112 protein-coding genes and 9 pseudogenes (2 of these 121 only partly in view) are annotated in these 110748 nt (G+C 67.9%); 65 read left to right on the forward strand and 56 right to left on the reverse strand.

Translation table 11 applies throughout. The annotated features are described in order from the left end of the window. A protein-coding gene (gene cysK / locus ASD25_RS14370) for a cysteine synthase A (protein WP_056618005.1) crosses the window boundary here: on the reverse strand, nucleotides 1-873 show its 5' portion. The gene continues 108 nt to the left of window position 1, outside the view; the window shows 873 of its 981 coding nt (coding positions 1-873); it begins with the start codon at nucleotides 871-873; its stop codon lies off the left edge, out of view. Between the two features lie 171 nt (nucleotides 874-1044). On the opposite strand from cysK, the gene fliI reads away from it, so the two are divergent. The 5 genes from fliI to radC are packed head-to-tail and all read left to right on the forward strand — an operon-like array spanning nucleotide 1045 to nucleotide 5556. Further along, nucleotides 1045-2385 (forward strand): flagellar protein export ATPase FliI, encoded by a 1341-nt coding sequence (gene fliI / locus ASD25_RS14375; RefSeq protein WP_056618008.1) that lies wholly within the window; start codon nucleotides 1045-1047, stop codon nucleotides 2383-2385. Nucleotides 2386-2398: 13 nt separating this feature from the next. After that, nucleotides 2399-2809, forward strand: coding sequence for a flagellar export protein FliJ (locus ASD25_RS14380; protein WP_056618010.1), 411 nt, complete (start codon nucleotides 2399-2401; stop codon nucleotides 2807-2809). A 22-nt stretch (nucleotides 2810-2831) separates the two neighbouring features. Next, nucleotides 2832-3920: an endo-1,4-beta-xylanase gene (locus ASD25_RS14385; protein ID WP_056618013.1), complete on the forward strand. Its 1089-nt coding sequence runs from the start codon at nucleotides 2832-2834 to the stop codon at nucleotides 3918-3920. 56 nt (nucleotides 3921-3976) lie between these two features. Continuing rightward, the gene (map, locus tag ASD25_RS14390; RefSeq protein WP_056618016.1) at nucleotides 3977-4798 is read left to right on the forward strand and encodes a type I methionyl aminopeptidase; all 822 of its coding nucleotides are present in this window, start codon (nucleotides 3977-3979) and stop codon (nucleotides 4796-4798) included. Between the two features lie 29 nt (nucleotides 4799-4827). Then, nucleotides 4828-5556 carry a DNA repair protein RadC gene (gene radC, locus ASD25_RS14395; RefSeq protein ID WP_056618021.1) on the forward strand — a complete coding sequence of 243 codons (729 nt, stop codon included), beginning with the start codon at nucleotides 4828-4830 and terminating at the stop codon, nucleotides 5554-5556. A 21-nt stretch (nucleotides 5557-5577) separates the two neighbouring features. Here radC and ASD25_RS14400 read toward each other — a convergent pair whose 3' ends face one another. Next, nucleotides 5578-7155, reverse strand: coding sequence for an ATP-binding protein (locus ASD25_RS14400; protein ID WP_056618024.1), 1578 nt, complete (start codon nucleotides 7153-7155; stop codon nucleotides 5578-5580). A gap of 176 nt (nucleotides 7156-7331) precedes the next feature. Between ASD25_RS14400 and ASD25_RS14405 the strand changes: the two genes are divergently transcribed. From ASD25_RS14405 to ASD25_RS14430, 6 genes are all read left to right on the forward strand, one after another. Further along, a complete protein-coding gene (locus tag ASD25_RS14405; RefSeq protein WP_056618028.1) occupies nucleotides 7332-8324 on the forward strand; it encodes a N(4)-(beta-N-acetylglucosaminyl)-L-asparaginase in 993 nt (330 codons plus the stop codon). Next, the gene (locus ASD25_RS14410; RefSeq protein ID WP_056618032.1) at nucleotides 8321-8836 is read left to right on the forward strand and encodes a GNAT family N-acetyltransferase; all 516 of its coding nucleotides are present in this window, start codon (nucleotides 8321-8323) and stop codon (nucleotides 8834-8836) included. Before ASD25_RS14405 ends, ASD25_RS14410 begins: the two co-directional genes overlap by 4 nt. A gap of 57 nt (nucleotides 8837-8893) precedes the next feature. Continuing rightward, nucleotides 8894-9133 carry a BolA family protein gene (locus ASD25_RS14415; protein ID WP_056618034.1) on the forward strand — a complete coding sequence of 80 codons (240 nt, stop codon included), beginning with the start codon at nucleotides 8894-8896 and terminating at the stop codon, nucleotides 9131-9133. A gap of 4 nt (nucleotides 9134-9137) precedes the next feature. Further along, on the forward strand, nucleotides 9138-10061 hold the full coding sequence (locus tag ASD25_RS14420) for an aldo/keto reductase (RefSeq protein WP_056618037.1): 924 nt from the start codon (nucleotides 9138-9140) through the stop codon (nucleotides 10059-10061). A gap of 71 nt (nucleotides 10062-10132) precedes the next feature. Beyond that, nucleotides 10133-10507 carry a Grx4 family monothiol glutaredoxin gene (gene grxD, locus ASD25_RS14425; protein ID WP_235562735.1) on the forward strand — a complete coding sequence of 125 codons (375 nt, stop codon included), beginning with the start codon at nucleotides 10133-10135 and terminating at the stop codon, nucleotides 10505-10507. Further along, on the forward strand, nucleotides 10507-10935 hold the full coding sequence (locus ASD25_RS14430; RefSeq protein ID WP_056618040.1) for a thioesterase family protein: 429 nt from the start codon (nucleotides 10507-10509) through the stop codon (nucleotides 10933-10935). Before grxD ends, ASD25_RS14430 begins: the two co-directional genes overlap by 1 nt. Here ASD25_RS14430 and ASD25_RS14435 read toward each other — a convergent pair. The 6 genes and pseudogenes from ASD25_RS14435 to ASD25_RS14455 all read right to left on the reverse strand — a co-directional run bounded on the left by ASD25_RS14435 (nucleotide 10932) and on the right by ASD25_RS14455 (nucleotide 14468). After that, the gene (locus ASD25_RS14435; RefSeq protein ID WP_056618044.1) at nucleotides 10932-11318 is read right to left on the reverse strand and encodes a hypothetical protein; all 387 of its coding nucleotides are present in this window, start codon (nucleotides 11316-11318) and stop codon (nucleotides 10932-10934) included. The two genes, ASD25_RS14430 and ASD25_RS14435, sit on opposite strands and share 4 nt — an antisense overlap. Nucleotides 11319-11637: 319 nt before the next feature. After that, the coding region (locus tag ASD25_RS29480; protein WP_255356163.1) for a S4 domain-containing protein at nucleotides 11638-11960 on the reverse strand (323 nt) is incomplete at its 5' end. Between the two features lies 1 nt (nucleotide 11961). Then, a pseudogene (rpsD, locus tag ASD25_RS29485) lies at nucleotides 11962-12332 on the reverse strand (30S ribosomal protein S4); the annotation flags it as partial. Between the two features lies 1 nt (nucleotide 12333). After that, a pseudogene (locus ASD25_RS14445) lies at nucleotides 12334-12584 on the reverse strand (hypothetical protein); the annotation flags it as partial. Nucleotides 12585-12830: 246 nt separating this feature from the next. After that, nucleotides 12831-13769, reverse strand: coding sequence for an MBL fold metallo-hydrolase (locus tag ASD25_RS14450; protein WP_056618047.1), 939 nt, complete (start codon nucleotides 13767-13769; stop codon nucleotides 12831-12833). 87 nt (nucleotides 13770-13856) lie between these two features. Then, nucleotides 13857-14468 (reverse strand): superoxide dismutase, encoded by a 612-nt coding sequence (locus ASD25_RS14455; protein ID WP_056618050.1) that lies wholly within the window; start codon nucleotides 14466-14468, stop codon nucleotides 13857-13859. A gap of 146 nt (nucleotides 14469-14614) precedes the next feature. Between ASD25_RS14455 and ASD25_RS14460 the strand changes: the two genes are divergently transcribed. Next, entirely contained in the window at nucleotides 14615-14857 is a 243-nt protein-coding gene (locus tag ASD25_RS14460; RefSeq protein WP_056618054.1) for a hypothetical protein, read from the forward strand. Here ASD25_RS14460 and ASD25_RS14465 read toward each other — a convergent pair. The 5 genes from ASD25_RS14465 to ASD25_RS14485 are packed head-to-tail and all read right to left on the reverse strand — an operon-like array spanning nucleotide 14854 to nucleotide 18428. Next, entirely contained in the window at nucleotides 14854-15102 is a 249-nt protein-coding gene (locus tag ASD25_RS14465; protein ID WP_056618057.1) for a hypothetical protein, read from the reverse strand. The two genes, ASD25_RS14460 and ASD25_RS14465, sit on opposite strands and share 4 nt — an antisense overlap. Nucleotides 15103-15121: 19 nt before the next feature. Then, nucleotides 15122-16069, reverse strand: a complete 948-nt coding sequence (locus ASD25_RS14470) for a DUF4350 domain-containing protein (protein ID WP_056619161.1) — start codon at nucleotides 16067-16069, stop codon at nucleotides 15122-15124. Nucleotides 16070-16094: 25 nt separating this feature from the next. Beyond that, nucleotides 16095-16928, reverse strand: a complete 834-nt coding sequence (gene fghA, locus ASD25_RS14475) for an S-formylglutathione hydrolase (RefSeq protein ID WP_056618060.1) — start codon at nucleotides 16926-16928, stop codon at nucleotides 16095-16097. Continuing rightward, nucleotides 16928-17311: a VOC family protein gene (locus ASD25_RS14480; RefSeq protein WP_056618063.1), complete on the reverse strand. Its 384-nt coding sequence runs from the start codon at nucleotides 17309-17311 to the stop codon at nucleotides 16928-16930. Before ASD25_RS14480 ends, fghA begins: the two co-directional genes overlap by 1 nt. A 10-nt stretch (nucleotides 17312-17321) precedes the next feature. Continuing rightward, a complete protein-coding gene (locus ASD25_RS14485) occupies nucleotides 17322-18428 on the reverse strand; it encodes an S-(hydroxymethyl)glutathione dehydrogenase/class III alcohol dehydrogenase (RefSeq protein WP_056618067.1) in 1107 nt (368 codons plus the stop codon). 59 nt (nucleotides 18429-18487) lie between these two features. On the opposite strand from ASD25_RS14485, the gene ASD25_RS14490 reads away from it, so the two are divergent. Beyond that, nucleotides 18488-19207, forward strand: a complete 720-nt coding sequence (locus ASD25_RS14490; protein WP_056618070.1) for an NAD-dependent deacylase — start codon at nucleotides 18488-18490, stop codon at nucleotides 19205-19207. A gap of 152 nt (nucleotides 19208-19359) precedes the next feature. Here ASD25_RS14490 and ASD25_RS14495 read toward each other — a convergent pair whose 3' ends face one another. From ASD25_RS14495 to ASD25_RS14505, 3 genes are read right to left on the reverse strand one after another with little or no spacing between them, the layout of a single operon-like run. Next, a complete protein-coding gene (locus tag ASD25_RS14495) occupies nucleotides 19360-20145 on the reverse strand; it encodes an RNA methyltransferase (RefSeq protein ID WP_056618073.1) in 786 nt (261 codons plus the stop codon). After that, entirely contained in the window at nucleotides 20146-21168 is a 1023-nt protein-coding gene (locus tag ASD25_RS14500) for a hypothetical protein (protein ID WP_056618076.1), read from the reverse strand. Nucleotides 21169-21198: 30 nt separating this feature from the next. Continuing rightward, nucleotides 21199-21831, reverse strand: coding sequence for a glutathione S-transferase family protein (locus ASD25_RS14505; protein ID WP_369816594.1), 633 nt, complete (start codon nucleotides 21829-21831; stop codon nucleotides 21199-21201). Between the two features lie 336 nt (nucleotides 21832-22167). Between ASD25_RS14505 and ASD25_RS14510 the strand changes: the two genes are divergently transcribed. Then, nucleotides 22168-22593: a 3D domain-containing protein gene (locus ASD25_RS14510; protein WP_235562736.1), complete on the forward strand. Its 426-nt coding sequence runs from the start codon at nucleotides 22168-22170 to the stop codon at nucleotides 22591-22593. Nucleotides 22594-22666: 73 nt separating this feature from the next. Further along, entirely contained in the window at nucleotides 22667-23254 is a 588-nt protein-coding gene (locus ASD25_RS14515) for a hypothetical protein (RefSeq protein ID WP_056618083.1), read from the forward strand. Here the strand turns inward: ASD25_RS14515 and ASD25_RS14520 are convergent. Next, a complete protein-coding gene (locus tag ASD25_RS14520) occupies nucleotides 23251-23571 on the reverse strand; it encodes an Mpo1-like protein (RefSeq protein WP_056618086.1) in 321 nt (106 codons plus the stop codon). The genes ASD25_RS14515 and ASD25_RS14520 overlap by 4 nt on opposite strands. Before the next feature lie 117 nt (nucleotides 23572-23688). Between ASD25_RS14520 and ASD25_RS14525 the strand changes: the two genes are divergently transcribed. From ASD25_RS14525 to ASD25_RS14550, 6 genes are all read left to right on the forward strand, one after another. Then, complete coding sequence (locus ASD25_RS14525; RefSeq protein ID WP_056618088.1) at nucleotides 23689-23898, forward strand: hypothetical protein; 210 nt, start codon at nucleotides 23689-23691, stop codon at nucleotides 23896-23898. A gap of 108 nt (nucleotides 23899-24006) precedes the next feature. Continuing rightward, a complete protein-coding gene (locus ASD25_RS14530; RefSeq protein WP_056618091.1) occupies nucleotides 24007-24477 on the forward strand; it encodes a spore coat U domain-containing protein in 471 nt (156 codons plus the stop codon). Between the two features lie 53 nt (nucleotides 24478-24530). Further along, nucleotides 24531-25202, forward strand: coding sequence for a molecular chaperone (locus ASD25_RS14535; RefSeq protein ID WP_162252081.1), 672 nt, complete (start codon nucleotides 24531-24533; stop codon nucleotides 25200-25202). A gap of 31 nt (nucleotides 25203-25233) precedes the next feature. Beyond that, entirely contained in the window at nucleotides 25234-27555 is a 2322-nt protein-coding gene (locus ASD25_RS14540) for a fimbria/pilus outer membrane usher protein (RefSeq protein ID WP_056618096.1), read from the forward strand. Further along, nucleotides 27543-28016, forward strand: coding sequence for a spore coat protein U domain-containing protein (locus ASD25_RS14545; RefSeq protein ID WP_056618097.1), 474 nt, complete (start codon nucleotides 27543-27545; stop codon nucleotides 28014-28016). Before ASD25_RS14540 ends, ASD25_RS14545 begins: the two co-directional genes overlap by 13 nt. A 14-nt stretch (nucleotides 28017-28030) precedes the next feature. Next, a complete protein-coding gene (locus ASD25_RS14550) occupies nucleotides 28031-28219 on the forward strand; it encodes a hypothetical protein (RefSeq protein WP_056618100.1) in 189 nt (62 codons plus the stop codon). Nucleotides 28220-28229: 10 nt separating this feature from the next. On the opposite strand, the gene ASD25_RS14555 is transcribed toward ASD25_RS14550, so the two are convergent. From ASD25_RS14555 to dnaG, 3 genes and pseudogenes are all read right to left on the reverse strand, one after another. Further along, nucleotides 28230-28964 carry an extensin family protein gene (locus ASD25_RS14555; RefSeq protein WP_056618102.1) on the reverse strand — a complete coding sequence of 245 codons (735 nt, stop codon included), beginning with the start codon at nucleotides 28962-28964 and terminating at the stop codon, nucleotides 28230-28232. 107 nt (nucleotides 28965-29071) lie between these two features. Then, the gene (rpoD, locus tag ASD25_RS14560; protein WP_056618105.1) at nucleotides 29072-31027 is read right to left on the reverse strand and encodes an RNA polymerase sigma factor RpoD; all 1956 of its coding nucleotides are present in this window, start codon (nucleotides 31025-31027) and stop codon (nucleotides 29072-29074) included. A 69-nt stretch (nucleotides 31028-31096) separates the two neighbouring features. Beyond that, nucleotides 31097-32898, reverse strand: a pseudogene (gene dnaG / locus ASD25_RS14565) (DNA primase). Nucleotides 32899-33037: 139 nt separating this feature from the next. Here dnaG and ASD25_RS14570 point away from each other — a divergent pair. Together ASD25_RS14570 and ASD25_RS14575 are read left to right on the forward strand one after the other, a co-directional pair. Further along, the gene (locus ASD25_RS14570) at nucleotides 33038-34171 is read left to right on the forward strand and encodes a patatin-like phospholipase family protein (RefSeq protein WP_162252082.1); all 1134 of its coding nucleotides are present in this window, start codon (nucleotides 33038-33040) and stop codon (nucleotides 34169-34171) included. 170 nt (nucleotides 34172-34341) lie between these two features. Continuing rightward, complete coding sequence (locus tag ASD25_RS14575; protein WP_056618111.1) at nucleotides 34342-34608, forward strand: hypothetical protein; 267 nt, start codon at nucleotides 34342-34344, stop codon at nucleotides 34606-34608. 1 nt (nucleotide 34609) lies between these two features. Here the strand turns inward: ASD25_RS14575 and ASD25_RS14580 are convergent, their stop codons facing one another. From ASD25_RS14580 to ASD25_RS14600, 5 genes are all read right to left on the reverse strand, one after another. Then, the gene (locus tag ASD25_RS14580; protein WP_235562737.1) at nucleotides 34610-35911 is read right to left on the reverse strand and encodes a DUF1624 domain-containing protein; all 1302 of its coding nucleotides are present in this window, start codon (nucleotides 35909-35911) and stop codon (nucleotides 34610-34612) included. A gap of 67 nt (nucleotides 35912-35978) precedes the next feature. Beyond that, on the reverse strand, nucleotides 35979-37139 hold the full coding sequence (gene carA, locus ASD25_RS14585) for a glutamine-hydrolyzing carbamoyl-phosphate synthase small subunit (protein WP_056618114.1): 1161 nt from the start codon (nucleotides 37137-37139) through the stop codon (nucleotides 35979-35981). A gap of 46 nt (nucleotides 37140-37185) precedes the next feature. Further along, nucleotides 37186-38496 (reverse strand): amino acid permease, encoded by a 1311-nt coding sequence (locus ASD25_RS14590; RefSeq protein ID WP_056618116.1) that lies wholly within the window; start codon nucleotides 38494-38496, stop codon nucleotides 37186-37188. Next, entirely contained in the window at nucleotides 38493-39491 is a 999-nt protein-coding gene (locus tag ASD25_RS14595; protein WP_056618119.1) for an aromatic ring-hydroxylating dioxygenase subunit alpha, read from the reverse strand. Before ASD25_RS14595 ends, ASD25_RS14590 begins: the two co-directional genes overlap by 4 nt. Before the next feature lie 41 nt (nucleotides 39492-39532). Further along, nucleotides 39533-40330, reverse strand: coding sequence for a hypothetical protein (locus ASD25_RS14600; RefSeq protein ID WP_056618122.1), 798 nt, complete (start codon nucleotides 40328-40330; stop codon nucleotides 39533-39535). 168 nt (nucleotides 40331-40498) lie between these two features. Between ASD25_RS14600 and ASD25_RS14605 the strand changes: the two genes are divergently transcribed. Next, nucleotides 40499-41194, forward strand: coding sequence for an HAD family hydrolase (locus ASD25_RS14605; protein WP_056618125.1), 696 nt, complete (start codon nucleotides 40499-40501; stop codon nucleotides 41192-41194). Between the two features lie 39 nt (nucleotides 41195-41233). On the opposite strand, the gene ASD25_RS14610 is transcribed toward ASD25_RS14605, so the two are convergent. Beyond that, on the reverse strand, nucleotides 41234-41773 hold the full coding sequence (locus ASD25_RS14610) for a hypothetical protein (protein ID WP_156389323.1): 540 nt from the start codon (nucleotides 41771-41773) through the stop codon (nucleotides 41234-41236). Between the two features lie 252 nt (nucleotides 41774-42025). On the opposite strand from ASD25_RS14610, the gene ASD25_RS14615 reads away from it, so the two are divergent. The 6 genes and pseudogenes from ASD25_RS14615 (at nucleotide 42026) to ASD25_RS14645 (ending at nucleotide 48422) form a co-directional block, all read left to right on the forward strand. Continuing rightward, the gene (locus ASD25_RS14615) at nucleotides 42026-42340 is read left to right on the forward strand and encodes a hypothetical protein (protein ID WP_235562738.1); all 315 of its coding nucleotides are present in this window, start codon (nucleotides 42026-42028) and stop codon (nucleotides 42338-42340) included. A 153-nt stretch (nucleotides 42341-42493) separates the two neighbouring features. Beyond that, nucleotides 42494-42727, forward strand: a pseudogene (locus ASD25_RS14625) (hypothetical protein); the annotation flags it as partial. A gap of 125 nt (nucleotides 42728-42852) precedes the next feature. Next, a pseudogene (carB, locus tag ASD25_RS14630) lies at nucleotides 42853-45956 on the forward strand (carbamoyl-phosphate synthase large subunit); the annotation flags it as partial. Nucleotides 45957-46035: 79 nt separating this feature from the next. Continuing rightward, nucleotides 46036-46569 carry a hypothetical protein gene (locus ASD25_RS14635; RefSeq protein ID WP_056618131.1) on the forward strand — a complete coding sequence of 178 codons (534 nt, stop codon included), beginning with the start codon at nucleotides 46036-46038 and terminating at the stop codon, nucleotides 46567-46569. Between the two features lie 327 nt (nucleotides 46570-46896). Next, entirely contained in the window at nucleotides 46897-47301 is a 405-nt protein-coding gene (locus ASD25_RS14640; protein WP_056618134.1) for a hypothetical protein, read from the forward strand. A gap of 74 nt (nucleotides 47302-47375) precedes the next feature. Beyond that, the gene (locus ASD25_RS14645) at nucleotides 47376-48422 is read left to right on the forward strand and encodes a nitronate monooxygenase family protein (RefSeq protein WP_056619166.1); all 1047 of its coding nucleotides are present in this window, start codon (nucleotides 47376-47378) and stop codon (nucleotides 48420-48422) included. 46 nt (nucleotides 48423-48468) lie between these two features. On the opposite strand, the gene ASD25_RS14650 is transcribed toward ASD25_RS14645, so the two are convergent. The 4 genes and pseudogenes from ASD25_RS14650 to selD all read right to left on the reverse strand — a co-directional run. Beyond that, on the reverse strand, nucleotides 48469-49764 hold the full coding sequence (locus tag ASD25_RS14650; protein ID WP_056618137.1) for a dicarboxylate/amino acid:cation symporter: 1296 nt from the start codon (nucleotides 49762-49764) through the stop codon (nucleotides 48469-48471). Nucleotides 49765-49773: 9 nt separating this feature from the next. After that, nucleotides 49774-50838 (reverse strand): tRNA 2-selenouridine(34) synthase MnmH, encoded by a 1065-nt coding sequence (gene mnmH / locus ASD25_RS14655; RefSeq protein WP_056618140.1) that lies wholly within the window; start codon nucleotides 50836-50838, stop codon nucleotides 49774-49776. Then, entirely contained in the window at nucleotides 50835-51323 is a 489-nt protein-coding gene (locus tag ASD25_RS29490) for an AIR synthase-related protein (protein ID WP_369816608.1), read from the reverse strand. Before ASD25_RS29490 ends, mnmH begins: the two co-directional genes overlap by 4 nt. Nucleotides 51324-51512: 189 nt before the next feature. Further along, nucleotides 51513-51923 (reverse strand): annotated as a pseudogene (gene selD, locus ASD25_RS32025) (selenide, water dikinase SelD); the annotation flags it as partial. 378 nt (nucleotides 51924-52301) lie between these two features. On the opposite strand from selD, the gene ASD25_RS14665 reads away from it, so the two are divergent. The 7 genes and pseudogenes from ASD25_RS14665 to ASD25_RS14695 all read left to right on the forward strand — a co-directional run bounded on the left by ASD25_RS14665 (nucleotide 52302) and on the right by ASD25_RS14695 (nucleotide 56979). Continuing rightward, the gene (locus ASD25_RS14665; protein ID WP_082572491.1) at nucleotides 52302-53612 is read left to right on the forward strand and encodes an amidohydrolase; all 1311 of its coding nucleotides are present in this window, start codon (nucleotides 52302-52304) and stop codon (nucleotides 53610-53612) included. 55 nt (nucleotides 53613-53667) lie between these two features. Next, complete coding sequence (locus ASD25_RS14670; RefSeq protein ID WP_056618149.1) at nucleotides 53668-53874, forward strand: hypothetical protein; 207 nt, start codon at nucleotides 53668-53670, stop codon at nucleotides 53872-53874. 61 nt (nucleotides 53875-53935) lie between these two features. Then, entirely contained in the window at nucleotides 53936-54601 is a 666-nt protein-coding gene (locus ASD25_RS14675) for a glutathione S-transferase family protein (protein ID WP_056618152.1), read from the forward strand. A gap of 89 nt (nucleotides 54602-54690) precedes the next feature. Then, nucleotides 54691-54906: a hypothetical protein gene (locus ASD25_RS14680; protein WP_056618155.1), complete on the forward strand. Its 216-nt coding sequence runs from the start codon at nucleotides 54691-54693 to the stop codon at nucleotides 54904-54906. Between the two features lie 138 nt (nucleotides 54907-55044). Then, nucleotides 55045-55440 (forward strand): annotated as a pseudogene (greA, locus tag ASD25_RS14685) (transcription elongation factor GreA); the annotation flags it as partial. Next, nucleotides 55431-56447 carry a mitochondrial fission ELM1 family protein gene (locus tag ASD25_RS14690; RefSeq protein WP_056618158.1) on the forward strand — a complete coding sequence of 339 codons (1017 nt, stop codon included), beginning with the start codon at nucleotides 55431-55433 and terminating at the stop codon, nucleotides 56445-56447. The pseudogene greA and the gene ASD25_RS14690, both read left to right, overlap by 10 nt. A gap of 31 nt (nucleotides 56448-56478) precedes the next feature. After that, nucleotides 56479-56979, forward strand: a complete 501-nt coding sequence (locus ASD25_RS14695; RefSeq protein WP_056618161.1) for a hypothetical protein — start codon at nucleotides 56479-56481, stop codon at nucleotides 56977-56979. Between the two features lie 18 nt (nucleotides 56980-56997). Here the strand turns inward: ASD25_RS14695 and ASD25_RS14700 are convergent, their stop codons facing one another. Continuing rightward, complete coding sequence (locus ASD25_RS14700) at nucleotides 56998-57255, reverse strand: hypothetical protein (protein WP_056618164.1); 258 nt, start codon at nucleotides 57253-57255, stop codon at nucleotides 56998-57000. A 75-nt stretch (nucleotides 57256-57330) separates the two neighbouring features. On the opposite strand from ASD25_RS14700, the gene trxB reads away from it, so the two are divergent. Continuing rightward, a complete protein-coding gene (trxB, locus tag ASD25_RS14705) occupies nucleotides 57331-58341 on the forward strand; it encodes a thioredoxin-disulfide reductase (protein WP_056618167.1) in 1011 nt (336 codons plus the stop codon). Between the two features lie 6 nt (nucleotides 58342-58347). Here trxB and ASD25_RS14710 read toward each other — a convergent pair whose 3' ends face one another. The 4 genes from ASD25_RS14710 to ASD25_RS14725 all read right to left on the reverse strand — a co-directional run bounded on the left by ASD25_RS14710 (nucleotide 58348) and on the right by ASD25_RS14725 (nucleotide 62264). Further along, nucleotides 58348-58755, reverse strand: coding sequence for a response regulator (locus tag ASD25_RS14710; RefSeq protein ID WP_056618171.1), 408 nt, complete (start codon nucleotides 58753-58755; stop codon nucleotides 58348-58350). Between the two features lie 100 nt (nucleotides 58756-58855). Next, nucleotides 58856-60406 (reverse strand): sensor histidine kinase, encoded by a 1551-nt coding sequence (locus ASD25_RS14715; RefSeq protein WP_056618174.1) that lies wholly within the window; start codon nucleotides 60404-60406, stop codon nucleotides 58856-58858. An 89-nt stretch (nucleotides 60407-60495) separates the two neighbouring features. Further along, entirely contained in the window at nucleotides 60496-61662 is a 1167-nt protein-coding gene (locus tag ASD25_RS14720) for a cell wall hydrolase (protein ID WP_056618177.1), read from the reverse strand. A gap of 122 nt (nucleotides 61663-61784) precedes the next feature. Continuing rightward, complete coding sequence (locus tag ASD25_RS14725; RefSeq protein WP_056618179.1) at nucleotides 61785-62264, reverse strand: Dps family protein; 480 nt, start codon at nucleotides 62262-62264, stop codon at nucleotides 61785-61787. A 215-nt stretch (nucleotides 62265-62479) separates the two neighbouring features. On the opposite strand from ASD25_RS14725, the gene ASD25_RS14730 reads away from it, so the two are divergent. Then, nucleotides 62480-65737 carry a PAS domain S-box protein gene (locus ASD25_RS14730; protein ID WP_235562739.1) on the forward strand — a complete coding sequence of 1086 codons (3258 nt, stop codon included), beginning with the start codon at nucleotides 62480-62482 and terminating at the stop codon, nucleotides 65735-65737. Between the two features lie 3 nt (nucleotides 65738-65740). On the opposite strand, the gene ASD25_RS14735 is transcribed toward ASD25_RS14730, so the two are convergent. Further along, nucleotides 65741-66103, reverse strand: coding sequence for a DUF6481 family protein (locus ASD25_RS14735; RefSeq protein ID WP_056618185.1), 363 nt, complete (start codon nucleotides 66101-66103; stop codon nucleotides 65741-65743). Nucleotides 66104-66261: 158 nt separating this feature from the next. Then, nucleotides 66262-66447 (reverse strand): hypothetical protein, encoded by a 186-nt coding sequence (locus ASD25_RS14740; RefSeq protein WP_056618188.1) that lies wholly within the window; start codon nucleotides 66445-66447, stop codon nucleotides 66262-66264. Nucleotides 66448-66912: 465 nt separating this feature from the next. On the opposite strand from ASD25_RS14740, the gene ASD25_RS14745 reads away from it, so the two are divergent. Further along, nucleotides 66913-67986: a cell wall hydrolase gene (locus tag ASD25_RS14745; protein ID WP_056618191.1), complete on the forward strand. Its 1074-nt coding sequence runs from the start codon at nucleotides 66913-66915 to the stop codon at nucleotides 67984-67986. Between the two features lie 4 nt (nucleotides 67987-67990). Here ASD25_RS14745 and ASD25_RS14750 read toward each other — a convergent pair whose 3' ends face one another. From ASD25_RS14750 to nadA, 6 genes are all read right to left on the reverse strand, one after another. Further along, a complete protein-coding gene (locus ASD25_RS14750) occupies nucleotides 67991-68218 on the reverse strand; it encodes a hypothetical protein (RefSeq protein ID WP_056618194.1) in 228 nt (75 codons plus the stop codon). Nucleotides 68219-68220: 2 nt separating this feature from the next. Continuing rightward, nucleotides 68221-68436, reverse strand: a complete 216-nt coding sequence (locus ASD25_RS14755) for a hypothetical protein (RefSeq protein ID WP_056618196.1) — start codon at nucleotides 68434-68436, stop codon at nucleotides 68221-68223. A 72-nt stretch (nucleotides 68437-68508) separates the two neighbouring features. Further along, entirely contained in the window at nucleotides 68509-69366 is an 858-nt protein-coding gene (gene nadC, locus ASD25_RS14760) for a carboxylating nicotinate-nucleotide diphosphorylase (RefSeq protein ID WP_056618200.1), read from the reverse strand. 5 nt (nucleotides 69367-69371) lie between these two features. Beyond that, nucleotides 69372-70901, reverse strand: coding sequence for an L-aspartate oxidase (locus ASD25_RS14765; RefSeq protein WP_056618203.1), 1530 nt, complete (start codon nucleotides 70899-70901; stop codon nucleotides 69372-69374). Further along, nucleotides 70898-71743, reverse strand: coding sequence for a metalloprotease (locus tag ASD25_RS14770; protein ID WP_056618204.1), 846 nt, complete (start codon nucleotides 71741-71743; stop codon nucleotides 70898-70900). The genes ASD25_RS14765 and ASD25_RS14770 overlap by 4 nt, the downstream gene beginning before the upstream one ends. Before the next feature lie 109 nt (nucleotides 71744-71852). Then, entirely contained in the window at nucleotides 71853-72932 is a 1080-nt protein-coding gene (gene nadA, locus ASD25_RS14775) for a quinolinate synthase NadA (protein ID WP_056618205.1), read from the reverse strand. A gap of 157 nt (nucleotides 72933-73089) precedes the next feature. On the opposite strand from nadA, the gene ASD25_RS14780 reads away from it, so the two are divergent. Both ASD25_RS14780 and ASD25_RS14785 read left to right on the forward strand, forming a co-directional pair. Then, on the forward strand, nucleotides 73090-73758 hold the full coding sequence (locus ASD25_RS14780) for a hypothetical protein (RefSeq protein WP_235562740.1): 669 nt from the start codon (nucleotides 73090-73092) through the stop codon (nucleotides 73756-73758). Nucleotides 73759-73807: 49 nt separating this feature from the next. Further along, nucleotides 73808-74521, forward strand: a complete 714-nt coding sequence (locus ASD25_RS14785) for a LamG domain-containing protein (RefSeq protein ID WP_056618209.1) — start codon at nucleotides 73808-73810, stop codon at nucleotides 74519-74521. Here the strand turns inward: ASD25_RS14785 and ASD25_RS14790 are convergent. The 5 genes from ASD25_RS14790 to ASD25_RS14810 form a co-directional block, all read right to left on the reverse strand. Then, on the reverse strand, nucleotides 74505-75044 hold the full coding sequence (locus tag ASD25_RS14790) for a methylated-DNA--[protein]-cysteine S-methyltransferase (RefSeq protein WP_056618213.1): 540 nt from the start codon (nucleotides 75042-75044) through the stop codon (nucleotides 74505-74507). The two genes, ASD25_RS14785 and ASD25_RS14790, sit on opposite strands and share 17 nt — an antisense overlap. After that, nucleotides 75025-76128 (reverse strand): bifunctional transcriptional activator/DNA repair enzyme AdaA, encoded by a 1104-nt coding sequence (locus ASD25_RS14795; protein WP_056618218.1) that lies wholly within the window; start codon nucleotides 76126-76128, stop codon nucleotides 75025-75027. Before ASD25_RS14795 ends, ASD25_RS14790 begins: the two co-directional genes overlap by 20 nt. 59 nt (nucleotides 76129-76187) lie before the next feature. Next, on the reverse strand, nucleotides 76188-77294 hold the full coding sequence (locus ASD25_RS14800; protein ID WP_056618224.1) for a hypothetical protein: 1107 nt from the start codon (nucleotides 77292-77294) through the stop codon (nucleotides 76188-76190). A 23-nt stretch (nucleotides 77295-77317) separates the two neighbouring features. After that, complete coding sequence (locus ASD25_RS14805) at nucleotides 77318-77647, reverse strand: PadR family transcriptional regulator (protein WP_056618225.1); 330 nt, start codon at nucleotides 77645-77647, stop codon at nucleotides 77318-77320. A 270-nt stretch (nucleotides 77648-77917) separates the two neighbouring features. Beyond that, nucleotides 77918-78703: a Ku protein gene (locus tag ASD25_RS14810; protein ID WP_056618228.1), complete on the reverse strand. Its 786-nt coding sequence runs from the start codon at nucleotides 78701-78703 to the stop codon at nucleotides 77918-77920. Nucleotides 78704-78900: 197 nt separating this feature from the next. Here ASD25_RS14810 and ASD25_RS14815 point away from each other — a divergent pair, with 197 nt between their 5' ends. The 3 genes from ASD25_RS14815 to upp are packed head-to-tail and all read left to right on the forward strand — an operon-like array spanning nucleotide 78901 to nucleotide 81957. Further along, complete coding sequence (locus tag ASD25_RS14815) at nucleotides 78901-80079, forward strand: GTP cyclohydrolase II (protein WP_056618229.1); 1179 nt, start codon at nucleotides 78901-78903, stop codon at nucleotides 80077-80079. Continuing rightward, nucleotides 80066-81307: a URC4/urg3 family protein gene (locus ASD25_RS14820; RefSeq protein WP_056618232.1), complete on the forward strand. Its 1242-nt coding sequence runs from the start codon at nucleotides 80066-80068 to the stop codon at nucleotides 81305-81307. Before ASD25_RS14815 ends, ASD25_RS14820 begins: the two co-directional genes overlap by 14 nt. A gap of 20 nt (nucleotides 81308-81327) precedes the next feature. Next, entirely contained in the window at nucleotides 81328-81957 is a 630-nt protein-coding gene (gene upp, locus ASD25_RS14825; protein WP_056619169.1) for a uracil phosphoribosyltransferase, read from the forward strand. Here upp and ASD25_RS14830 read toward each other — a convergent pair. The 3 genes from ASD25_RS14830 to ASD25_RS14840 all read right to left on the reverse strand — a co-directional run bounded on the left by ASD25_RS14830 (nucleotide 81954) and on the right by ASD25_RS14840 (nucleotide 88612). After that, the gene (locus ASD25_RS14830) at nucleotides 81954-85526 is read right to left on the reverse strand and encodes a M1 family aminopeptidase (protein WP_056618233.1); all 3573 of its coding nucleotides are present in this window, start codon (nucleotides 85524-85526) and stop codon (nucleotides 81954-81956) included. The genes upp and ASD25_RS14830 overlap by 4 nt on opposite strands. Before the next feature lie 10 nt (nucleotides 85527-85536). Then, complete coding sequence (locus tag ASD25_RS14835; RefSeq protein ID WP_056618236.1) at nucleotides 85537-86418, reverse strand: ABC transporter ATP-binding protein; 882 nt, start codon at nucleotides 86416-86418, stop codon at nucleotides 85537-85539. Nucleotides 86419-86506: 88 nt separating this feature from the next. Continuing rightward, entirely contained in the window at nucleotides 86507-88612 is a 2106-nt protein-coding gene (locus tag ASD25_RS14840; RefSeq protein WP_056618238.1) for a malate synthase G, read from the reverse strand. A gap of 302 nt (nucleotides 88613-88914) precedes the next feature. On the opposite strand from ASD25_RS14840, the gene ASD25_RS14845 reads away from it, so the two are divergent. The 6 genes and pseudogenes from ASD25_RS14845 to ASD25_RS14860 all read left to right on the forward strand — a co-directional run bounded on the left by ASD25_RS14845 (nucleotide 88915) and on the right by ASD25_RS14860 (nucleotide 92842). Beyond that, complete coding sequence (locus ASD25_RS14845; RefSeq protein ID WP_056618244.1) at nucleotides 88915-89586, forward strand: DUF1345 domain-containing protein; 672 nt, start codon at nucleotides 88915-88917, stop codon at nucleotides 89584-89586. 396 nt (nucleotides 89587-89982) lie between these two features. Then, a pseudogene (locus ASD25_RS33205) lies at nucleotides 89983-90352 on the forward strand (DEAD/DEAH box helicase); the annotation flags it as partial. A 195-nt stretch (nucleotides 90353-90547) separates the two neighbouring features. Next, nucleotides 90548-90847 carry a helicase-related protein gene (locus ASD25_RS33210; RefSeq protein WP_369816609.1) on the forward strand — a complete coding sequence of 100 codons (300 nt, stop codon included), beginning with the start codon at nucleotides 90548-90550 and terminating at the stop codon, nucleotides 90845-90847. After that, complete coding sequence (locus tag ASD25_RS33215; RefSeq protein WP_369816596.1) at nucleotides 90844-91278, forward strand: hypothetical protein; 435 nt, start codon at nucleotides 90844-90846, stop codon at nucleotides 91276-91278. Before ASD25_RS33210 ends, ASD25_RS33215 begins: the two co-directional genes overlap by 4 nt. Nucleotides 91279-91432: 154 nt before the next feature. Continuing rightward, entirely contained in the window at nucleotides 91433-91840 is a 408-nt protein-coding gene (locus ASD25_RS14855) for a DUF2141 domain-containing protein (RefSeq protein ID WP_056618246.1), read from the forward strand. Nucleotides 91841-91957: 117 nt separating this feature from the next. Beyond that, nucleotides 91958-92842, forward strand: coding sequence for an oxygenase MpaB family protein (locus ASD25_RS14860; RefSeq protein ID WP_056618251.1), 885 nt, complete (start codon nucleotides 91958-91960; stop codon nucleotides 92840-92842). Nucleotides 92843-92896: 54 nt separating this feature from the next. Here ASD25_RS14860 and ASD25_RS14865 read toward each other — a convergent pair. Next, a pseudogene (locus tag ASD25_RS14865) lies at nucleotides 92897-93557 on the reverse strand (response regulator transcription factor). Nucleotides 93558-93845: 288 nt separating this feature from the next. On the opposite strand from ASD25_RS14865, the gene ASD25_RS14870 reads away from it, so the two are divergent. The 3 genes from ASD25_RS14870 (at nucleotide 93846) to ASD25_RS14880 (ending at nucleotide 95583) form a co-directional block, all read left to right on the forward strand. Then, the gene (locus ASD25_RS14870) at nucleotides 93846-94202 is read left to right on the forward strand and encodes a chromosomal replication initiator DnaA (protein ID WP_056618252.1); all 357 of its coding nucleotides are present in this window, start codon (nucleotides 93846-93848) and stop codon (nucleotides 94200-94202) included. Further along, a complete protein-coding gene (locus ASD25_RS14875; protein WP_056618258.1) occupies nucleotides 94199-94918 on the forward strand; it encodes a DUF6456 domain-containing protein in 720 nt (239 codons plus the stop codon). The genes ASD25_RS14870 and ASD25_RS14875 overlap by 4 nt, the downstream gene beginning before the upstream one ends. Nucleotides 94919-95067: 149 nt before the next feature. After that, nucleotides 95068-95583, forward strand: coding sequence for a hypothetical protein (locus ASD25_RS14880; RefSeq protein ID WP_156389327.1), 516 nt, complete (start codon nucleotides 95068-95070; stop codon nucleotides 95581-95583). On the opposite strand, the gene ASD25_RS14885 is transcribed toward ASD25_RS14880, so the two are convergent. Next, nucleotides 95574-96002 carry a SufE family protein gene (locus ASD25_RS14885; RefSeq protein WP_056619172.1) on the reverse strand — a complete coding sequence of 143 codons (429 nt, stop codon included), beginning with the start codon at nucleotides 96000-96002 and terminating at the stop codon, nucleotides 95574-95576. The genes ASD25_RS14880 and ASD25_RS14885 overlap by 10 nt on opposite strands. A gap of 171 nt (nucleotides 96003-96173) precedes the next feature. On the opposite strand from ASD25_RS14885, the gene ASD25_RS14890 reads away from it, so the two are divergent. The 3 genes from ASD25_RS14890 (at nucleotide 96174) to ASD25_RS14900 (ending at nucleotide 99246) form a co-directional block, all read left to right on the forward strand. Beyond that, a complete protein-coding gene (locus tag ASD25_RS14890) occupies nucleotides 96174-97859 on the forward strand; it encodes a sensor histidine kinase KdpD (protein WP_235562741.1) in 1686 nt (561 codons plus the stop codon). A 127-nt stretch (nucleotides 97860-97986) separates the two neighbouring features. Then, nucleotides 97987-98253, forward strand: a complete 267-nt coding sequence (locus tag ASD25_RS14895) for a hypothetical protein (RefSeq protein WP_056618264.1) — start codon at nucleotides 97987-97989, stop codon at nucleotides 98251-98253. A 3-nt stretch (nucleotides 98254-98256) separates the two neighbouring features. Next, nucleotides 98257-99246, forward strand: coding sequence for a hypothetical protein (locus tag ASD25_RS14900; RefSeq protein WP_056618267.1), 990 nt, complete (start codon nucleotides 98257-98259; stop codon nucleotides 99244-99246). Here the strand turns inward: ASD25_RS14900 and ASD25_RS14905 are convergent. After that, on the reverse strand, nucleotides 99243-100103 hold the full coding sequence (locus tag ASD25_RS14905; protein ID WP_056619178.1) for a hypothetical protein: 861 nt from the start codon (nucleotides 100101-100103) through the stop codon (nucleotides 99243-99245). The two genes, ASD25_RS14900 and ASD25_RS14905, sit on opposite strands and share 4 nt — an antisense overlap. Before the next feature lie 56 nt (nucleotides 100104-100159). On the opposite strand from ASD25_RS14905, the gene ASD25_RS14910 reads away from it, so the two are divergent. Beyond that, nucleotides 100160-100489: a DUF1491 family protein gene (locus ASD25_RS14910; protein ID WP_056618270.1), complete on the forward strand. Its 330-nt coding sequence runs from the start codon at nucleotides 100160-100162 to the stop codon at nucleotides 100487-100489. Between the two features lie 149 nt (nucleotides 100490-100638). Further along, nucleotides 100639-101019, forward strand: coding sequence for a hypothetical protein (locus tag ASD25_RS14915; RefSeq protein ID WP_056618273.1), 381 nt, complete (start codon nucleotides 100639-100641; stop codon nucleotides 101017-101019). Nucleotides 101020-101025: 6 nt separating this feature from the next. On the opposite strand, the gene ASD25_RS31275 is transcribed toward ASD25_RS14915, so the two are convergent. Continuing rightward, nucleotides 101026-101166 carry a hypothetical protein gene (locus ASD25_RS31275; protein ID WP_200943637.1) on the reverse strand — a complete coding sequence of 47 codons (141 nt, stop codon included), beginning with the start codon at nucleotides 101164-101166 and terminating at the stop codon, nucleotides 101026-101028. Between the two features lie 177 nt (nucleotides 101167-101343). Here ASD25_RS31275 and ASD25_RS14920 point away from each other — a divergent pair, with 177 nt between their 5' ends. The 6 genes from ASD25_RS14920 (at nucleotide 101344) to ASD25_RS14945 (ending at nucleotide 110632) form a co-directional block, all read left to right on the forward strand. Next, nucleotides 101344-102972 carry a DUF1570 domain-containing protein gene (locus ASD25_RS14920; RefSeq protein WP_056618275.1) on the forward strand — a complete coding sequence of 543 codons (1629 nt, stop codon included), beginning with the start codon at nucleotides 101344-101346 and terminating at the stop codon, nucleotides 102970-102972. Nucleotides 102973-103081: 109 nt separating this feature from the next. After that, the gene (locus ASD25_RS14925) at nucleotides 103082-104698 is read left to right on the forward strand and encodes a tetratricopeptide repeat protein (protein ID WP_162252083.1); all 1617 of its coding nucleotides are present in this window, start codon (nucleotides 103082-103084) and stop codon (nucleotides 104696-104698) included. Nucleotides 104699-104744: 46 nt separating this feature from the next. Beyond that, nucleotides 104745-106397, forward strand: a complete 1653-nt coding sequence (locus ASD25_RS14930) for a peptide chain release factor 3 (protein ID WP_082572431.1) — start codon at nucleotides 104745-104747, stop codon at nucleotides 106395-106397. A gap of 27 nt (nucleotides 106398-106424) precedes the next feature. After that, nucleotides 106425-107927: a hypothetical protein gene (locus ASD25_RS14935; RefSeq protein WP_056618281.1), complete on the forward strand. Its 1503-nt coding sequence runs from the start codon at nucleotides 106425-106427 to the stop codon at nucleotides 107925-107927. 114 nt (nucleotides 107928-108041) lie between these two features. Continuing rightward, complete coding sequence (locus ASD25_RS14940) at nucleotides 108042-109298, forward strand: DUF1570 domain-containing protein (protein ID WP_056618282.1); 1257 nt, start codon at nucleotides 108042-108044, stop codon at nucleotides 109296-109298. A 95-nt stretch (nucleotides 109299-109393) separates the two neighbouring features. Then, nucleotides 109394-110632: a hypothetical protein gene (locus tag ASD25_RS14945; protein WP_056618287.1), complete on the forward strand. Its 1239-nt coding sequence runs from the start codon at nucleotides 109394-109396 to the stop codon at nucleotides 110630-110632. 2 nt (nucleotides 110633-110634) lie between these two features. On the opposite strand, the gene cysQ is transcribed toward ASD25_RS14945, so the two are convergent. Then, a protein-coding gene (gene cysQ / locus ASD25_RS14950; RefSeq protein WP_056618289.1) for a 3'(2'),5'-bisphosphate nucleotidase CysQ crosses the window boundary here: on the reverse strand, nucleotides 110635-110748 show its 3' portion. Its footprint extends 672 nt past the window's final position; the window shows 114 of its 786 coding nt (coding positions 673-786); its start codon lies off the right edge, out of view — the gene reads right to left on this strand; it ends in the stop codon at nucleotides 110635-110637.

A 110748-nucleotide genomic window follows, 5' to 3' on the forward strand; every position in this document is an offset into this window, starting at 1 on the left:
CGCGGTCAGGGCAGCGCCCGACGAAATCCCGACGGGAATTCCCTCCGTCCGGGCAACCTTGCGGGCCATGTCGAAACTGTCCTCATTGGACACCTGCTCGACCCCGTCGATGACCGAGCGGTCGACGTTGGGCGGAATGAAGCCGGCGCCAATGCCCTGAATCTTGTGTGGCCCGGGCTCACCGCCCGACAGCACCGGCGACGCGGTCGGCTCCACCGCGATCATTCGCAGCGACGGCTTGCGCGCCTTCAGCACTTGGCCCACGCCTGTGATCGTTCCGCCGGTGCCGACTCCGGCCACGACGATGTCGACCGCGCCGGCCGTATCGTTCCAGATTTCCTCGGCCGTGGTGACCCGATGGATCGCGGGATTGGCCGGATTGTCGAACTGCGACGGGCACACCGAGCCGGGCGTCCGGTCCAGCAGTTCCTGGGCCATGGCGATGGCGCCCTTCATCCCCTTCTCGGCGGGGGTCAGCACCAGTTCAGCGCCGAGCAGGGCCAGCATCTTGCGCCGCTCGATCGACATGCTCTCGGGCATAACGAGGATCAGCTTGATCCCCTTGGCCGCCGCCACGAAGGCCAGGGCGATGCCGGTATTGCCGCTGGTGGGTTCGATCAGCACCGTCTCGGGCCCGATCTTCCCGGCCTGTTCCAGCGCATCGATCATGGCCACGCCGATCCGGTCCTTGACCGAGGCGATCGGGTTGAAGAATTCAAGCTTGGCCAGAACCGTGGCCTTGGGCGAATACTCCGCCGACAGGCGCGGCAGACCTACGATCGGAGTGTCGCCGATGGTGTCGAGGATCGAGGCGTAGACCTTGCCCCGCCCCGACTTCAGGTGGCGGGAAGGGTCATAGGGGGCGTCGGACATGGCGGATCTCCGGAAGGGTCGGAACAAGAAATAACCCTTCCCGCCGCCATGCAAAGAGGTTTGGCGCGGAAACCTCTGCCGCACGCCCGGAAATGGCGCATCGTACGACTGCCCTTCATTCCCCGTTAACCACGACAGCGCATCCCTGAATCACTGTTCCAGGGGCCGTTCTTGCGTAATCTCGCCGCCGCCGTCGAAGCCGTCGATCCGCTTGTCGTGACCGGCAAGGTCGCGGGCGTGAACGGGCTGCTGATTGAATCGCGGGGCGGCCTGTCGCGCCTTGCCGTTGGCGCCCGGGCCGAGATCGAGCGGCGTCACCTCCATCCCCTGCCGGCCGAGGTCGTCGGCTTCCGCGACGCCAAGGCCCTGCTGATGCCCTTCGGCCCGGTCGAGGGCGTGGCCCCCGGCGCCGACATCCGCATCGTCTCCGCCGCCGCCAGCGTGCGCCCCACGACGGCTTGGCTGGGCCGGATCATCGACGCCTTCGGCCAGCCCATCGACGGTAAGGGCCCCCTGCCCGTCGGCCCCGCCGCCTATCCCCTGCGCGCGCCCCCGCCTCCGGCTCACTCCCGCGGCCGGGTCGGAGAACGCCTCGACCTGGGCGTCCGCTCGATGGACGTCTTCACCACCACCTGCCGCGGCCAGCGTCTCGGCATCTTCGCCGGCTCGGGCGTTGGCAAATCGGTGCTGCTGTCCATGCTGGCGCGTCAGGCCACCTGTGACGTGGTTGTCGTCGGCCTGATCGGCGAACGGGGCCGTGAGGTCCGCGAATTCATTGAGGAAACCCTCGGCGAGGAAGGCCTGCGCCGCGCCATCGTCGTGGTCGCCACCTCCGACGAACCCGCTCTGAAGCGCCGGCAGGCCGCCTATATGACCATGGCCATCTCCGAATACCTGCGCGATCAGGATCTGGAGGTCCTGTGCCTGATGGACTCGGTCACCCGCTTCGCCATGGCCCAGCGCGAGATCGGCCTGGCGGCCGGCGAGCCCCCGACAACCAAGGGCTACACCCCGACCGTCTTCACCGAACTGCCCAAGCTTCTGGAGCGCGCCGGCCCCGGTCCTGTCCGGCCGGACGGCACCACCGCCGGGCCGATCACAGCACTGTTCACCGTGCTGGTGGACGGCGGCGACCACGACGAGCCCATCGCCGACGCCGTGCGAGGCATCCTCGACGGCCACATCGTCATGGACCGAAAGATCGCCGAGCGCGGCCGCTTCCCCGCCATCGACGTGCTGAAATCCGTCAGCCGCACCCTGCCCGCCTGCCAGACCCCGCCCGAGCGCGAGCTGAACAAGCGCGCCCGCCAGTGCCTCAGCGCCTACGCCAACATGGAAGAGCTGATCCGCATCGGCGCCTATCGCACCGGGGCCGACCCGATTGTCGACCGCGCCATCGCCCTGAATCCCGCGCTCGAGAATTTCCTCGGCCAGGACAAGGACGATCACACGCCTCTTTCCGATTCCTTTACCCAGCTGGAAGCTATCCTCAATCAGGGAATGATCCAGTGACCGGAGTACGCAGATGACCGCCTGGGCCCAATCGCTGATCCGGATCTCGAACTACGAGGTCGAGACCCTTCAGAAGCGCCTCGCCGAGATCACGGCTCGCCGGGCGTCCGCCGAAATGCGCATCGCCGTGCTTGAGGCCGAGGCGGAGATCGAACAGGAACGCGCCCGCTCCGACGCCGATGCCGCCATGCTCCTTCAGGCCTATCTGAGCGGCTGGAAAATGCGCAAGGGCGCGGCCGAAGCCGACGTCGTCGTCATCAACGCCGAGGAGGAAGGCGCCCGCGACGCCCTCACCGGCGCCTTCGAGGAACTCAAAAAGTTCGAGCACGTCGCCGAAACCACCCGGCTGAACAGCATCATCGCCGCCGGCAAGCGCGAAACCGCCGCCTTCGACGAACTGGGCCTGCGCCGCCGCGCGGGCTGACCCGCGCCTCAGAGGCAGGGATATGATCGACCGCCGCTCCCTCCTCGCTGCGCCTCTCGCCCTCGCGGCCTGCAACCGCTTCGCCTCGGCCCAGCCCGCGCCCGGCCCTGAGGCCGCCCCGCTCAAAGGCCTCGCGGACTTCCCCCTCGGCGCCACCGGCATGACCGGCCAGCTGTCCGACCCCGTCTGGGTCGGCCAGATGCGCAAGCATGTCAGCCAACTGACGCCCGAATGGGAACTGAAGCCCGAGCGCATCCTGCAGCCGGACTTCACATGTGACTTCTCAGCCTCCGACCGGATCGTGGACTGGGGCCGCGAACAGGGCATGCGCGTCCACGGCCACACCCTCGTCTGGTATTCCCAAGGCCAGCAGGCCTTCACCGACGCCCTGCGCCCCGCCCGATTCGCCGCCGAATACGACCGCTACGTCTCGACCGTCGCGGGGCGCTATCGCGGCAGGATGGCCGGCTGGGACGTGGTCAACGAGCCGGTGGCCGAGGACGGCGACGGCTTGCGAGACTGCCATTTCAGTCGGGCCCTCGGTCAGGAAGGCTACATCGTCCGCGCCTTCGAACAGGCCAGCGCCGCGGATCCGGACGCAGTGCTGTTCCTCAACGAATACAATCTCGAGAATATCCCCCGGAAGGGCGCGACCTTTCTCCGGCTGGTCGAGCGCCTGCTGACTCTCGGCGCTCCCGTAGGCGGCATCGGCACCCAGTCGCACCTCGACATCGAGATCCCGGCCGGCCAGATCACGACCTTCATCAAGGACGCCGGTTCGCTCGGCCTGCCGATCCATGTGTCCGAGCTGGACTTCTCCATGCGCTCCGACAACCGCCTCGATACCCGCTCCCTCGCGGCGAAGCGCGCCCAGCAGGTCGCCCGCGTCGGCGAACTGGCCGAAGCCTTCATGGCCCTGCCGGAACGCCAGCGCTATGCCTTCACCACCTGGGGCCTGCGCGACACGGATAGCTGGCTCCTGCGTCCGGATGGCAAGGGCTGGACCGACGACAGCCCGCTGCTGCTCGACGCGAAAGGCCGGGCCAATCCGGCGTATGCTGCGGTGGCGGACGCATTCTCGGGACGGCGGCCCGCCTCAACCCGGCCTTGAGGTTTGTGCTATAGTCTCCCACCTGAGACTCGAGCCCGCCCCCGAAAGCCGACCGAATGTACGAGACCCCCGAACTGGACGACGACGCCTTCGTCCGCACCCACGAGATCCGCGTCCACGACGCCGAGGCCTTCGAGGGCATGCGCGCGGCCGGTCGTCTGGTGGCCGAGGCGCTCGACATGATCACGCCGTTCGTGGTCCCCGGCGTGACGACCGGCGAGCTCGACGACCGCATCCGCGAGTTCACCCTCGACAACGGCGCCCTGCCCGCCTGCCTCGGCTACAAGGGCTATGAGAAGACCATTTGCACCTCGATCAACCACGTCGTCTGCCACGGCATTCCCGGCGACAAGGTTCTCAAGGACGGCGACATCGTCAACATCGACCACACCGTCATCGTCGACGGCTGGCACGGCGATTCCAGCCGCATGTATGCGGTCGGCGCCATCAACGCCCGGGCGAAGAAGCTGATCGACGTTACCTATGACTCGCTCGACGCCGGCCTCGCCATGGTCAAGCCTGGCAATACCTTCGGCGACATCGGCTACGCCATCCAGCAGGTGGTCGAGGCCAACCGGATGTCGGTGGTGCGCGACTTCTGCGGCCACGGGATCGGCCGTCTTTTCCACGACAGCCCCAACGTCCTGCACTATGGCCGGCGCGGCGAGGGCGCGACGCTCAAGCCCGGCATGTTCTTCACCGTCGAGCCGATGGTGAACCTCGGCAAGCCGCACGTGAAGGTTCTGTCCGACGGCTGGACCGCCGTGACCCGCGACAAGTCCCTGTCCTCGCAATGCGAACACACTATCGGCGTGACCGATGACGGGCTGGAGATTTTCAGCGCCAGCCCCGCCGGGCTGTTCCGCCCGAAATTCTAGGATAGGCTGTAGTCTCCCGAGGGAGGCGAATGGTCGACCAACCGCCTGACAAGCCCAAACCGCCTCACCATGCCGGTCACCGCGAGCGGCTGCGCGAACGCGCGCGCGGCGCCGGCATCCACCACCTGCCCGACTATGAACTGCTGGAGCTGTTCCTTTTCCGTAGCCAGCCGCAGGGCGACGTCAAACCCATTGCCAAGGCTCTCCTGGCCCGGTTTGGCTCGCTGGCGGCGGTTCTGGCCGCCTCGGTCGAGGACCTGATGACCGTTCGCGCGGAGGACGCCAAGGGCCGGAAGAAAGGCATCGGGGCCGAAACCGCCCTCGACCTCGCCGCCCTGCACAAGGTGGCCCGCCGCGTGACCCGCGAGGAGGCCGCCGCCCGCCCCGTCATCTCCTCCTGGACGGCCCTCGTCGCCTATGTCCGCATGAGCTTGCAGCACGAACCGCGCGAGCAGTTCCGCGTCCTGTACCTCGATAACCGCAACCAGCTGATCCTCGACGAAATCCAGAACCGCGGCACCGTCGACCACGCCCCCGTCTATCCGCGCGAGGTCGTGCGGCGGGCGCTGGAGCTGTCGGCCAAGTCGATGATCATCGTCCACAATCACCCATCGGGCGATCCGACGCCCTCGCGGCCCGACATCGACATGACGCGTCAGGTCGTCGAAGCGGCGCGGGCGCTCGGCATCGACGTCCACGACCACCTGATCGTCGGCCGAGCCGGCGTGGCCAGCTTCAAGCAACTGGGCCTGATCTGACGGCTCGCAGCTCCACAGCGCCTATTGCGCAAACACGTCGCTGCGCGGCAGTTGCAGGTGGAAGGTCGCCCCGTGCCTCACCCCGCGTGAGGCCCACAGACGTCCGCCGCAAGCCTCAATGATGATGCGGCAAAGGGACAGGCCGAGGCCGATACCAGTCGGCTTGGTGGTGAAATAGACCTCGAAGATCTGGTCAAGCGCATCGGGCGCGATGCCCGCGCCGTTGTCGCTGACCTCGAGCAGGACCGCTTCACCCTCCGCCGCCGTCGACCGGATGCTTATCCGGCGAGGCCGGCTCGTAACGGCGTCCAGCGATTCGATGCCGTTCGTCAGCAGGTTGACCAGCACCCGCTGGATCTGGACCGGGTCCGCCAGAACCGGCGGCAGCGTGTCGTCCAGCTTGAGGTCCAGTGCGACATCGTGGGCGGCCAAATCCCGGTCCATCACCACCACCGTTTCCCGCACCAGCACGTTGAGGTCGAACTGGGTCCGGCCGCCCCGTCGTTTGCCGAACATGGCGCGAATGCTCTTGATGACCGCAGAGGTGCGGTGCTCGGCCTCAAGGATAGCGTCCAGCGCCTGAATGGCGCCCGGAACGTCCGCGGGCGTGGCGGCGAGCCGGCTTCGGCCAATCCCCGCCTGAAGCCGGATGGCCGTCAGGGGTTGTCCAACCTCATGCGAGATGGCCGCCGCCACCGCATCCAACGACATCAGCCGGGCGTTTCTTTCCCGGTTCCGCGCGATCGTCGCCAGCGCCAGACGGGCATAAAGCCTGTTGGACTCGGCGATGAGGGCAAGCATCACGATCAGGTGCGAAAACACCGACACGACGAAGAAACAGTACCAGCCCACCGTGAACCGGGCGGTCAGCATCATGACCATCAGCGTCTCGATCACCCAGCCCGACACGGCGACCAGCAGCCACATGTCGAGCACCGAACTGCGGGACCGGAACAGGACGATTCCGGCCGCTGCAAACCCCGTAAAGAGGGCGACCTGATACCAGACGGCGCTGGAGTAGATGACGTCCGACCGGCTGGTGAAATAGGCCGGAAGCAGATCCTTGCCAGCGGTCGTCAACAGGATGATCGCCGCCCCCGCCGCCAGGCCGGCGGCGACCCACTCGGTGACCCGGACCGCGGGCCGTTCGGTCCCCGGCAGGGCGGCGGATTCCTTCCACTTCAGCCAGACGTAGAGAAGGATCACGACGGGAAACACCCAACGCCTCCCGTAGGCGAGCCAGGCCGCCGTGCTTATTCCGGCCCCCAGCAGTCCATCCGGGGCGAAGGCGCCCGGGAAGGTCAGCGCGTGCGCCATGACCAGCAGCGCCGTGACGACGTACCCCGTGGCCAGAGCGACAAGGGCGCGCGATCGGAATACGGCCGCCTGGGCGTACAGCAGGGTCGCGGTTATCGCTTCCCCGAGAAACATGATCGCATCGACCGTCGGGGCGAAGGCATTGACCGCTGGTGCCGGCGTGCCGCGCACCGCCCAGATAAATGGAAGGGTCGCGCCCAACAGGCAGACGATCGCGATACTGAGCCGGATCTGCCGCCGATCCGGCGGGGTGTCGAACAGCCCTAGTCGGTCCTGAGGCACGCCGCGTCCCTCCAGATAAAGCGCGTCAGCCCGTGGACCGGAGGCTAGCGTGAAAATTTCTCAAGACCTAGGGGGTTCGCTAAGCTCTGCAGAAAGCGCCGCCCGAAGAGGAACATGCCCGTGCTGAACATTGCCGGTCGACAAGGCATCACCTGCGTCAGGCAAGCGGGTCCGCTGTGAGCGCCCCCTCCCGCAGGGCCGTTCTGGGCGCCGCGCCTCTCGTCGCCATCGCCGGCTCTGCGGGCGCGCAGGACCGGGCGCCCGACATCATGGTCTCCACCTGGAATTTCGGCGCCGCGGCCAACGCCGCGGGCTGGGCCGCGCGTCAGGAGGGCGGCTCCGCGCTGGACATGGTCGAGGCCGGGGGCCGGGTGGCCGAGGCGGACGAGAGCAACACCTCCGTCGGGCTTGGCGGCCTGCCCGACCGCGACGGCCGGGTGACGCTGGACGCCTGCGTCATGACCTGGGCCGGCGACATCGGGGCCGTCTGCGCACTGGAGGACGTTGTCCACGCGGTCTCCGTGGCGCGCCGCGTCATGGAGAGAACGCCCCACACCATGCTGGTCGGCCCCGGCGCCAGCGCGTTCGCCCTCGATCAGGGATTCGAAACGCAGAACCTGCTCACACCCCGCGCCGAAACCGCCTGGCGGGAATGGCTGAAGACCGCCGACTACGCCCCGCGCCCCAACAGCGAGAACGCCGACTGGCGGGGCACGCCGGGAGGCCCCGGCAACCACGACACCATCGGCCTGCTGGCTATCGGCGCGGACCAGCGGATGGCCGGCGCCTGCACCACCTCCGGCATGGCCTTCAAGATGGCCGGCCGGGTCGGCGACAGCCCGATCATCGGCGCCGGCCTCTATGTCGATGACGAGGTCGGCGGTGCGACCGCCACCGGCGTCGGGGAGGACGTGGTGCGTGTTGCGGGCTCCCATTCGGTGGTGGAGGCGATGCGGCACGGCCTTGATCCGACCGCCGCCTGCCGCTCCGTAATCGAACGCCTCGCCCGCCTGCGCGGAACGAAGGTCGTCGCCTCGCAAGTCGCCCTGCTGGCGCTCGACAAGTCGGGACGCTCCGGCGCCTTCGCCCTCCAGCCGGGCTTCACCTACGCCGTCACCGACGCCGCCGGCCGCACCCGCATCGAACGCGCAGGAGCCTTGTTCGCATGACCATCCTCGTCACCGAACGCCTGACCCTCGCCCCCGTCGCCCTGTCCGACCTCGACGACCTCGTCGCCCTGTGGGGTGATCCAGCGTTCGCCACGGCTATTTTCCCCACCGCGCTGAGTTCCGAGGATGTCTGGTTCCGTCTGCTGCGCGACATCGGCCATTGGGAAGCGCTGGGCTATGGCAACTGGGCTATCCGCGACACAGCGACGGGCGTCTATGTCGGCAGCGTCGGCGTGCTGGACTATCGCCGCATCATGACCCCCGCCTTCGACGCGCCGGAGCTCGGCTGGGGCGTCGCCCCCCGTTTTCAGGGCAAGGGCATGGCCTTTGAGGCCCTGTCCGCCGCCCTCGCATGGTGCGACGACGCCCTGAACGCTCCGCGCACCGTCTGCATGATCTCTCCGGACAACGCCCCGTCGCACGCACTGGCCAAACGGGCCGGCTACATTCCCTACATCGAGACCACCTACAAGGGCGCGCCGATCGTCCTGCTGGAACGGGCTGCGGCGTAGCCAGCCATTAAGGTTTACGGTGCATCATCCTGGCACAATCCGGGGACCGCGCCTTCCATGCCCATGCCTGTCGAAACGCTTCGCAGCCACCTGACCGAAGCCTTTCCCGATGCCGAGATCGTCATCGACGATCTGGCCGGCGACGGCGACCACTATCGCGCGCGCATCGTCTCCACGGCCTTCGCCGGTCTTCCCCGCGTGCGCCAGCATCAGCTGGTCTACGCCGCGCTGAAGGGAAAGATGGGCGGCGAACTTCACGCGCTGGCGCTGGAAACAGCCACACCGGCGGGAGACTGAGACCATGCGCTACCGTCCCTTCGGCGTCGCCGGACAGGCCGTTTCGGCCCTCACCCTCAGCCTCGGCGCGCGCGACATTGCAGGCGGCCCCGAGGCCGGACGCGAACTCGTCTATTCGGCGCTGGAAGCCGGCATCAACAGCTACCGTCTCGAGACCGCCGACCCGGTTCTGGCCGAAGTCCTGGGTCAGGCCCTCAAACATGTCGACCGCAAGTTGGTGCAGGTCTCGCTGACGCTCGGCGCCGGCGACGGCCGCCGGGGCTCAGACCGCGACTTCTCGGCCGAAGGCATCACCTCAGCTATCGACAAGGCCCTGCACGCGTCCAGCCTCGGCTGGTTCGACATGGCTTTGCTGGACGAGCCTGTCGACAACGAATTGCCCCAGTCCACGCTGAATGCGCTGAAGGCCTTGCGCGCCACCGAGCGAGTCCGCCTTCTGGGCGTCTCCGGCGAGGGCGACGTCATGGACACATATGTCTCGACCGGCGCCTTCGACGTGCTGGCCACGCCGTTCCACGTCAACGCCAGCTGGCAGGTCAGGTCGCGCCTGCGCGCCGCCCGCGAGCAGGACATGGCCATTTTCGTCTACGGCTATTTCCCCGACAGCCTGAACACCGCCAGGAAGGCCGCCACGGCCCACGTCGAGAAGAAGAAGAGCTTCTTCGGCTTCGGCGGCGGTCCCAAGGTCAAGGAAGGGCCGCTGGCCCACGCCGGCACCTTCGCCTTCCTGCACCGCACCAACAACTGGACTGCGGAAGCCATCTGCCTCGCCTACGCCCTGACCGATCCGTCGGTCTCCAGCGTCCTGATCGAAGCCAGCGACATCGAGCGGCTGAATAGCCTGTCGCAGGTCCCTGACCGCGACATGCCGCCGGGTCTGGCCGCCCAGATCGAGATGGCCCGGGTCGCGGGAGCCAAGGCGGCCTGACGCCACACGCCCCTTGACCCCCTGCCCCGCGGTCCATACGTGACGGCCTTCACCGAGAGGCCAGTATCCCCGTGACCGACCAAGCCGTGACTTCCGCCGCCGGCGCCGATCCCGTCCACGCCTTCATCGGCGAGACGGTGAAACAGCACGACGTCGTCCTGTTCATGAAGGGCACGCCGGACGCCCCACGTTGCGGCTTCTCATCGCTGGCGGTGCAGATCCTCGACCATATCGGCGCGAATTTCGTCGGCGTGGACGTGCTTCAGGACGAGGCCCTGCGCGACGGGATCAAGACCTTCAGTGACTGGCCGACCATCCCCCAGCTCTATGTGAAGGGCGAGTTCGTGGGCGGTTCGGACATCGTGCGTGAAATGTTCAACGCCGGCGAGCTCCAGGCCCTGATGGCCGACAAGGGCGTAGCCTTGGGCGAAGACGCCGACGCCTGATGGCCCGCGCGGTTCTCGAACCCCGCGACGACCGCGAGATATTCGTCGTCCCGTTGACGGTCCTGCCCGAACACATCGACGACAACGGCCATGTGAACAATGTGGTCTATGTCGGCTGGCTGCAGGACGCGGGTACCGCCCACTGGAACGCCCGCTTTGACGGTGAGACCCGGGCCCGCTGGTCATGGGTCGCGGTCCGGCACGAGATCGACTATTTCCGCCCCCTGCCTCCGCAGGCTCAAGGCGTCGCGGCCCGCACCTGGGTTGGCGATCCGCAGGGACCGCGCTTCAACCGCTACGTCCGCATCGAGGACGGCGAGGGCCGGCTGTGTGCCCAGGGCGTCTCGGAATGGGTGCTGGTGGACGCCGTGACCATGCGGCCGCACCGCATCCCTGCCACCATGCTGCCGGCCTTCGAGCGGCGTTAGCCCGGCGGCAGCTGGTATGGGTTCTCCACCGACAGGCGCGACCCGTCCGCGAGACCCAGCTCCTCAAACGACCAGCGCATCTCCACGCCTTCCGGCTGGACCTGACGGCAGCGGTCTTCCTTGATCCGGCGCAGGGTGATGATCGGCCCGTCGCTGGACTGGCGCACCACGGGCTGGATGTCGGCCTTGGCCGTGCAGCCGTTTGAGCTGACCCAGAAGGCGGCCTGATTCTGCGCGATGACCGCGGCGTGGACCGGCTCGACATGCCCCGGCAACGAGGCCGCCTCGGGAGCAGGCTGGTCCGTGAACTGACGCACGACAACGCAACCCGACAGCAAGGGAGCAAGCGCAAGAGCGGCGGCGGCTGTCGCGATCAGTCTCATCCCCGGCCTCCTCGCCGAACCCTCAGCCGACAAAATGCGCGCGTTCGCCCGCGAAGGGAACCGGCTGGAAACAGAAAAGGCCCCGGATCTCTCCGGGGCCCTTCCAGGACTTGCGCGGCTCAAGTAGCGCGACCGCGCGATAGCCGCACTTAGGACGAGTAGTATTCCACGACCAGGTTCGGCTCCATCTTCACCGGGAACGGCACGTCGGCCAGTTCCGGCACGCGGACGAAGCGGACCGAGAAGCCGCGGTCGCCNATCAGCGACCTGGCCGTCGTCTGGGCCAAGCTGGACGACGTGATCCGCCGGAAAACCGTCCTTACGAGGAGTAGTATTCCACGACCAGGTTCGGCTCCATCTTCACCGGGAACGGCACGTCGGCCAGTTCCGGCACGCGGACGAAGCGGACCGAGAAGCCGCGGTCGCCCAGCTCGATGTAGTCCGGGATGTCGCGTTCCGACGACTGCTGGGCTTCGAGCACCAGCGCCATGTTGCGGGACTTTTCCTTGACCTCGACGACGTCGCCGACCTTCAGACGGTACGACGCGATGTCGACCTTCTTGCCGTTGACGGTCACGTGGCCGCCGCCCTCCAGTCCCTGACACTGATCCGCGGAACCCAGAACACCGACGCCCGCACTTCNGAGCACCAGCGCCATGTTGCGGGACTTTTCCTTGACCTCGACGACGTCGCCGACCTTCAGACGGTACGACGCGATGTCGACCTTCTTGCCGTTGACGGTCACGTGGCCGTGGCTGACGAACTGACGGGCCGACCAGACGGTCGGAACGAATTTGGCGCGATAGACCAGGGCGTCCAGACGGGACTCCAGCAGGCCGATCAGGTTTTCCGAGCTGTTGCCTTTGCGGCGCGAAGCTTCTTCGTACGTCGCGGCGAACTGCTTCTCGGTGATGTTGCCGTAGTAGCCCTTCAGCTTCTGCTTGGCCTTCAGCTGCAGGCCGAAGTCAGAGACCTTTGACTTGCGGCGCTGGCCGTGCTGGCCGGGGCCGTACGNTTCAGCTCTTCGGCCAGCACGTCGCCGACCGTAGCGATGGCCGCTTCACGGTCGGTGATGTTGCCGTAGTAGCCCTTCAGCTTCTGCTTGGCCTTCAGCTGCAGGCCGAAGTCAGAGACCTTTGACTTGCGGCGCTGGCCGTGCTGGCCGGGGCCGTACGAGCGTTTGTTGACGGGGGACTTGGCGCGACCCCACAGGTTTTCACCCATGACCCGGTCGAGTTTGTACTTGGCGCTATGGCGCTTGGACATNGCCGTACGAGCGTTTGTTGACGGGGGACTTGGCGCGACCCCACAGGTTTTCACCCATGACCCGGTCGAGTTTGTACTTGGCGCTATGGCGCTTGGACATATGTCACTCTTCTTCGTGATGCGGCCCGGTCCCTCCCCAACTGGAGAGACGATCTCAACGGCGGTCCACGCATCGTCCGTAGTGGTTCGCGCGTCCGGCGGGCCGGATGCGTGAGGGCGGGCTTATGACGGCCACGCCCCGCTGAGTCAAGGCTGGGCGGTCGTTTCCGGAACCCAGACGAAGCCGTCGTCCCTGCGCTGGAACCGGCCGAGCCCCGGGAAGGGGAAGTGGACGCCGTAGATGCGCAGCGATCCGGCAGACCCGCGCTCCAGCAACCCCTGCCGCGTGGCCACGCCCGCCGCGCTGTCCGTATCCCAGCCATTGACCCAGTCCGGCCGCTGCACCGAAATGACCGAGCTGTGCATGGCGTCGCCGATATACAGCAGCCGCTCCGCGCCCGAGACGACCTCATACCCCGAATGACCCGGCGTATGGCCGGCCAGCGCCACGGCCCGGATCGAGGGCGTAACTTGCGCGCCGGGCGCGAACGGCTGGACCTTTGGCGTCACCGCGGTCAGCAGCGCCGCCTCGCCCGCCTTGGCTGCGCCGGCCTTCATATACTCCCACTCCGGCTCGCTGATGCGCACGGCCGCGTTGGGGAAGGTCAAGGATCCATCCGCCCCGACCAGCCCGCCGACATGGTCGCCATGCGCGTGCGAGATCAGGACGTCTGTCACCGTCGTCGGGTCGACTCCCGCTGCACGCAGCGAACCCACAAGCTTGTCCTGTGTGCCCATCCGTCCGCCCGCGCCGGTATCGATCAGAACCACCCGCTCGCCGTCCCGCACCAACAGGGGCTGAACCGACAGATGGATGGCGTCCCCCGGCTGGCCCGCTCCAGTCAGGACTGTCCGCGCCGCCGCCGTGTCCGACCACGGGCTCTCGTTGGCGGCGTTCGGCATCACGATCTCCCCGTCCTTCAGCGCCACCGCCTCCAGCGCCCCGATCCGGAAGGCGTGGATGTCGGGACTCGGCGCCGTCGCGGGCGCGGCCGTCGGCGCGGCGGCCTTTTCCGCCTCGGGCGAACAGGCCACGATCGACGCCAGGATCAGGGCGGCGGCGGCGAGGCGGGCGTGGACGTTCATCGGTCGGCTCTCCGGGGAGGGATAAAGCAGCGCTTGAGATAGGCGGCCGCATCCGCCGCGCCAGAGCAGCGCGGCGGATTCAAACGATCACTTGGCCGCGGCGAACAGTTCGTTGGCCTTGTTCCAGTTCACCACCGTCCAGAAGGCCTTGAGATAGTCGGGCCGACGGTTCTGGTATTTCAGATAATAGGCGTGTTCCCAGACATCGGCGGCCAGCACGACGGCGCCCTTCTCGTCCGCCACGTCCATCAGCGGATTGTCCTGGTTTGGCGTCGAAGTGACCTTCAGCTTGCCGTCCTGAACGATCAGCCATGCCCAGCCCGAGCCGAACTGGCCAGCGCCGGCGGCGTTGAACGCTTCCTTGAACTTGTCCATCCCACCCAGATCGCGGTCGATGGCGGCGGCTAGGTCGGCCGAGGGTTCGCCGGTCTCGCCGACCGGAGCCAGCAGCTCCCAGAACAGGCTGTGGTTCCAGTGCCCGCCGCCGTTGTTGCGGACGGCCTTGGGCGCCTTGGAGATCGAGGTGAACAACTCTTCCAGCGTCTTGCCCTGCAGGCTCGCGTCGGCGGCAACCGCCTCGTTCAGCTTGTCGACATAGGCCTGGTGATGCTTGTCGTGATGGAAGGTCATCGTCTCCTTGTCGATGGCGGGCTCAAGCGCGTCATAGGCATAGGGAAGCGGGGGGAGCGTGAATGCCATGGGGAGAATCCTTCGACAGCGTTGGGGGAGAGCATGCATTTAGGGTGTCGCAACCCTGACCCAAGCGGTTGCGCCGGCTTTTTGTTCAGCCGCGCTTGCGGTGCCGCCGGTTGAAGTCGATCCTTCGACCAGCCTTGGGAGGAACCATGACCTCAGCCACACGCGCTATCGCCGCCGTCCTCAACCTGTCGGTCCTGTCGGGCTGTGCGGCCACCGGGGCGTCTCTGGACCGGTTCGCAGATCAGGCCGAGGCGCGCTCGAGTTGCCATACCAGCACCGGCGAGCTGGTCGCCGCGCCGTCCTGCACGGTCAGCTACACCGTCTCCAGCTCGACGACGACAACCACCACCACGACCACAACAACCGCGCCCGCCAAGGCTGACGACTAGACCTGCGCCGACCCAGCTTGCGGCAGATGCGCCTTCAGGCAGTCGCGGACCGCGCGTCTCAGATCCCCGGTCGACGAGGCGAAATCCACGCCCTCCGCGTCGAACACGGCCCGCACCCCCGCATCCAGCCCATTCGCCAGCGCCGCCTGGACCCGGGCCTCGCCCTTGGGATGCAGGCAGAAGCCCACCTCGACGCAAAGCGCGGCGAACATCGGGGCGTAGTCTGGGGCGGCGTTGTCGGTCATACGCCCTGCTAGCACATTCTCAGGGCAGCAGGCCGCTCAGCCAGTGCATTATGTTGAGCCCGAACTGCGCATTGCCCGGCGCCATGTTCATGCCGAACCGCCGGTCGGGCTGCCCGTCGGTATAGCGGACGACTTGCGCCGACAGCATTCCCGCCTCCCCTAACACCACCACCCGGCCCTGCCCGTGTTGGAACGCCAGCCCCTGCGCCGGCAAGGCGGGCGTCGACAGCTCCGTCAGGGCCGCCTCTCCCGCCGCGCCTCCGTCCAGCCGGCCCGCCAGCGCCTGAAGCGTGGGGAGGTCCCGAGCCTCGCGTGCGCCCACGGTCATGGGCAGCAGCGTCGCCGACCCCGCCGGCCCTTCCAGCGACTGACCGGTGAAGGCGGTCACGCTCGCCACCCGCTCGTCAGCGTTTCGACCCGAGATGATCGGATGATCCCCGAACGCCTCCGCCGGATAGGTCAGATTGGTCGTCAGGTCGGCGTCGCCGTCACTCATGGCGAAGGCGTAGCCCTTGCCCATCTTCACCCCGAATCGCGCCGCCAGCGCCTCAGCCGCCGTGCCGAAAGGCGCATGGTCGGCGATCAGCAGCAGCCGCCCGCCGCCTCGCACCCAAGCCTCGACAGCCTCGATCTCGCTTGCGGTGAAGGGCGAGCCGTCGTCCGCCGGACCCGCATTTGCGATCACCATCACGCCGACGCCGTCCAGTCCGCCCGCGTCGAACGGCGCTGTCCCGCCACGCACGTGATAGCCGTCGGCCCGCAGCAGGGCGACGAAGGGCGAATACCGGCCGTCGACGGTGTGGAAATTATTGTGCGCCCCGTCAATCACGACCATCGGGCCGTCGGCGGCGAAGGCGTGCCGCGCCACCGTCGGGCGGAAGTCCGGATCGGTCATCTGCTGCTGCGCCAGTGCAGGCGCGGCGACGGTGAGGACCATCAGGCCCAGAGCCAGGGCGAAACGCTTCATCGGAACCCCTTCGGTTTGGCCCACCCTAAGCCTTCAGCCGCGCCGCGTGGAAGGCGATGTGATCATCGATGAAACTGGCCATGAAGAAGTACGAGTGGTCGTACCCCGGCTGCATCCGCAGGGTGATCGTCTGCCCCGCCGCCTTGCCCGCCTGAACCAGCAGTTCGGGCTTGAGCTGTTCGGTCAGGAAAGGATCTGCGTCGCCTTGGTCGATCAGGATGTCGTCGTAGCAGCCCTCGCCGACGCCGCTCTCGATCAGCAAAGCCGCGTCATGGCCCTCCCAGGCCTCGCGATCCGGACCGAGATAGGCGGTGAACGCCTTCTCCCCCCACGGACACCGCGTCGGCGACGAGATCGGCGCAAACGCTGAGACCGACCGGAACAGGTGCGGATGGCGCAACGCCAGCGTCAGCGCCCCGTGCCCGCCCATGGAATGCCCACTGACCGACCGCGCTTTCGTCGTCGGGAACTCCGCGTCGATCAGGCCGATCAGCTCCTCGACCACATAGCTCTCCATGCGGAAATGCGGCGCCCACGGCGGCTGCGTCGCATCGACATAAAACCCCGCGCCCTGTCCCAGGTCATATGACGGATCGTCCGCCACACCCTCGCCGCGCGGCGAAGTGTCCGGCGCGACGATGATCACCCCGTGCTCGGCCGCAGCCGCATAGGCCGCCGCTTTGGTGGTGAAATTGTCTTCCGTGCAGGTCAGGCCCGACAGCCAGATCAGCACCGGAAACGGCCCGCCCCCCGACGGAACGAACACCGACAGCGTCATCGGCGTGCCGATGACTGCGCTGTCGTGCTTCAGATAGCGCAGCGTCCCGCCGTGGACGGCGTGGGTCTTGACCGTTTCCATCACCCCAGCCGGTGCATGGCGCAGATCTTGTTGCCCGACGGGTCGCGCAGATAGGCGAGATGCAGCTTGCCAAAGGCGCCGTCGCGCACGCCGGGCGGGTCCTCGATGGCCGTGCCGCCAGCCGCAAGCCCTGCCGTGTGGAACGCCTCCACCGCCGCGCCATCGGCCGCCGCGAAGCCGATGGTGCCGCCGTTGGCGTGGCAGGCCGGCTCGCCGTCAATCGGCTTTCCGACCGCAAAGGCGCCCCGCGAGGTCCGCCACCAGTAGCGCCCCTTGGGGTCCGGGCCGCTGGCCGGCTCGATCCCAAGCGCGCCCAGCGCCGCGTCATAGAATTTGCGCGACGCTTCCACGTCATTCGCACCGACGGTCAGGTGGGTGAACATTCTTTCCTCCTCAGAATACGACGACGCTGCGGATGCTCTCGCCCGCGTGCATCAGGTCAAACGCCTCGTTGATCCGCTCCAGCGGCAGGGTGTGGGTGATCATCGGATCGATCTCGATCTTGCCATCCATGTACCAGTCGACGATCCGCGGCGTATCCGTCCGCCCTCGCGCGCCGCCGAAGGCCGAGCCGCGCCACACCCGGCCGGTGACCAGCTGGAACGGCCGCGTCGCGATCTCCTTGCCCGCCTCGGCCACGCCGATGACGATGCTCTCGCCCCAGCCGCGGTGGCAGGCTTCCAGCGCCTGACGCATGACTACCGTGTTGCCCGTGCAGTCGAAGGTGTAGTCGGCCCCGCCCCCGGTCATCTCAACCAGATGAGCGACCACGTCCGACACATTCTTCGGATTGACGAAATGGGTCATGCCGAAACGGCGGCCCCACTCTTCCTTGGTGTCGTTGATGTCCACGCCGACGATCATGTCGGCCCCGACCATCTTCAATCCCTGGATGACGTTCAGCCCGATCCCGCCCAGCCCGAAGACCACGCAGTTGGCGCCCGGCTCGACCTTGGCCGTATTGACCACCGCCCCGACACCCGTGGTCACGCCGCAGCCGACGTAGCAGGCCTTGTCGAACGGCGCGTCCTTGCGGATTTTCGCCACCGCGATCTCGGGCAGGACCGTGTAGTTCGAGAAGGTCGAACAGCCCATGTAGTGGGCGATCGCCTGTCCCTTGTAGCTGAACCGCGACGTGCCGTCGGGCATGACCCCCTTGCCCTGGGTCGCGCGAATGGCGGTGCACAGGTTGGTCTTGCGGCTGAGGCAGCTTTTACATTGCCGGCATTCCGGCGTGTACAGCGGGATCACATGGTCGCCGACCGCGACCGAGGTCACGCCCGGCCCGACCTCGACCACCACGCCCGCACCCTCATGGCCGAGGATGCTCGGGAAGATGCCCTCGCTGTCCAGCCCGTCCAGCGTATAGGCGTCGGTGTGGCAGATGCCCGTCGCCTTGATCTCGATCAGCACCTCGCCCGCGCGCGGCCCCTCCAGATCGACCTCGACGATCTCCAGCGGACGTTTGGCCTCGAAGGCGACGGCGGCGCGGGTTTTCATGGGGAGGCTCCTCTTGCGTTGCGCTCTTCTAGGACAGACGCGCGATGCTATGAAACCGCATGCGGCACAGAAATCTCGTCATCCTCACCGGCGCGGGCATCTCCGCCGAGTCCGGCGTGCCCACCTTCCGCGCCGACGACGGCCTGTGGTTGGGCCATCGCATCGAGGATGTCGCGACGCCCGGGGCCTTCGCCCGCGACCCCTCCCTTGTGCAGGATTTCTACAACCGCCGCCGCCGCCAGCTGGCCGAGGTACGTCCCAACGCCGCCCACCACGCCCTCGCCGATCTCGCGGCTCGCTGGGAAGGCGACTTCCTGCTGGTCACCCAGAACGTCGACGACCTGCACGACCGCGCCCATGCCCTGACGCCCCCCGCCCCCGGCTTCGAGCTGATCCACATGCACGGCGAACTGCTTAAGGCGCACTGCACCCGCACGGGCCGGGTATGTGACTGGCCAGACGATCTGGAGCCGCAACAGCCCTCGCCGCATCATCCGCTGGGACTGCTGCGTCCGCACATCGTCTGGTTCGGGGAAATGCCCTTCATGCTGGAGCGGATCGATGCTGCGATTGCCGCATGCGACCTGTTCATCTCCATCGGCACTTCGGGCGCTGTCTATCCGGCTGCGGGTTTCGTCCAGCAGGCCCGTTTCGCCGGCGCCCGCACGGTCGAGATAAACCTGGAACCGACGCCGGGGAGCCGCCTGTTCGACCAGGGCGTCTACGGCCCGGCCACACAGATGGTCCCGGCGTTCGTCAACAATCTTCTGGCCGGCTGACCCCCATTTCCGCTCATCCCGGCGAAAGCCGGGACCCAGTGTTTTGGGTGATGCAGCGGAACCGATGATCCGCGCTCGCCGGTCCTGAGACGCCAGCGTCAAGCTGGACAGGACTGGGTTCCGGCTTTCGCCGGGATGAGCGGATGAGAACTCTAGCTCTCGCCCGCAGCCTTCTTCGCCGCCAGCTTCGCCAGCACCCGCCCCCGCCCCTTCGACAGCGCGGTGATCACGCCCCGGAACGTCGCCACCTCCTGCTCCGAGAAGGCCGACCGCCCCAGCATCACCCGCAGGTTTTGAACCATCGAAGGACGCTTCTCGGGCGGATGGAAGAAGCCGCCGTCATCCAGTTCGCGTTCCAGATGCTCATACATCCCCAGCATCAGCGCGCCCGACGCCGGCGGATCGCCTTCGCGGAACCGAGGCGGGGGCGCGTCCAGCACCGTGGTGCGCCACTCATAGGCGTTGATCGCCACCGCCTGCGCCAGGTTCAGCGAATGGTGGCGCGGGTCGATCGGGATGGTGACGATGCCCTGGGTCAGGGCGATGTCGCTGGTCTCCAGCCCCGACCGCTCGCCGCCGAACAACAGGCCGATATTCAGCCCCGAGGCGCGGTCGTCGAACAGAACGCGCGCCGTCTCGCGCGGCGTGCGCACCGCCATCCGCGTCTCGCGCGGCCGGGCGGTGGCGGCATAGACTGTGTTCAGATCGGCCACCGCCCCGGCGACGCTGTCGAACACCTTCACGCCTTCCAGCACCCAGTCGGCGCCCGAGGCCGTGGCCCAGGCCCGGTCCTGCGGCCAGCCGTCGCGCGGCGCGACAAGCCGCAGTTCCGACAGGCCGAAATTGGCCATCACCCGCGCCACAGCGCCGATATTCTCGGCCATCTGCGACTTGTCGAGAATGACGACGGGCGGGATGGGCTCGGCGGAGTCGGCCAATCAGTCGTCTCCGTACATGGCCAGCCACGGATCGGCGGTTCCGGCCTCGACCTCGGCCACCTTCACCGCCGGCCAGCCGATCGAGTCGTCCGCCGAGTCACGCCAGGCCAGCACATAAAGATCGCGCAGTTCCGACGCTCCGGCCGCCAACCGCGCCGTCACGAAGGCCGCGCCGCTCGCATCGCCTTCGCCAAAGCCCCCGGCCTTCTCCAGCACATAGAACGGCCGCACCTCGGCCAGCGTCGTCTTCAGATAGGCCGGCACCCGCGCTCGCAGGTCGAATCCGTCCAGCGCCGGCGCCGTCATGGCGGCCTCGACGGCGTCCAGCCGGGCAACCCGACCGGTGAAGGCGCCCTCAAACGCGCCGTGGGTCTGGCGCGAGGTGGTGAAGTTCTCCGGGTTCGGCACATCCCGCGACCAGCCGTTGTAGTGGATCGTCGTATGGTGGGGCTGCGAGCCGTCGCCGACGTAGTGGCCGAGATAGCCCATGTCGCGCAGGATAAGGGCCTCGCGCCGCTGCCGGTCCTCGCGGTACCAGGCGCGCTTGCCGGGATCGAGCTCGCGCCGCTCGGCGGCGATCAGCACCCGCCACGTGGCGAAGTCGCGGACCAGCTGCTGATAGCCGTCCATGATGGCGTAGGGCAGATAGCCGGCGTCATCGACCTCGATCCCCGCCGCCAGCAGAGCTGCGTCGTATTCGGACTTCAGCCGCGGCAGGGCGTCGATGGACAGGCCCTGGGCGTTCATGATCCGCCCGGCGTCGTCCATGTCGACGAAGTGGGCCGTGTCGCGCTCGCGGTCGTGCGGCTGGCCGCCCCCCTTGGTGCGGTCCGGCTCGCGCGCCAGTTCGCCAACCTCTGCCGAGGCCCCCGGCGTACGCAGGAACGCGGGCATCTCAGTCGGCAAACCGCGCACGGCGGCCACGCCGATCAGCCGGTGGCCGGTATTGCCCCAGGCGTCGGCCTGCAGCGCCACGCCGCCGGCGGCGGCGAGGACAAGGGCGGCGAGTGCGAAACGCTTCATCTGGGGGCTCCGGCGAATGACCGGACCGCCTTAGCGTATCCCGAACGCGTCCTCCACCCGCCCGATCCATGCGACGACAGAGGGATAGGCAGCCAGGTCGAAGTCCCCTTCCGGCGCGACACGGGTGTAGGCGACCAGGGCCAGGTCGGCCAGGGTCGGACCATCGCCGACCAGCCAGTCTCCCTGCGCCAGCCCCGTCTCCATCCGGGCCCGCTCGACCAGCCGGGGTTCGATTTCGTCGGCCCGCTTTCCGGCCAGCGCGCGCTGAAACCGGACCATGGCGATATAGGGCTCGTGGCTGTACTGTTCCCAGAACAGCCACTCCATCATCCGGGCGCGGTCGTAGCGATCGCCGGGGATAAACGGGGTCCCCTCGCCGAAATACAGAAGAATGGCGTTGGACTGCGCCAGCGGCCGCCCGCCCTCCAGCACCGCCGTGGGCGTCTGTCCGGCAGGATTCAGCGCCAGGAACTCCGGGCTGCGCGTTGCGCCGGACGTGACATCGGTTTCGATCCATCGATAATCATGGCCCAGCCGGTCGAGCAACCACTTGACCTTCAAACAGTTGCCGGAACGAATATCTCCATAGACAGTAAGCATCGCACCCAAGCATAGTTTTTGTTGCTGACGAATACAGCTTACAGACTTGTCCGAATTGGCCAAACGAGATTCGGCTTAACCACCACAAGCGCCACTTATCCACCGAAGAACCGGACGCGATGTCGCAGCGCAGCATGAATGTCTGGTTTTCGCCACATTTGGAATCGAAAAGCCCGGCGTCGGACGCGTACGGGGCCGGCGTTTCCGTGAGTCGTTCATATGCTCGGCACAGCCGCTGCGTTCGCCCTTTTCTGGGCGATGGCCTTCCCCGCCCATGGCGGAGAGCCGGTATCCTACGAGTCCGTGGTCGCAGCCGACCCGGTCGCCGTATCAACCGCCTCGACTAACGAAGGTTCCGACAGCGGCGAACGTGGCCTGAGTGCTGAACAACGGGCCCTCATGGCCGAGGACGCCGACTGGAGCGCTCGCGCCAACCTCTATCATGCAGGCGGCGGCGGAGCGACGGGCAACGACAGCCTGGGTTGTCGCCCCATAGCCATGCGCACGGTCGCCACCGACCCCCGCTACATCCCGCGCCGCACCCGCCTCTTCATCCGGGAGACGGTGGGCATGCGGATGGCCGACGGCACGATCCACGACGGCTACTGGTACGCTTCCGACACCGGCGGCGCGATCAAGGGTCAGAAGATCGACCTCTACACCGGCCACGGCCGCGGCTCGATGTCGCCGGTCATGCCGCTGAACCAGCGCCGCCTGACCATCGTCAACGCCGGCCGCTTCGACGGCTGCCCGCCGTCGTGGGCCAGCCAGCCCAGCCAGGCCACGCTGATGGCCTCGGCCTCGACCAACGCCGGCTCCAACTAACCCCCGCATCCGGCCGCCGGCCTGAAGCGTAGCTGCTGCGACCGTCAGGGATGCGGTCGCCGGAGCTTTGCCCATGCGCCCGATTCTCGCCCTCGCCTGCGGTCTTGCCCTTGCGCTGACGCCCATCGTCGCCAGTGCTGCGGATCAAGGCTCCGACGCCCAGCCGACCGTGAGTCCATCGCCCGGCGCTCTCCACCGCGGCCTCGCAGGCCGCTGGGCCGGAGCCCTCGGCTACCGCGACTACCAGACCGACAGACTGTTCGAGATTCCGGTGGCCACCACCATCGTTCAGGTCCCCGACGGCGTCACACAGATCCGCACCTCCCTCTTCGACGATGGCCCCGGCAAGCCGGTCTGGATCACGTCGGTCAATCTGCACGACGAGGCCGCCGGTTCGGTTTCCTCAGCCAGCTACCGCGCCGGTCGGCCGGTCGAACTGACGGTTGAGCGGGTGCGCGTCTCCGAATGGCGCGACGATGCGCACTGGACCATCACGTGGGATTCGGTCGCCGAGGACGACAACCAGCCGGCCGAAATCCGGGTCACCGAGACGCGCGACGGCGACAGCCTGTTGTCCGTGAAGACCGTCCGCCCGCTCGGCGCCGATGACGCAGCCTGGCGCTTCCGTAACCAGACCCGTCTGACCCGCGTCAGCGACTAGAATTCCCGCTTGCCGCTGACGGTCTCGAAGAACATTCGCCAGTCGCCCATCAGGCTCCACAGCGGATACCGGAATGTCGCCGGCCGGTTCTTCTCGAAGAAGAAATGCCCGACCCATGCGAACCCGTAGCCGACCAGAGGCATGGCGAGAAACCACCACGCGCTGACCGTCAGCCCCAGCACGAACGCCACGATCACGAGCGCCGTCCCTACGATATGGATCCGCCGGCACGTCCGGTTGGAGTGTTCGTGGATGTAGTAGGGATAGAAGGCCGAAAACGACTGGTAGCGTTCACCGGGCGCGGGCTGGCTGGTCATGGGTCCAGCCTCTCCCCGCGACCCGGCCCGGTCAAGCCACTCCTGTTCACCATCCCTGTCAGCGATCGCGTAACGCCACCGCCGCAATAGTCCGTCGTCCTCCGCCGGAGTCATCCCATGCAGGCCTTCGCCATCGCCACCGCCGGCATCGCCGACGCCTCCGCCAGGTTCGGGGCCAGCGCAGCGCGCACCGCCCGCGATCCCTTGGAAAATCTGGCTGGCGAGACAGTTGAACGAATGACCGCCGAGGTCGCCCTCAAGGCCAACGTCTCGGTGCTGAAGACCGCCGACGAAATGTACGGCAGCCTGCTCGACATCATGGCCTGAGGCCTGTCGCCGACAGGCGAAGGCCCGCCCGGTTTCCGGGTTTCCCCCGATGCCGCGCACCCGCAGCCGCACCTAGTCTTCAACCCGGACAGGCGGTGGAGGCTGGTTATGCGTATCCTCATCCTCGGCGCGGCGATCGCCCTGCTGGCGACGGGCGGTGCAGCCGCCCAGACCCGAACGGCTCAGTTCGCGGTCAGGGCCCAGGTCGTGGCCGACTGCCAGATCACCGCCGAGGATCTGAATTTCGGCACCTACAACGCCAGCTCCAACGCCACTGCCTCCACGCCGGTAACCCTGCGCTGCACGCCTGGCTCGGGAGCGACCGTCAGTTTCGACGCCGGTGCTTCAGGCAATCCCCAGGCGCGTTACATGGACGGGCCCGGCCACCTGAACTACCAGCTCTACAAGGACGCGGCCCGGCAGGACCCGATCGACACCATGGGTGCCGCCTTCCAGCTTCCGGGATTCAGCAATACCGGACAGCTCGTGACCTACCGGGTGTACGGCGAAGTGCCTGCCTCCCAGGCGGTGCCGGCCGGCAACTACACCGACATCATCCGCGTCACGGTCCAGTACTGATAGGGGTCGCCATGCCGAGGTTCACCGCCCTTTCCGCCCTGGTCGCCGCGGTCGTGCTGGCGTTCGCGCCCGCGCCCTCGGCAGCCGGATCGCTCGAAATCGGGCCGATCCGGGTGCAGATGATCGGGTCCGAACGCACGGCCACCCTAACCATCCGAAATACGGATGCGACGCCCGTCACCGTCCAGATCCGCACGGTCGACTGGACGCAGCCCGGCGGGGCGGATGTCTACACCCCGTCATCGGTCCTGATGGTCAGTCCGCCGCTCGTCACCCTCGCCCCGGGGGAGTCACAGGTCGTCAGGCTGGTGTTAGAGCATGTGCCCGAGGCGTCGACCGAGCGCGCATTCCGTCTGATCGTGGATGAAATTCCCGCCTCGGCGAGCGGGTTGCCGGCGGGGGTTATGACGGCGCTTCGAGTGCTCGTTCCCGTATTCGTCACGCCTTCGACGGAGTCTCGCTCGCGCCTGCGCTGGGAAGCGAAACAGGAAGGCGAAAGCCTGACCGTGACCGCTATCAACGAAGGGGCCGCGCGCGAACGGCTGATCAACATGCAGGTCTCCAACGCTGGCCAGCCGGTTGGAGAGCCTCTCGAAGGTTACGTTCTCAGCGGCGGGCGGCGCACCTGGACCATCGATACCGCGGGCGCGGCGGCCACCGCGCTGACCGTCAGCGCCGAAGGCGAATACGGGACGGTCGAGGCCAATGTCCCGGTCACGCCGTGACCGGGACCGGACGCGCCTCCTCGTCTGCGTGATGGCGTCCCTGACCGCTGTCGCCGCTCCCCTGTCCGCCGTGTCCGCACCCTCGCAGGAGCCGCCCTCGCCCCCCGGGGGTTCAGGGGAAACGATCGCCCTGCTCGACGTGCGGGTGAACGGGTGGTCGCTGGGACTGGTGGCGCGGTTCTACGAGGCAGGCGGCCGCCTTTCGCTCCCGGCAGACCAGTTCGACGGCCTGGGGTTCCTGGTCGATGAAGCCTGGGTGACGATGGTCGGGAACGAGCGCCGCGTCTCGCTTGATCAGGTCCCGGACCTTCGGTGGGACATCGACCGCGCCGCGCAGACCATCGAAATCACCGCCCCTTTCGACCGCCTGAAACCGCGGATGATCGAAGTCGCGCCCGGCCTGCCCCGCGTGCCGGCGCGGGCCGACTGGGGCGCCATGCTGGCCTACGACGCCTGGGGTCAGTGGGCGAAGCAGTCCGAGGCGGTCGACTTCGGGCGAACCCTGTCTGTCAATTTGGACGCCCGGCTCTTCTCACCGTGGTTCACCGCTACCACCACGGGCTTCGTGACCAAATCAGAGGCCGAGCCCGAGCAGTTCATCCGCCTGGAGTCCTGGATCGACTTCGACTCCACGGACAACGCCGTGCGTCTGCGGCTGGGCGACACCTACAGCGCCGGCCCGGTCTGGATCCGCCCGTTCCGGTTCGGCGGCGTGCAGTGGATGCGCGACTTTTCCCTGCGGCCGGACATTGTCACCACCCCGACCCCGGAGATCCGCCAGGACATAGGCCTTCCGTCCACGGTCGATCTCTTTATCAACGGCGTCCAGCGCTACTCGACCCCGGTCGACCCCGGCACGCTGAGGCTGACCGACCTCCCCATCGTCGGCGGCTCGAACATGGTCAGCGTCATCGTCACCGATCAGGCCGGCCGCCGCACCCAGTTGTACCTGCCGCTCTACTCGTCCACCGAGATGCTGGCGCGGGGCATGACTACCTTCAACCTCGACGCGGGCGTGGCGCGTCAGAACTACGCGGTCGACAGCAACAACTACGAAGGGGAATTCGCACAGGCGGCGTTCGGCTATGGCGTGACAGAGAAGTTCACGTTCAGCGGCTATGCGGCGGGGGCGGAAGACTATGCGTCCGCCGCGGCCGGCGCAGCCTTCTCCCTGGGCAGCTTCCTGTTCGTCGACAGCGCCCTCATGCTCAGCGACGGCGCCGCGACCCCGGGCTGGGCCTGGTATCTGGGCGTCGAACATATCGACCCTCGCTTCAATTTCGCCGCGAGCTATTTCGAGAGCGACGGCTATCGGGATCTCGCAGACCGGTTCGGATACGCGACCTTCGATCGGCGGGCGACGGCGTCGGCGGGGATGGACATGGGTTGGGCCGGAAATCTGAACGCCACCTGGGCCATGCAGCGCGAGGTCGGCGGGGCGCAGAGTTCGGTCGTGTCAGGAACCTGGGGGATCGACCTTTTTCGCGACCGGATCCACCTTTCCGCCTCCGCCTACGCCGAACTTGAGGAGGATAGTTGGGGGACCATGATCTCCCTGTCCTTCCCGCTGGGCGCCAGCGGGAACAGCCAGCTCTACATCCAGGAAAACTGGCGCAAGGACGAGGCGAACGTGACCTCCGCCCAGCTTCGCAGCGAGGCCTTCGACCAGAGGCTCACCTGGGTTCTGGACGGCGAGACCGGAGCGCGGGACAGGGGAGAGATCGTCGTCGACTGGGACGGTCGCCATTCCGACATCCACGCTTCGGTCGCGACCGCGGACGGCGCCGCCGGCTACGAGCTTGGCGTCGCCCAGTCGCTCATCTTCATGGACGGCGAGATCTTCCTCGCCGGCCGCATCGATGACGGCTTCACCGTGGTCGAGATCGAAGACTCGCCGGGCATCAGCGTTGCGCTGGAGAACAGCCACGTGGGCCGTACGAACGCCGGGGGCCGCATCCTGATCACCGACCTTCAGTCCTACGCCGCCAACGCGATTTCCATCGACCCTCTCGACCTGCCCATGGACGCCAGCATCCGCGACACCGCGACCCTGGTCGCCCCGCGGGCCGGGGCCGGCGTGGTCACCCGCTTCGCTGTGACCCGGGCCCGCTCGGCCCTCGTCACCCTTCGCCTGCCGGACGGGTCGCCGCCGCCCGTGGGGACGTCGGTGACGGTCGCGGGTTCCGACACGGCCGCCGTTGTCGGCTACGGCGGCGAAATCTATCTGCGCGACCTCGCCGCCGGCGAAAACCGGCTCGACCTCACCTGGCCCGACGGCCGCTGCTCCGTGGCGATCACCGTAGGCGGCGAGGGGGGTCTGCCCCGTCTGGGACCCTTCACATGCGCACCCTGATCCTGATCGCGGCGCTCCTTGCCCCCACGCTGCTGGCGCCGCCGCCCGCCGCCGCGCAGACGACGACCCTGCCCCGCTGCACCGTGCGGACCGAGCCGATGAATTTTCGCCCCTACAGCGCGCTTGATCAGGCTCCCAACACCACGACCTCACAGATCGAAGTGACGTGCGACGCGCCCGACCGGGTCTCGCTGGTGCGGATTTCCCTCTCGCCGGGGCGCTCGGGCCGTCACCACGACCGGACCATGACCCGCGGAGGCTCCAGTCTGCACTACAATGTCCACACCGATCCGGGTCACCGGAGGATTGCCGGCGACGGCAGCAACGGGACGGTCGCCCCCATCCGGCTCCATCGGGGACCCGGACGCGCGACATTCCGGCTGTACGGCGTGATACTGCCTCGACAACGCATCCGCGACGGCGAATATGACGACACATTGCGTGTGACCATCGAGTTCTAGATCCGGACCGACTGATGCTCCTCCTGCCGCTCCTTTTGCTCGTCACGCCTGTTCAGACTTCCACCGCCGTCATGGCCGTCCGCGCGCAGGTAACGCAGACCTGCGTCGTTACAGCGGAGAAGGTCACCTGCCGCGGCGCCAGGGATCGGCCGGAACAGCGCCGGGTCATTCGCGGCGGCCTGGTTACGGTCGTGGAATTCTAGACACCTTCGCCTACCGGCAGAACCGCGTGTCCGTCGCCTCGAGATGCAGGTGGTCGGCGTGTACGGCGTTGTAGTCGGGGCTCAGCGTGGTGCCGAAAATGCGGCAGGCGTCGTCCCGGATGCGGCGCAGGAAGCGCGCCTCGGCCTCGTCACCCGCCCAGCCCGCGGACACCGTAACGCGCCGTCCGTCACGCAGGCGCACCCCGGCGAAATCCAGCGCCGCCGCCTGCGAATGGGCGCTGATGCGGCCGCTGACCCCGCCGTTGTTCACGTTGCGGCAGGCGTAGGCGCCCATGTGATCGATCTGGACCACCTCCGAGCCCAGGATCTCCCGCGCCGCCGGCTCCAGCGACTGGCGCCGCCAGATGCTCAGGGCCAGGGCGGTCCTGCAGGTCATCTCCACGTCGCCCGGCGCCATCCGCGCCGTCGTGCCCATGTCAGGGCCCAGCACCCCGCCCGACGCGAGGCCGCAGGTCTCGGTCGTCGACCGGTCGGGCACGGGGCGGAAGATGACGCGCGCGGCGGTTAGCTGGGCCATGCACTGCTGCAGGTCGGCGCTCTCCCGGACCACCGCCGATCGCGTGCCCCCGCCGAGCGGCTGATCGACCAGCGCCCCCACCAACGGCGCCTCCGTGCGCGATGGGACGGCGGGGTAGCGGGCAGGCGGAGATCCCTCCGGCAGCATGGGGCTGCAACCCGCCAGCAGCACGGCGGCGCAGGCGAGGACGAGAGGGACGGCGCGCATGGTCCGACGCTAGGGTGATTTGCGTCTGCGGATAAACACGAGATCGAGCGTTCTTCCTCGTGCGGATAAGAAAAAGGGCGGCTCTTTCGAACCGCCCTTCATCCGTATCAGCTGTCCAGGAAGCTCCGCAGCTTCCGGCTGCGGCTGGGGTGTTTCAGCTTCCGAAGCGCCTTGGCCTCGATCTGACGGATGCGTTCGCGGGTGACCGAGAACTGCTGGCCGACTTCTTCCAGCGTGTGGTCGGTGTTCATGCCGATGCCGAAGCGCATCCGCAGCACCCGCTCCTCGCGCGGCGTCAGCGACGCCAGCACGCGGGTCGTGGTCTCGCGCAGGTTCGACTGGATGGCGGCGTCGATCGGCAGGACGGCGTTCTTGTCCTCGATGAAGTCGCCCAGATGCGAGTCCTCCTCGTCCCCGATCGGAGTTTCAAGCGAGATCGGCTCCTTGGCGATCTTCAGGACCTTGCGCACCTTCTCCAGCGGCATGGCCAGCTTTTCGGCCAGCTCTTCCGGGGTCGGCTCGCGGCCGATCTCGTGCAGCATCTGGCGGCTGGTGCGGACGATCTTGTTGATCGTCTCGATCATGTGCACCGGGATGCGGATGGTCCGCGCTTGGTCGGCGATCGAGCGGGTGATCGCCTGACGGATCCACCAGGTGGCGTAGGTCGAGAACTTGTACCCACGGCGATACTCGAACTTGTCGACCGCCTTCATCAGGCCGATGTTGCCTTCCTGAATGAGATCAAGGAACTGCAGGCCGCGGTTGGTGTATTTCTTGGCGATGGAGATCACGAGGCGCAGGTTGGCCTCGACCATTTCCTTCTTGGCCTGACGGGCCTCGCGCTCGCCCTTCTGAACCGTCTGGACGATGCGGCGATAGTCGTCGATCGGCAGGCCGGCCTCGGTCGCCACGGCGGCGACGTCACCGCGGATCTGGGCGATCTGGGCCTGTTCGTTGTCGCTGAACTTGGTCCAGCGCACACCCATTTCCTTGACACGGTCGGCCCAGGTCGGATCCAGCTCGGCGCCGAAATAGGACTTCAGGAATTCGGGACGCGAGATGCCGTAGCTGTCGGCCAGACGCAGCAGCCGGCCTTCCAGGCCCATCAGACGCTTGTTGATGGCGTACAGTTGCTCGACCAGCGCCTCGATGCGGTGGTTGTTCAGCTTCATCGTCTTCAGCCGGCCCGAGATAGTCGACGTCAGCGTGTCATAGGCCTTCTGGTCCTTCGGCGAGAGCACTTCGCCTTTCAGCCGGCTTTCCACCAGCTTGTCCTGCAGCTTGCGGAAGGCGCCAAAGTCAGAGGCCACGGCGTCCAGCACTTCCATGACGCCGTCGCGGAGTTCCGCCTCCAGCGCCGAGATCGACATGCCGCCGCCGTCGTCGAAGTCCTCGTCCTCCTCGTCGTCGGTTTCCGGCTTGGGCTCCGCGCCCTCCTCCGGTTCGGCGGGCTCGACCACCGTGCCGGCGGGCGGCTGGTTGTGCGGCAGGGACGAGGGGTTCAGCACGCCATAGGTGGCGTCCAGGTCGATGACCTCGCGCAGCAGGATGCGGTTGTTCGCCAGTTCGTCGCGCCACACCATGATGGCTTCGAACGTCAGGGCGCTTTCGCACAGACCCGAGATCATGGCGTCGCGGCCGGCCTCGATGCGCTTGGCGATGGCGATCTCGCCCTCGCGGCTCAGCAGCTCGACCGAGCCCATCTCGCGCAGGTACATCCGCACGGGGTCGTCGGTGCGGTCATAGGCGGCCTTGGCCGGAGTCTCGGCGACGTTCGTCTCGGCGCGCTCGACGACCTCACCGCCCTCTTTCTCGGTGGTCTCGGCCGCGTCTTCCTCGGCCTCCACGACGTTGACGCCCATTTCGGACAGCATCGCCAGGGTGTCCTCGATCGCGTCGGGCGTCACTTCTTCGGACGGCAGGACCTTGTTCAGGTCCTCCATCGTGACATAGCCCCGCGCCTTCGCCTGCTTGATGAATTTCTTCACCCCGGCGTCGGTGAGGTCGAGCAGCGGACCGTCGCTCTGGGCTTCGGTTTCCTGCGTCTCGGTTTGAGCGCTCATACAGTCTGTTCTCCGGGTGGAGCGGCTGATCAGGCCGTCCGCCAATACAACGTGTGGCGGGGTCGTTGGTTACGAACCCGCGCTGTCTTCCCAAATCTCTCCGGTTTTGATCGCACGACGCAGCGCATCCCGCTCGGCTTTCAGCCGGCGAAACGCGTCGTCCTGCCCCGGCACGCCACGCGCCGAAGTCAGGGCATCCTCCAGCGCCGCCACGCGGGTGAGCGCGTCGAACGCCTGCGACCATCGGATCCGCGCCTCGCCGAGGGGCTTGTCTGTGGCCAGGAAGGGCGCGCCGGACTTTGCCGCCGCCTTCTCGACCTCGTGCATTAGAAGCGCAGCCGAACCATCTCCTGAGCCAAGCCGTCGAGGGCCGGATCGCCGAAGCCGTGGGCGGCGATGGCTTCCAGATGGTCGTCCATCCGCTCGGGATCATCGACCGCGCCATGGGCCAAAGCCGCGGCGACCGGCTCGATGGAGCGCGACAGCGACTGCATCGCCTGCGCCCCCTCCGCCGTCTGGCCCAGCTTGGGCGGCGGGCCGGGGCGCCAGCGTCCGCCGGGGCCCGTCGCCTGTTGACCGGCTGGCGCACGGCGCGCCGGAAACAGGGCGTCGAAACGGTCGAACAGTTCGCGGCGGTACTGCTCCGCCAGATCCTTGTCCTGAATGGCGGAGGCTGCCTGACGCAGCCGGCCCTTCAGGCCCGCCTTGCGCTCGGGCGAATCCAGCGGCTCGACCTCGGCCTCCTTCTGGAACAGCACCTCGGCGAAAGGACGAGTCGCGGCCATGGCCTGACGCAGCGCCGGCGCCCCCTTGTCGCGTAGGATGTCGTCCGGGTCCTGACCGCCCTCCAGCAGGGCGAAGCGGAACGACCGACCGGACTTCAGCTGCGGCAGGGCGCGGTCGATGGCGCGGTAGGCCGCACGACGACCGGCGGCGTCGCCGTCGAAACACAGCACCGGCTCGTGCGACACGCGCCACAGACGCTCCATCTGCTCCTCGGTCAGAGCCGTGCCCATGGGCGCGACAGCCGGGATGCCCGCCCGATGGCAGGCGATCACATCCATGTATCCCTCGACCACCACGACGGCCTGATCGCTCTTCGACTCCGCGCCGAGGATGCGTCGCGCCTCGGGCAGGCCGTACAGGGTCGCGCCCTTGTGGAAGAGCGGGCTCTCCGGGCCGTTCAGATATTTGGCGCGGTCGTCCGGGTTCATCGCCCGCCCGCCGAAGCTGACGATACGGCCCCGCGCGTCGAGGATGGGGAACATCAGCCTGTCGCGGAACCGGTCATAGGGCGCCCCGCCGCCCTCGGGCGCGATCAGCATTCCCATCTCGACCAGATCGCCCGGCTTGGCGCCGCGCTGGATCAGGGCGTTCTTCAACCCCTCGCGGTCGTTGGGCGCATAACCCAGACCGAACCGCTCCCACTGATCCTCGGGCAGGCCACGCTTCTCGAGATATTCGCGCGCCGCCTTCCCGGGCGAGCGGCGCAGGTTCGCCGCGAACCATTTCTGGGCCAGGTCCATCCAGTCGGTCAGGCCCTGTTTCTTCGCCTCGCGCTCGGCCGCCTGCGGGTCCTCGGCCGGCAGGGCCATGCCGGCCTCGCCCGCCAGCCGCTGCACGGCCTCGACGAAGGACAGCCGCTCGGTCTCCTGCAGGAACGAGATGACATCGCCATGCTTGCCGGACGAGAAGTCGTGGAAGAAGCCCTTGTCATCGTTGACGAAGAAGGAAGGTGACTTCTCTTTCGAGAAGGGCGACAGGCCGACGTATTCGCGTCCCTGACGCTTGAGTTTCACCGTCCGTCCGATGATGTCGGACGGCCGAAGGCGGGCCTTCAGTTCTTCAAGGAAGCGTTCGTCGAAGCGCACCCCCTCTGCATAGCCGTCGTTGTGGCCCGGCGCTACACGGACCGCCCCGACGGGGTTCGTCGCATTCTCGCAGACTCGCGGCCCCTCAGCCCCTGCCGCCGACTACAGGTCCTCGACAAGGCAAGGTTCGGGGACGCACGTGTTTCGGTCGTTAGCAGCAACGGCAGCCTGCGCTCTGGCGCTGGCCGGATGCCAGACGGTCGACCGGCCGGACTTCACCCTGGCCGAATTGCGGGCGGCCAGCCCATCCATCCGTCACGAAGCGGGCAACGTTCAGGATCGGGACCGCTTTCTCGCCGAAGTACGAGCCGCCGCGACCGCACCCGCGGACGGCGCGTTCGACCTGCTGGCCCTGTCGGGAGGCGGCGCCAACGGGGCCTATGGCGCAGGCGTGCTGGTCGGATGGACAGGGCACGGCGATCGGCCTGAGTTCGAGGTCGTCACCGGCGTAAGCATCGGGGCCCTGATGGCCCCGTTCGCCTTCATCGGACCCGAGGGCGACGCCGCCCTGCGCGCCGCCTTCACCGACGGCCGTTCCGACAATGTGATGCAGCCGCGTTGGGCCATGGCGCTATGGGGACCCGGCATCTTCAGCGCGCGCCCACTCCGGGAACTGGTCGCCAAGGCCGTTGATGAGGAATTGCTGCGCCGGGTGGCCGAAGGTCATCGCGAGGGCCGGCGGCTCTACATCGCGACCACCAGCCTGGACACGCGCGAGCAGGTCATCTGGGACATGGGCGCGCTGGCGGCGTCCGGCGAGCCCGGCGTGCGCGATCGTTTCATCGACATCCTGACCGCTGCCGCCAGCGTGCCCGGCGCCTTTCCGCCCGTCGCCATCGAGCTGCTTAATAACGGTCGCCGCGTGCGTGAGCTGCATGCCGACGGACGCCTTACCGCCAACTTCTTCATCGCCCCGGAGTCCGTGCTGCGCGACAATCTGCCGATCAGGGGAAGGGATGAGTCGGCGCCCGGCCGCATCTGGGTGATCGTCAACGGCACGCCTGAGGAGCGGTTCAGCGTCGCGCCCTACAGCGGGCTGGCGGTCGCGACCCGGTCGATGGAGGCCCTGCTGAATTCCTCCACCCGCACCAGCCTTCTCGCCGCCGCACAGTTCGCTCGGCTGAACGAGCTTGCCTTCGCTGCAATGACGCTGGGCGAGACCGCGGCCGATCAGGCCCTCGCCTTCCGCCAGGGCCACATGATCGCGCTGTTTGAACTGGGCCAACGCCGGGCGCGCGACGGACAGCTATGGTCGTCTGAAGGGGCGAATTAACCCTTCCTTAACCAAGAAGGCCAAATCGAGACCTTAACAGTCTGATTATGCACGCAATTTCTTGGAACAATCCACAGGCCTTGTGGATTAATCCCACGCACGTCCCTGAATGAGGACGCAACCGGGCGGTTCGCGGCGAAGATCGTGAAACCGTCGAGAGTGAGTATCCGATGTTCGTTGCTGTCACCCGCCCTGCGGTCGAGCCCCGGGGTCCCGACCCTGTCGCCGTGCCCGGGTCGCCCGCTATCACAGACCTGTCTGCCCGCGCCCTGCACGCCCGCCTGCTGGAGAACGCCGCCCTGAGACGCATGCGCGGCGCCGAGCGTCTGCGCTCAAACCGGCTGGAAGACGCCGACTACTGGCTGCACGCCGCGCCGGTCGCGGTGCGCAAGGCCAGCGCGCTCCGGGAAGAGAAAAGCTTCGCGCCTCTGCCCTGAGCTACAGATACCCCAGCCACCAGTCGCGGCGACGACGTTTCACGCCCTCCAGCCAGCGTGACAGCGGATACAGGATCGCAAGAACAGCCGCCCAGGCCACGTACACTCCGGCAAGTCCGAAGCCCCATCCCCCCTCGATCAGGCGAGACGGATCCGTGATCAGGTTGACGAAGGCGGCAGGCGGAACCCCCACAGCCATTCCAACAGCCATGGCCAGGCCATGGGCGATCCAGATGTGCAGCAGATAGGTGAAGAGCGGCGTCCGACCAAACGTGAGCAGCAGGCTCGCTACCGGACCGCGGAGGCGGTCGAAGGCCAGCAGCAGCACGAGGGCCAGACCGACCATCAGCAGCACATAGGCGGGCGACGGCGGATATTTGTTGACGCTGAGGATGCTGAAGACGGTCCACAGCGGACTCTCCTGCAGGGTCCATGGGACCGTGTCGAAGCCCGGAAGATTCAACCCGCGGCCGATCGCGAACAGCCCGAGGAAGCCAGCGGCGAACAGCATCACGCGACCGCGCCTCAGGCCGTCCATATTGGTCAGAAAGCCCGCCAAGCCATAACCCAGCAACATGATGGCCGCCCATTGGATCGCCGGATAGAGGACGACCAGCACGCCCGCCTCGGTCGGCATGGGTCCGCGCACGGCCAGCATCCTCCACAACGGCTCCAGCGTACCGAACGCCGATGGCGGGATCAGATTTAACGCAGTGTGGCCGGCGATTATTGCGACGCCGACGCCCAGAACAAGATTTCGCGGCAACCGGTGCAGACCGGCCAGTACAATCATACCGAAGCCGATAGCCCAGATGACCTGCGCCATGATCCACCAGCCGAAGTTGAACCCGACCCCGATCAGGGTGAATTCCAGCACGATCAACCAAAGGCCGCGCGTCAGAAGGAACCGCGACAGGTCTCCAGGGCTCTTTCCGTTGGCCTTCTGCAACCAGATCGAAGCGCCGGCGAGAAACACGAATGTCGGCGCGCAAAGGTGAGTGACCCAGCGAGTCAGGAACAGGGCTGGATTGCCGGAATCCAGCGCCATCGGATCAGCGGTGAAGGCTTGCGCATGGAAGAAGTCACGGACGTGGTCCAGGACCATGACCACGATCACCAGCCCGCGCAGTACGTCGATAGCGTCGATGCGGGCCGCGCCGGATCGGGTCAGACCACCAGCTTTCGCACTGTGCGCAGATGACTGTGGTTGGGGCGCGGGCGCGGATGATACGGTCATGAATGCCCTTTCCGGACGTGGGCATTCATTCTGAACCCGCACCAGCCACGGGCTCCAGCAGCTCATGGCCGGTTATCGACGTATCAGGCAGGTAATGCGACGAACAGTTGGCGCCCGCCGGGCCTGCGGCGGATCAGGCGTTCATCGAATCCGCGAACCGCTGGAACAGATAGAGGCTGTCTGTCGGCCCCGGCGAAGCCTCCGGATGGTGCTGGACGCTGAACACCGGACGGTCTTTCAGGGCGATGCCGCAGTTGGTGCCGTCGAACAGGCTGACGTGGGTCTCTGTCACCGCGTCCGGCAGGCTGTCGCGGTCGACGGTGAAGCCGTGGTTCATGGACACGATCTCCACCTTGCCGGTGGTCAGATCTTTCACCGGGTGGTTCGCGCCGTGGTGGCCCTGGTCCATCTTCACCGTCTTCGCGCCGAGCGCGAGGGCCAGCATCTGGTGTCCCAGACAGATGCCGAACAGAGGCGTGCCGCTGTCGACCAGCTTCCTGATCTCGGGCACGGCGTATTCCCCCGTCGCCGCGGGATCGCCGGGACCGTTGGACAGGACCACGCCGTCCGGATTACGCGCCAGGATTTCCTCTGCCGTCGTGGTCGCCGGTACTACGGTGATCTTTGCACCGGTCGAGGCGAGCGCCCGCAGGATGTTGCGCTTCACGCCGTAATCGACGACCACCACTGACTTGTCGGCGGCGTCCACGCGGGGGTGGCCTTCCGGCCAATCCCACAGACCTTCATCCCATTCAAAGGCCTGCAACGTCGAGGCGGGTTTGGCCAGATCGAGGCCAACGAGACCGGTCCAGCCCCTCGCCTGTGCGACAAGGGCGTCCAGATCGAAATTGCCGTCCGGGTCATGAGCGATCACCGCATGCGGCGCGCCGCCGTCGCGGATCAGTGCCGTCAGGGCGCGGGTGTCCACCCCGGCCAGACCGACGACGCCGCGCCGCTTCATCCAGTCGTCGAACGAACTGTCGGCGCGCCAGTTGGCCGGATCGGTCGGCACGTCGCGGAAGATCGCGCCCCGCGCCGAGGTATCGGACCCGCCGCCGATCTGCTCGAGATCCTCGACGTTGGTCCCGGTGTTGCCGACGTGGGGAAAGGTGAAGGCCAGGATCTGGCTCATGTACGACGGGTCGGTCAGGATTTCCTGATAGCCCGTCATCGCGGTGTTGAAGACGACCTCGCCGAGCGCCGAACCGGTCGCTCCGCAGCCGAGGCCTTGCAGTATGGTTCCGTCCGCGAGCGCGAGCACGCCGGTGACGCCGGGAAGAAGCTGGGTGGTCATGGCAGGCTCCCTAGCACCGAATCCCGGCGAGCAAACGGCGGCGTTGCTAAAGAGGCGCCGCTTTCGGGTCAACCGGCGCCGCCGACTTGCGCATGAAGGCGAACCAGACGCCGGTCGTGACGACGAAGAAAATCGCGGTCGGCAGGATGTATCCCGGGGCCGCGGCGACCACCGCCGCCGAGGTGAACAGCAGGCCCAGCGCCGCTACGCCTCGCGCCCGCGTCCAGCGCGCCAGCCGGAACAGCGAGGCCGAGCACAGTCCGTAGACCACAAGGCTGAGCACGGATGTCACGCCGATCAGCATGCCGAACTGGCCGCCCAGCGTCGGCTGGCCGGAAATCACCGCCACGACGCTCATGATCGCCCCGCCGAGCAGCGGGTTGGCGATGGGCGTGTGATCGCCCGCGCCGAAGCCTGACGGCAGATATCCGTGGCGCGCCGCGGCGCGGGCTGTCTCGCCGCCCAGCATCACCCACCCGCTCAGCGTGCCGACCGCCTTGACCACCGCCGCAGCGGCGACCGCCGCCCCGATGGAGGCTCCGAACACCCGCGCCGTCAGATCGGCATAGGGGCTGGACGACTGGACCAGGACATTGGCCGGAATAACGCCAAACACCGCAGCGCTCGCTGCAACGTAGACCACCGACGCCAGCAGCACGCCCGCAATCGAGGCCCACCCCACGTCCCGCGCCGGATCCTTCACCCGCGCCGACAGAACCGCCGCACTTTCGACGCCCAGGAAGGCCCAGAAGATCACGGCCAGCGAGGCCGGAACGCTTTCAACCAGGCTGTTTCCCGAAGGGCTCCACGAAGCGGCGAAGGTTTCGCCGCTGAAGGCCATCACGCCGGCGGCCACTGCGATGACAATGGGAACCAGACCGATCGCCAGAGCCGCCGCAGCGAACCGCGACGCCGTCCTCGCCCCGAGGATATAGGCCCCCGTCGTCAGCCAGATCAGGCCGAGATTGCAGAAGGTCGCCGCGACCGGCTCCTTCAGCACAGGGAAGAAGAATCCCAGATACCCCGTCGCCGCCACCGCGATGGCGACATTGCCGACGAGGCAGGCAGTCCAGAAGGCCAGCGCCGTCTGGAAGCCGAAGAATCGTCCGAGGCCGCGCTCGGCGAAACCCGACAGACCGTCCGCGTCGGGGTGCAGTCTGCCGAGGGCGGCGAACACCAGCGCCAGGGTTACCGCGCCGATCCCCGCTACGACCCATCCCACTATGCTCGACGACCCGACCGGAGCCAGGGTGGCGGGCAGCAGATAGACGCCGGAGCCGATCATATTCCCGGCCACAACCAGCGCCGCGAGGCCCCAGCCGAGCTTTTGCCGATCGTCGCGGGTCGGGTCAGTCATGGATGAACCTTTGCAATGCGCGACTGGAACCAGGCCACGGCGACCTCATGCCGGGGACTCAGCACGCCGCGATCATACGCCCCGGCCGACAGATTGGCCTGCACGGCCTCGCAGATGGCCGCGTCCTCCGCGGTCAGGCGGTCGGAAGCCTCCAGCGCATCGCCCAGGGCTGCTTCGCCGCCGTCATTGAGGAACAGATAGTCCAGCCGCGTCCGACCCGGCCCGACCGGCGTCATCCGCTCGATCATCGCGCCATCGCGATAGACGTTGATCCCGAGATTCGGCCACAGCCACCCCCAGACCCCCGCCTGCGGTCCGTCGTTCACGCCGACAGCCTCCTGCACCACCAGATCCCCTTCGACCCGGACACGGTATTCCGCCGAGCCCAGCTCATCCGCCAGCACCGGATGCACCGAACCGATGTGGTAGCCCTCCAGATAATTCTCGGCGTAGGTCTTCCAGTCGCAGGCCAGATCATGGCTGCGGCGCAGCGCCGGGGCGGCGATGTCCAGTCCTCGCCCGGCCAGCAAGGCCTCCAGCGGCGCGACCCGTTCGGCCAGCGGCGGCGCATCCTCATCCAGCGTGGCGAACGCGAGACCGCGCCAGATCTCCAGCCTCAGTCCCAGCAGGCCGAACGCGCGCGGATCGAAACCGTCCGCCGCACCAAACCCGACGGCGGCCCTCAGCCGGCCGTCGAGGGCGTAGCGCCAGCCGTGATAGCCGCAGACCAGTTCGCCCTCGCAATGGCCGCGCGCGCCTGTCACCAGCGGCCCGGCCCTGTGTCGACAGACGTTGTGGAAGGCCCTCAACACCCCGTCCCTGCCCCGCATGGCCATCAGACGATGGCCGGCCACGTCAGCTGCGATCCAGTCGCCCGGAGCGGCCGCCTCGGCTTCGTGACCAAGGAACAGCCACGCGTGGCCGAACACCGCAGATCGCTCGCGCGCCCAGGCGTCGGGGCATCCATAGAGCCGGGCGGGAAGCGTGGCCTGCATGACCGGACCAAAGCGCGGCGGCGGCGGCGGCGTCAACCGCCCTAGACCGTGATCGCATCCATGCCGGCGAACACGGCGTGTGTCGCGCCCGCGGCCTGGGCGGCCAGGCCCCGGTCGGGCCTCAGGTTCAGCAGCATCACCTGATCGCAGGTCTGGCGCGCCGCTGCGATCAGATCGTGGGCCGCCCGCCACTCCAGCGGTCCGTCATGAGCGACGCCGGCGAAGTCGATGGCCAGGCAACGGGCGCGGACGCCGGCCAGCCGGCGGACAAGGCCGGGATCGGGCGCGATGTGCAGGATCACCCCCATCGCCTCTTTCTCGAAATGCGAGACTGTTTCATCGATGACGTCGGGCTGCGCCTGTTCGAGCCCGCCCATCACCTCGATGAGGAGGTTTCCGGGGTTCGAGCCCTGCTGCAGCTCCGTGCACAGGAGGGCGAACCGTCCCCGGCTCGCGGACACCGTTCGCCAGAAGGCCGGCAGCACGCCGACGTCATCGGGGCCGAGATGCAGCAACTCCAGGCCGTGATTCAGGGTTTGAAGGTCGATGCGCTTAAGGTCTGTCGGTTCAAGCGTCCGACGCCCCAGGGCAGCCAGGGCAGACTCTCCACCCCGATGCCGGACGATGCGCCGGATGCGTCGGCTCACAGGGATCGAACGATCCAGATCAAAGACGGGCTGTGCGGCCAGAGTGATGGCCAGTTCCCGCCCGGCGCGCGTCACCAGGCTGAAGGTCAGGCTTTCATAGGGAGCCGCGTAGGCGCGGCGCTCGCCCAGCGGTGAATACGCGGGGCTTTCACCACGGTTGTCGGTCGCTGGATACGCTGGAACCGAGGTCATGACCGCCTCCTCGGCTGGTCGCTGGGGTTTTCCACGTCTGCACGATACGCCCCCACTCGAAAACGTAACCCTTACAAACCTGGTGAAAGCACGTTGACCATGGCCGGCTTCGTTTCGGGACACCTTTGCCCCTCTCCCGCGACGCGCACTCCAGTGTTAGGGAGCGGCATGAGCATCACCACGGTCGGCCTCGATGCCGACGATACCCTCTGGCACAACGAAACCATATTCCGGCTGACGCAGGACCGCTTCGTCGCTCTGCTGACCGACCACGCCGACCACTCCACCCTGATGGCGCGCCTCGCCGAGACCGAGAAACGGAACCTTCGCCTTTACGGCTACGGCGTCAAAGGGTTCACCCTGTCGATGATCGAAACCGCCATGGAGCTCACGGGCGGCGAGGCGCCGGCGTCGGTCGTACGTGAAATCCTGGCTGCGGGGCGGGAAATGCTGGCGCACCCGGTGGAAACACTGCCGGGGGTCGATGAAGCGCTCGCGGCCCTGTCGGAATCCTATCGTCTGGTGCTCATCACCAAGGGGGATCTGCTGGACCAGGAACGCAAGCTGGCCGCGTCAGGCCTTGGCGATCTGTTCGCGGCGATCGAGATCGTTTCCGAAAAGGATCGCCAGACCTACGACCGCGTCTTCGCGCGGCACGGGACGGGCGCCGATGAGGCCGTCATGGCCGGCAACTCGATGAAATCGGATGTCCTGCCTGCCCTGGCGGCGGGCGCCTGGGCGGTGCACATTCCGTACGTCATCACCTGGGCGCATGAATTGGCCGACGCGCCCGCATCCAACGACCGCTACGGCGCGCTGGGAAGCATCAGTGAGTTGCCGGGCTGGATCGCGTCACGCGCCTGACCGGCATAGCCGCGGGCAGGGATCGTAGCGGTTCCCGCCCTAGCAGCCCTTGGCCATCGAGAGGTCGGTCAGGTGGTCGGCGCGGTTCATCAACGGCATCAGGTCGCGGCCGCTGGCTTGGGCGTCCGTCATCATCTGATCCATGTCATTCATCATCTGCTGTCGCTGGGCCGCGGCGGTGGCCTGCTGGGCCATGCCGGCCACGCTCTGGGCCGCGTCGAGCGCCAGCGCGACTCCGGGAATCATCGCACCGATCATGGACCCCACGCTCAGAGCGGTCGACACGCCTGACTGAACCTGTTGCGCGCGCATGATGCCGCGGCTCGACTCCATCGCCCGCTCTGTGAGGGCGCTCTGTTGAGCGGCCATCTGCGCATTCAAGGCGTTCGCCTCGGCGATCAACGCCTCGCAACTCATCTGGCTGTCTCCGGGCCGTACGACCTGAAAGCCGCTGTCTGCGGGCGCGCCCGCGGGGGCCGGGACGGCCTCCTGGGCCACGGCGGTCGCGCCGAAGCTCGTCATCATGACAACCGCCAGGACTGTCTTCACCGAGGCCGCATTCTTCATCGCCGGATCCACCTGTTCACACGCACTCCCGGTTGGTGGACCGGCCGCCGGCGGACAGCGAGCGCATTGCGATGGAATCGCGCCCGTTTGCGACGGAGCAAGGAAACAGCCGCGCCCGAGCCGCCGCTTTTTCACGTCTGCGGACCCCACGGCCTTGCCACCGCCTCCCCCCGTCTTTAGACGGGCCGCTTGACCGACAACCCGACCGATCCGCGCCGGCGCCCTGCCGCCGCCTGAAGCCGCGCGCGCAAGGAGCCCGCCCCCGTGTCAGACGACGCCATCCCCCACGAAGACCGCGACGCCATGGTGCGTGCGTCTCTCGCGGCGCATGGCGACAGCGGGATCACGCCGCGGCACACGCTGTTTTACTTCTACGGCGAAGGGGACCACGACGACCTGAACGAGGTCGCGCGGCGCGCCGGTTTCCTGACCCGGGGTCAGGACGACGCCACCATCCTCGAAACGACGATGGCCGTGGACGAGGCGTCCTTCGCCCCGGTCTCGGCCATGATGCAATCCTGGGCCGCGGCCTTCCAGCTCGATTACGACGGCTGGGAGTGCGCGGTCGTGACGAACTAGCGGAGGCTGAGATGCCCAAACGTACGGACATCCAGTCGATCCTCATTATCGGCGCCGGGCCGATCGTGATCGGTCAGGCGTGCGAATTCGACTATTCCGGCGTCCAGGCGTGCAAGCGCAAAGGCCAACCGCGCCAGTCACNCGGAGGCTGAGATGCCCAAACGTACGGACATCCAGTCGATCCTCATTATCGGCGCCGGGCCGATCGTGATCGGTCAGGCGTGCGAATTCGACTATTCCGGCGTCCAGGCGTGCAAGGCGCTGAAGGCCGAGGGATACAGGGTCATCCTGGTCAACTCCAACCCGGCCACGATCATGACCGATCCGGAGGTGGCCGACGCCACCTATATCGAGCCGATCACGCCGGAGTTCGTCGAGCGCATCATCGCCAGGGAGCGGCCCGACGCCCTGCTGCCGACCATGGGCGGGCAGACGGCGCTGAACACGGCGCTGGCGCTCGACGCGTCAGCGCAAGAACCTGCTGAAGTACGACGACGTCGTGAATGACCAGNTTTCTTGAAATCGCGAAGCTTCTCCGCGTCGTCTATATCGAGCCGATCACGCCGGAGTTCGTCGAGCGCATCATCGCCAGGGAGCGGCCCGACGCCCTGCTGCCGACCATGGGCGGGCAGACGGCGCTGAACACGGCGCTGGCGCTCGACGCGTCAGGCGCGCTGCAGAAGTGGGGCGTGGAGATGATCGGGGCGAAAGCCGACGTCATCGACAAGGCCGAGGACCGCCAGAAATTCCGCGACGCCATGGACAAGCTGGGTCTGGAAAGCCCCCGCTCCAAGGCGATCCACCACATCGACGAGGCCGAGGACGCCTTGGCCTTCGTCGGCCTGCCGGCCATCGTCCGCCCGTCCTTTACGCTCGCCGGCACCGGCGGCGGCATCGCCTACAATGTCGAGGAATACCGCGAGATCGTGGAGCGCGGTCTGGACCTGTCGCCCACGACCGAGGTGCTGGTCGAGGAAAGCGTCCTGGGCTGGAAGGAGTATGAGATGGAGGTCGTCCGCGACAAGGCGGACAACTGCATCATCATCTGCTCCATCGAGAACATCGACCCGATGGGCGTCCACACCGGCGACTCCATCACCGTCGCCCCGGCCCTGACGCTGACCGACAAAGAGTACCAGCGGATGCGCACGGGCTCGATCAACGTCCTGCGCGAGATCGGCGTCGAGACCGGCGGATCGAACGTGCAATGGGCGATCAATCCCGCCGACGGCCGCATGGTCGTGATCGAGATGAACCCGCGCGTGTCGCGGTCGTCTGCCCTCGCCTCCAAGGCTACCGGCTTCCCTATCGCCAAGGTCGCCGCCCGTCTGGCCGTCGGCTACACGCTGGACGAACTGACCAACGACATCACCCAGGTCACGCCCGCCTCGTTCGAGCCGAGCATCGACTATGTCGTCACCAAGATCCCGCGCTTCGCCTTCGAGAAATACCCCGGCGCGGAGGCGACCCTGTCGACCTCGATGAAATCGGTGGGCGAGGTCATGGCCATCGGCCGGACCTTCCAGGAGTCGATGCAGAAGGCGCTGCGCGGCCTTGAGACCGGCCTGACCGGGTTCAACGAGATCGAGATCGACGGCGTCGTCGATGTCGAGGACGAGGCCTCGGCCCGCGCCGCCATCGTGCGCGCGCTGGGCCAGCCGACGCCGGACCGGATCCTGGTCATCGCCCAGGCCTTCCGCCACGGCCTGTCGGTCGAGGAGGTCAACGCCGCCTGCTCGTACGAGCCGTGGTTCCTGCGCCAGATCGCCGACATCGTGAGGACCGAGGGCCACATCCGGGTTCAGGGCCTGCCCACCGAACAGACCGACTTCCGCAAGCTGAAGTCCAAGGGCTTCTCGGACGCCCGTCTGGCCCAACTTGTCGGCTCCACGGAAGCCGCCGTGCGCAAGGCCCGCCGCGGCCTGAATGTGCGACCCGTGTTCAAGCGGATCGACACCTGCGCCGCCGAGTTCGCCTCGGCCACGGCCTATATGTATTCGACCTATGAGACCGGCGCGCTGGGCCAGATCCCCGCCTGCGAGTCCAACCCGACCGATAAAAAGAAGGCCATCATCCTTGGCGGCGGCCCCAACCGGATCGGGCAAGGCATTGAGTTCGATTACTGCTGCTGCCACGCGGCGTTCGCCTTCGACGACATCGGCGTCGAGTCGATCATGGTCAACTGCAACCCCGAGACCGTCTCGACCGACTACGACACCTCGGACCGCCTGTATTTCGAGCCGCTGACGGCCGAGGACGTGCTGGAGCTGATCGACGTCGAGCGGTCGAAGGGCGACCTGATCGGCGTCGTCGTCCAGTTCGGCGGCCAGACGCCGCTGAAGCTGGCCCATGCGCTGCAGGAGGACGGGGTGCCGATCCTGGGCACCAGCGTCGACTCCATCGATCTGGCCGAGGACCGCGAGCGGTTCCAGGTCATGCTGCACGACATCGGCCTGATGCAGCCCCCCAACGGCCTGGCCCGCAGCGCCGAGGAAGCCGCGCAGAAGGCGGACGAGGTCGGCTATCCCGTCGTCCTGCGCCCCTCCTACGTGCTGGGCGGACGCGGCATGATGATCGTCCACGACCGCGAGCAGCTGGACCGCTACGTCGGCGAGGCCATGCGGGTGTCGGGCGACGATCCCGTCCTGATCGACCACTATCTGAACCGCGCCACCGAGGTGGACGTCGACGCCCTGTGCGACGACGAGACGGTCTTCGTCGCCGGCGTGCTGGAGCATATCGAGGAAGCCGGCGTGCATTCGGGCGACAGCGCCTGCTCGATGCCGCCCTTCTCGCTGTCGGCGGAAATCGTGACCGAGCTGAAGCGACAGACCGAGGCCATGGCCCGGGCGCTGAAGGTGCGCGGCCTGATGAACGTGCAGTTCGCCATCGAGGAGCCCCACAGCGACGCCCCGCGCATCTTCGTGCTGGAGGTCAATCCGCGCGCCAGCCGCACGGCGCCCTTCGTGGCCAAGACCATCGGCCAGCCGATCGCCTCGATCGCCGCCAAGGTCATGGCCGGCGTGCCGCTGAAATCCTTCGGCCTGGCCGACAAGCCGTACGACCATATCGCGGTCAAGGAAGCCGTCTTCCCCTTCGCCCGCTTCGCCGGCGTCGACTGGGTCTGGACTGGAAGCGCGACGGCGAGGCCGACATGGCCCCCGCCTTCGCCCGCGCCTTCGCCAAGAGCCAGATCGGCGGCGGCACCACCCTGCCCGTCGCCGGCTGCGCCTTCGTGTCGGTCAAGGACGGCGACAAGCCGTTCATCGTCGAGGCGGTGAAGACGCTTCTGGCCGAGGGCTTCAGCATCGTCGCCACCGGCGGGACGCACACCTATCTGACCGGGCAGGGCCTGCCCGTCGGCCATGTGAAGAAGGTGCTGGAAGGCCGTCCCAACATCGTCGACGCGATGAAGAACGGCGAGGTCCAGCTGGTCTTCAACACCACCGAGGGCAAGCAGGCGCTGCTGGACAGCTTCTCGCTGCGGCGAACGGCCCTGATGATGAAGATCCCCTACTATACGACCACGGCCGGCGCGCTGGCGGCGGCGCAGGCGATCGGGGCGATCAAGGCCGGCGAGCTGGATGTGCGGCCGATCCAGGATTACGCGCACTAAGCCGTTCTCAAATATGAGAAATAGGTAACTCGACGGCGCGACGACGGCATGGTTCCTGACCCGAAAGGGGGATCCATCCATGAGAAACATTCGTCGCGTCGGCGCGAGCTTTTACCTGCTCCTGATCGGGGTCGTCCTCGTGACGGCGCTTATCCACGAGGGCGCGCACTGGCTGGCCGGGACCGCCCTCGGCCATCAGATGACGTTCAACCTGAACAGCGTCAGCCCGATATCGCCGGTCACGATGCGGGACCATCTGATCATCTCGGCGGCCGGACCGATCGTCACCCTGATCCAGGGCATCGTGGCCTGGGTGCTGATCCTGCGGCGCGATCTGCTGGGCGCCTATGCGTTCCTGTTCGTCGCCGCCCTGATGCGGGTGATGGCTGGGGGCATCAGCTACTTCAATCCGAACGATGAGGCCCGGATCAGCCTTGAGCTGGGCATCGGCCAGTGGACGCTGCCCGTGCTGGCGAGCGGTCTTCTGGTGACGCTGACCGTGCTGGCCAGCCGCAGGCTGCGGATCGGGTGGAAGACGAACGTGCTGACCTATCTGGTTTGCACGGCGGGGCTGAGCGCCGTGGTGGGGCTGGATATGCTGCTGAAGGGGTGAAGACCGCGGCTTTTGCAGTCGTCGACCAGCTGGCGGCTATTTCGACCATGCAGAAGGAGCGGATCGGCGCGCAGTCCGGTTAGTCCGGCTATGCGGGAAACTGCAAAGGGGGCTGAAAGTGCGGTTGCGAACCCTTCCTTGTCGTCATCCCGGCGAAGGCCGGGACCCAGCGGCGCCAAAGGCGACCTGTTCACGCAAGATGGCTGCCGATCGCGCTCCGACAGGTTCGCGCTCTCGCGCGCCGCTGGGTCCCGGCCTTCGCCGGGATGACGGCGGTCGAGGAACCCACGTCCGTTTCTGACGCACCCGCATGCCAACCTCTCACCCATGGAACACTATCGTCTGCGCAAATATCGCGGCCCGGAGACGTGGGCGCAGGTGCGCAAGGCCTATGTCGCCGGGGAGTCGGCGCCGTCCGTCGCCCGCAGGTTCGATGTCGGGCTGGCCAATCTGCGCCGCCGCGCCATGGCCGAAGGATGGACCCGAAAGCGGATCGCCGAACGGCTGGACCTGAGGCCGCTGCGCGGCGGAGCCGACGATCCGCCGCCGGCCCTGATGGCGCTGGCCGAACTGGAGGCCATGCCGGAGGCGCCGCGGATCGATCCATACACGGCGCTCAGGAAGGCGGTCCGGCGTGCGGCGTGGCTGGTCAGTCAGGGGCAGGCGGCGGAGGCGACCGCCCTGCTACGCGCGGCCGAGGTGCTGGACAGGCTGAAATGGGCGGCGAACTGAGGCCGCGTCTATCGGAGACGGTAGACCGCTTTCGACCCATTGCTGACATCAAGGCTGGCTCCCAAATCAGGTTCATGACCTTGCTCGATAAACTCGCGCTCCGGCTTCCCGTCATACAGGCACCGATGGCCGGGGTTTCCACCCCTGTGATGGCTGCTGCCGTCTCCAACGCGGGGGCGCTTGGCTCCATTGGCGTTGGTGCCACTAACGCCCTTGGCGCAGCGCAGATGATTAGCGACGTTCGGCGGCTCACTGACAGATCGTTCAACGTGAATGTCTTCGTTCACGAGGCTCCTCGGCGCGATCCTGACCGGGAGGCGGCGTGGCTGGACGCCATGAGACCCCTCTTCGAGGGCTTCTCCGCTGAGCCGCCGCCGTCGCTCGCGACGATCTATCAGAGCTTTGCGGACGACGACGACATGCTGCGCGTGCTGGTCGAGCAAGCACCCCCTGTGGTCAGCTTCCACTTCGGCTTGCCGGAAGAGGCGAAGGTGAAGGCGCTTCGCGCTGCCGGATGCGTATTGATCGCCACTGCGACCAGCCTTGATGAAGCGTTGGCAGCGAAGAAGGCGGGCATGGACGCCGTTGTGGCCCAAGGTTTCGAAGCCGGGGGCCACAGGGGCGTGTTCGATCCTGCCGCTGCCGACGCTCAACTCGGAACGCTCGCGCTGACAAGGCTGCTCGTTGCGCGTTCCGGACTTCCGGTCATTGCTGCTGGAGGCATCATGGACGGCCAAGGGGTGCGAGCCGTCCTCGACCTTGGGGCCACAGCGGCGCAACTTGGAACAGCGTTCATCGGCTGCCCGGAGAGCGCGGCTGATGATGCATATCGCGCGGCCCTCCACAGCGACGCAGCCCACCACACCACCATGACGAACGCGATCTCCGGGCGGCCTGCCCGCTGCCTTCGGAACCGCTTCACCAGTTGGGCCGAGGGGACCACGGAAGCGACGCCCGACTACCCGGTCGCATACGACGCAGGAAAGTCCCTGAACGCGGCCGCCAAGGCGTCCGGAGACAGCGGCTTCGGCGCGCAGTGGGCCGGTCAAGGCGCTCCTCTATCGCGATGCATGGGCGCTGCTGAACTTGTCCAAACGCTCGAACGCGAGTTGAAGGCGTAGTCCGATTTCCACCCCCTGCGGACGTTCCCGACGTCTGCCTACGGCCCTAGATCCCCGACGCCGCCTCGGGATCCGCCGCAGCGTCGCGCCCCTCGACGATCCGCGCGGCCGTCAGGTCGGCGGTGACGTTTCCGACCGTGCGGAAGATGTCCGGCACGACCTCGACGGCCAGCAGCAGCGGCAGGACGTCCAGCGGCAAGCCCATGGCCAGGGCGATGGGGGCGATGGAGGCGAAGAACGAAACCTGGCCCGGCAGGCCGACGGTGCCGACGCTGATGGCCAGGGCCGCCACGCTGCCCGCGAACAGAACGCCGGGCGTCAGGGCGATGCCGTACAGGTGGGCGACGTAGATGCAGACGGCCAGATTGGCCACGGTCGAGGTGATGCGGAAGATGGCCACGGCCAGCGGCAGGACCAGACCGGCGGTCGCCGCGGAGACTCCGAGACGGTCGATGGCGCGCTCGACCATCACCGGCAGACAGGCCAGCGACGACTGGGTCGAGAAGGCCACGACCTGGGCCGGGGCGGCGGCGCGGGCAAAACGGCCCAGCGTCACCCGGCCGAAGACGACGGCCACCACATAGGTCAGCAGGATCAGGCCGATCAGGGCCAGGGAGACGATGGCGATGTAGTGGCCCAGCACGCCGGCGGCGCCGAGACCGGCCCGCAGGCCCACGCCCAGCGACAGGGCGAAGACGCCGACCGGAGCGGCGCGCAGCACCCAGTGGACGATGACGATCATCGTCTCTGACACCGCTTCGAAGAAAATGGTCAGCGGCTGGCGCAGGCGCGACGACAGGCGCGTGGTCGCGAAGCCGAAGACGATGGCGAAGACCACGATGCCGAGGATGGCGTCATCGGCCGCCGCGCGGATCGGGTTGGCGGGAGCGAGGCTGGTCAGGAAGGCGGAGAAGCCGCCGCCGCCGAGATTTTCACGGACGGCCTGATCGCCCACCGCGCCGGACAACAGCAGCCGGCCGCCCTCCGGATCGATCGGCCAGATGGCGTGCAGACCCATGGAGGCGAGGACACCGTAGACGGTGGCGCCGATCAGCAGCAAGGCGAAGACGATGATCGCCTTCAGCGCCAGCCGGCCAGTCGCCGCCGCATCCGCGATGGAGGCGATGCCGGTGACCAGCAGGCTGAAGACCAGCGGGATGATGGTCATGCGCAGGGCGTTGAGCCACAGCTGGCCCAGCCCCTCGACGAGGGCGACCGTGCCGGTCCCGCCGGGAATGCCGTAGGCCTGCGCCGCCGCGCCGGCGGCCAGTCCCCCGACCAGGGCGACCAGCACCCACAGGCTGAGCGATGAGAAGAGGGCGGCGGTGCGTGAACGGGTCATGCGGCGAAGCTAGGGGGCCGCGAGGCGGGCGTCGAGGGCCGAGATGATCGCCTTCGCCGTCTCCGTCAGACCGGACCGGGTCATGTCGGTCACGGCCACCCGCTCCAGCACCGGCCGGTTCCGGGTCTGGCCGGTGCGCAGCCAGGCCGGGTCGTAGTGGAGCTCCATGAGCTGCGCGGCCAGTTCGGCGATCTCGCCCTGCGCCGCCAGCGCGCGCCATTCGGCGATGCTGGCCCTGGCGTGGTGGCGCGGCAGGCGGGTCAGGGCCTTGTCGAGGGCTTCGGGATCGGCGGCGATGGCGGCATAGGTCTCGACGATGTGGGCCACGCGCGCGGCCGCGGGCGCGGTCAGCTCGACGATCGGCGCCGCGGCCATGGCGGCCCAGAGCATCGGCGGGATGACCCGCGCGCCGATCTTGCTGCTCTCGGCCTCGGCGATCACCGGGCGCGAGGGATCGAGGCGGGACAGGGCGTCGTGCAGCCGTGTCTCGAAGGCCTTCTGCGACGGCTGGCCGCCCGGCATGGCGCCGAACAGCGAGCCCCGGTGCGCCGCCATGTCTTCCAGATCCAGCGTCTGCATTCCCTGCCCCGCCAGCGCCGTCAGCAGGGCCGTCTTGCCCGAGCCCGTAGGGCCGTCCAGCAGAACCAGCCGGTGCGCGACGGGATGATCGTACAGCGCCGCATTCACCTGACGCCGCCATGCCTGATAGCCGTCGTGCACCACGGAAACCGGCCAGCCGACCTGATCCATCACCGTGGCCATGGCGTGCGACCGCTGGCCGCCGCGCCAGCAATAGACCAGCGGCTGGAAGCTTCCGTCCCGGTCGCCCAGGGCGCCTTCAAGGTGGGCGGCGATATTGCGGGCCACCATGGCCGCGCCGGTGCGGCGGGCGAGAAATTTGGAGCCCCGGACGTATTCGGTCCCGACCGCCGCGCGCTGGTCGTCGTCCAGCACGGGCAGGTTGATGGCCCCGGGGATGTGGTCGAGGGCGAACTCGGCCGGGCTGCGCACGTCGATGATGGCGTCGAAGGCGTCGCGCGACCGGGGACACAGCTCGACGGTGCGGCGGATCATGGCGTGACGCGCACCCGCGGCGGACCGTCGACGACGCGGCCGACAGGCAAGGCGCTGCTTCCGTTTATCCGGGCGAGGGCCTGCAGGGCGGAGACCTCGGCCTCGGCCACGGCGATCAGCAGGCCGCCCGAGGTTTGCGGATCGGTCAGCAGGTCGCGGATGACTCCGGCTTCGAGCCCGTCGACCTCGTGGCCGTAGGCGGCCCAGTTTCGGGCCGAGGCGCCGGTGCGCACGCCCTCCTCCAGCAGCCGGAGGGCGTCGCCAAGGACAGGCGGGCGGGATGTCAGCTCGACCGTCGCCCCGGCTCCGCGCGCCATCTCGAGCGCATGGCCGAGCAGGCCGAAGCCGGTGACGTCGGTGACCGCATGAACCCCGGCGCGCCCCGCCAACTCGGTCCCGAGGGTGTTCAGCCGGGTGGTCGTCTCCTTGAGGAGGCGATAGCCCTCCTTGTCCAGCCGCTCCTGTTTGAAGGCGGCGCTGAGCACCCCGACGCCGAGGGGTTTGGTCAGCAGCAGGACGTCGCCGGGACGCGCGCCGCGGTTGGTCAGGACCTGATCGGGGCGAACGAGGCCGATGACCGCCAGTCCGTAGATCGGCTCGACTAGCCGTGCGCCGAGGCGTCGTCGATCAGGGGACCGACGAGGACGCCGTCCTGACGCGGATCGCCAATGGGNTTTGGTCAGCAGCAGGACGTCGCCGGGACGCGCGCCGCGGTTGGTCAGGACCTGATCGGGGCGAACGAGGCCGATGACCGCCAGTCCGTAGATCGGCTCGACGCTGTCGATCGAGTGGCCGCCGGCGACGGGAATGCCCGCCGCGGCGCAGGCGGCGGCGCCGCCCTGGAGCACCCGACCTATGGTCCGGGACGACAGCACATTCGCCGGCATGCCCAGGATGGCCAAGGCGAGGATCGGACGCCCGCCCATGGCGTAGACGTCGGACAGGGCGTTCGTCGCGGCGATCTGCCCGAAGTGGAACGGGTCGTCGACCATGGGCATGAAGAAGTCGGTGGTGGCGACCAGCGCCTGATCGTCGTTCAGCCGCCAGACGGCCGCGTCGTCGCTGGTCTCGTTCCCGACCATCAGNGCTTTGCGTGGGGGTCGGCGCGGCGCCCAACACGACCATGGGCATGAAGAAGTCGGTGGTGGCGACCAGCGCCTGATCGTCGTTCAGCCGCCAGACGGCCGCGTCGTCGCTGGTCTCGTTCCCGACCATCAGATCGGCGAAGGCCGCCGTCTGCGGGACGCCCTTGAGGATGTCCTGCAGCACCGCCGGGGCCAGTTTGCAGCCGCAGCCGCCTCCGTGGGCCAGAGAAGTCAGGCGGGGCTCGGGCGTGTCCATGCGTCGGGTTTGGGCGAAACCGCTCGTGAACTCAACAGCCGCGCGGGGGAGCGCCCGCCCCTTTTGCGTTGCCAACCTCCGATGCGCGGACCAAGCTCCGGTCGTTCATGACGGGGGGAATGATGCGACTTCTTGCAACCACGGCCGCGCTGGCGCTGCTGGCGTTCAGCCCGGCCCATGCGCAACAGGGCGACGACCTCCGGCAGGCTGTGGCTCGCGATTATGACGCCAACCTCGGCGCCCTGTTCGACGATTTCCATCGCAATCCCGAACTGTCGGGGATGGAGGTCCGCACCTCGGGCGTCATGGCCGCTCAGCTGACGGCCCTCGGCTATGACGTCACCACCGGCGTCGGCGGGACGGGCGTGGTCGCGGTGCTGCGCAACGGCGCCGGGCCGACGGTCATGATCCGCGCCGACATGGACGGCCTGCCGCTGAGCGAGCAGTCGGGCCTGGCCAACGCCTCCACCGTCAAACAGGTCGACAGCGACGGGGTCGAAAAGCCCGTGATGCACGCATGCGGCCACGACGTTCACATCACCGCCCTGATCGGCACGGCCCGGCAGATGATGGCGCGGCGCGCGGACTGGTCGGGCACGCTTGTGCTGATCGCCCAGCCGGCCGAGGAGCGCATCTTCGGCGCCCGGGCCATGGTGCAGGACGGCCTGTATTCCCGCTTCCCCAAGCCTGACTACGCGCTCGCCTTCCACGTCTCGGCGGATCTGGCGACGGGGCTGATCGACCTGCCTCTGGGCATCACCTCGTCCAGCTCGGACAGCATCGATATCGCGGTGCATGGGGTCGGGACCCACGGCGCCTATCCGCACATGGGGATCGACCCGATCGTGGTCGCTTCGGCCATCGTGATGAACCTGCAGACCCTGCCCAGCCGCAGCATCAATCCGCTGGAGGGGGCGGTCGTCACCGTGGGAGCCATCCACGGCGGCATCAAGCACAACATCATCTCCGACCGCGTCGACATGCAGCTGACCGTGCGGGCCGACAATCCCGAGACGCGCCTTGCCCTGCTCAACGGCATCGACCGGGTCGCGCGCGGCACGGCGCTGGCGATGGGGGTGCCCGAGGACAGGCTGCCGACCGTCGTCCGCTCGCCCACCGAGACCACGCCGCCGACCATCAACGACGCCACCACCGCCGCCCGCGTGCGGGCCGCCATCGGCGGGGCCATGGGCGCCGAGCGCGTGGTCGAGGTCGCCCGCACGGGCATGGGCGCCGAGGACTTCGCCTGGTTCGTCACGCCGGAGAGCGGGGTGAAGGGCGTCTATTTCAGCGTCGGCGGCACCCCTGCCGATCAGGTGGCGACCGCGCCCGGCCACCATTCGCCCCTGTTCCGCATCGATCCGCGGCCCTCGGTCACGACCGGGGTGGAGGCGACGGTCGTGGCGGCGCAGGCGCTGATGCCGAAAGGCTGAGGGCGAGCTGAACCGTTCCCGGCGCCGTCCGTTTCACCGGGGAACGGAGACCATCATGCCTATTCCCAAGCTTGCGACCCTGATCGGCGGCCTTTTGCTCAGCAAGGGCGGGCGGCGCATGGCCGGCCGGCACGCAGGCAAGCTTGCGCTGGCCACGCTGGCCTTCCAGCTGTGGGAACAGCGGCAGGCGGCGAAGCATCCGGGCCGCCCGCAAGCCCGGACAGCCCACCCGCGCCAGCGCTGGAGCGGGCGCCGCGTCTGAATCCGCTGGACCGACGCCGCGTCAACCTCGCTAACTGGCGGCGCAAAGCGGAGCCGTCGCCATGATCACCATCCATCACCTCAATGACTCCCGCTCACAGCGCGTGCTGTGGCTGCTGGAGGAACTGGGCCTGCCCTATGAGGTAAAGCGGTACGAGCGCGATGCGAAGACCCGACTGGCTCCGCCCGAGCTGAAGGCCATCCACCCGCTGGGCAAGTCGCCGGTTCTGGACCACGGCGACATCCGGGTGGCCGAGACCGGGGCCATCATCGAATATCTGCTCGACGCCCATCCGGGCGCGGGCCTTCGTCCCGAGCGCGGGACCGAGGCCGGGCGGCGCTTCACCTACTGGCTGCACTACGCCGAGGGCTCAGCCATGACGCCCCTGCTGCTGAAGCTGATCTTCGGCGTGATCCCCGATCGAGTTCCGTTGCTCGCACGGGGTGTCGCCAAGGGTATCAGCAAGGCGATGAACGCCAATATGATCGACCCGCAGATCGCCGCGCACACGGCCCTGTGGGAGGCGGAACTGACGCGCTCGGCATGGTTCGCGGGGGACGCCTTCTCGGCCGCCGACATCATGATGAGCTTCCCCATCGAGGCGGGCGGTTCCCGGGTCGCCTACGGTCCCGACAAGCCGCGCCTCAAGGCGTTTCTGCAGACCATCCACGCGCGGCCGGCCTATCAGCGGGCGCTGGAACGCGGCGGACCTTACAGCTACGCCTGACCCTGCTTTCGGCGCCACAGGCCGTCCGCGATCCGCCCCGAAACCGGACGAGAGCGCAACCCGGCCCTGTATGGAACGTTAACAGCCCCATGCGCCCGAGAACCATTCAAGTCATCGCCGCCCTTGTCGCCGCCGTCGCCTTTGTCCTTGCCTTCATGGCCGCGGGCATCGTCCTGGTGTCCAGCCTGTTCATGGCGCTGGGCCTCGCAGCCGTCGCCTGGCTGGCCTGGAGCCTCGTCGGGCGGGTCAAATTGTGGGGCAGCATCCAGCAGATCCGCGAGCGCCGGCGCAAGGCGGTCACATAACGACAATCGACCGGAAACGCCTTGCCCCTTGAACCTTGGGGCCGGGCGCCCTACCCTCTTGGGCCGGTCGCGAGCGCCCAGCGACCCTTGGCGTCACCAACCTCTAGTCGGGCGATAGCTCAGAAATTCACGACATAGCCGAGCGTAATCTCGGCCATTTCGGAGGCGCGCGAGCATGGCGATCTTTCTGAGAACGCCGAGTATCACGCCGCCAAGGAGCGTCAGGGCTGGATCGAAGGCCAGATCGCCGACATCGAGGACAAGATCAGCCGCGCGCAGGTCATCGACGTCTCCAAGCTGGACGGCGCCCAGGTGAAGTTCGGCGCCACGGTCACCGTCGTCGACGAGGACACCGAGGAAGAGGCCCGCTACCAGATCGTCGGCGAGCACGAAGCCGATGTGAAGGCGGGCAAGATCTCGATCGCCTCGCCCATCGCGCGCGCCATGATCTCGAAAGAGATCGGCGACGTGGTCGAGGTGAACACTCCCGGCGGCGTCAAGGCCTACGAAATCCTCAAGGTCGAGTGGAAGTAGAGCCAAAAAAAGCTCCGCTCTCCGTCTGGGTCGTCTCCGACGGCCGGACCGGCATCGAAAATCAGGCGCTGGGTCTGGCGGAAGCCGTCCAGCGCCTTTTTCCATCCACCATCACGATCAAGCGCATCCGCTGGCGGGCGGCCTTCGACAAATGGCCGTCGGCGCTGAAGGCGTCGTGGATGCTGGATCCGTCGTCGGACGCCGTAACGCCCGCCGAGGGCGAGGCTTGGCCGGATCTCTGGATCGCCACCGGGCGCGCGACCTTACCGCTGTCGGTTGCGGTGCGGCGCCTGTCGGGCGGCAAGACCCGCGTCGTCCAGACCCAGGACCCCCGCTGGCGCAACACCGCCTATGATCTGATCGTCGCCCCCGCCCACGACCGCGTCGCGGGGCCCAACGTGCTGTCGATCACCGGCTCGCCGCATCGGGTCACGCCGGCCCGTCTGGCGGAAGGGGCGGCCGCCTTTGCCGACCGTCTTGAAGCCCTGCCCCGCCCGCGGATCGCGGCCCTGATCGGGGGACGCTCAAAAGCGTTCGACCTGACCGAAGCCCACGCCTCCGATCTGGCCGAGCGGATCGCCGGCGCTGTCGCGGCGTCCGGCGGCGCCTTGATGCTGACCTTCTCGCGACGGACGCCGGAGGCGGCGAAGACCGCAATGACCGGGCGGCTCGCGCATCTGCCTGGCCTGATCTGGGACGGCGCGGGGCCCAACCCCTATTTCGCCTTCCTGAACTACGCCGACCATGTGCTGGTCACCGAGGACAGCGCCAATATGGCGGCGGAGGCGGCGTCGACCGGCAAGCCGGTGCACATCCTGCCGATGGTCCCGCTGAAGCCCGCCGACAAGTTCGCCCGCATGCACGCCGACCTGCGCGCGCGCGGCGCGGCGCGGGCGTTCGACGGGACGCTGGAATCCCGGCCCTATGCGCCCTTGGCCGAGACAGAACGCGCCGCCCGCGCCGTGCTCGCCCTCACTGGCGCAACGCCGGTTTCCGGGTTCAACTAGGGCCGATTCTCCACCCCAGTCGGAGTGCGCCGTGTCGCCCTTGGTCCGCCTCGCCTGCCTCGCAGGCCTGCTTTCAACGATCGGCGGCCCCGCCCTCGCCACCCCGCCACAGGACGCGGCGGCCGCGGAGCCGAAAACCCTGGTCGAGCTGATGACGGCGGGCCGCGAATTCTTGGTCGCCACGAAGAAGGATTCCGTGCCTTTACGTCCGGGAGACTGGTCCTATCCGGAAGGGTTTGACCGTTGGGTGGTGTTCGAGGGGCGCTACACGGCCGAGAGCGGCATCTGGAGTTCGGACGGGCTCGGATTCCGGGTCAGGAACAACGAATATCACGGCTGTCCGCCCAACCTCGACCGGTCGCGCTTCATCTGTGGCGGCGCCCATTCGGACGGCTACAGAATGAGTGCGCCTATTACGCCATCCGACCACGTCGTGGTCATCCTGGGCAACGAGCTGCCGTTCGACGACGACGGCAACGTCTATCGCGACGGTCAACTGATCGGCGTCATCACCGTGCCGCCGGCGCCCTGACCGCCAGCTAAGACTGCGTCAGTCGCCGCCACCGCCGTCCGATCCGCTGTCCGGGCCGTCGGCATCCCTGTGATGACCGCCGTCGGAGGTGTAGGCGCCGCCGTCGGCCTTTTCGGACTTCCTGCGCTGGCTGGCGTCCAGCGCCACGCCCAGTCCGGCGCCGATGCCGATGCCTGCGCCGATGCCGACCGCCAGATTGTCCATAGCGATGCCCACGGCCGATCCGATCGCGACGCCCAGCGCCAGACCGATCCCGATAAAGCTGCGACCTTCCATGTCTTCCCTCCGTCAGACCTGTGAACAGTCGGAACCTACCATCGCAAGAAGCGGAATCAGCGCCTAAATAGGGGCATGAGCACCTTGAGAACCGTCCGCGTCGCCATCATCGGCTCCGGCCCCGCGGGCTGGACCGCCGCCATCTACGCCGCCCGCGCCCTGCTGAGCCCCGTCGTCATCGCGGGCCTGCAGCCGGGCGGCCAGCTGACCATCACGACCGATGTCGAGAACTATCCCGGCTTCAAGGACGTGATCCAGGGCCCTTGGCTGATGGAGCAGATGCGCGCGCAGGCCGAGCATGTCGGGACCGAGGTGATCGAGGACATCGTCGTCAAGGCCGACTTTTCGCAGCGGCCGTTCCGTCTGACGCTGGACTCGGGGACCGAGATGCTGGCCGAGACGGTGATCATTTCGACCGGCGCCCAGGCCAAATGGCTGGGGATCGAGAGCGAGGCGAAATATCAGGGCTTCGGCGTCTCGGCCTGCGCCACCTGCGACGGCTTCTTCTATCGCGGCAAGGATGTGATCGTGGTCGGCGGCGGCAACACGGCCGTGGAAGAGGCGCTGTTCCTCACCAATTTCGCGTCGAAGGTCACCGTCGTGCACCGCCGCGACGAGTTCCGGGCCGAGCGCATCCTGCAGGACCGGCTGTTCTCGAACCCCAAGGTCGAGGTGGTCTGGGACAACGCCATTGATGAGATCCTCGGCGAGACAAACAGCTTCGGCGGGGTCAACGTCACGGGCGCGCGGATCAAGAACGTCAAGACAGGCGAGACCCGCGAAATCACTGCGGACGGCGTCTTCATCGCCATCGGCCACGCACCGTCGTCAGAGCTGTTCGCCGGCCAGCTGGAGACCAAGCAGGGCGGCTATCTGGTGGTGAAGCCGGGAACGGCGGCGACCGCCATCGAGGGCGTCTGGGCCGCTGGCGACGTGACCGACGACATCTATCGTCAGGCCGTCACGGCCGCGGGCATGGGCTGTATGGCGGCGCTGGAGGCGGTGCGCTTCCTCGCCGAGGAGGATCACGCCAAGGCGCATCATCCGATTTCGCACAAGGAAGCGGAAAAGATCGGCGTCTGGTAGTCGGCGTCAGCCGAACAGCTGCAACTCGGGCGGAGCGTATTCGATCGGGCGTCCGGCCCGGCGACGCAGGGCGTAATCAACCGCCGTCTGCACCGCGCGCTCGTCGGTCGGCTTGGACAGAACGCCGATCGTTCCGGCCACGCCGTTTCGCACCATGCCCGGATTGGCGGTCATGAACAGGACGGTCACGCCCAGCTCCTGACCCAGTTCGCGTCCCAATTCGATGCCGGTCGGACCATCTGACAGGTGGATGTCGACCAAGGCCAGATCCACCTCGGTCTCCTGAACCAGCTGTCTCGCCGTGCGGGCGTCAGCCGCCGTCCCGACCACGTCATGGCCGAGATCCTCCAGCACGAAGCGCAGCTCCATGGCCACGAGGGCTTCGTCTTCAATGATCAGAATACGCGAACTCATCAGCTTCTAGACGGCTCAGTCTCTTTCGATAGCGTCCGCAACTTACAGGCGGACTGTTGAAGCAACGTTGACCCTTGCGTGAGGTTGCGAGCCAACGTCGTTATGCGACAATTTGTGCAGCGCGGCGCCGCGAAAGGGCAGTGGCGGGGAGGTCGGCGGTGACGCGGAGGCCTTCCGGCGCCCAGATGCGTTCCAGCCGCCCGCCCAGCTGGTTCTCGACAGACAGGGTCGCAAGGGACGAGCCAAAGCCGGACCGCGCCGGTTCGCCCGCGACGGGGGGCCCACCCCGCTCTTCCCAGACCAGAACGAACCGGTCGCCTTCGTTGCGCGTGTGCAGGGTAATGGCCCCTCCCTCGACCGACAGGGCGCCGTACTTCGCCGCGTTGGTCGCCAGTTCGTGGAACAGCAGGGCCACAGAGGTCGCCGCCTGATCGTCGAAGACCGCGTCCTCTCCGCTCACCGCGATCCGCATGCGGCCGTCCAGCGTCGCATAAGGTTTGAACAGGTCGTTGAGGAAGGCGTGCAGCGTCATGGTGCCTACCGTCGGACGCGAGGTCTCGGTGTGCGGACGCACGAATTCATGGGCCCGGGCGAGAGCGTTGATGCGCGTGCGCACCGCAGCGGCGAACTCCTTCGCCTCGGGGAACTGGCGCGCCGACAGGGCGATCAGGGCCGAGACGACGGCGAAGATGTTCTTGATCCGGTGGCTCAGTTCCTGGCTCAACAGATCCTTGGAATCCACGACCCTCTTGAGGTCCTCGATGTCCGTACAGGTGCCGAACCAGCGGGTGATCTCGCCCTGTTCGTTGCGGATCGGCTGGGCCCGGCCAAGGGTCCAGCGATAGACGCCGTCGGCGCGGCGGAGGCGGTATTCGATCTCATAGGGCTCGCCGGTCTTGAGCGAATGGCTCCACAGCTCCCACGCCCGGGCCTGATCGTCCGGGTGGAACATCCCGTTCCAGCCCTCGCCGTTGGTCGAGCCGGCCGGCACCCCGGTGAACTCGTACCAGCGGGCGTTATAGTAGTCGTGGAAGCCGTCCGGCAGGGTCGACCAGACCATCTGCGGCATGGAGTCGGCGATGGCGCGGAATTTGGCCTCGCTCTCGGACAGGGCTGCGGCGGCGGCGATCAGATCGTCGTCGGCGCGGCGTCCCGCAGCCAGCGCCTTGCGAAGATTGAGCAGGTTCATCACCTGCCGCGCCAGCACCTCAAGCGCCTCGGCCTGTGTCGCGTTCAGGCCTGCGGGCCGCGGGCGTGTGTCCAGCACGCACAGGGTCCCCAGCGGCAGGCCGTCCTGATCCTTCAGCAGGACACCGGCGTAGAATCTCAGTCCGGCGTCCCCCGTGACCAGCGGGTTTCCCTCGAACCGGGGGTCCTTGGTGGCGTCGGGCACGATCAGCCGGTCCTGCTCCAGCAGGGCGTGGCGGCAGAAGGAGGTTTCCAGAGGTGTTTCGCGGACGCCCAGACCGACTTCGGACTTGAACCACTGGCGGTCGGCGTCGATCAGATTGACCACGGCGATGGGCGCGTCGCACAGGCGCGCCACCAGATGGGTAATGTCGTCAAACGCGGGCTCGCGCTCGGAATCGAGGATGTCATACGAATGCAGAGCCGCCAGCCGGTCGGTCTCATTCCAGGCGGGCGTCGTCATTCAGGGTCCGTGTTCCGCGTACCTTGTACGCGCTGATACCGACTAATGCCCAAAACCAGACATTGTTGCAAAGCTGTAGGTTCCGGCGCTCAGGAGCCGGGGCGGCCCACTTCCTCGACCGCCATGGGCGTCACGCCCGGGGCGACCACGACCGGAGCCGGCGGCGTCGCCGGGGCCGGGCCTTCGAAGACGGACAGGCGCTGGTTGATGGCGGCGATATCGTCCGGCGTAGCCTGACGGCGGCCGCCGAGCGAGGCGACGCCGACCACGCGGGTCTGGCCGTTTATCTCGACCGTCCGCATTACGCCCTCGCCGTTGGCGGCGGCCTCGGCCAGCGCCTTGTCGGCCTCGGCGGCCGTGGCGATCTGGATGCGGGGCCGCGAGAACCGCGCTTCGTCGATCAGGGGTTCGCGGCCCGAATAGCGCTGGCTGAAGGCCGCGGGCTCTCCGTAGGCGCCCTTCCAGCGGTAGAAGATGTGCGCGCCGATCTGCGTCAGTTTGTTCAGAGTCGGCGACCACCAGGGATGCACATAGTCGGCGTGATAGTGGGTCGCGGTTCCAACAGCGGCGGCGACGTTGCCGGCCAGGGCGCGTTCCGCGACCCGTTTGGCGCGCTCCCACGCCCAGCCGACCGGCGCCTGGCTCAGGGCGCCGTCGCAGGTGAAGCTGAACTGGCAGCCGGTCGTGCGCTCGGCGCCTTCGAAGACGACGCCGCAGATGGTGTTGGCGTAGTTGGGGTCGCGCACGCGGTTCAGAATGACCTGGGCGACGGCCTCCTGCCCGGCCGTCGGCTCAAGCGCCGCTTCGTAATAGACGCCCTGGGTCAGGCAGCGCAGGGCCCGTCGGCGATCCTCGGGCGTGGCCGGTTTGAAGACGAAGGGCGCGGCCACACGCAGATATTGCGAGGCGTTCGGCGTCGCCGCATTCAACTTCATGGCGTCCAGACCGGTCGCCCCGAACTCCAGCCTCGGACGACCGGCCAGCGTCAGGCTCTCCCAGCCCGGCGTCAGGCCATAAAGCGCCGGCTGGCGCTCGCCGGGGTCATGCCGCAGGGCCATGGCCAGTTGCGAGGGATCCATGCGGTTCGTGATGGCGGCGAACCCCTTGGCGCCCAGATCGCCCTTGGTCAGGGTCCGCACAGCCTCGGCGCGGCGGTCGATCTCGGGCCGGGGTGTGGAACTGGCGGCCATGGCCACGCCGAAGGCGGCCAGCACCACGGGCGCGCCGGCGGCGAGCCGTCGCGTTCGTTTCAGCATCGATGTCCAATCGATCCCGCCCAAATCCCAACTCCAAAGACGGCCAGAGGCCGCCACAGCACAAAATCAATGCCCGACAAGCGGGGCGCTTTTCAGGCGGAAAAGCGCCGTTAGGTCAAGCCTCAACGCCCTCCAAGCGTGGACCGCAGCATCCAGGCGAACTTCTCGTGCGCAGCCAGACGCTGCGTCATCAGGTCGGCCGAGGCCTCGTCGCCGGCGTCGGACGCCTTGTCGAAGGCGACGCGGGCGGTGGCGATCAGGGTCTCGTGATCCTGCATCAACTCCTTCAGCATCGCATTCGCTTCCTTCTCCGGATCGCCGTCCTTGATCGAGGTCAGGTTGCCGAAACCCGAGAAGCTCTGCGGAGCGAGCACGCCCAGTGCGCGGATGCGCTCGGCAATCTCGTCCAGGGCCGCCCAGATATCGCGGTACTGCTGCTCCAGCAGATTGTGGAAGCTGAAGAACTCGGGCCCTCGCACATTCCAGTGGTAGCCATGGGTCTTCAGATAGACGGCGAAACTGTCGGCCAGCACCTTGGTCAATTCCTGCGCGACGTCGGCGCGGTCGGTCTTGCTCAGGCCGGTGTCGATGGTGGCGGGCATACGGTGTTTCTCCGAGGATGAAGGTTCAAGGTGAAGGTGGGCATCAACGCCGCATTCGCCAAGACGACCGTCTGGCCGAAAGCCGCAACAAACGGCAGCGCTTGAAGGAACGTGATGCTTCACAATACGTTGCATCGGATCGCGCAGCGCGCGAGCGGGGGTGTCGAGTGAGCGGAGACGGTTTTCGCAGGCATCTGTCGGGTGCTGACGCCGGGTTGAGCAGCCTCGCGCGCATTTCCCCGCAGCCGTGGTGGATAAATGTCCTCGTCGGCCTGGCCTTCGCGGCGGCGTCACTCGCGCTGCGTTGGGCCCTGTCGGGCTTCTACGGACAGATCAGCGGCTTCATCATCCTGTTGCCCGGGGTCGTACTCGCCGCGCTCGCGGCAGGCCGGGTTGCAGGGGTGACCACCGTCGTCGCCTCTCTGTTCGGCGGCTGGATTATCGCCGGTCCCACGTCCGTCGGAGTCGGGATCTCGACCCCGATCGGCGTCGTTTCCACCACCAACTTCATCGTCGTCGGCCTGTTCCTGGTCCTGGTCGGCGCATCGCTGCGCAAGACCCTGTCACGGCTCGACCGGTCGGTGGCTGACCTGTCCGCCGCCGACGCCCGGATCGGCGAAAGCGACGCCCGCTTCCGCCTGATGGCCGACACCGCGCCGTCGCCGGTGTGGATGACCAACGCCAATGCGGAGGTCGAGTTCGTCAACGCCGCCCTGGTTCAATACTACGGACGGCCCGCCGAGGAACTGCTGGGTCACGTCTGGCGCCAGACCATCCACCCGGACGATCAGGCCCAGGTCGCAGCGACGATGGAGGCGGCGCGGCCGCAGCATCTGCCGTACGGGTTCGAGGCGCGGTTCCAGCACGCGGACGGGAACTGGCGGTGGATGCGCATCGCGGTCAATCCGAGGTTCGGCGCCGACCGGACCTTCCTCGGCTATGTCGGCATGGCGTTTGATGTCAGCGAGACCCGCGAAGCGCTCGACACGCTGGCCGCGGTGGAAGGGCGCCAGAGCTTCCTGCTGGAACTCTACAACCGCGTGCGCGATCTCGAGGATCCGGAAGCCATCATGGGCGTCGTGCAGAGCGCCCTGGGCGAACGGCTGGATGTCGCCCGCGTCGGCTATGGCGAACTGGACCGCGGGCGGGGCGTCTTCGACATGAAGCGCGACTGGACCCAGGGCGACGCAGCGAGCCTGGCGGGGGAACTGCGCGTTGCCGACTTCGGCGGCGAGGTGGACGTTCAGCTGTCCGAGGGCCAAACCATCGTCGTCCACGACGTCACGACCGACCCGCGGACCGCCGGCGTCACAGCCAATTTCGACGCTGTCGGCGTCCGCGCGTTCATCACCGTGCCCCTGATCCGCCTCGGCGAATTGCGGGCCTTCCTGCATGTGAACGTCGACGCGCCTCGCATCTGGACGGACGCCGAGATCGATCTCGTCGCTGAGGTGGCCGAGCATACCTGGTCAGACGTCGAGCGCGCCCGCGCCGAGGCTGAGGTCCGTGAAAGCGAGGCGCGCTTCCGGGCCATCGCCGACACCGCGCCCGTGCTGATCTGGGTGACCCAGCAGGACCGCACCCGCGCCTTCGTCAATCAGGCTTATGTCGCCTTCAATGGCGGAACCTATGAAGATGCACGCCTCGCCGACTGGCGCGACGTCATCCATCCCGACGACCACGAGCGCATCATCCGGGAGTCGCTCGCCGGCGAGGCCACCGGCCAGCCGTTTTCGATGGAGGCCCGCTACCTGCGCCACGACGGCGAGTACCGCTGGCTGAAGTCCTTCTCGCGGCCCCGGCTGGGTCCGGCCGAGGTGGTCCTGGGCTTCGTCGGCGTCGCGTTCGACGTCACCGACATCCGCGAGGCCAGCAACCGCCTGATGGAATCCGAAACCCGGTTCCGCACCGTGGCGGACAGCGCCCCCGCCCTCATCTGGATGCTGGACGCCGAGGGCAAGCCGACGTTCATTAATCGCCGCTACCGCACCTTCTTCGGGATCGAGTCAGAAGACGAGGTGATCGAAGGCTGGCGCAAACTGGTGCACCCCGACGACATCAAATCCTTCATGGCCGCCTTCTATCGGGCGGCCGACCGGCGCGAGCGGTTCGAAGGCGTGCTGCGCACCCGCCACCCGCTCATGGGCGAACGCTGGCTTCGCTGCGAGGCGCTGCCCCGGTTCGACGCGGCCGGGAAGTTCCAGGGCTATGTCGGCGCCAACGTCGACATCACGGAGGCGCGGCGCGCCGAGGAGGACCTGAAACGCATCAACGAACTGCTGGAGGAACGCGTCGGGGAGGCGCTGGCCGAAAAGGCCAAGGCCGAGGCCGACCTTATGCACGCCCAGCGCATGGAGGCCGTCGGCCGGCTGACGGGCGGGGTGGCGCATGACTTCAACAACCTGCTGACCGTCGTGATCGGCGCCCTGGACATCATGCTGCGCTCGCCGAACGACGCGGCCAAGCGCCAGAAGCTGGGCGAGGCCGCTTTGGCCGCCGCGCGGCGGGGCGAGGGCCTGACGCACCAGCTGCTGGCCTTCTCCCGCCGGCAGGCGCTACGCCCTGAGGCTGTCGACCTGAACGCCCAGATCCGGGAAAGCGAACCCCTGCTGCGCCGGGCCGTGGGAGAGGCGGTCGAGTTCAGGCTGAAACTGCGCCGCGGCGGGGCCCGGGTCAGCGTCGACCCGTCCCAGTTCGAGGCCGCCCTGCTCAACCTCGTCGTCAACGCGCGTGACGCTCTGGGCGACAAGGGGCAGATCACGGTCCAGACCGAAGCCTGCACGGTCGAGGCCGGAGAGGTCACGGATCTGGCCGCCGGCGACTATGTCTGCGTCACCGTCACGGACAACGGCTCGGGCATGCCGCCCGAGGTGATCGCCAGGGTGTTCGAGCCCTTCTTCACCACCAAGGCGGTCGGCAAGGGAACCGGACTGGGCCTGAGCCAGGTCTATGGTTTCGCACGCCAGTCGGGCGGCGCGGCCCACATTATCTCCACGGTCGGCCGCGGGACCGGCATCAAGCTTTATCTGCCGCCCCTGGCCGAGGATGGCGCGCTCGCCATCGAAGCGAGCCCCGACGCGGCCCAGCCCATGAAGGCGGGACGCCGTCTGCTGCTGGTCGAGGACGACGCCAGCGTCACCGTGGTGGCGCTGGAGCTGCTGGAGGGTCTCGGGCTGGAGGTGCGGGCCGTCGAAACCGCGCCCCAGGCGCTGGAGCTGCTCAGGCGCGAACGGTTTGACATCATGCTGAGCGACGTGGTCATGCCCGGCGGCATGACGGGGATCGAACTCGCGCGGCGTTGCGAGCTGGACTATCCGGAGATGCGGGTGGTCCTGACGTCGGGCTATGCAGGCGACGACGTCGATGCGGCCCTGGCGGATGCACCCTGGCCGTTCCTGCGCAAACCCTATTCGGGCGAGCAACTGGCCCGCATCCTCGGCGATGTCGCGCCAGAGGATGCGGCTGCAGTCTGAGCCTTAGCGGCTGCGGGCCTTGCGGGCGGCGTAGCGCGCGTCGCGGGCGGCCTTCTGTTCTTCCTTGGTCAGGGCCTTGCGCTCCTTGCGGGCGGCGCGCTTCTCGGCCTCGACGGCTTCCTGGGCCTCGGCGTCGGCCGCCATGCGTGCGGCTTCCTTCTCCGCCTTCTCGCGGCGGGCTTCGGCCTTGGCCAGCTCGTGCTGCTGGCGCAGGGCTTCCTTCTCGGCGGCGCGCTTCAGCGCCAGCTTCTCGAATTCGGGGTCCGGCGCGGCGGGCTTGGCCTTGAAGCGGGCGAGCAGAGCCTTCTTGGCCTCCTGCTGGGTGGTCAGGCGGTCGGCGAAGCCGGTTTGTTTCAGATCTCTCATGCGGAGGTCGTCGAAGTCCTTGTTCGGTTATCGGAGTACGCGAAACGGCGCGGGCGAGCGTCACTCAGCCGGGCGCGTCGGCTAACCCTATATAGGTGACGAAATCAAGGTCGCGAGGCCGGATCGGCCCCGCGCCGCTCATTCGCCGGGGAAATGTGTCAGTTAGGCTTCTGCGCTTGGCCGACCGCCGCGCCGGCCGCGCCGCCGACTGCCGCGCCGACCGGTCCGGCCACGAGAGCCCCCGCGACGGCGCCGGTGGCGGCCTTTTGTTCAATGGTCTGCCCGCAACCGGCGGCGCCCACAGCGGCGGCGGCCAGGACGAGTGTGACGGCCATACGTTTCATGTCGGAATTCTCCCAAATAGTGGAGCTGGAACGCCCATCCCGCCGCCGCGGTTCCGGCTTCGCGCGACAAGTTAAATTGGTCAACGAAACCATAACGAAGACAATAGAAGTCTTACGCTTTAATCCTGCTCGTGCAGAATCAAACGGGTTCCATGTTTAGCTTGTGATACGCAATACAGGTCAGCTCCGATAGATTGGAGATGAATATACAAGCCAGACAGAGGCCCCCCTTCGGGATACATATCCACACCCACGCGATGTTGCGCCGCACTCGAATCTTGCGAATCAACCACATTGGCGCCACAAATGGCTGGCTTAAGGCGCGTCCTTCGACGACCGGCCCGTTCGCCGACCGTCGATACACCGCAAACGGACCGCGACTCCGGCTTCCAGGATTGGGAGGGGTCGCCCGGTTGCGAGACTACCCGGGGGCGGCACTGCGCCCTGCCGAACAGGACTGAGCCCTTGCCGAACGCCCCGCAACCGTGCGCGAAAACCCCTGTCGATCGTCTGGCCCGTATCCGGCCCGGCACGGCGGCTGCGGCTTTCGGCGTGGTGATGGGGCTGGCTGTGGGCTGCGCCTATCTGGGCGGGACGGCGGCGAAGGCCACGACCGTCCGGAATCAGGCGGAGCGGATCGAAGGCGCCACGGCGGCCGGATTCACTGAAGAAGCCCTCGCAGCGGCTGCGGGCGGTCTCGACGAAAGCGCCTTGGCCATCGCCCGGCGCCATGACCCCTACACCGTCGCCGGCGGCGCCCAGCGCGACCGTCAGGCCGAGTTGATGACCGCGCGCCTCGAGCAGCTGCGGGCCCAACCGAACAACGCCGCCCTCCGCCAGGTCAGCCTGACCGGCCCTGTCGCGGCCCAGCCCTTCCGGCTCGGCGGCGCCCTGGACGCCTCGCGCGATCTCGAGTGCCTGACCCAGGCCGCCTATTATGAAGCCCGCGGCGAAGGCCGCGACGGCATGCGCGCCGTGACCCAGGTCGTCCTGAACCGCGTCCGCCACCCCGCCTTCCCCAAGAGCGTCTGCGGCGTGGTCTTCCAGGGCGCGGCCCGTCGGTCGGGTTGCCAGTTCAGCTTCACCTGCGACGGCTCGATGCGCGGCGCCGTCAATCGCGCTGCCTGGAACCGGGCCCGGGAGGTCGCGTCAAGCGCCTTGTCCGGAAGCGTCTTCGCACCGGTCGGCAATGCGACCTTCTTCCATACGACCGGCGTCGCTCCCGGCTGGCGAAACGCCATGGTGCGCGTCGGCCAGGTGGGCGATCACCTGTTCTACCGCTTCGGCGGGCGTTCGGGCTCGCGCGGCGCCTTCACCTACGCCGCCCGCCCGTCGGGTCCGGCCGAAGGTCCGCGCCTGATCCAGGCCAGCATGGACCCGACCGCCACGGTCCGCGAAGCCGGCGCCGTCGCCTACAGCATGCTGACCGCCCAGGACGCCCCGGCCGAGGCGGCGCCCGCCGCCGCTCCGGCTCCGGTCGTGGTGGAGGTTCCCGCAGCCGCTGCGGCGCCGGCCGAGACCACGCCGACCGCCGCCTGATCCGTCAGGCGTCCCGGTGACCCTTCGACGAGCGATGCGCGTCGTCGTGGCTGTGTTTCAGATCCCGTTCGCCACCGCCGCCTGAGACCTTGCTGTTGCGCGAGTTTGTGGGACCGCCCTCGCGCGGGTCCTCGAACGTCGGCGGTTCCTTCTTCGCATTCTCGTGGCTTGCGCCGGGTCCGCCCCAGCGCTTCGTGTCTTCGGGTGTGGGGTTGTGCTGGTTGTTCGACATGATCAGCGGTCCTGCACCTTCCACTGATTGGTCAGGTTCTGCTTCAGGTTTCCGAACCGGCCCTGGGTGTCGAGATTGACGTCCGCGTCGCCGGGCTGGCCGGTCTGGATCTCGGTCTCAAGATCGCGCCGGTCGCTGTCAGCCGCGTCGGCGACCGACTTCCCGCCCTTGTCGGCGTAGCTGCGCTGCTCTTTTGGAATTCGCGGGGCGTGGGTCATCGAAGTCTCCTTCTTGTCCCGAATAAACCCTCCGTGGGCGGCGCCGTTCCGTAGCGTCGTTCGCTCGCCCAGTCAGACCACGTCCAGCCCGATGTCCAGAGACGGCGCGGAATGGGTCAGGGCGCCGACCGAGATTACGTCCACGCCCGTCGCCGCGATGCCGGCGACCGTATCCAGATTCACTCCGCCCGACGCCTCCAGCACGGGTCGGCCAGACGGCGAGACCCTGGCCCGCTCCACCGCCTCGCGGAGCATCGGCAGGGTGAAGTTGTCCAGCATGATGACATCCGGCTGTTCAGCCAGCGCCTCGTCCAGCTGATCCAGACCGTCGACCTCGACCTCGACCTTCATCAGATGGCCGACGGCCGCCCGCGCCCGGCGGATCGCCTCGCCGACCCCGCCGCAGACGGCGACGTGGTTGTCCTTGATCAGGATGGCGTCATCCAGACCGAAGCGGTGATTGACCCCGCCGCCGCAGACGACCGCGTATTTCTCCAGCGCCCGAAGGCCCGGGGTCGTCTTGCGCGTGTCGGCGATGCGGGCCTTCGTAGCCGCCGCCGCCTCGACATAGGCCCGGGTCAGGGTCGCCACGCCGCACAGCCGGCCAAGCAGGTTCAGCGCCGTCCGTTCGGCGGCCAGAAACGCCCGCGCGTCCGCCTCGACCTCGGCCAGGACATCGCCTGCCTCGAAGGCGTCGCCGTCGCGCAGCTTCAGATCGATGGAGGCCTCTGGATCCATGGCCAGCACGCTCAGCCGGACGCAGTCGATCCCGGCCAGAACGCCGGGCTTCCTCGCCACGAAGGAGGCCGTCATGCGCGCGCCTTCGGGGATGCAGGCCTGCGCCGTCACGTCGCCGGCGCGGCCTAGGTCCTCGGTCAGGGCCATAAGGACGACCGGCTCGATCAACAGGTCTGGCAGTTGTCGGATCATCGCTCTTATCCCACGGCGGCCAGTACGCCGGACTCCACCGCGGAGTCGGGCGCGAGTGTGACTCGTGTATGCCGGGCCTGCGCCGCCGCCGTCGGATAGTCGCGACGGAAGTGTCCGCCCCGGCTCTCGTGCCGCGCCAGCGCCGCCCCGGCGATCAGCCGCGCCGCGACCAGCGGCAGGGCGGGCCCGGCCGTCGCTTCCAGCTCGTCGATCAGGTTGAGGGCGCGGGTCAGCCCCTCGGCGTCGCGCACCACCCCGACATCGGCGCTCATCGCTGTACGCAGTCTTTGCAGTTCGGCGTCGCTCAGACCCGGAGCCGCGCCGACCGCGATCGCCGCCCCGCCCTCGCCGTGCTCCGCCGCCGCCGTCCGGCCCGTGCGCCGTCCGAAGGCCGCGGCCTCAAGCAGGGAGTTGGACGCCAGCCGGTTGGCGCCATGCACCCCCGTCGCCGCGCATTCGCCGACAGCGAACAGACCCGGCAGCGTGGTGCGGCCGTCCGGCCCGGCGGCGATCCCGCCCATGTGGTAGTGGGCCGCCGCCGCGACGGGGATCGGCGTCTCGCGCGGGTCCAGTCCCGCCCGCATGCAGGCGGCGAAGACGGCGGGGAAGGCCTCGGGAAACTCATGTCCGATGGCGGCGCGGGCGTCGAGGAAGGCGCCCCGTCCGTCGGCGACAGCGGCGTGAACCGCCCGGGCGACCACATCGCGGGGCTGCAGGTCGGCGTCCGCCGCCTCGCCCAGCAGGAAGCGGCCTTCACGGTCGACCAGCCGCGCGCCTTCGCCGCGCAGCGCCTCGGTGGCCAGAGGCATGGGGTCCAGCCCCACGTCGATGGCGGTCGGGTGAAACTGCACGAACTCGGGATCGACGATCTCCGCCCCCGCCGCCCATGCCAGGGCCATCCCCTCGCCCAGCAGCGCCGCCGGGGTCGTCGTGCGGGCATACAGGCCGCCGGCGCCGCCGGTGGCCAGCACCACGGCCGGGGCCGTGACCTCGACGGTCCGTTCGTCGCCGCGTTCGATCAGGGCCCCACAGACCCGACCCGAAGCGTCCTGCAGCAAGCCGCGCAGACGCGCGTCTTCCCAGACCTCGATATGGGGGGCGGCGCGCACGGCGGTGACGAGGGCGGACAGGATGGCCCGGCCGGCGCCGTCACCGCCAACCCGGGCGACCCGGGCCTGCGAGTGGGCGGCTTCCAGACTGACGGCGAAGCTCCCGTCCGCATCGCGGTCGAAGGGCGCGCCGAGGGCGGCCAGCCATTCGACGGTCTCGCGTCCGTCGCCGGTCAGGGCCTGCGTCGCCTCGATCTCGACCAGACCGGCGCCCGCCGCCGCCGTATCGGCCGCATGCAGGGCCGGGGCGTCGTCCGCGGACAGGGCCGCCGCCACGCCACCCTGTGCCCAGGCCGAGGAACAGGCCTCCAGCAGGGGCGCGGGTGTGACCAGCAGCACCTTGCGCGGCGCGGCCTCCAGCGCGGCGGAAAGACCCGCCAGACCGCCGCCGACGATCAGCGGCCCCTCATGCCGGATGCGACTCAACGGCCGAACTCGAAATAGCTGCCCGCCAGCGCCATGGCCTGTGAGAACGATCCGGTCATCGGCATCAGGCCGGCCAGGGCCACGCCCGCGCAGGCCGCGGCCACGATCGCGAAAAGGCCCACGCTACGGGCCGCCTCGGGCCAATTGAGCTGACGCCCTTCCGGGCGCCAGACGCCACGCTTCAGATGACCGAACAGCGCGAGGGCCAGGAAGGCGGCGAAGATATAGCTGCCGTTGGTCACGCCCCAGACGATCACCAGCACGCCGACGGCGACCATGGCGGCCTTCTCGACCATCGGATGGATGCGGGCCAGCACGGGGCCCAACGCCTTGGACCCGTCCAGCGGCGGCGCCGGCGCGAGGTTCACGAGATTGATCAGGGCGATGATGAACACCCCCTGCAGCCACATCCCCTGCCCCGTCGCGATGTACAGGCCGAAGAAGGGAATGGCGGCCAGCAGACCGAAGGCCGGCCCCGCCAGTGAGACCAGCACCCCGTGCCACTCGCTGGCCGGCAGGCGCTGGCTCTTCGCCACGCCGCCGAGGAAGGGAATGATGTAGATCCGCGCCGGACCCATGCCGAGCGCATTCATCGCCAGCACATGGCCGTACTCGTGCACCAGCAGGCCCCAGATCGCCGCCACTGCGATCACCCAGCTGCCCGAAACCCACCAGATGAAGCCGCCCAGAAGCAGCGTGGAGACCACCGCCCAGACGGGATGCTGACCCTTGTCCAGCGGCGGCTCGCCCGCCTGCGGCCGGGCGATTTCACGCTCGGGCGGCGGGGCCGGCGGGAGGTTCTCCCAGGGTCCCGGGCGGCGCGTCTGGTCTGAGTCTGTCATCGCGCAGACGTGGCCTTCTCCGACCTCAGCCACAAGGCCAGGAGGGCGAGAAGCCGCAGGCTCTTCTGATCGACATTGGCGACCACCCGAACAGGCGCGACGTAGTGCATCAGATCAGCTCCACCGCGACGTGGTGTCTGGCCTTGAACAGGTCGTAGCGGGCGGGGACCGCAGGCGGTGGCAGGTCGATCATCCGCTGCACGGCCAGTCGCGCACGCTCGGCCATCTCTTCGGGCACGGTCACCTCGAACTGCATGTGCAGCAGGCAGTCGCGGATGTTCTCCAGCGTGATCCGCTTCATGTAGGGACACATGTTGCAGGGGCCGATGAAGCTGACCTCGGGCACGTCGCCCTGGATGTTGGCGGCCATCGAGCATTCGGTGATCAGCACCACCTGCTTCGGCTTCCTCGAGGTGATGTAGTCGGTCATCGCCGCCGTCGAACCGGCGAAATCGGCGGCCGACAGCACATCCTCGGGGCATTCCGGGTGGGCGAGGATTTCGGCGCCCGGATAAGCCTCGCGCATCTCGGCGATGTCCGAGGCGGTGAACCGCTCGTGCACGATACAGCGGCCCTTCCAGGCGATGATGCCGACATTGGTCTGGGCCGCGACGTTACGCGCCAGGAACTCGTCGGGGATCAGGATGACGCGGTCGACGCCCCATTCCTTCGCCGCCCATTCGACGATCTGCACCGCGTTGGCGCTGGTGCAGCAGATGTCGGTCTCGGCCTTCACGTCAGCGGTCGTGTTGACGTAGGTAACCACCGGCAGACCCGGATAGCGCTGCTTGATCAGCCGCACGTCCGCGCCCGTGATCGCCTCGGCCAGCGAGCAGCCTGCCTTCAGGTCGGGGATCAATACGGTCTTGTCGGGCGACAGGATCTTCGAGGTCTCGGCCATGAAATGCACGCCGGCCTGGACGATCACTTTCGCCGGAGAGCGGGCGGCCTCCTTGGCCAGACCCAGGCTGTCGCCGACATAGTCGCCGACGCCATGGAAGATTTCCGGCGTCATGTAGTTGTGCGCCAGGATGACCGCGTCCCGCTGTTTCTTCAGCGCATTGATCTCGCTGATGAGGGCGGCCTGTTCGGGCCACTCCATCGGGGTCACGTGATCCTTCACCTTGGCCCAGACCGGCGCGGTCTCCCGCTCCAGTTCCTTCGACAAGCCAAACATGCCGTCCGCCATCGCTCGTTTTCCTCTACTTATGCTCAAAGTTAGCATAAGTCCGGATGAATGTAGGCGGCTGGCTGGAAAACGCAAGCAGGATGCCGCAAACGGCGATTATGGGAAACGCGATCTTAACCAGAACCCGCTGCAAGGGATGAACCTGCCGGAGAACCCCATGCGCTTGATTCCTGTCGCCGCCGCCGCCCTGCTTCTGTCCGCCGGATCGGCGATGGCGCAATCGTCCGAACCCGGCATCGCCTTAGGCGGCACGGCGGGCACCACCGGTCTGGGTGTCGAGGTCCAGGTCAAGCTGGGCCCGATCTTCACCCTGCGCGGCGCGATCGACCGCCTGACCTACAGCACCGACGAAAGCTATGACGGGGTCGACTATGACGCCGACCTGGCCTTCGACACGGTGGGCGGCTTCATCGACATGCACCCGCTGGCCAACGGCCTGCTGATCTCGGGCGGCGCCTATGTGGGCGACCGCGATATCGATCTGGCCGGCACGCCGACCGGTCCGGTCGACATCGGCGGCCAGACCTATACGCCTTCGCAGGTCGGCACGCTGAACGGGACGGTCAAGCTGCGCGACGTGTCGCCCTTTGTCGGCATCGGCTGGGACGACACCTTTTATCGCCGCGGCCGCTGGGGCTTCCGCGCCGTGGCCGGTGTGGCCTGGAGCGAGGAGCCCGAGGTGGCCCTGACCTCGACGGGCGGCACCCTGTCGAACGACCCCGCCTTCCAGGCCCGGCTGCGCGCCGAGTCCGAACAGATCACCGAGGACACCGAAGGCTACGGCCTGTTCCCGGTCGTGCAGGTCGGGCTGAACTACAAATTCTAGGCGGCGCGCCGGCGGGCGGTCTACACAGGACCGACAACGGAGACGCCGGATGCCTGACAGACTGCAGATGAACCGTCGGTCGGTGCTGGCGTCGGGCGCCGCGGGCCTGCTGCTTCCCGGTTGCGCGACTCTCCGGCCGCAGGCCGCGGGCGATCAGAAGCTCTGGACTTTCGACAACCTGGCCACGGTCGGCGGCCTGCCCGCCGTCGCCGAGGGCGGGCCGGCGCTGGTCAACAGCCCGTGGGGTCCGGCGGTAAAGTTCGACGGCGCTGATGACGGTCTGTTCATAGAGGAGCATCCGCTGGCGGGCGCCTCGAGCTGGACGATCGAGGCCATGATCCGCCCCGACGGCGGCTCCTTCGAGCAACGCTTCATGCATCTCGCCGAGACCGAGACGCCGCCCGAGGGAAAGCCGCCGGTCGGGACGCGGATCATGTTCGAGATCCGGGTCGTGGAGAACGAATGGTACCTCGACGCCTTCACAAAGGGACCGACCTACAATCACACCCTGATCTTCCCGGAGAGGCGTTTCCCGGTCGGCCGCTGGTTCCATGTGGCCCAGACCTATGACGGGACGACCTACCGCAGCTTCGTCGACGGCGTTCTGCAAGGCGAGGCGCCGCTGGCCTTCACGCCGCAGGGACCCGGGCGTTCCTCGGTCGGGGTGCGGATGAACCGGGTCAGCTGGTTCAACGGCGCGATCCGCGAGGCGCGCTTCACGCCCCGCGGCCTGACGCCGGATCAGTTCACGCGGCCGACCTGACGCCCGCCGTCTGACGTTCATGCGCCAGCAGCCACTGTTTGCGCTCCAGCCCGCCCGCGTAGCCGGTCAATGTCCCGTTGGCGCCGATCACCCGGTGACAGGGCACGATCACCGCGACGGGGTTCTGTCCGTTCGCCAGACCCGCCGCCCGCACCGCCTTCGGCCTGCCGATGGCCGCCGCCAGCTGTCCGTAGGTCCGGGTCTCGCCGTGCGGAATGGCGCGCAAGGCCGCCCAGACCGAGCGCTGGAACTCCGTGCCGTTGGTGCGGACCTTGAGGCCGTCCAGCGCCGTCAGATCGCCGCCGAAATAGGCTTCGACCGCGGCGCGCACCGCCGCTGGCGCACGCCCGTCGACCAGCGTCGCCTTCGGCCAATGCCGGCCCAGCAGCCGCATCATCCGCTCTTCGTAGCCCGCGAAGTCCAGCGCCCGCACGACCCCCTCTGCATCGGTGATCAGCAGGACATCGCCGGTCGGCGTGGCGATCCGGTCGAGGGTCAGGGTCTCAGGCTGCGCGTTTCGCATCGTTCTTCTCCATCAGATCGGCGCCGCTGATCCCGGCCATTGCGAGATACAGCGCGCCATAGGCCCGCCACGGGCGCCAGGCCTCGGCGCGGGCGGTCAGGGTTTCGTCATTCAGGCGGTCGCTCGGCGCTTCCAGATCGTCGTCGACCCACAACCCCGGCAGCCTCAGCCCCGGCCGCGCCTCGACCAGCGGCTTCAACACGGGATCGGCCGAAAGGTCGCGGGCAATGGCGTCCGGGTCGGCCGACAGGTCGAATACCCGCCGCACCCGCGCCAGCACCCCGGGAAGAACCTTCAGATCGGTCGCCTCGATGCAGATCGAGACCTTGCCCGGCTCCGCCGGTTCGACCGAGACCGAGCCTGCAGCCCCGTCCACTTCCGGGCTCAGGACACGCGACCAGCGCCGCCCGTCGATCGTATCACCGCGCGCGGTCAGGGCTGCGAACATCGCCTCCCAATCGTAGGGCGGGCGGTAGGACAGGCTCAGCCTGACCCCGCCTTCGTGCACCCGCTCGCCGCGCCGGCGCAGGGCCGAGGGCGGGCGTTCGTACAGCGCCTGGAATGTCTCGTTGAACCGCCGCACGCTGCCAAAGCCTGAGGCCAGCGCCACCTGCGCCATGCTGAGGTCGGTCTGGTGGATCAGCGCCTTGGCCAGCAGCACCCGGCGGGTCTGGGCGACGCTGACCGGGGCGGCGCCCAGATGCTGGCGAAACAGCCGACGCAGGTGCCGCTCGCCGACGCCCAGCCGCGCGGCCAGTCCGTCGACGTCGCCCTCATCCAGCGCCCCCGCCTCGATCAGGGCCAGCGCCCGGCTGACCGTATTGGAGGTGCCGCGCCAGGCGCCCATGTCGGGGGCCGTCTCCGGACGGCAGCGCAGGCAGGCGCGGAAGCCCGCCTCCTCAGCCGCCGCCGCCGTGACGACGAAGAACATGTTCTCCCGCTTCGGCGTCCGGGCCGGGCAGACCGGACGGCAGTAGATGCCCGTGGTCTTCACACAGCCGAAGAAGCGTCCGTCGAACCGCGCGTCCCGGGTCAGCACCGCGCGGTAGCAGGCCTCCTGATCGAGTTCGCTGGCGTTTTCCATGGCCGCAGAATGATCGCTGCGGCCATGGATGTCTCGCGGTTTTCGGACATGTGCGTGAGCTATCCCCGCGCCAGCCGCCACAGGTTGAGGATGATGCTGCAGATCAGGCTGAGCGCCGAGATGGCCAGGGCCCAGACCATCACCACCGACAGGGTCGCGGCGACGTCCGACAGATTGCCTGCGCCTTCCACCCACTGCAGGGCGTTGAGGTCCAGCAGGGACCAGTCGCCGGCGACCCTGGCGGTCTCCTCGCCCCGCGTCAGGGTGAACCAGTGGCCGGCTTCGCTAATCCGCCACGTCAGCCACAGGCCGACGAGGGCGATCGGAATCCGGGCCAGGGCGCGGATCCGGACCGCATACGGCCGGAACACGCTGTTCAGATCGACCGCCATCTGGATCAGGGCGTAGACGAGGATCGGCGCGAACAGGGTCGACCAGACCGGCGCCGCCGTCACGATCGCGTCCTGACCGCGCAGTTCGATCGAGCTGAACGGCGGGAAATGCAGCACCCCCACCCACCACAGCACGAACATCCCGGCCGCGAGGAAGGAGAACAGATACTCTCCGCCGGGCCAGCCTTCTGTCCGCCGGGACGCTCCCCACGGCGCCTTGGGAGCCTTCGGCGGCTTCGGCGGGTCGACCTTCACGCCCCATGCGGCCGGGTCGGACAGGCCGAAGGCGCCGAGGTCCTTGACCCGCCACTGCGTCATCCATTTCGGCCGGATTTCGTAGTGTTCAAAGATCGCCGCCGCCACCGTGGCCGCGCCGATCAGGGTCAGGCCCGAGCTGAAGAAGCCATGGAAGGCATGGCTGATGGCCTGCCCCGCATCGTCCGTCCCGCTGATCAGGTGGATGAACAGGCCGATCGCCTGCACCGCCAGCAGCACCAGCAGCCCCGCCTTCACCCCGAACAGCCAGTAGGGAAACAGCTCAGGCCCGATCAGCGAATCCGGCCCCTTCCGGTAGCGCGCCGCCACGACCAGCGGATGGCCGATCTCGCGCAGGATGACCTCCTGCTCGTCCTCGGTCAGAGGGCGGCCCAGTTCCTCTTCCTTCGCCTCGAACCGGCTCAGGATCAGGTCGCGCAGTTCGGCGACGATGTCGGCGCGTTCATCCTGCGGCAACTGCGCGGCGACGGCGTTCAGATAGCGGTCGATCATGTCCATGGCTTTTCCCCTTCAGCCCAATCTCACAGAATTTTGTCGAGCGAGGCGTTGATCCCCCGCCACTCGTCGGTCAGGGCGGCCAGCATCGAGACGCCGCCCGGCGACAGGACGTAGAAGCGCTTCTTCCGCTTCTCCTCCTCGCGCCATTCGCTATCGAGAAGCCCCTGGCTCTCCAGCCGGCGCAGCAGCGGATAGAGGGTCGATTCCTCCATCTCCAAGCCGTCGGCGGCCAGGGCCTGACGCAGGGTGTAGCCGTATCGCTCGGTCCGCAGACAGGCGAGCACCGCCAGCACCAGCGACCCGCGCCGCAGCTCCAGCCGCATGGATTCAAACAGGTCCGGATCGAGGCTCATATGCTTCCCTGCATCTCACATAGTGTGTGACACACAGTGTATGGCGCATACTGTGTGAGGGAGTCAAGCGACCACAGTTGTCGTCATTCCGGGCGGAGGCGAGCGCAGCGAGCCGCAGACCCGGAACCCAGCGGCGCCGCGACGGCGGCGAAACACCGCTGCTTCAAAATCGCCCGCCGACGCCGGTGCTCCCGGCAGGTTCGCGCTCACGCGCGCCGCTGGGTTCCGGGTCTCCGCTGCGCTTCGCCCGGAATGACGAAAGGAAGGGCGCTAGGCCGCCTTCTTCTTCGCCGCCGGCTTTTTCGCGGGCGCGGCCTTCTTCGCCGCCGGCTTCTTCGCCGGGGCCCCCGCCGACCCCTTCAGACTCGCCCGCAGCGCCGCCATCAGATCCACCACATTGGTGTCATCCGGCTCGGGCGCTTCCACCAGACCCTTGCCGCCCTTCTGCTTGGCCTTGATCATCTCCTTCAGGGCGTCGTCGTAGCGGTCGGTGAATTTGGACGGATCGAACTCGGCGTCCTTCTGGCCGATGATGCGCGTGGCGATCTCGACCATGTCCTTGTCTGGCTTCACCGCCGGGATGTCGTCGAAATAGTCGGCCGTGTCCCGCACCTCGTCATGCGGCCGCAGCGAATACGCCACCAACCCCTTGCCCCGCACCTCCAGCGCGATCTGCCGCTCGCGGCCGCGCAGCACCAGACAGCCGATGGCGATCTTGCCCGCGGCCTTCATGGCGTCGCGGATGACGGCGAAAGCCTCGGCCCCCACGCCCTTCTCGGGCACGACATAGAAGGGGTCGTCCCAGTACAGCCGGTCGATGTCGTCCTCGTCGACGAACTGGTTGATGTCGATGGTCCGGGTCGACTCCAGCTTGACCTTGTCGAAGTCGGCGTCGTCGAACAGGACGTATTCGTCCTTGGACACCTCRTTGTTGGTGTCGGGATTGATCAGGTGGAAGCTGACGTGGCTCGCGCTGGACGTCGCCGTGTAGAGAGCGACCGGGCAGGTCACCAGCGACAGCTTCAGATGTCCCTGCCAGGTGGGTCGGGCGGCCATGGTGCAGACTCCTCGAATAACGGGGTGACAACGCGGGCAGGAAGGAGTCGTTCAGCGCGCCCCTCCTGTCGTCATCCCGGGGCGCGCAGCGACCCCGGGATGACGACAAAGCTTCCCTCTGGACAGCGAGTCCCATCGGGTGTGTCCTGCAGAGTCCGGCGCAAGAAAAACAACAAGCCGGTTTCGAGTGAGGAAACATGTCCAACCGACCGAGCCACATCAGGCTCAACTCCCACCCCGGTGCGGGAACCGTCAGCCGCTTTCCCCTGAACTGGGGCGCCCCGACCGCGCAGGAGCGCGGGCCCGTCATCGGCACCGTCAACTCGGGCAGCGACCGCAACGCCATCGGCGCCCACGGCGGCGCCTATTCGGTCTATCGCGCGCTGGCCGTCTCATCCGGAGCGATGAGCGCCAACAACCGGCCCGACCTGACCAACACCTCGCCCACCACCCCCATGGGCCCGTTCCCGCAGTGGACCGACCCGGGCAAGATCGTCTCGCTGGATCCCTGGGGCGCGCGCGTCGCCGAGGACTTCGCTGACGAACTGCGCGACGGCGTCGACATCCGTCCCACGATCGCGGTCACCAAGGCCCGCCTGCAGCTGGGCGAGATCGGCGAGGCCATCGCCGCGGGCCGGCTGAAGGCCGACGGCCAGATCGTGCATGAGACCGGCGACGTCGCCGTCACCAAGGCCGCCATCGATCCGGTCTGGTATTTGCCCGGCATCGCTGAACGCTTCGGCGTCACCGAGACGGCCCTGCGCCGCACCCTGTTCGAACAGACCGGCGGCATGTACGCCGACCTCGTCACCCGGCCCGACATCAAGGTCTTCCTGCCGCCGATCGGGGGCATCACCCTCTACATCTTCGGCGACCCGGCCGCGATCGCAGACCCCAAGCGCCGCCTGACCTGCCGCGTCCATGACGAGTGCAACGGCTCGGACGTCTTCGGATCGGACATTTGCACCTGCCGCCCCTATCTGACCCACGGCATCGAGGAATGCATCCGCGAGGCCCAGGACGGCGGCGCCGGCCTGATCGCCTATAACCGCAAGGAGGGCCGCGCTCTCGGCGAGGTCACCAAATTCCTCGTCTACAACGCCCGCAAGCGCCAGCCGGGCGGCGACCAGGCCGCCACCTATTTCGAGCGCACCGAATGCGTCGCCGGGGTGCAGGAGTCGAACATGAAGCACGACGCCCTGACCGGTTCGGGCATCGAGATCGGCGAACGGGTGCCGATCCCCGACTATCTGATCCCGCCCGACGCCTCGGTGGAGATGGAGGCCAAGAAGGCCGCCGGCTATTTCACCCCCGACGCGCCGCCGTCGGCCGAGGACCTGACCCGCGTGGTGGGCCGCGACCTTGAGCAGTTCTGAAACGCAGCAGGCGCACGGCCTGCTGAACGCCGCCGCCGTCCGCGAGCGGGCGCATGAAATGCTGGAGATCGGGGTCGCCGGCGGCCTCGACCACTGGCGCGTCGATCTCGACCGGTTGCCGGAGACGGCCAGCTACGTCGCCGCCGTTATCCGTGACCAGTACCCGACGCTGGCCGTGCCCTTCCATGCTCGCTGGCGGCATTTCGCCGTCGACGGCGTCGATCTGTGGGGCCCCGCCGCCGAGGATCGCGATTGGCTCGATCCCGCATCGCGCGCCCGCGCAGAGTTCGACCTGGCCATCGTTTCGGTCCTGCTGGACGCCGGCGCCGGACCGGGCTGGTCGTACAAGGACAAGCAGACCGGCAAGACCCTGAGCCGCTCCGAAGGTCTGGCTATCGCCAGTCTGCGGATGTTCGAGGCCGGCGCCTTCTCGGTCACCGAGGACGATCCCTGGCGCGTCGACGCCGTGGCCCTGACCTTCGTGACCGCCGACGCTCTCGCCAAGGGCTTCCAGGTCACCGCCGACAATCCACTGGTCGGCCTAGACGGCCGCGCTGCCCTGCTGCGCCGTCTGGGTCAGGCCTGCCTCGCCAAGCCCGACCTGTTCGCGCTCGAGGACGAACCCCGCCCCGGCGGCCTGTTCGACGCCATGGTCGACCGCGCCGACGATCAGGACCGCCTGCCCGCCCCGGTCATCCTCGAGGTCCTGCTGGAGGCGCTCGGCCCGGTTTGGCGCGACCGCCTGACGCTGGGCGGCGTCGATCTGGGCGACTGCTGGAAGCATCCCGCGATGAAGCGCGGCGACGCAACCAACGGCCTCGTGCCCATCCACAAGCTGTCGCAGTGGCTCAGCTATTCGCTGGTCGAGCCGCTTCGGACGGCGGGCGTCCAGATCACCGATCTCGACGGCCTGACCGGCCTCGCGGAATACCGCAACGGCGGCCTGTTCATGGACCTCGGCGTGCTCACGCTGAAGGACCCGGCCGGCGCAGCAAAGCCGTGGCCGGTGTCCGACCCACTGGTCGTCGGCTGGCGCGCGATGACCGTGGCCTTGCTGGACAGGATCGCGCCTCTGGTCCGCGCCGAGCTGGGCGTCACCGCCGCCGACATGCCCTTGGCCAGCGTACTGGAAGGCGGCACCTGGGCCGCCGGTCGCCGCGCCGCCGCCGAACGACGACAGGGCGGCGGTCCGCCCCTGACCATCCTCTCCGACGGGACCGTTTTCTGATGCCGCCCAAGCTCTTCAAGATGGACGGCGTCACCGTCGTCGCCCACCCGCTGGTCCGCCACAAGCTCAGCATCATGCGGTCGAAGGACACATCGACGGCCCGTTTCCGCCAGCTGTTGCGCGAGATCTCGACCCTGCTCTGCTACGAGGTCACCCGCGACCTGCCGCTGGAGGACTATCCGGTCGAGACCCCTGTCGGCCCGACCACCGGCCAGCGGATCGAGGGCAAGAAGCTGGTCTTCGTCCCCATCCTGCGCGCCGGTCTGGGTCTGGTGGAGGGGATGCTGGACCTGGTCCCCTCGGCCCGCGTCGGCCATGTCGGCCTTTATCGCGAGCCCGAGACGCTGGACGCAGTCGAATACTATTTCCGCGCGCCCGACGACGTCGCCGACCGCCTGTGCATCGTCATCGACCCCATGCTGGCCACGGCCAACACCGCCGTCGCCGCGATCGAGCGGCTGAAGGAGCGCGGCGTCACCAACCTGCGCTTCGTCTGCCTTGTGGCCTCCCCCGAGGGACTGGAGCGGCTACGCGGCTGGCATCCCGACGTGCCGGTCTGGACCGCCGCCGTGGACGAACGGCTGAACGACCACGGCTACATTGTCCCCGGCCTCGGCGACGCCGGCGACCGGCTGTTCGGCACCCGCTAGTCCACCGCCTTCACATTGTCGTCCGAGTTGCGGTCGATCCACTTGTTGTAGGGATCGACGCCGCCGAAGCTGGGGGCCCGCGTCGTCACGAACCGCAGCGTCTGGACGCCCGACCGGATTGGCCGGCGCTCCAGCAGCACCACGTTGCGCGTGTTGAAGGCGCCCTTGCCCGGCATGGCGGTGAACAGGCCGATGTCGAACATCTCGTTCAGCGGCGACTCGGTCTCGATGCCCTTGCCGTCGACATAGAGCTTGCGCGCATCGACCGTGACCGTGACGTCGAACCGGCCGTCAGAGCGGCGGGTCGAGGTCACACCCGTGGTCTTGACATCGTACAGGGTGATCTTCTCGAACAGGTCGGTGATCAGGGCCTGTTTGTCGGCCGGAGCCTCGGCGCGGATGGCCGCGACCAGATCCAGCGAGCGCGGATAGGGGGCGCTCTTGAAGGCGTACTGCGCCAGCACCCGGCGCAGGGCGCGGTTGACCGCATCCTCGCCGATCTGGTCACGCAGCAGGTACATGACCAGGCCGCCCTTCTGGTAGTGGATATACTGCTGGTTCTCGACCCGCATCAGGGGCAGTTCCTCCAGCCGCTCGGTGCCGCGGGCGCGAAGGTAGCGGTCCAGTTCCTGCTTCAGGAAGCGGCGGATCTGATCCTTGCCGTAGGTCTTCTCCATGACCATCAGCGCGGAATACTGCGCCAGGGTCTCGGACAGGGCGGTCATGCCCTGCTGGTTCGAGCCGACGACCTGGTGCGCCCACCATTGGTGCGCGAACTCGTGCGCCCCGACATAGGTGACGTAGTCGATCTTCTCCGGATCGCTCAGGTCGGTGATGAAGCCGAGCCCTTCGGACCAGGCGAAGGTGTTGGGATAGGATTGGGCGAAGCTGGCGTAGTCCGGGAACTCCACGATCCGCGCCTGTTTGAACTGGTACGGGCTGAAATTGGCCTGGAAGTAATCCAGCGAGGCCGCGAGCGCGTCCAGCATCCGCGGCACGTTGCGGTCGTGGCCGGGGTCATGGAAGACCACCAGCTCGACGCCGTTGTGCATGCGCCGGGTCTGTTCGTAGCGGCCTGACTGGATCGAGAAGAAGTTCAGCACCGGAGACTCGGTGACGAACCGGCTGGTCCGGCGGCCGTCGCGCACCACATTCGACACCATCGTTCCGGGCGCGACCAGGGTCTGGTCGGCGTCGGTCGAGACGGTGATGTCGGCGGTGACCCAGTCGGCCCCGATATAGTTGCGCGACTGTGCGGAGGTGTCCTCCAGCTTCGCAGGTCGCAGCTCGGCCGGCAGGCCCGCCTTGCGGCGTTTGGTGCGGTCGGTCAGCAGGCCGTCGCGGTCCATGCCGATCCGCGGCGCGAACTCCATGTTGTTGACGAAGGTGCCGTTGTCGACCAGTCGCGTGGTGTTGCCGCGCGCCTTGAAGCCGCGCTGTTCCAGCACTGTCTCGAACACGACGTTGCGGCGCTCGCCCGGCTGCATCGGCGTCGTGAAGCGGTAGATCCGGTATTCGAAATCCTTCCACTCGCGCGCGATCGAGGCGCCCTCGACGGTCAGGCCGACCATGTCCAGATCATCGCCCCAGCGCAGGTGGACCTCGGTCAGCGGCGCGTTCGTATTGTTGACCAGCACATAGGAGCCGCGCGTGGTCAGCTTCGGCTGGTGCGGCCGCAGGTCCATGACCAGTTTGACGTCGGCGACGGACGGCTGGGGCGTGGCCTCGTAGCGGAGCAGCGCCTTCTCATAGGCCGCCTGTTCCTTCTCGATTGCGCTGCGCGTCCGGTAGTCGTTCCAGACATTGGTGTTGGTGTAGATGAAGACGCCCAAGCCGACGAAGGCGACCAGCGCAGCGCCGCCGATCAGGCCCGCGGGCCCCATCAGCCGGTGCGGCAGCCGCTTCAGCCGCGGCCACAGACGCTGCTCCGTCCCGCGCCGCCACAGGCCGTAGGCCAGCACCAGCAGGATGATCGCGAAGGCTGTCCAGTAGGCGTCCAGCCAGCCAGAGAAGCCGGCGAAGTCGCCCTGACCGTTCATGTCCGACAGCGGCACGCTGATGCCCGCGCCGTAGCGGTACAGGATGTGGTCGAAGCCGAGGTTCGACATCACAATGGTCGAGATCAGATAGACCACCATGATGGCCCAGCCGACGAATTTGTTGGGCGACAGGGCCTGGATGAAGATGGCCAGAACGGCCAGCAGGCCGAAGCTCACCGCCTGCGGGATCACGTACCAGAGCAGGTATTTCTCAAGCTCATAATCGGTGTAGCCCTTTATGGTCTGGGTCACGACGCCCGCCACCACGCCGGCCAGCGCGGTCGAAACCAGCACCAGCGCCAGCGCCAGCGTCTTGGGCACCAGGAAGGTCCAGTCAGGCGTGGCCGAGGCGTCGACGATCTCGTGCACCTTGCGGTCGCGATCACGCCAGACCAGCTCGCCCGCATAGTAGATGGCGATGACGATCGAGATCAGGCCGAAGGCGCCGGTCAGGCCCGTGATGACCACCCGGGTCACCAGAAGGATCGGCGCGCCGTAGATCTCGCCGGTGAAGAACAGCGTCGCCATGGCGAAGGCGAACCCGAGCAGGATCAGAACGACATAGGCCGGGCTCTTGAAGATCAGCACCGTCTCGAACACGGTCCGCGACCACAGCTGGGTCAGGGCGCTGGACAGGCCATAGGTCGGGCGCGGCAGGGCGCCGACGGGCGTGACGACCACGTCCTTCTCGACCAGCGCCTTCATACGCTCCTGCTTCTTCAGCTTCGCGCCGCGCGGCGACGGCCGGTAGAGCACATAGGCGGCGGCCAGCAGCAGGGCGCCGACGCCGGTCCAGATGACCCGGTTCCACAGCAGCACGCCTTCCAGCGGCGCGTTCAGCGTGTTGCGCTCCGCAGCCGTCCAGTATTTGGTGACCAGGGCGTAGGCGCCCGAACCGAACGGCTCGGCCCAGGCCATGGCGGTCTCGAACTCGGGCTTGGTGCCGAGCACGCCGGTCGAGGCGAGATAGGCGATCAGCACCGCGACCACGCCGATATAGGTCGCCATCATCGACCGCGTGACGGTCGCCAGCATGAAGAACAGGGCCGAGGTCAGGAACAGGCCTGTCAGGCCGAACACGCCATACGCATAGGCATAGTCGCCGAACCGGAACGGTCCGACCGTCTCGGGATCGACCCACGGCATGAAGGTGCCGAGCAAGGTGCCCAAGGCGATGCTCATGTAGCAGAGCGCCACCGCCGCGAAGGCGCCGAAGAAGCGGCCGTACAGATAGGCGCCCTTGGTGATCCGGGTCGACAGGATCATCGGCCCGAAGCCGGTCTGGGTGTCCCGCGCCACGACATTGGCCACGATGGCCGTCGTCGCCAGCATGAAGAAGACGTTGAAGATGATGTGCGCGCTGGCCAGCGAATAGGGCGCGTTCTTGAGGACGTTGCCCCCCGAACCCAGTTGCACGTTCTCACTGGCCACGGCGCCGAAGGCCAGCAGGCCGAAGACGATGGCGATGACCCAGAACGCCGGCTGGCGCAGCTGGTAGCGGAATTCGAAACTCGCGATCTTGCCGAACATGATCCGCCCCTCAGGCCGCGGCGCGGCGCGAGGCGTTGACGGTCGCCAGATAGACGTCTTCCAGACCCCCTGGCGCCCGCTCGAACCCGGCGCCCGGGTTGGTGTCGGACAGCACATGAACGACGGTCCGGCCCGCAAACAGGCGGGTCGAGATGACGTTGTGGCGCTTTGTGAACTCAGGCAGCTCGGCCTTGTCGATGGTCTTGGTCCAGACCCGGCCCTCGAGCGTGTGCATCAGCTCGATGGGCGCGCCTTCCAGCTGGATCTTGCCGCCGGCCAGCACCGCCATGCGGGGGCAAAGGTCGGTCACGTCCTCGACGATGTGGGTCGACAGGATGACGACGACGTTCTCGCCCACCTCGGCCAGCAGGTTCAGGAAACGGTTCCGCTCTTCGGGGTCGAGGCCGGCGGTCGGCTCGTCGACGATAATCAGTTCGGGGTTGCCGATCAGGGCCTGGGCGATGCCGAAGCGCTGACGCATGCCGCCCGAGAAGCCGGCCAGCGCCTTGCCGCGCACGGGCCACAGATTGACCTGGTTCAGCAGGGCCTCGACCGTCTGTTTGCGGTCCTTGCCGTTGGAGACGCCCTTCAGCACCGCCATGTGGTCCAGCATGTCGTAGGCCGAGACGCGCGGATAGACGCCGAAGTCCTGGGGCAGATAGCCCAGCACGCGGCGCAGCTGTTCCGGATCCTTGATCACGTCGATGTCGCCGAACCGGATCGAGCCCGAGGTCGGCGTTTGCAGGGTGGCGATCGAGCGCATCAGCGTCGACTTGCCCGCCCCGTTCGGGCCCAGCAGGCCGAACATCCCCTTGGGTATCGTCAGGCTGACGTCGTCCAGCGCCCGTGTGCCATTGCCATAGACATGGGTCAGGTTTTCGATCGTCAGCATGGGAGCCCCTCCGTGAAGTAAAGGAACCTTGTCAGCGGCCCCGCCCGCTCGCAAGTTACGGTTCTGACAGGTTTGACGTCCAGCGCCGTCAGCCGGCGTCCTTGGCCATCCGCCGGAACTGATGCAGCAGCGGTTCAGTGTAGCCGTTGGGCTGGACCACGCCGTCGAACACCAGCGCCCGCGCGGCCCGGAACGCCAGGCTGTTCGCCGGGTCCGGCGCCATCGGCCGGTACAGGGGATCGCCCGAATTCTGGGCGTCGACCTTCGCCGCCATTCGAAGCAGGGCGGCGTCGACCTGTGCCTGCGTACAGACGCCGTGCAGAAGCCAGTTCGCCATGTGCTGGGACGAGATGCGCAGGGTCGCGCGGTCCTCCATCAGGCCGACGTCGTGGATGTCCGGCACCTTCGAACAGCCGACGCCCTGATCGACCCAGCGCACGACATAGCCGAGCAGTCCTTGCGCGTTGTTGTCGAGTTCCTCGGCGATCTCCGCCTCGGACCAATTCCGGCCCGCGGCCAGCGGCGGGGTCAGCAGATCGTCGAGAACCGGAACCGGTCGCGCGGCGATCGCGTCTCTCAGGGCGAAGACGTCCGTCTGATGATAGTGCAGCGCATGCAGGGTCGCCGCGGTCGGACTGGGCACCCAGGCGGTGTTGGCGCCCGTCTTCGGATGGGCGGCCTTCTGCTCCAGCATCTCGGCCATGCGGTCGGGTGCGGCCCACATGCCCTTGCCGATCTGGGCCCGACCCGACAGGCCGCATTTGAGGCCGATGGCGACGTTGCGCGCCTCATAGGCGGCGATCCAGGCGGACGACTTCATCTCGCCCTTTCGCACCACCGGCCCGGCCTGCATGGCCGTGTGAATTTCGTCGCCCGTGCGGTCGAGGAAGCCGGTGTTGATGAAGACGATCCGGTCCTTCACCGCATGGATGCAGGCGGCGAGGTTGGCCGAGGTGCGACGCTCCTCGTCCATGACCCCGACCTTGATCGTGTGCCGCGCCAGACCCAGCAGGTCCTCGACCGCGTCGAACAGGGCGTCGGTGAAGGCGCACTCTTCGGGCCCGTGCATCTTGGGTTTGACGATGTAGATCGACCCCGCCCGGCTGTTCCGGAACCGCCCCTGCCCCCTCAGGTCGTGGACGGCGATCAGCGCGGTGACGATGGCGTCCAGCACCCCCTCGGGCGCGTCGGTCCCGTCAGCCAGCCGCACCGCCGGCGTGGTCATCAGATGGCCGACGTTGCGCACGAACAGCAGCGACCGGCCCGGCAGGGTCACGGTCGATCCGTCCGGCGCGATGAATTCCCGGTCCGGCGCCAGCGCCCGGGTCATCGACCGGCCGCCCTTGTCGAAGGTCTCGCTGAGATCGCCCTTCATCAGGCCCAGCCAGTTGCGGTAGGCGGCCGTCTTGTCGGCGGCGTCGACGGCGGCGACAGAGTCCTCCAGATCGACGATCGTGCTCAACGCGGCCTCCAGCACGACGTCGGACATCCCCGCCGGGTCGGTCGCGCCAATCGGATGGCTGCGGTCGAACACGACCTCGATGTGCAGGCCATTGTGCCGGAACAGCCGCGAGCGGTCGGTGCGGCCGACATACTGGCCGGGGTCGCGGATGGCGGGCCCCTCGTTCGCATCGGTCAGATCAGCCCAGCGGCCCTCGGCGAGCGGAACCGCCTCGTCGAGGAAGGCCTTGGCCCGGGTGACCACCTGCGCCCCACGCACAGCGTCATATGGACCGGGAGCCGGCGCCTCGCCGAGCGCATCCGTGCCGTACAGTGCGTCATACAGACTGCCCCACCGCGCATTGGCGGCGTTCAGCACGAAGCGTGTGTTCAGGCTGGGCACGACCAACTGGGGCCCGGCGAGCGTCGCCACCTCTGCGTCCACGTCGCGCGTGTCGATGGCGAACGGGGCCGGCTCTTCGGCCAGGTAACCGATCTCGCGCAGGAAGGCGGTGGCGGCGGCGACGTCGTACGGCTGGCCGCGGCGCTGGACATGCCAGGCGTCGATCCGGGCCTGAAGGTCGTCGCGAACCGCCAGCAGCTGCCGGTTCTCCGGCGCGAACCGCGCGAAGACGGCGGCCACGCCGGTCCAGAAGGCCTCCTGCTCGATCCCCGTCCCCGGCAGCGCCTCGCTTTCGAGGAAGGCGGCCAGTTCATCAGCGACCTGAAGTCCGGCGCGCGGCGTCATCGGCATGGAGCACTCCCTCGGAACGAGGCTGAAACATTCCGTGATGACCCGAGAGAAGTCGAGCGCTTTTCGCAGACGCGAGATACGATGAGGGAGGTTTGTCCGCGCGCTCTCTCCACCTGTCGTCATCCCGGCGAAGGCCGGGACCCAGTGGCGCGCGAGAGCGCGAACCTGTGGCGGACACATCTGCTCGATGCAGCTTGCGTGAACAGATCGCCTTCGGCGCCGCTGGGTCCCGGCCTTCGCCGGGATGACGACAGTAAGGGACGGACGCTTGCCTCTACCCGGCGGAGGCGCAACATCGCCGCATGAAAGCATCCGCCTGGTTTCGCCTCCATTGGCCGCTGATCCTGCTGCTGCTCATCGCCGCCTCGAGTCTGGCGTGGCCGGTGGGCGGGGGCTGGCTGAACCGGCTGGCGCTGGGCTGGGACGTCGGGGTGGCCCTGTTCCTCGTCGAATGTCTCTTCAAGCTGATGCGTGCACGATCAACTGACGACATCCGCAAGCGCGCCGCTGCGCTGGATGCGGCGGGGCTCGCGGTCCTGCCTCTGGCCCTGTTTGCAGCCCTCGCCAGCATCGCCGTGGTGATCGGAGAGGCCGTCCGTGTCGCGGGCGACACGGATCAGGCCGGGACGGCGGCCATACTCGCGCTGGCGACCGTGGCCCTGTCATGGACCTTCGTGCACACCATCTTCGCCTTCCACTACGCGCACGAATTCTACGCGCCGGCGACGCGCGGCAAGGGCAAGGCGCAGGACCGCGGCGGCCTGATCTTCCCTGGCGGCGAGGACCCCGACTACTGGGACTTCGTGCATTTCTCGACCATCATCGGCGTCGCCCAGCAGACCGCCGACATCCAGATTTCGGACAGAAACCTGCGCCGCACGGCGACCGTTCACAGCGTCACGGCCTTCCTGTTCAACACCGTGATCGTCGCCCTGACAGTCAACATGGCGGTCAGCCTGCTGGGCGGCGGTTAACCTCCGCGCCTTGACTTGGCCGCATTGAAAGCCCAGTTACGCTGCGTCGCACAATTGCGATTACCGGCGCCTCCAGCGCGTGTGGGTCTTCTCAACTGACGAAGACCTGACTGTAGCAGTCGCCGGTTCCTCAAGATTCATTCGCTGCCCGGACACGCGGGGCGGCGCCCGATCCACCCCGAAGGTCTCCTCCCCGAGACCCTGTCGGGACTGGCGGTGCGCGGCCTTATCGGCGTTGAGCCATGGCTGTTGCGCGTCGCCGCATACGCGAAAGAAGCCGCTCACATGAGCAAGACATTCGACTCCTTCGGCCTCAACCCGGCCCTCCTGCAGGCGCTGGCGTCCGAAGGCTACACCACCCCCACCCCGATCCAGGCGCAGGCCATCCCTGACGTCATGGCCGGCAAGGACCTGCTGGGCATCGCCCAGACCGGCACCGGCAAGACGGCGGCGTTCGCCCTGCCGATCCTGCACCGGCGTCCTGATCCTGTCGCCGACCCGTGAACTGGCCAGCCAGATCGCCGAAAGCTTCAAGAGCTACGGCAAACACCTGGGCTTCCGCGTCGCCGTCATCTTCGGCGGCGTGAAGTACGGGCCGCAGGAACGCGCCCTGCAACAGGGCCTCGACGTTCTGGTCGCCACCCCCGGCCGCCTGCTGGACCACATGCAGCAGAAGACGCTGGACCTGAGCCAGACGGAAATCTTCGTCCTCGACGAGGCCGACCAGATGCTGGACCTCGGCTTCGTCAAGCCCATCCGCCAGATCGTCAGCCGCATTCCGGCCAAGCGCCAGAACCTGTTCTTCTCGGCCACCATGCCGGGCGAGATCGGCAAGCTGGCCGGCGAACTGCTCAAGGATCCGGTCAAGGTGTCGGTGACGCCSCAGGCCACSACGGTGCAGCGCATCAGCCAGTCGATCATCCACATCGAACAGGGCCGCAAGCGCGCCCTGCTGACCGAGATGTTCGCCGATCCGGGCTACACCCGCTGCCTGGTCTTCACCAAGACCAAGCACGGCGCTGACAAGGTCGCGGCCTATCTGGAAGCCGGCGGCGTCGAAGCCGGCGCCATCCACGGCAACAAGAGCCAGCCCCAGCGTGAACGCACCCTGGCCGCCTTCAAGGCCGGCAAGCTGCGCGTTCTGGTGGCCACCGACATCGCCGCCCGCGGCATCGACGTGGACGGCGTCTCGCACGTGCTGAACTTCGAGCTGCCCTATGTGCCGGAAGCCTATGTGCACCGCATCGGCCGTACGAGATGAAGCTGCTGCGCGACATCGAAAAGGTCACGCGCCAGAAGATCCCGTCGACCGACCGCCGCAACGACAAGTCGCTGGCCCTTCTGGACCAGTCGATCATGGCCTCTGGCGTCAAGTCCAAGGCCTCGATGCCCGACGACGGCCGCGGCGACCGCCAGCAGCAGCGCGGTCCGCGCAACCCGCGCCGCGACGGCGTCAAGCTGGAAGGCGGCGGGCAGCCGCACCGCGTCCGCAAGGCCGGCCCGGGCCGCGACGCCCGTCCGATGCCGGAACGCGCCTTCGATCCGCTGGCGCGCGAGCGTCCGCGCTCGGCCAACAACGACCCGCGTCACACCTCGGCGCCGGGCGAGACCAAGCCGGCCGGCGAGATCAAGCGCCGTCCCCGCAGCCGCCGCCCGTCCAACGGCGGCAAGGGCTACGCGGCCAAGGGCTGATCCTCAGCGGCGCGGTCGCGCCGCTGTTATCGAGACGAAAGGGTGCGGGCCGTCATGCGACGGTCCGCACCTTTGCGTTGGGCCTATCCCGAGGGATTGACGGCTTCATCTACTTTGTATTATAAAGTTCTTCATAACCGAAGGAACGAAGCCCATGAATGCCCTCGCGATCGCCCTCGCTGCCCTGGCCCTGGCCCTGACCACCGGACCCGCCGCCGCGGAGACCGTCACCATCACCCTCACTGGCGTGCAGGCCCGCCCCGGCCCGATCAAGGCCAGCCTGAACACCCGCGACCAGTTCTTGCGCGCCGCGCCCGCTTATGAGGCCGTCGCCGAACCCGCCGCCGGCGGAGTGACCCTGACCTTCCGGAACGTGGCGCCGGGCGATTATGCGCTGATGGTCATGCATGACCTGAACGGCAACGACCGGTTCGACTACGGCGTCGACGGATGGGCCTTCTCCAACAGCAGCCTGCCGATGATGGGCCCGCCCGTCTTCGATGAGCGCAAATTCACCGTCGCCGGCGCGCCCGTCACGCTGACGGAAACGCTGCAGTACTGACCTCGCCCCGCCGCCGGAGCGATCCGGCGGCGATGTCGCACCGACGGAACCGGCGGGCCAGCTTGGCCTTATCCGTCAATGCTTCCACACCGACTCCCGACCCCGCTGCAAGCCCGCATGGAAGCCGTCGCCGGCGACCTGACCCGGGTCGAAGGCATGGCCGTGGACTTCTCGTCCCCGGTCGGCGCGCCCGCCCTCGCCGCGCCGGGCTCGGTATCGTGGCGGGTGTTCAAGAATCCGATCGCCCTGTTCATCGGCGGCGTCGGCGCCGTGCTGCTTGAGCTGGCGGAGCCCAAGGTCCGGGCCGGGGTCTGGGACCACACCAGCTTTCGCACCGACCCCGTCACCCGCCTGAGGCGCACGGGCCTTGCGGCCATGGTCACCGTCTATGCCCCGCGCGAGACGGCCGAGGCGATGATCGCCGGGGTCAGCCGCCGTCACGCGAAGGTGCGCGGCGTGACCGATGGCGGAGCCGCCTATGCCGCCGACGATCCGGACCTGCTGGACTGGGTGCAGGCAACCGCCTCCTATGGCTTCCTGCAGGGCTACCACCGCTTCGTCGCGCCCCTGTCGGCTGCCGACCGCGACCGTTTCTACGCCGAGGCGGCGCCTGCGGCGCGGCTGTACGGCGCCCGGAACAGCCCGATGAGCGACGCGGAACTGAGCCAGGCCTTCGCCGCCATGGCGCCCCGTCTCGAGCCCTCGCCCGTGATCCGCGAGTTCCTCGACATCATCCGCCGCGCGCCCATCCTGCCGCCGGCGATGCGCCCGCTGCAGCGCCTGCTGGTGCGGGCGGCCGTCGACATCTTGCCGGACTGGGCGCGCGAGCGGCTCAAACTGAGTCCGGCCGACGGCCTGTCGTCGTGGCAGCGGCCGATCGTGAGGGCCATGGGCCGCGCCGCCGACCATCTGCTGCTCGAGAACGCACCGCCGGCGCAGGCCTGCGTTCGCCTCGGCCTGCCGCCCGACTGGCTGTACCGCTCGCAGCCCTCGATCGCATAGAAAAAGCCCGCCGGAGCGATCCGGCGGGCTTTTCGTATTCGGTATGTCGGTCGATCAGGCCGCGGCGCTGACCGGGGCCGGAGCGGCGGTTTCCGACGGGTCGCGCAGCACATAGCCGCGGCCCCAGACGGTTTCGATGTAGTGTTTGCCGCCCGCCGCCGTCGCCAGCTTCTTGCGCAGCTTGCAGATGAAGACGTCGATGATCTTCAGCTCGGGCTCGTCCATGCCGCCGTACAGGTGGTTGCATCTGGTATTCCTTGCCCGTCAGATGGACGCGGTGGCCGTGCACCTCGACCGTCTTGCCGTCCAGGTTCACGGCGATCTCGCCGGTGTGGATGATGGCCTGGGCGTGCCCCTTCGAGCGGCGGACCACGGCATGGGTGCGCGCGATCAGCTCGTCCTTGTGGAAGGGCTTGGTCATGTAGTCGTCGGCGCCGCCGCCGAAGGTCTTGACCTTGGTCTCGATCTCCGAGGTGCCGGACAGGATCATCACCGGCGTGTTGACCTTGCCGACGCGCAGCTGACGCAGAACCTCAAGACCGTTCATGTCAGGAAGGTTCAGATCTAGCAGGATCAGATCGTAGTCATAGATCTTGCCAAGATCGATGCCCTCTTCGCCGAGGTCCGTCGTGTAGACGTTGAAGCCTTCCGACTTCAGCATCAACTCGATGCTCTGCGCGGTCGCGTGATCGTCTTCGATAAGCAGAACGCGCATTGATGCCCCTCCAGGCAAAGCTTGACAGTACGATACCCGATGCCGGGTAACCTTGTTCGAGAGTTAACCGAGTAAAAACTTAAGAAAGGTTAACAGCACCCCACTGAGGCGAATCGTAGGCTGATTTGCGAATCGCCGTCGAGAGTCGCGAGTCAACCGGACGCACTTTCTTTTCAGGGGACCGCCACGGCTGGCCCATACGTCCGAAATCGACGTATCGAAGGATTATATTCCTATCCCGACGAGGCGCCGCGTGAGTGGCCGCCACAGGCTGATGGGAGAACAATCATGAACGAGGCGTATCGCGTGCCGGTCACGGACGAGGACAGGATACGCGCCGGGCTGGCGATCCAGCTGGTGGCGGCCGCGACGGGGATCACCGCGGAACGGATGCGCGCCCAAACCCGCATGCGCGGGCCGGAATGCCGCGCCCGCCGGCTGGCCATGTATCTGGCCTATGTCACGTTCGGCTGGCCGCTGGAGCGCGTGGCTCACGCCTTCGGTCTGAACCGCGCCACCGCCGCAGCGGCCTGCCGCTGGGCCGAGGACGAGCGTGACCGGCCGACCCTCGACGCCATGCTGGACCGGCTGGAGCGCTGCGTGCGCGAGGTGCTGGACGCGCCGGTGTGCGAGGTGCCGGCATGAGCAGCGATGTCGGGCGGGCCCGTCGCCTTCTCGCGCGGCCCAGAGGCTGGATCGAGGCGGCGCCGGACGGCTACGTCCTGAGAGTGGGCCGCGACCGGCGGACGCGCGTCCTGCTGACGGTCGAAGAAGAAGTCTTTCGGGCGTTGGCCGCGAACCCGGGGCTGAAGATCCGTCCGGGCGGAGGCTGGGTCGCCCGCGCCGTCTCCACGGCTCCTTCACCCCCGTCGCCGGAACCCGGACGGCCCGGCGTCATCGAGGGCGCCCGCGCGGTGGTGGAGGCGGACGGCGCGGTTACGTCCCGGCGCGCCAACCTCGGCCAGTCCGCGATCGTCTGGCTGGCGCGGCGCGCGGACGCGGGCGGCCGGCCATGGCTTGCCCCGAGAGAGATCGCAGCCGCCGACCGCCTGGCCCGGGATGCGGAGGCGGCCATGCGGGGACCCGCGGTCACAATGCGCTGGGACGCCCTGCCCCGCTCTGGCGCGGGCGGCGACGCCCCCGGACGAAACGGTCCCGCCGCGTCATCCATGGCGGCGGGTCTCCGCGTCGAGACGGCGCTGTCCGCCTGCGGGCCGGCGCGCGGCATGGTCGAGGCCATATGCATCCGCTCCACCGCCCTGCAGGCCGCAGAGCGGGACCTCGGTCTCGCCCGCCGGCGTGGCAGGGCGCTGCTCCAGGCCGGGCTGGCCGCCTTGGCGGACCACTATCGCATCGGTTGACCGACGGACCGCGCTCGCACGGACGTTACAGGCTCGTAACTATTGCCCCGAACGCTTCGGCCTTAAGGGTGACCCACAAGCCGTCCATGGCGACGGCGTCTCACACATGCGGCGGGCCGTTTCGAGCGGTCTGCAGTCCGGGGATCAAGTTGAAGTTTGTTGTTTGCGCCGCAATGGCGAGCCTGTGCCTGATCAGCGCCCCGGTGCATGCGCAGGAGATTCTGGTGGCGCGCATGATCACCGAGGTCTGCCTGCCCTACGCCACCCGGGCCCAAAGCTTCGAGAAGTCGATCCGGGCTGCGCGCGCCCTTGAATTCCGCCGTCCCAACGGCAGCGAGCCGCTGGAGGAATGGTCCTCGGAGATTGACCTGATTTCGAGGGATGGCGTCTGGCGCCTTCACATCGAGGAGGGAACCCTCGAGGAGGGCGACAGCTCGGTCTACGCCGCCAGTTGCTCCATCTCGTCTCGGCACGCCAGCGTCCGGGACCTGACCGATCTGGGGCGGCGCGCCTTCGGCGATCCCGAGCGCTGGTCCTATGCGGCCAATGATCCCCGGCGATGGGACCGCCGCACGCCCCGGCCCGATGAGCGTCGCCTCGCCGTCGAGGTGACGGAGCCGGCGGAAAAGCTGCCGGCCATGACGATAACCGGCTACTACTTCTGAGCCGCAGCCGCGGCGTCGCGGATCCGCCCCACCATGGCGTTCAGGCCGTTGGCGCGCTGACGCGTCAGGGCGGACGGCAGGCCGAGACGATCGAGAGCCGCCCGCGCGTCGAAGGCCAGGATTTCCGCCGGCCGGCGGTCTGAGTACAGCCTCAGCAGCAGGGCGATATTTCCCTTTGACAGGGCGCTGTCGCTGTCGGCCAGGAAGATCATACGGTCGTCCCGCCGCCGCACGGCCAGCCAGACCTGGGCGGCGCACCCCGGCACCTTGTTGGCCTCGATCCGGTCCTCGTCCGGCAGGGCCGCCAGGCCCTTGCCCAGTTCGATGACGTATTCGATCCGGCTCTCCCAGTCGCCCAGCAGATCGAACTCGTCCGCCAGTTCGGCCAGCACATCATCGATCGCGGGGTGGGGAGTCATGCGCGCCAGATAGGCCGGGCCGGCGTTAACGACAACCTCGCAACCTGTCCCCGGAAAAACCATCCACCCGCGCAGGATCAGTCGCCTGGAAAGCGTGCGCGCTTTGGACGACTCACCCGCACGGCTAGGCTGAACGGCTGCCGGTATCTTCCGGCTTTTCCCGTAACGCCCTTGATCCAACCCGCCCGCCCCGATCCCGGACCCGCCGTCGACCCTGACCGGGGCGATCGCCCCGCGCTGGCCGCGTGGCACGCCGGCTGGGCCGTGGCCGCCGCCCTGCTGGCGCTCGGCGGCCGATGGATCGGCGGCGTCGACGGACCAGTCTTCTACGGCGTCCTCGCCATGGTGGTGCCCGGCCTGACGGGTCTGGGTCTGCTGCGCCGCGACGGCGCGGGCGAGCGGATGCTGCTGCTGGGTGTCTGGGGTCTGGCGGCCTTCCTGTCGGCCGCGATGTCGGGCGGCCTGACCGGACCCCTCACCGGCTTCGTCTTCCTGCCGCTGGCGGCGGGCATCGCCCTTGGAGGAACCCGGCCCGTTCAGGCCGGCGCGCTGGCCGTCGGCCTCGCCGCCGTGGCCGGACTGCTCTCTGCCTGGCTGGGCGGACCCGGCCCCCACCTGCCCGCGCTGGCGGCGATCTCCGCCCTTCTCACGGCGGGCGCCGCCGCCCTGGCCGTGCGCCTGTCCTGGCGGCAGCGCGAACGGCGGCTCGAGACCGCCGAGGCCGAGGCCGCCCGCATCGAAACCCTGCTGGCCGCCCAGCCCGGCCTGATGCTGGTCCTTGAGCCGTCAGGCCGCGTCGTGGCCGCCTACGGCGCGCCGCCCGCCTATCTGCCGGTTGATCCCCTGTTCGAGAGCGGCCTCGTCGCCGCGGTCCACGCCCCGGACCGGCCCCGCGTTCTCGGCGCCATGGAACGGGCCATGGGCGGACACGACGGCGCCGCCCTGTTCGCACCCCGCATGGCGCTGGACCGCCGGGCCCAGATGATCGTGCGCCGTCTCGACGACGCGTCCGGCCCGCGGCTGGTGGCGCAGATCTTCGACGGCACCGCCCAGTACGCCCGCGAACTGGGTCTCGAGGTCGCCCGCAACGAGGCCGAGACGCGCGAGGCGGGCAAGACCCGCTTCCTCGCCAATATGAGCCACGAGCTGCGCACGCCCCTGAACGCCGTGCTCGGCTTCTCGGACATCATGCGCCAGCGCATCTTCGGTCCCCTGCCCGACCGCTACGGCGAATACGCCGAGAACATCCATCAGGCAGGCGGCCATCTGCTGGACCTGATCAACGACCTGCTGGATGTCGCCAAGATCGAGGCCGAACGCTACGCACTGACGCTGGAGCGGTTCGACGCCCGCGAGACGGTGTCAGCGGCCATGGCGCTGGTCCGGGTCAACGCCGACGACAAGGGCGTCACCCTGTCCAGCGTGCTGCCCGCCGATCCGGTAGAGGTCTCGGCCGACCGGCGCGCGCTGAAACAGCTCACCCTCAACCTGTTGTCCAATGCGGTGAAGTTCACGCCCTCGGGCGGCACGATCACCGTCACCGTCGAGGCCATTGGCCCCTATCTGGAAGTCGTCGTCGCCGACACGGGCGTGGGCATCGCTCCAGAAGACGTGCGCCGTCTGGGCCGCCCCTTCGAACAGGCCGGCGAGATCGAACAGCGCCGTCAGGGCACAGGGCTGGGTTTGTCCCTCGTTCGCGCCTTCGCCGAACTGCACGGAGGCCGGATGAGCATCGACAGCACGCTGGGCGAAGGCACGGCGGTGACGGTGCGGTTGCCTGTCGCACTGGTCGCCCGGGCGCCGGCTCCGGAAGGCGGGGCCGAGATCATCCCCATGCCTATGAAGGGCGGAGCCTGACGCCCCAAAGTGGTGTCAGCTTATAACCCTTGGTTGACACGCAAAGTTATTTTTGTCTTCCTGTCTTTGGGAGGACGCCGTTATGCCAGATCAACACAAGAAATCTCTGGAACGTTTCGGAGACTTGATGGAAGGCGATGACCCGATAAGGATCCGCTTGATCCTGGGCCTCGACGTCTTCGCTGAGCATAGGGACTTCGTCTTGCAGCCGCCGCTCGACAGCGAGACGATGCAGCATTTCGGAATCCCCGCGCCTGAACTCGACCACAACGTCCGTTATTGGATCAACGAAAAGTTCCGCAAACCGATCGGGCTGCAGCCTCTCCTCGCTGGCAAGATCACATCCGCGACGACGTTCGCCAAGCTGCTCTCGTTCTGCAAGGCGGGGAGCTGACCGGTGGAAATCTTCAGATCCGTCGCCGCCGGTTTCGTCCTGTCCTCGTGCGCCGGCGTTGCGCTGGCCCAGGACATCACCCTGACAGGGGACGAGGCGCCTTCGGTGCAGCCCTGGACGCAACCGGCCAGCCTCAGCTACGTCGAAAGCAGCGAAGACAGCGAGGACAAGCTGGCTTTGGACGCCGCGCTGAAGGTGTCCATGCGGCTTTCTGGCGTGAACACCTGGTTCGTTCGGGCGGTCGCCCATGTCAGCGACCAGAGCAAGAAGGAGCAGGAAACATACAAGCTTCAAGGTGGCTTCCATTTTGAGAACAGGTTCGGCGGTGTCGAGGTCTCGCCCGGCATCAGCCGAGGGGAGCTGTCGCTCTTCACGGACGTCACGCTGGGCTGGAACAGCAAGGCTGACTTCGCCGACCCGGGCGATCCGGCGTGCGTTGCCGATCCCGCACTCATCGCCTGCGGGACCCAGCACCAACGGTCCTACCGTCTGGCGGCCGATTTTCAGCCGTACATGACCGGCTGGGCGGGCACATACACCCTGATCCCGCAGTCGGATGGCTCAGTCCGGACGGGAAACCAGTGGGCCTATTCTTTCGCTCCGCAGGTCGTCCTGTTCCATGACGAAGTAACCGAGGCGGTGCTGAACACCGCCGGCGTCGAGGAGGACGGCGCGGTCTCCGGCGCGAAGCTGGTCCTGTCGTTCGCCCTGTCGCCGCCCGCGTTCCAGCACAGGCTGAACATGCGGGCCTCCTACCAGCACATGCAGGCCTTCCACCGGTCCGACGCCCGCGAGGCCGCCTTCCCGTCCAGCAGCAGCTTGATAAAGGCGTCCATCGACTATGAGTTCGGTGCCCGGTCTTGGGACGCCGGAGGCGGATGGTCGCCCTCGATCGGCGTCGCCTACACGTCCGGGGAAGACCCCCTGGACGGGCGCAAGGACAAGGATGATGTCACGGTCGGCGTACGGCTGACCTATCGCCCACCCGCCTAGAGCATCCCCATCGCGAGGAACGCCCGGCCGGCGGCGAAGTCGCCGGCCTCGAACTTCGCCGTGGCCACGCTGCCGTCGCGGAAGTGGAATTCTATGGCAAAGGTCTCGCGGGGGTCCAGCCGTTCGAGAGCCGCCGCCGTCGACGCCGGGAAGCGCCACACCTCGCCGGTGCGGCGACCTTCGGCCAGCAGTTCGCGGCTGGCAGGCGCGACATCCGCGGCCCACAGACTGGCGCGCGACGACGCCGGGACCAGACCGTCTCCGGCCAGCCAGGCGCGCGGAACCTTGTTGGGGTCGCGCAGCACGATCCGCGCCCCCGTGGGACGCGAGCGCCCGACGAAACTGACCACGGCGACCAGCTCGGACGCCTCGCCCTCCCCCGCATAGCCGAAGGCGACCGGAGAGGCGCCGACGATCGAGGTCTGCTGCAGCCGCCAGCCGGCGGCGGCGGAGCGCATGCGGTTGGCGATCCAGTCGGCGCGTTCGCCCGGGAAGGTCATGCGCGGGGTCCGCAGCCAGCCCGAGAAGGCGTCGTCGACCCGGCCCTTCACCGTCGCCAGCTGTGGATCCTGACAGGATACCGCATGGGCGCGCGAGCGGGCGCGGGCGGCGGTGGCGCTCAGGTCTGTCTCCGCTGCGCCGGAGCGCAGGGCGGCGCCGCGGGCCTGGGCCGTCGCGGCTCCCAGGGCGGCGTCGATGCGCGCGTCGAAAAGACCGCAGCGACGGTCGGCGGCGACCATGAAGGCGCGCTCGTAGTAGGTGTCGGCGGGCCCCGCCGAGGCGACCTGCGGCGCGCACAGCACGGCTGCGGCGAGCAAGGCGGCTTTGGTCTTCAGGGCGGTTCGGCCTATCGTCATGAGGCGCACATTACGCGCCATGCGTTCCGGTACGGTTTCCGGGCACGGTTATCAAAATGCTTCTGTCCAGCGACCTTTGGGTGTCCGCCCTGATCCGCCGCGCCGAACTGGCGGGGGCCTTCGCCACCGTCGCACGCAAGGGCGACGCGCGCGCGGGCACGGTTATTGTAAAGGCGTTCGACACGTCCAGCCGTCGCGCCAGACTCTATAGTGAGGCTTTCGGCCCCGACGGAGAGCGTCTGTGGATGCAGCCGGTCGAGAGCGAGTTCGAAAGCGAGCTGGACGACTACATCCAGCGCCAGGCCGGCTATGACCCCGACATCTGGGTGGTCGAGATCGAGGACCGCGAAGGCCGGCACTTCATCACCGAGAAGGTCGCCGTCTGAGCGACGGGCCGGCATGGCAACCGGCGGGTTAACGCCGCCGCCGCCGGTGCGAAATCCTTAACTGCGTTCGGGAACGGAACCGCAAGCGCCTTGGCATAGGGTCATTTTCAACGGGCCGAAAACGAGCCCGGTGATGGTGGGTGTTGTCGATGCTCTTTCTTCTCAACGACGTTGTGTTCGATCTGGACGAGGCCTCGCCGGTCACGCCGGGCGACGCGCGCCGGTTCGAGAACCTGGACCTGGACTATGTCCTTGAGCTGGGCTGCGAGCTGTTCGCCGAGGATCCGCTGATGCACCAGCACGACCCCCAGCGCGCCCGCCGTCTGGCCTGGCTGATCCACGACCGTTCGCCCGAGGTGAACGCCGCCCTGTTCGCCGCGCCCGCCGCTGGCTGCGACCCGTCGCTGGTCGAACCGCAGTTCTGCGCCCTGCCCGCTCCCGTCATGCGCCAGCTCAAGAACCGCGCCTGGAAGGGCACGCTCGACGCCGTCGCCGCCGACAAGGCCGTTTGGATGCGTCTGGCGGCTTGAGGGCGCCTAGACCAGCAGGTTGAACACGATGTGGATGGCGGTCGCCCCCAGGGTGATCACGCCAAAGCCGGCGATCAGGCCGACGCACGGATGAAGCTTGTCCGCCGACCGCTGTTGATCGGGGCGGTGAGGATCGAGAAGGGCCATGACCGTTCCTTGCGTTTCCAAGGCGGCGCCCGATTGCGTGACCGGTGCGTCTCGCCCGACAGAACGATGACTCTGAAAACCTTTTTTGGCGAGGGGTTATTGTTGCCGGATTGCAATCACGCTTGAACTTGGGTTCAGCCCAAGGTTAGCTGTCCTCCGCATCGAGGGGGGTTTTCTGTGTTCTTTACCGGTTGTATCCGCGCGGCCGCCGCCGCGCTGTCGCTGACGTTTGTCGCCGCGTCGCCGGCGCACGCGCAGCAGTGGCTCAGGGCCGAAACCGACCATTTCGTTATTTACGGCGACACAAGCGAACGCGCATTGCGCGCATACGCCGACAAGGTCGAGCGCTTCGACGCCTTCCTTCGCACCTACTATCCGATCCGGGTCGACCACGAGATCCCGAAGCTGGACATCTATCTCGCCGAAGGCCGTCGCGGGATGCTGCAAGCCGAACCGGACATCAGCGCCTCCGTCGGCGGCTTCTACGCCCCGAACAGCAGCCGCATTCACGCCGTGGTCAACACCGAGAGCTCGATGGGCGATCATGTGATGTTCCACGAATACGGCCATCACTTCATGTTCCAGATGACGGCGACGGCCTATCCCTCGTGGTTCGTGGAGGGTTTTGCTGAATATTACTCGACCATCGACATTCGCCCCAACCGGATCCAGTTCGGTCGCCACAGCGAGGGCCGGATGCTCATGTTCGTGCAGCAGCCGGTGAACAGCTGGGCCCCGATGGCCGATGTGCTGAAATGGCGCATATCCGACTCAGGGCGATATCGCGCCGGCGACTACTACGCCCAGGCATGGGGCCTGACGCACTATTTCATGAGCACGCCCGAGCGCACCCGCATGCTGGGCCGATACCTCCAGGCCGTCTCTCGCGGCGAGGACTCCGTCGTCGCGATGCAGGCGGCGACCGGCCGGACGCCCGAGCAACTGCAGACCGACATGCGGCTGTATCTGACCGGATCCATCCAGGTTCACACCCCCCAGATCGAGTTGCCGACGCCAGCGGTGGAGATCACCCGGCTCTCGCCGGCCGAGAGCGAACTGGCCTGGCTGGACCTGCGGCTGGACCGCGAACCGGTGAAGGTCGAACCCGACGAAGCCAAGGAAGGCGAAACCGAGCGGGCCCGCGCCCGTCGCGAAGAGGAACGGCGTGAGAGCGCCGAGGCCCGCGCCAAGTTGATTCAAGATGCGCTCGCGGCTGGCGAGCGTCATCGGGATGAGCGCATCGGGCTTCTCGTGAAGGCCCGCGCGCATCGGCTTGAGGGCAATGCACGCGCCGGCTTCGAACTGCTTGAACCCTCGTTGACCGCCGACCAGGCCGATCCGGAAATCCTGCGCCTCGCGGCCGAGCTTCTGCTGGACCAGACCGAATCCGAAACTGACCCGGCCCAGGCCACGGGACACCGGCGAGAAGCCCTCACCTATCTCGCCCGCGCGCTCGACGCGGACCCGCTGGACTACCGGATTTACCGGGCGCTTAACGAAAGCCGGAAGGGCGAACGGGGCTACCCGTCCGACAACGACATCACGACGCTGGAGACCGGAACGACGCTGGCCCCGCAGTCCTTCGACATGCGGATGCGGCTTGGCCAGGCCTATATGGCGCGCGGTCTTCACGCCGAGGCCATCTCCATGGTCCGGCCGGTGGCGAACAATCCCCATGGTGGCTCATGGGCGCGGCGCGCCAGGACGCTGATTGCCTCCGCCCAGGCGGCTATGGGTCAGGCCGTGGCGCCGGTCGAGGAGGCGCCGGCCGATGAAGAGGAGCAATCGGCCGCCCAGGGCGGATGAAAGCCGGCTTTCGGGTGACTCACGGAAGCGAGAGGTTGTCGAAACGCCCCTTGGCCGTGCCGACAGCATGGCATACCCATACGCCCTCAAGTTGCACGGAAAAGAGATGATGGCCGGGTTCAGGGCTCTGTTTGCGGGATTGCTTCTGGCGCTGGCCCTGGCCGGACCAGCGGCCGCGGAATGGCGGCGCGCCGAGAGCGACCGTTTCATCGTCTATTCGCAAGGCAGCGAAAGCGTTCTGCGCCGTTACGTCCGGGCGCTCGAAATATACGACTACACCCTTCGCCGCAGGATGAACCTGCCGATCGGCGAGGCGCCGTCCCGCAAGTTGCCGATCTATCTGGTCTCGGGCCGCGCCGGTCTGGCCCAGATCAATTCCCGTCTCGGTGACAATGTCGCCGGGCAATATTTCCCCGTGGGCGAAGACATTTTCGCCGCCGCCTTCTCGGACTCCGACCAGGACTACCTGCTGCACGAATATTTCCACCACTTCAGCTTCGAGGCCGGCGCGGCCAATCTGCCCGGCTGGCTGGTGGAAGGACTGGCCGAGTATTTCATGACCGCGAAGGTGAAGGAGGACTCGGTCGACATCGGGGGGTTCAACGAGAACCGGGTCTACTGGCTCTTCAACGCGTCATGGCTGCCGCTGGACAAGCTGCTGAGCAAACGCCCCGGCGAGGTGGGACGGAACGAGAACCGCGAAACCTACTATCCGGTGGCCTGGCTGCTGACCCACTACATGATGAGCGACGAGACCCGGCGGGCCCAGCTGAGCGCCTATATCCGCGACGTTGAGGCCGGGGGTGACCCGGTTCAGGCGATGGAACGGGCCACGGGGATGTCGCTGGCCGACCTGCGCCGGGCGCTCCAGCGCTACCGGCGGATCACGCTTACGCGTTACACGCTCGACTTCCCCGAACCACAGATCACCGTGACCACCCTTCCGCGGTCGGCGGACGATCTCCTGCTGCTGGGGCAGAGGCTCAAGGTCGGCGTCGCGGAAGACCAGAGGGCCGCGACCGCGGCGCTCATACGCCGACTGGCGGCGCGCCATCCGGACGACCCCTTCGCCATGCTTCAACTCGGCCACGCCGAACTGCATTTCGGCGATCCCGACGCAGGAGAGGCCGTGCTGACGCGGCTGCTCGAACGGGAGCCCGAAAATGTCGAGGCGCTGCAGCTGATGGCGACCCGCTTCTCGAAGTTGGCCGAGGAACGGCCAGACGAGTCCATTCCCCTGCTGGCGCGCGGGCGCGGCTACCTGGCCCGGGCCTTCGCGGTTGACGAAAGGAACTACTACACCCTGTGGCTGCTGGCCCGGACGCGCCAGACGGCGAGGGGCTATCCGAACGCCAACGATCTGACGACCTGGGACCTGGCCTATCAGGCCGCGCCGCAGCTGTCCGGCATCCGGCTGGGCTACGCCAGCGCCATGATGCAGGCCGGTGAATTCGACGGTGCGATCGCCCTGCTCGGCCCCCTGGCCAACTCACCGCACGGCGGTTCGGCCGCCACGGCGGCGCAGACCCTGCTCGAGCGCGCCCGCGCCGGCCAGCCCCCGCTGGGCGATGACGAGCTCGAGGCCGCGGCCGAGGAAAGCGCTCTCCCGGCCGAGCCCGAACCCGCGCCTGCACCGCAGGACGCGCCGCCTCCCGAGGATGCGCCGCCCGAGGATTCGGCGCCCCAGCCGTCGCCCGCGCCCGAGCCCGTGGCGCGTCCGACGTGACTTGAGCCGCCCGACGCGCTAACTCGCGCGGCCCAACGGATCGAACATGTCGAAACTGACCCTGCAAGACGAAGCCCTGCGCCGCAGGACCTTCGCCATCATCGCGCACCCTGACGCCGGCAAGACCACGCTGACCGAGCACATCCTGCTGGCCGGCGGAGCCATCCGTGCGGCTGGCGCCGTGCGCGCGCGCGGCGAGAACCGCCGCACCCAGTCCGACTGGATGAAGATCGAGAAGGAGCGCGGCATCTCGGTCAGCGCCTCGGTCATGACGTTCGAGCACGACGGCAAGATGTTCAACCTGCTCGATACGCCCGGGCACGAGGACTTCTCGGAAGACACCTACCGCACCCTGACCGCCGCCGACTGCGCCATCATGGTGCTGGACGCGGCCAAGGGCATCGAACCGCAGACGCTGAAGCTGTTCGAGGTCTGCCGTCTGCGCGACATCCCGATCATCACCTTCATCAACAAGCTGGACCGCGAGGCCCAGGATCCGATGGCCCTGCTGGACGAGATCGCCAGCCGCCTGCAGCTGGACCCGGCCCCCATCTGGTGGCCGGCCGAGAGCGGCAACCGCCTGCGCGGCATGGTCGAGATGGGCACCGGTCGGTTCCAGCCCTACGCCCGCAAGCCCGCCGGTTCGGCCGAGGATGTCCCGCACCCGGAGGCCCTGCCGCTGGCCGACGCCGCGCAATATTTCGAAGAGGGCGAACACCAGGCGCTTCTGGACGCGCAGGAACTGGTCGAGGGCGGTTACCCCGCGTTCGATCGCCAGTCCTTCCTCGAAGGCCATATGACCCCCGTGCTCTGGGGTTCGGCCCTGCGCCATTTCGGCATCGACGAGCTGCTGGCCGCCATCGGCGAATGGGCCCCGCCGCCCAAGGTGATGAAGGCCCAGAAGGGCCCGCCCGCTGGAACCCGCAACGCCGCCGACCCCGTCGCCCTGACCGTCGAGCCGGGCGAGGCCGAGGTCACCGGCTTCGTCTTCAAGGTCCAGGCGAACATGGACCCCAACCACCGCGACCGCATCGCCATGTTCCGCATGGCCTCGGGCAAGTTCCAGCGCGGCATGAAGCTGAAGGTCCAGAACACGGGCAAACAGCTGTCGGTGAACGCCCCTATCATGTTCTTCGCCTCGGACCGCGAACTGGCCGAGGACGCCTACGCCGGCGACGTAATCGGCATTCCGAACCACGGCGTCCTGCGCGTGGGCGACAGCCTGTCCGAGACCGGCCTGATCCGCTTCGCCGGCCTGCCCAACTTCGCCCCCGAAATCCTGCAGCGCGTCCGGGTCAAGGATCCGCTCAAGGCCAAACACCTGAAGAAGGCGCTGGACGGCCTGGCCGAGGAAGGCGTCACCCAGCTGTTCCGCCCCGAGATGGGCAGCGACTTCATCGTCGGCGCCGTCGGCCAGCTGCAGTTCGAGGTCATGGCCGACCGTCTGGGCGAGGAATACGGGCTGGAGGTGATTTTCGAACCCTCGCCCTGGGCCGAGGCGCGCTGGATCGGCGGGACCAGGGCCGATCTCGAGGACTTCATGGGCAAATACCGCGGCCAGATGGCCCGCGACATCGACGACGACCCGGTCTTCCTGGCCAAGTCGAGCTGGGAGACCGGCTACGTCGGACCAAGGAACGCGGCTGACGCCTCTGGACAACCTGTCATGGAGACCGGCTATCTGCGTTCGGTTGCATGAGGGAAATCGATGAGCGTCTTGCGTAGCGTGTCCCCTGGCCTTCGGGTCGGCCTGATGGTCATCGCGGTCACCGCCGTCCCGGGACTGGCCCACGCCGACTGGCGCAAGGCCGAGACACGGCATTTCATCGTCCATAGCGACGCCTTTGATCGTGATCTGCGCGAGGACGCCATCGCGCTGGAGCGTATCGACCAGCTGATGCGCACCTATTTCGCCCTGCCCGACCCCGAGGGCGAGCGAAAGCTGCCCGTCTATGTCCTGCGCTACCGGCGCGACCTGGCGGTTGTCTCTCCCGGCGTCGGCGACGGGACCGCAGGGTTCTACACAGCCAATTTCCGCGACGTCCGCGCCGTTGCGATCCGGGGGGACGGGGACGAATTCCTGCGCCACGAGTACGCCCACCACTTCATGTTCCGCAATTTTCCGGGCGTCTATCCGGCCTGGTTCCGGGAAGGTTTCGCCGAGTTCTTCATGACTGCGACCGTGACCCCGAACGGGCGCGCCACTGTGGGCAAGAGCAGCCGGATGCGGGTCTGGGCCCTTATAAACCGCCCGTGGCTGCCGATGGAGCAGGTCCTCACCGGGCGGTATGAGCGCGAGAAGAGCGATAACCACTACGCCTTCTACGCCCAGTCATGGCTGCTGATGCACTGGACGCTGACCGACCCCGACCGGCGTCAACGCATGCAGGCCTATCTCGGCGATACGGGCCGCGGCATGACGCCCGAAGCCGCTCTGCAGGCTAATTTCGATATGGACTCCCGACAATTGGAGCGCACCCTCAGGGCCTATCTCGACGCCGGTCCGCGCTATGCCGAAATGGACCTCCCCGGCGAGACGCCGTCCCTGACGATGACGCGCCTGCCCGACAGCGCCGACGACGTCCTGCTGCTGGATCTGAACGCCCGCGACGGCGGTCCGGCCAACCAGGGACCGGACATGCTGGCCAAGGCGCGAGAGGCGGCGACGCGCCGACCGGGTGATCCTCTCGCGCAAATGATGCTGGCGCGGGTCGAACTGCGCTGGGGTGATCCGGCCGCGGCCGAACGCGCCGTCATGCCCCTGCTCGACGCGGACCCGGCCAATCCCGAACTGCTGTTGCTGATGTCCGACGCGCGGATCACGGCCGGGGACAAACTGACCGATCCGGAAGAGCGTGAACGCCTGTACCGTCAGGCGCGCGGCTTCCTGGCGCGGGCCTATGCGGCGGACCCGGGCGACAACCGGGTCTATCAGAACATCGCCTACAGCCGGCGCTTCACGCCGGACTACCCGACGGAAAACGACGTCGAACTGTGGCGCCGCGCGGTCGCCATCGCGCCGGAGGTCGCGAGCAATCGTGCGGTGACCGCCGAGGCGATGCTGGCTCACGGCCTCGCGGATGAAGCGGAACAGGTCATCCAGCCGATCGCCAACGACCCGCACGGCGCCGAGACCCCGGAGCGGCTCCAGCGCATCCTCGACCGCATCGCCGAGGTCCGCGCCGGGACGGGGGGCGGGTCCGAAACGGCTCCGGCGTCGGCGAACTGATCATTCGCTGTGGATACAGCGTCCCGCAGCCCGGAAGTTGCGGGCGCGCAGCAACCTGAGGCTGGACCCGACCACGGGAACCGGGCTTAGGGTGACGGGCATTCGGGGGAATCCATGTCGCTGCCATCCATCCATCGCCTTTCGCTCGCCCTGCTGCTGCTGGCCCTGACGCCCGCGACGGCCCTCGCCGAATGGCGCCGCGCCGAGAGCCAGCATTTCGTCGTCTACAGCGACGGCTCCGAGCGGAACCTGCGTGAATACACGGCCAAGCTGGAGCGGTTCGACGCGCTCCTGACGGCCCGCTTCGGCGGGGCGCAGGCGGAGGCGCGCAGGCTGCCCGTCTATCTTGTGTCCGACGCCCGGGCGTTGCGGGTCGCCGTCCCCGGTCTGCCGACAGGGATCGCCGGCTACTACTCCAGCAACGATCTCGACACCTTCGCCGTGCTGGTGCGGGGCGAAAGCGATGACCTGCTGCTCCACGAGTACAGCCACCACGTCATGGCCCGGGCCGGCGACATGCAGTACCCGGGCTGGTTCCGCGAAGGCTTCGCCGAATATTTCGCCACGGCCACGGTGACCGAGCGCGGGGCCGCATCCTTCGGCCTGCCCGACCGCGGCCGCCTGTACGCCCTGGCGCAGAACAGCTGGCTGCCGATGAACGCCGTGCTGCGGGCCGATGGCTCCCTCGGGATCGACAGCGCGACGGGCCGGGGCATGTACTACGCCCAGTCATGGGCCCTGACCCACTGGCTGCTATCCGACGCCACCCGGATCCGGAGCCTGTCCGCCTATGTTACCGCGGTGAACCGGGGCCAGGATCCCGTCGAAGCCTGGCAGGCGATCTATTCGATGACCCCCGAGCAGCTGACCGCCCAGCTTCGCGCCCATGTGCGCGGGCGTCTCGGCTACGCCAAGCTCGACATGCCCCCCATCGATCCCGTCATCACGGTCACGACCCTGTCTCCCGCGGCGGACGTGGTCCTTTTGCCCATGATCAACGCCCGCTCGCGCACGCCCGACCAGATCGACGGCCCCGCGCTGCTGGCGACGCTCCAGGCCGGGGCCGCGCGCTTCCCCGACGACCCGCTCGCCCTTGTCGGCCTCGGCCGCGCGGAAACTCGCTGGGGAGACCCGGCGGCCGCCGAGGCGGCGCTGACGCGCGCGCTCGAACTGCAGCAGGACAATGTCGAGGGCCTTCTCCTGATGGCGGACATCGCCATCGAACGCGGGTCCGACGCGTCGGACCCGGCCGAACGGACACGGCAGTTCGACCTTGCGCAGGGCTACCTTGGCCGCGCCCTTGAGGCCGACCCCACTGACAATCGCGTCCATTCGGCCCGGAATCGCTTCCGCCGCTATGCGCGCGATTGAGCCGGACAGAACCGTAAGGGCGGCTCTGCGTTTGCATCGTGCAGCTCCGGGACGCGTTTTGGTCCCGAAGCGGGACGACCGGAGCGCCTGAAGCCATGTTCGAATTCGGCCGGGATTTGAGAAAGCTGTTCGACAAGGCGCGCGAGAGCGACGACCTCGGCTGGCTGGAACTCATCGGCGCCGATCTGGTCGAGGCCGAGGCCCGGCGCGAGACGATCGACGCCGGCCGCGTGTCCTGTACTCGCCCCTTCGCCGGATGGATGCGCGCCTCCGCCCTGTGGCGCGAGCACGCACGGCGCACGGGCCGTCGCACCAGCCTGGAACGGGCGGGCTCCTCCGCCTCGGACGCCGCCCGGCACGCCACAACGCCTGACCAGACCGCGGCCGCCGCCATCGAGGCCGGCGAAATCCACCTGCTGGGCTTCGACCTTTTCGGCGGCCCCGAGAAGCTGACCGCGGCCCTGGCTGACGTGCAGTCCCTGACCGTCGAGCATCCGGTGACCCGCTCGACTGCAGCCGCACTCCACGCCCGGCTGACCGCCCGACGCGCGCGCCTGTCCGGCGAACCGTCCGCCATGCTCGACGCCGCCGCCCTGCTGGACGCCGCCCTGCACGGCGCCCGCGGTCTGACGCCGGTCATGGGCGACGACCTGAGGCTGGACCGCGCCGCGCTTTCGCTCGAGGCGGGCGTGGCCCGTCGCGACGCCCGGTTGCTGGATCAGGCGGGCCGTGACCTGCGCGCGCTGGTCGAGTCCGCCTCGCCCGACTATCGCCCCATGACCCGGGCCCGCGCCCTCTCTCTGGCCGGCGCCGGTCTCATGGCTCTGGCCAGACTGGCGCGCAACGACGCCGCCGCCGAGCAGGGGCGCGCCCTGTTCGAGGCCGCCGCTGACCAGTTCACCCCCGATCACAGTCCGCTGGACTGGGTCGCCGTCCAGCTGGTCCAGACGCCGGGGCAAACACCGCTGGCCTTGCTGGCCCAGGCCGAGGCCCTGACGCGCGAGCCCGGTCTGGTGCTGGGCGCGCTGGCCCGCGAACGGCGACTGGCGACGGAAGTCGATCTGGCCGAGGACGTGGGCGACATCGCCGCCCTGTTCACGCTCGAGAAAACCGTGCACCAGCGCCTGACGGCCCGCACCTCTCAGCCGATCGACTGGGCCTCCGACCAGATCGGCATGGCGCGGCTGGCCATGGCCAAGGGCCGGCTGATGGGTATCGAGCCCCGGGCGATCGGCCTGATGCTGGCCGAGGCCATGGAAACCGCCCGCGAATGCGGCGCGCCTGTCCTGCTTGAACGGGCCATGCTGGCCCTGCCGGAAAAGGTCAGCCCCTGAGGCTAGCCGCCCAGAGCGACGAACCCGCCGTTGGCGAAGCATGACTTGCCGTAGCGCAACGGCTGGCCGTCCTCGCCCATGACGCGTCCACCGGCGGCTTCCAGCACCGCCTGTCC

The organism is Brevundimonas sp. Root1423, assembly GCF_001426805.1.

What these genes read in the sequence shown, in the direction of transcription:
- ASD25_RS14380 (WP_056618010.1), top strand. Translation starts at nt 2,399, where the DNA reads ATGACCGCCTGGGCCCAATCGCTGATCCGGATCTCGAACTACGAGGTC.
- ASD25_RS14385 (WP_056618013.1), top strand. Translation starts at nt 2,832, where the DNA reads ATGATCGACCGCCGCTCCCTCCTCGCTGCGCCTCTCGCCCTCGCGGCC.
- map (WP_056618016.1), top strand. Translation starts at nt 3,977, where the DNA reads ATGTACGAGACCCCCGAACTGGACGACGACGCCTTCGTCCGCACCCAC.
- radC (WP_056618021.1), top strand. Translation starts at nt 4,828, where the DNA reads ATGGTCGACCAACCGCCTGACAAGCCCAAACCGCCTCACCATGCCGGT.
- ASD25_RS14410 (WP_056618032.1), top strand. Translation starts at nt 8,321, where the DNA reads ATGACCATCCTCGTCACCGAACGCCTGACCCTCGCCCCCGTCGCCCTG.
- ASD25_RS14415 (WP_056618034.1), top strand. Translation starts at nt 8,894, where the DNA reads ATGCCCATGCCTGTCGAAACGCTTCGCAGCCACCTGACCGAAGCCTTT.
- ASD25_RS14420 (WP_056618037.1), top strand. Translation starts at nt 9,138, where the DNA reads ATGCGCTACCGTCCCTTCGGCGTCGCCGGACAGGCCGTTTCGGCCCTC.
- ASD25_RS14430 (WP_056618040.1), top strand. Translation starts at nt 10,507, where the DNA reads ATGGCCCGCGCGGTTCTCGAACCCCGCGACGACCGCGAGATATTCGTC.
- ASD25_RS14435 (WP_056618044.1), bottom strand. Translation starts at nt 11,318, where the DNA reads ATGAGACTGATCGCGACAGCCGCCGCCGCTCTTGCGCTTGCTCCCTTG.
- ASD25_RS14450 (WP_056618047.1), bottom strand. Translation starts at nt 13,769, where the DNA reads ATGAACGTCCACGCCCGCCTCGCCGCCGCCGCCCTGATCCTGGCGTCG.
- ASD25_RS14455 (WP_056618050.1), bottom strand. Translation starts at nt 14,468, where the DNA reads ATGGCATTCACGCTCCCCCCGCTTCCCTATGCCTATGACGCGCTTGAG.
- ASD25_RS14460 (WP_056618054.1), top strand. Translation starts at nt 14,615, where the DNA reads ATGACCTCAGCCACACGCGCTATCGCCGCCGTCCTCAACCTGTCGGTC.
- ASD25_RS14465 (WP_056618057.1), bottom strand. Translation starts at nt 15,102, where the DNA reads ATGACCGACAACGCCGCCCCAGACTACGCCCCGATGTTCGCCGCGCTT.
- ASD25_RS14470 (WP_056619161.1), bottom strand. Translation starts at nt 16,069, where the DNA reads ATGAAGCGTTTCGCCCTGGCTCTGGGCCTGATGGTCCTCACCGTCGCC.
- fghA (WP_056618060.1), bottom strand. Translation starts at nt 16,928, where the DNA reads ATGGAAACGGTCAAGACCCACGCCGTCCACGGCGGGACGCTGCGCTAT.
- ASD25_RS14480 (WP_056618063.1), bottom strand. Translation starts at nt 17,311, where the DNA reads ATGTTCACCCACCTGACCGTCGGTGCGAATGACGTGGAAGCGTCGCGC.
- ASD25_RS14485 (WP_056618067.1), bottom strand. Translation starts at nt 18,428, where the DNA reads ATGAAAACCCGCGCCGCCGTCGCCTTCGAGGCCAAACGTCCGCTGGAG.
- ASD25_RS14490 (WP_056618070.1), top strand. Translation starts at nt 18,488, where the DNA reads ATGCGGCACAGAAATCTCGTCATCCTCACCGGCGCGGGCATCTCCGCC.
- ASD25_RS14500 (WP_056618076.1), bottom strand. Translation starts at nt 21,168, where the DNA reads ATGAAGCGTTTCGCACTCGCCGCCCTTGTCCTCGCCGCCGCCGGCGGC.
- ASD25_RS14510 (WP_235562736.1), top strand. Translation starts at nt 22,168, where the DNA reads ATGGCCGAGGACGCCGACTGGAGCGCTCGCGCCAACCTCTATCATGCA.
- ASD25_RS14515 (WP_056618083.1), top strand. Translation starts at nt 22,667, where the DNA reads ATGCGCCCGATTCTCGCCCTCGCCTGCGGTCTTGCCCTTGCGCTGACG.
- ASD25_RS14520 (WP_056618086.1), bottom strand. Translation starts at nt 23,571, where the DNA reads ATGACCAGCCAGCCCGCGCCCGGTGAACGCTACCAGTCGTTTTCGGCC.
- ASD25_RS14525 (WP_056618088.1), top strand. Translation starts at nt 23,689, where the DNA reads ATGCAGGCCTTCGCCATCGCCACCGCCGGCATCGCCGACGCCTCCGCC.
- ASD25_RS14530 (WP_056618091.1), top strand. Translation starts at nt 24,007, where the DNA reads ATGCGTATCCTCATCCTCGGCGCGGCGATCGCCCTGCTGGCGACGGGC.
- ASD25_RS14540 (WP_056618096.1), top strand. Translation starts at nt 25,234, where the DNA reads ATGGCGTCCCTGACCGCTGTCGCCGCTCCCCTGTCCGCCGTGTCCGCA.
- ASD25_RS14545 (WP_056618097.1), top strand. Translation starts at nt 27,543, where the DNA reads ATGCGCACCCTGATCCTGATCGCGGCGCTCCTTGCCCCCACGCTGCTG.
- ASD25_RS14550 (WP_056618100.1), top strand. Translation starts at nt 28,031, where the DNA reads ATGCTCCTCCTGCCGCTCCTTTTGCTCGTCACGCCTGTTCAGACTTCC.
- ASD25_RS14555 (WP_056618102.1), bottom strand. Translation starts at nt 28,964, where the DNA reads ATGCGCGCCGTCCCTCTCGTCCTCGCCTGCGCCGCCGTGCTGCTGGCG.
- rpoD (WP_056618105.1), bottom strand. Translation starts at nt 31,027, where the DNA reads ATGAGCGCTCAAACCGAGACGCAGGAAACCGAAGCCCAGAGCGACGGT.
- ASD25_RS14575 (WP_056618111.1), top strand. Translation starts at nt 34,342, where the DNA reads ATGTTCGTTGCTGTCACCCGCCCTGCGGTCGAGCCCCGGGGTCCCGAC.
- ASD25_RS14580 (WP_235562737.1), bottom strand. Translation starts at nt 35,911, where the DNA reads ATGAGCTGCTGGAGCCCGTGGCTGGTGCGGGTTCAGAATGAATGCCCA.
- carA (WP_056618114.1), bottom strand. Translation starts at nt 37,139, where the DNA reads ATGACCACCCAGCTTCTTCCCGGCGTCACCGGCGTGCTCGCGCTCGCG.
- ASD25_RS14590 (WP_056618116.1), bottom strand. Translation starts at nt 38,496, where the DNA reads ATGACTGACCCGACCCGCGACGATCGGCAAAAGCTCGGCTGGGGCCTC.
- ASD25_RS14595 (WP_056618119.1), bottom strand. Translation starts at nt 39,491, where the DNA reads ATGCAGGCCACGCTTCCCGCCCGGCTCTATGGATGCCCCGACGCCTGG.
- ASD25_RS14600 (WP_056618122.1), bottom strand. Translation starts at nt 40,330, where the DNA reads ATGACCTCGGTTCCAGCGTATCCAGCGACCGACAACCGTGGTGAAAGC.
- ASD25_RS14605 (WP_056618125.1), top strand. Translation starts at nt 40,499, where the DNA reads ATGAGCATCACCACGGTCGGCCTCGATGCCGACGATACCCTCTGGCAC.
- ASD25_RS14635 (WP_056618131.1), top strand. Translation starts at nt 46,036, where the DNA reads ATGAGAAACATTCGTCGCGTCGGCGCGAGCTTTTACCTGCTCCTGATC.
- ASD25_RS14640 (WP_056618134.1), top strand. Translation starts at nt 46,897, where the DNA reads ATGGAACACTATCGTCTGCGCAAATATCGCGGCCCGGAGACGTGGGCG.
- ASD25_RS14645 (WP_056619166.1), top strand. Translation starts at nt 47,376, where the DNA reads ATGACCTTGCTCGATAAACTCGCGCTCCGGCTTCCCGTCATACAGGCA.
- ASD25_RS14650 (WP_056618137.1), bottom strand. Translation starts at nt 49,764, where the DNA reads ATGACCCGTTCACGCACCGCCGCCCTCTTCTCATCGCTCAGCCTGTGG.
- mnmH (WP_056618140.1), bottom strand. Translation starts at nt 50,838, where the DNA reads ATGATCCGCCGCACCGTCGAGCTGTGTCCCCGGTCGCGCGACGCCTTC.
- ASD25_RS14665 (WP_082572491.1), top strand. Translation starts at nt 52,302, where the DNA reads ATGCGACTTCTTGCAACCACGGCCGCGCTGGCGCTGCTGGCGTTCAGC.
- ASD25_RS14670 (WP_056618149.1), top strand. Translation starts at nt 53,668, where the DNA reads ATGCCTATTCCCAAGCTTGCGACCCTGATCGGCGGCCTTTTGCTCAGC.
- ASD25_RS14675 (WP_056618152.1), top strand. Translation starts at nt 53,936, where the DNA reads ATGATCACCATCCATCACCTCAATGACTCCCGCTCACAGCGCGTGCTG.
- ASD25_RS14680 (WP_056618155.1), top strand. Translation starts at nt 54,691, where the DNA reads ATGCGCCCGAGAACCATTCAAGTCATCGCCGCCCTTGTCGCCGCCGTC.
- ASD25_RS14700 (WP_056618164.1), bottom strand. Translation starts at nt 57,255, where the DNA reads ATGGAAGGTCGCAGCTTTATCGGGATCGGTCTGGCGCTGGGCGTCGCG.
- trxB (WP_056618167.1), top strand. Translation starts at nt 57,331, where the DNA reads ATGAGCACCTTGAGAACCGTCCGCGTCGCCATCATCGGCTCCGGCCCC.
- ASD25_RS14710 (WP_056618171.1), bottom strand. Translation starts at nt 58,755, where the DNA reads ATGAGTTCGCGTATTCTGATCATTGAAGACGAAGCCCTCGTGGCCATG.
- ASD25_RS14715 (WP_056618174.1), bottom strand. Translation starts at nt 60,406, where the DNA reads ATGACGACGCCCGCCTGGAATGAGACCGACCGGCTGGCGGCTCTGCAT.
- ASD25_RS14720 (WP_056618177.1), bottom strand. Translation starts at nt 61,662, where the DNA reads ATGCTGAAACGAACGCGACGGCTCGCCGCCGGCGCGCCCGTGGTGCTG.
- ASD25_RS14725 (WP_056618179.1), bottom strand. Translation starts at nt 62,264, where the DNA reads ATGCCCGCCACCATCGACACCGGCCTGAGCAAGACCGACCGCGCCGAC.
- ASD25_RS14735 (WP_056618185.1), bottom strand. Translation starts at nt 66,103, where the DNA reads ATGAGAGATCTGAAACAAACCGGCTTCGCCGACCGCCTGACCACCCAG.
- ASD25_RS14740 (WP_056618188.1), bottom strand. Translation starts at nt 66,447, where the DNA reads ATGAAACGTATGGCCGTCACACTCGTCCTGGCCGCCGCCGCTGTGGGC.
- ASD25_RS14750 (WP_056618194.1), bottom strand. Translation starts at nt 68,218, where the DNA reads ATGTCGAACAACCAGCACAACCCCACACCCGAAGACACGAAGCGCTGG.
- ASD25_RS14755 (WP_056618196.1), bottom strand. Translation starts at nt 68,436, where the DNA reads ATGACCCACGCCCCGCGAATTCCAAAAGAGCAGCGCAGCTACGCCGAC.
- nadC (WP_056618200.1), bottom strand. Translation starts at nt 69,366, where the DNA reads ATGATCCGACAACTGCCAGACCTGTTGATCGAGCCGGTCGTCCTTATG.
- ASD25_RS14770 (WP_056618204.1), bottom strand. Translation starts at nt 71,743, where the DNA reads ATGACAGACTCAGACCAGACGCGCCGCCCGGGACCCTGGGAGAACCTC.
- nadA (WP_056618205.1), bottom strand. Translation starts at nt 72,932, where the DNA reads ATGGCGGACGGCATGTTTGGCTTGTCGAAGGAACTGGAGCGGGAGACC.
- ASD25_RS14780 (WP_235562740.1), top strand. Translation starts at nt 73,090, where the DNA reads ATGCGCTTGATTCCTGTCGCCGCCGCCGCCCTGCTTCTGTCCGCCGGA.
- ASD25_RS14785 (WP_056618209.1), top strand. Translation starts at nt 73,808, where the DNA reads ATGCCTGACAGACTGCAGATGAACCGTCGGTCGGTGCTGGCGTCGGGC.
- ASD25_RS14790 (WP_056618213.1), bottom strand. Translation starts at nt 75,044, where the DNA reads ATGCGAAACGCGCAGCCTGAGACCCTGACCCTCGACCGGATCGCCACG.
- ASD25_RS14795 (WP_056618218.1), bottom strand. Translation starts at nt 76,128, where the DNA reads ATGGAAAACGCCAGCGAACTCGATCAGGAGGCCTGCTACCGCGCGGTG.
- ASD25_RS14800 (WP_056618224.1), bottom strand. Translation starts at nt 77,294, where the DNA reads ATGGACATGATCGACCGCTATCTGAACGCCGTCGCCGCGCAGTTGCCG.
- ASD25_RS14805 (WP_056618225.1), bottom strand. Translation starts at nt 77,647, where the DNA reads ATGAGCCTCGATCCGGACCTGTTTGAATCCATGCGGCTGGAGCTGCGG.
- ASD25_RS14815 (WP_056618229.1), top strand. Translation starts at nt 78,901, where the DNA reads ATGTCCAACCGACCGAGCCACATCAGGCTCAACTCCCACCCCGGTGCG.
- upp (WP_056619169.1), top strand. Translation starts at nt 81,328, where the DNA reads ATGGACGGCGTCACCGTCGTCGCCCACCCGCTGGTCCGCCACAAGCTC.
- ASD25_RS14830 (WP_056618233.1), bottom strand. Translation starts at nt 85,526, where the DNA reads ATGTTCGGCAAGATCGCGAGTTTCGAATTCCGCTACCAGCTGCGCCAG.
- ASD25_RS14835 (WP_056618236.1), bottom strand. Translation starts at nt 86,418, where the DNA reads ATGCTGACGATCGAAAACCTGACCCATGTCTATGGCAATGGCACACGG.
- ASD25_RS14840 (WP_056618238.1), bottom strand. Translation starts at nt 88,612, where the DNA reads ATGCCGATGACGCCGCGCGCCGGACTTCAGGTCGCTGATGAACTGGCC.
- ASD25_RS14845 (WP_056618244.1), top strand. Translation starts at nt 88,915, where the DNA reads ATGAAAGCATCCGCCTGGTTTCGCCTCCATTGGCCGCTGATCCTGCTG.
- ASD25_RS33210 (WP_369816609.1), top strand. Translation starts at nt 90,548, where the DNA reads ATGTTCGCCGATCCGGGCTACACCCGCTGCCTGGTCTTCACCAAGACC.
- ASD25_RS33215 (WP_369816596.1), top strand. Translation starts at nt 90,844, where the DNA reads ATGAAGCTGCTGCGCGACATCGAAAAGGTCACGCGCCAGAAGATCCCG.
- ASD25_RS14855 (WP_056618246.1), top strand. Translation starts at nt 91,433, where the DNA reads ATGAATGCCCTCGCGATCGCCCTCGCTGCCCTGGCCCTGGCCCTGACC.
- ASD25_RS14860 (WP_056618251.1), top strand. Translation starts at nt 91,958, where the DNA reads ATGGAAGCCGTCGCCGGCGACCTGACCCGGGTCGAAGGCATGGCCGTG.
- ASD25_RS14870 (WP_056618252.1), top strand. Translation starts at nt 93,846, where the DNA reads ATGAACGAGGCGTATCGCGTGCCGGTCACGGACGAGGACAGGATACGC.
- ASD25_RS14875 (WP_056618258.1), top strand. Translation starts at nt 94,199, where the DNA reads ATGAGCAGCGATGTCGGGCGGGCCCGTCGCCTTCTCGCGCGGCCCAGA.
- ASD25_RS14885 (WP_056619172.1), bottom strand. Translation starts at nt 96,002, where the DNA reads ATGACTCCCCACCCCGCGATCGATGATGTGCTGGCCGAACTGGCGGAC.
- ASD25_RS14895 (WP_056618264.1), top strand. Translation starts at nt 97,987, where the DNA reads ATGGAAGGCGATGACCCGATAAGGATCCGCTTGATCCTGGGCCTCGAC.
- ASD25_RS14905 (WP_056619178.1), bottom strand. Translation starts at nt 100,103, where the DNA reads ATGACGATAGGCCGAACCGCCCTGAAGACCAAAGCCGCCTTGCTCGCC.
- ASD25_RS14910 (WP_056618270.1), top strand. Translation starts at nt 100,160, where the DNA reads ATGCTTCTGTCCAGCGACCTTTGGGTGTCCGCCCTGATCCGCCGCGCC.
- ASD25_RS14915 (WP_056618273.1), top strand. Translation starts at nt 100,639, where the DNA reads ATGCTCTTTCTTCTCAACGACGTTGTGTTCGATCTGGACGAGGCCTCG.
- ASD25_RS31275 (WP_200943637.1), bottom strand. Translation starts at nt 101,166, where the DNA reads ATGGCCCTTCTCGATCCTCACCGCCCCGATCAACAGCGGTCGGCGGAC.
- ASD25_RS14925 (WP_162252083.1), top strand. Translation starts at nt 103,082, where the DNA reads ATGGCCGGGTTCAGGGCTCTGTTTGCGGGATTGCTTCTGGCGCTGGCC.
- ASD25_RS14930 (WP_082572431.1), top strand. Translation starts at nt 104,745, where the DNA reads ATGTCGAAACTGACCCTGCAAGACGAAGCCCTGCGCCGCAGGACCTTC.
- ASD25_RS14940 (WP_056618282.1), top strand. Translation starts at nt 108,042, where the DNA reads ATGTCGCTGCCATCCATCCATCGCCTTTCGCTCGCCCTGCTGCTGCTG.
- ASD25_RS14945 (WP_056618287.1), top strand. Translation starts at nt 109,394, where the DNA reads ATGTTCGAATTCGGCCGGGATTTGAGAAAGCTGTTCGACAAGGCGCGC.